A 114419-nucleotide genomic window follows, 5' to 3' on the forward strand; every position below is an offset into this window, starting at 1 on the left:
ACCGAAGGTCACGATCCGAAGGTCACGATCCGAAGGTCACGATCCGAAGGTCACGATCCGAAGGTCACGATCCGAAGGTCACGATCCGAAGGTCACGGCGCCGACGACGGTGACGACGAGCAACGCCAGCAGCCCGAGCACCGCGGCGAGAAGGAGACGGCGGCCCGCGGGCCGCGGCTCGGGCTCCTCCTCGAGCCGGTCCCACCACGGAATCGTCGGCTCCTCCTCGTACTCCCCCGGGACGGAAGCAGTGGCCGGACCTCCCGCCGGCGCGGGCGCCGGGGCCGGCTGCCGGGGCCAGGCGCGCACCGCCAGCTCCCAGCGCACACCGAAACGTTCAGTCTCTTCCGCCTCGAGACCCGCGACCCGGCACAGCGCCATGACCGCCTGGCGGGGCGGTGGCTGGGTGGCGTTGAGGTAGCGCTGCCAGGAGGACTTGCTGTACGCGGTGCGGGCGCCGAGCGCGACGAGGCTGAGCCCGGTGCGGTCCTTCAGGAGCCGCAGCTGTTCCACGAAGTGCCGCGCCTCCGGCGGCAGATCGTCCGGCAGCGGCTGCCAGGCGCCCATCCCTCACCCTCCGCGTCATCCGGTCAAAGAGCGTGTTTCCGTTCGATTGACGACGTCAGGGGCGAGGCCGGTTCCGTCGCGCGGCGCGGAACCGTAGCGGAACGGTCACTTCCGTGCCACAGCGAACTGTCAGGTGTTGAACAACTCCAGCATGTACATGAAGGTGTTTCCGGCGCCCGGTTCCGAACGGGGGTCGGGACCGGGCGCCGCCGAGGCGGGACGCGGACTGTGCGTCAGGGACCGTTCGGTATGGCCTGTTGACTACGGGCCCGTTCAGGTACGGCCCGTTCAGGGACGAGCCGACCAGGAGGACCCGTTCAACGGCCCGTTCAAGTACGGACCGTGAAGTGCAGCGTGTCGTCCAGGAACGGTATCTCCAGCCACGGGTGGGGCTGCGCCATCATCGCGAGCAGCACGATGGCCAGGCCGAGGACGCCGTACGTGATCATGTCCGTGAAGCGCGACCGCACCGCGAGCATGCCCACGTCGGGCAGTGCCCAGCGCATCACGGCCCCGCCCAGCAGCGCGACGCCGATCAGGATCGTGCCGAAGCGGAACGCGTCCAGCGCGGCCACCAGCAGCCCGAGACCGACGACGGCCAGCACGGCGAGGATCGGCCACTGCCGGGCGGGCGCGGGAGCGTCACGGGGGGCGGCCCTGCCGCCGCCCTCGGGCCGCGCGGTGTCCCGGGTGACCCGCGGGAACCGCCGGGTCACGCGTCGTGGCACACCGTCCTCGTCGGGGGCGCTGACCGCGTCCGTCACCACCGGCTCGGCGTCGGCTTCCCGCTCGCCCGCGGCCCCCTTCTCGGGGTCGCCCGCGGGCCTGGCCTCAGCCGACACTGCGCTCCGCCGCCTCGACCACGTTGACGAGGAGCTGGGCGCGGGTCATCGGGCCGACACCGCCCGGGTTCGGGGAGATCCAGCCGGCCACCTCGGCGACGTCCGGGTGGACATCGCCGACGATCTTCCCTTCGGCGTTGCGCGAGACACCGACGTCCAGGACGGCGGCGCCCGGTTTCACGTCCTCGGCCCGGACCAGATGGGCGGAGCCGGCCGCGGCGATGACGATGTCGGCGCGCTTGAGGTGGGCCGAGAGGTCGCGGGTGCCGGTGTGGCACTGGGTGACCGTGGCGTTCTCGCTGCGCCGCGTCAGCAGCAGCGGCATCGGGCGCCCGATGGTCACGCCCCGGCCGACGACCACGACCTCGGCGCCCTTGATCTCCACGCCGTAGCGGCGCAGCAGGGTGAGGATGCCGTTGGGGGTGCAGGGCAGCGGGGCCGGCTCGTTCAGCACGAGACGGCCGAGGTTCATCGGATGCAGGCCGTCCGCGTCCTTGGCCGGGTCCATCAGCTCCAGGATCCGGTTCTCGTCGATGCCCCTGGGCAGCGGCAGCTGCACGATGTAGCCGGTGCAGGCCGGGTCCTCGTTGAGTTCGCGGACGACCGCCTCGATCTCCTCCTGGGTGGCCGTCGCGGGCAGCTCGCGCTGGATCGAAGCGATGCCGACCTCGGCGCAGTCGCGGTGCTTGCCCGCGACGTACTTGCGGCTGCCGGGGTCGTCCCCGACGAGGATCGTGCCGAGGCCGGGCGTGACGCCCTTCTCCTTCAGCGCCGCCACGCGGGCGGTCAGATCGGACTTGATCGCGGCTGCGGTGGCCTTGCCATCGAGAATCTGGGCGGTCATGGTCCCATCCTCGCGGATGACCCGGCCCCGGTTCCAATCCGGGTGGGACCCGGTTCGGACGGTCGTCGGCCGACGTGCCCGGACCGGGAGGATCGCGCACATTGCGACTGCACAACACATGTTTCCGCCGACTGGACAAATTGTCGCCGCTGCTAGAACGATGAAAGGCGCAGTTCTTGCGGTTCGTGTTCGGGGGGCAACCGCTCGGTTCGTGACGTTCCTCCGCGCAATCCGCACCGTCCCCGCATGCGTCAACGGAGGAAACCGGCCATGAGTTTCGGCTCGCCCAACAACCCCTACGGACAGCCGCAGAATCCCCAGCAGGGGTACGGCTACCCCCAGCAGGGCCAGCAGTACCCCCAGCAGGGCCAGCAGCCCGGCTACGGCTACCCGCAGGCACCGGGCGTGCCGCCGCAGGGCGGCTACGGCTACCCCGAGCAGCCGGGCTACGGGGGCGGCCCCGCTCCCCGGGTCGCCTCGATGGGCCGCCGGTTCGGCGCCCGCCTGATCGACGGCGTCGTCTTCGGCGTCATCTACGGGATCCTCGCCGTCGCGGGTATCGCCGGCGCCGTCGGCGCGGCCAAGGACTGCGACCCGAACGCCGCCGACTACAGCACCTGCATCAACAACGCGAGCTCGGGCTTCGCGGCCAAGTTCACCGCCGTGATCGGCATCCTCGCGATCATCGGCCTGCTCTACGAGTGGCTGATGGTCGGCCTGGTGGGCCGCACCCTGGGCAAGATGGCCGTCGGCCTGCACGTGGTGAACGCCGAGACGGGCGGGAAGCCGGGGCTGGGCAAGTCCTTCATCCGCTGGATCATTCCGATGGTCGGCTCCATCGCCTGCGGTATCGGCCAGCTCCTGGTCTACCTGTCCCCGTTCTGGGACAAGTCCGGCCGCCAGCAGGGCTGGCACGACAAGGCCGCGGGCACGATGGTCGTCCAGAACTGACCCGGGCACCACACCAAGGGCCGTGCCTCGCCCCGAGCAGGGGGAGGCACGGCCCTTGCACGTCCAAGCAGTCGCGCTGCAATGCAAGCGAATGCCGGGCCCGCCGGTCGTCGGTCGACGACCGGCGGGCCCGGCATCACCACGGCAGGCCGCGGGTCAGTGGAAGAAGTGCCGCGTGCCCGTGAAGTACATCGTCACGCCCGCCTTCTGAGCGGCCTCCACGACCTGCTCGTCGCGGATCGAACCGCCGGGCTGCACGATCGCCTTGACGCCCGCGGCGATCAGGATCTCCGGGCCGTCGGGGAACGGGAAGAAGGCGTCCGAGGCGGCGTACGAGCCGCGCGCCCGCTCCTCGCCCGCCCGCTCGACGGCGAGCTTGCAGGAGTCCACCCGGTTGACCTGACCCATGCCCACGCCGACGGAGGCACCGTCCTTGGCGAGCAGGATGGCATTGGACTTGACGGCGCGACAGGCCTTCCAGGCGAAGGCGAGCTCCTTCAACTCCTCGGCGCTCAGCGCCTCACCCGAGGCCAGGGTCCAGTTGGCGGGGTCGTCGCCGTCGGCCTGGAGGCGGTCGGTGACCTGGAGCAGCGCACCGCCGTCGATCTGCTTGATCTCGGCGGGGTTCTCGGGAGCGTACGGGGCCTTCAGGACCCGGATGTTCTTCTTCTTGGCGAGCGCCTCGAGCGCGCCCTCCTCGTAGTCGGGCGCGACGATGACCTCGGTGAAGATGTCGGCGACCTGCTCGGCCATCTCCCGGCTCACCGGGCGGTTCACGGCGATGACGCCGCCGTAGGCGGAGACGGGGTCGCAGGCGTGCGCCTTGCGGTGCGCCTCTGCGACGTCCGCGCCGATCGCGATGCCGCAGGGGTTGGCGTGCTTGATGATGGCGACGCACGGCTCGGCGTGGTCGTACGCGGCACGGCGCGCGGCGTCCGTGTCCGTGTAGTTGTTGTACGACATCTCCTTGCCGTGCAGCTGCTCCGCCTCCGCCAGGCCGCCCCCCGCGACGGAGTCGCTGATGGCTGCGGTGTCGACGTAGAGGGCGGCGGGCTGGTGCGGGTTCTCGCCGTAGCGCAGGGTGTTGCGGCGCTCGTAGGTGGCGCCGACGAAGTCGGGGAAGACCGAGTCGTCGACGGGCGCGTAGGAGGACGCGAACCAGGAGGCGACGGCGACGTCGTAGGCGGCGGTGTGCTGGAAGGCCTCCGCGGCGAGCCGCTTGCGGGCGGTGAGGTCGAAGCCGCCGTCGCGGACCGCGGCGAGGACGTCGGCATACCGGTCGGGGCTCGTCACCACGGCCACCGACGGGTGGTTCTTGGCGGCGGCGCGGACCATGGAGGGGCCGCCGATGTCGATCTGCTCGACGCACTCGTCGGGGGAGGCGCCGGAGGCGACGGTCTCGCGGAACGGGTAGAGGTTGACGACGACGAGGTCGAACGGCTCGACGCCCAGCTCGGCGAGCTGCTGCCGGTGGGTCTCGAGGCGCAGGTCGGCGAGGATGCCCGCGTGGACCTTGGGGTGCAGCGTCTTGACCCGGCCGTCCAGGCACTCGGGGAAGCCGGTCAGCTCCTCCACCTTGGTGACGGGGACGCCGGCGGCGGCGATACGGCCGGCGGTGGAACCGGTCGAGACGAGCTCCACGCCCGCCTCGTGCAGGCCACGGGCGAGCTCTTCGAGCCCGGTCTTGTCGTAGACGCTGACGAGCGCGCGCCGGATGGGCCGCTTGGTGCTCTCGGCGGTCACTGGATAACTACCTTTCGTCCCTCAATGCGATAGCCGTTGCGGGCGATCCGCCCCACGACCTCGACGAGCAGTCTTCGCTCGACTTCCTTGATGCGCTCGTGCAGAGCGCTCTCGTCGTCCTCGTCCCGGACCTCCACCACGCCCTGCGCGATGATCGGCCCGGTGTCGACGCCGTCGTCGACGAAGTGGACGGTGCAACCGGTGACCTTGGCGCCGTACGCGAGCGCGTCACGCACACCGTGGGCTCCGGGAAAGCTGGGCAGGAGAGCGGGGTGGGTGTTGACGAACCGCCCGCCGAACCGAGCGAGGAACTCCTTGCCCACGATCTTCATGAACCCGGCGGACACGACGAGGTCGGGCTCGTAGGAGGCGACGGCCTCGGTGAGGGCCGCGTCCCACGCGTCCCGGCTCTCGTAGTCCTTCACCCGGCACACGAAGGTGGGCAGCCCGGCGCGCTCGGCGCGGGCGAGGCCCTCGATCCCGTCGCGGTCGGCGCCGACGGCGACGACCTCGGCCCCATAGACGGCTGGGCCGGCCTCGGCGATGGCGTCGAGAAGCGCCTGCAGGTTGGTGCCGGAACCGGAGACCAGGACGACCAGGCGCTTGGCCGCGGACTCGGTGACGGTCTCGGCCACGGACTCGGGCACGGCGGGGCCTTTCTCGGCGAGGTGTGCGTACGGTCGCTCGGGAGAGCGTTTGTACGGTCGTACGAATGCTTCGCGCCCCGGGATACGGGGAAGTCTACGAAGCGGCCGACCGCCAGCAACGATACCGGCACACCGGCAGGCCCCCGGGCGACGGGGGCGTGGCCGGAAGGTAGCGTCTGGGGAGGAGCCACCCGGAGACGCGGCCCGGAAAGCGGTCACAGGCGGGGGAACGCCGCACCTGCGCGGGACGTTGACCGGGTGAGGGGGACGCCCGCGGCACCGCCTGCGCGGGGCGCGCCCACCGCACGGCGAGCTCCGTGGACGAACCGCCCGCCCGTACCACCAAGGGGAAGACGCACACCTGATGCCGGACCGCAGTCTCCGACTCCCTCCGCTGCTGCTGCGAGAGCGGCGCCCTTCGCATGTGCCGCCGCAGGAGAGCGACGGGGCACCGACCGCGGGCGGCGGATCCGTCGGGGACGGCCGGAGGCCCGAGGAGGCACCGGCGGACGACAATCCGTTCGCGCCACCGCCGGAGGGGGCACCGGACCGGCCCTGGCGGCCGCGCCGCCCCGACCAGGGGCAGGGCGGCTCCGGCGAAGGCGGGCGTTCGCCCTGGGGCAGCCAGTGGAGCGACCGGCAGCCGGGCCCCGCGACGGGCGGCCGCTTCGGCGAGCGCCCGGGCAGTCCGGGCAGTCCGGGGAGCCCGGGCGGACAGGGCGGACAGGACAGGCAGGGCGGCCCTGAGGGTCCGGGTTCCGGCGGCCCGGGTGCGGGACTGCGCTGGGACCCCACGGACCCGGCCCAGCGCCGTGCGCGCTACGCCCTGCTGGGCGGTATGTGGGCGTTCTTCTTCGCGCTGTTCAGCTGGCAGTACGTGGCGCTGCTGCTGGGCGCGCTCTCGCTGTACTGGGGTGTGAGCGCCCTGCGCGCGAAGCCCCGTACGTCCGACTCGAACAGCCCCACGCCTCCGGCCCGCCCCCAGACCACGGCGGCGATCAGCGGCCTGGTCACGGCGTCCCTGGCGCTGGCGCTGGTGGCCACCACGTTCGCGGCCCAGCTGGTCTACCGGGACTACTACACGTGCGTCAACGACGCCTTGACGACGGCGTCGAAGCAGTCCTGCAACGACCTTCTGCCGAAGGACCTGCGGGGGGTTCTGGGGACGAACGGCTGACCTTCCCGGCCGTATCCCCTCCGGTCCGGTGGACGGAATCCCCTCCGGTGCGGTGGACGGAACCGCCGCCGGTCCGGCGGACGGAATTGCCGCCGGCCCGGTGGGCGCAATCCCCGGTCGCGTGGCCGGACCACGGTCATGACTGTTTCGGTGGGGTGGGCGCCGGGTTCGACCTGTCCAGCCCGTCCGGCCCGTCCACCCCGTTCGGCCCGTCCGGCAGGAACGGATCCGCGTCCGCCGACAGCACCTCGTACGGGAACAGATCCGGGTCCTCCCAGGTCCCGTCCGCCCGCGCCCCCACCGCTTCCGACGGCGCCGGCACGTGAGTCACCGCGGACGCGACCGGAACCCCGGCCCGCGGCTCATCCACCTCCCGGACCTCGCTCCCCGAGGCCTCGACCCGCCGCTCCTCCACCCGCCGCAGAGACCAGAACCGCACGACCACCGCGACCGGCACCCCCACCCCCGCGACCCATCCCGCAGCGGCTGCCCCCACCTGCCATCCCACCGGCCCGAACCGCGCCAGCACCGCGACCCCGAGCGGCCCCCCGGACACCTCCGCGAGCCCTCCGAGCAGCAGGCCGCACATCACCGCCGCGCCCAAGACACCCGTCACCGTCCGCCCGACGGACCACACCGCACCGCGCCCCAGCTCGGCGCAAGCGCCCCGCGCCATGAACCGCCCCACCACCACCCCCGCCACGACCGGCACCACCCCCACCGCCCAGCCCAGCAGCCTGCCCTCGCCCCCGCTCCCGGGCACAGCCGCCAGCAGCGGAAACGGCGGCATCAGCGACGGCGGCCGCGCCGCCGACCACGGCTCCATGCCGTGCCCCGCCCCCAGCAGGAACCCGGGCCCGAGCGCGTACGCCGCCGCCCACACCGCCGCGTTCGGCACCAGGGCGACCGCCAGCAGCAGCACCGCTCCCCGTCCTGCCCACCCCTGCGTGACCTGGAGGAACGACTCCCGCACCACCTCGCCGTGCCGCACCAGCGACAGCCCCACGAGCAGAGCGCCCCCGCCGACCAGCACGGCCGCCCCGGCAAGGGCAGCCCGTCCGGCGCTCGAGAGCAACTCCTGTTCGTCACGGTTGAGCACCCGCAGCGCCCCGGACGGCCGCTCGTACGCCCTCCACACCCCCACCCCCGCCGACACCACGGCCACCAGTGGCAGGCAGACGAGGGTCCACACCCACGACGGCCGCAGCGCCCCCGCCGAGGCGTACAGAGCCGCCACCAGCCCCACACCGACGTAGCCCGCCGCCACACCGCACCACACCGGCCCGACGGCGACGGGCTTCGACCCTTCCGTGCCCTGCGTGCTCTCGGGGCCCAGCATGCCCTTCATGGTCTCCGGGCCCTCCGCGGCCTCACCGGCCATGGCCTCCCGCGTCGCCCGGTACAGCAGCCACACCGGCACCACGGCCGGCAGCAGCGGCGTGATGCCGACGGGCGCCGGCACTCCGGACAGCGTCTCGGTGCGGAAGAGCACCACACCGTGCGCCAGCAGCCACGCCGCGGCCGCCACCCTCAGGGCCCCGCCGGGCCCGTCGTCCGGGTACGGCGCACTGACCCACAGCACGATCGCGAGCAGGGCGAACGCACCGAGCCCCGCCACGGCGGCAAGGGCTCCATCGAGCATGCTCGCGCCCAGCCCGGGCCACCGGGCGCGCGACCGGGCGAGCAGGGAGGGCAACGGGATGCGGCGGTCGGTCCATTGAGTCACGCCGCCATGCTCCCAACGACACGCGCTTTCCCGGCGTAACGCGTGAAACACGGATGTGTCGCTAAAAATACTTTTATGTACTTTTCGGCACGGCAGGCCGCCCGATGAGGCAGACCCTGACGCCTCAACAGGCCTTCGACGCGCTGTACGAGTACTGCGCCCCCGCGCTCGTACGGCAGACGTACCTGCTCACCGGCCGGCGCGACCTGGCCCGTGAGGCGGTCGAGCGTGCCTTCCAGCTGGCGTGGCAGCGCTGGCCCGAAGTGGCCCTGGACCGGGATCCCGCGGGCTGGGTACGGGCAGCGGCGCACGACCGGGCGCTCTCCCCCTGGAACCGCTTCCGCCTCCGCCACCGGCTCCCCGAGCCGCCGCCCCCGGGACCCTCGGACCGCGCCCTGCTGCACGCGCTCCTGAAACTGCCGCCGACCCGACGGCGCACCCTGCTGCTCCACGACGGCCTCGGCCTCGACCTGCCGGACGTCGCGGCCGAGACGGAGGCGAGCACTCCGGCCGCCGCCGGCCGTCTGCTGCGCGCCCGTGCCACGCTGGCCAGGCTCGTACCGGACCAGGCGGAACCTGAGGTCCTGCCCCGCCGGCTCGCCGAACTGGCCTCCTCGGAGCACCTCCGCGCCCCCGAGGCGCCCTCGGTCCGCTCACACGGCGAACGCCGCACCCGCCACTGCGCCCGCGCGGCGATCGCTCTGACGACGGCGGTCATCGGCGCGACGACCTTGACCCTGCGCACAGCCCCGAACCACTACGAGCCCCCGGTGGGCCGGGGCACTCCCGTCCAGGACATTCCCCCGCGCCCGGCCCAGGGCCCCCCGTCCCGGCCGCGGACAGCTCTGCGGAGCAAGCTGATGTCGGCCCCGCACCACGGCCCGGCCCGGCTGACACCGCAGCCCCGCTGAGCCGGTCAGCCGCTGCGGCGGCGCCCGGAAAGCCCGGTGGGCCCACACCCCGAGGGGTACGGGCCCACCAACGCGTTCAGCCGGGCGGAGTTCAGCCGGCCAGGATCTCCCGCGCGAGCTTCGCGGTCTCCGTCGGCGTCTTGCCGACCTTGACGCCCGCCGCCTCCAGCGCCTCCTTCTTCGCCTGGGCGGTGCCAGACGAACCGGAGACGATGGCGCCCGCGTGACCCATGGTCTTGCCCTCGGGCGCGGTGAAGCCCGCGACGTAGCCGACGACCGGCTTGGTCACGTTCTCCTTGATGAAGGCCGCGGCCCGCTCCTCGGCGTCGCCGCCGATCTCACCGATCATGACGATCAGGTCGGTGTCGGGGTCGTCCTGGAACGCCTTGAGCGCGTCGATGTGGGTGGTGCCGATGATCGGGTCACCGCCGATGCCGACGCAGGTCGAGAAGCCGATGTCCCGCAGCTCGTACATCATCTGGTACGTCAGCGTGCCGGACTTCGACACCAGGCCGATGCGGCCCGGCTTGGTGATGTCGGCCGGGATGATGCCCGCGTTCGACTGACCCGGGGTGATGAGACCGGGGCAGTTCGGGCCGATGATGCGGGTCTTGTTGCCCTTCTTGCCGGCGTACGCCCAGAAGGACGCCGTGTCGTGCACCGCGATGCCCTCGGTGATGACGACGGCGAGCGGGATCTCGGCGTCGATGGCCTCGACGACCGCGTCCTTGGTGAACTTCTCCGGGACGAAGATGACCGTGACGTCGGCGCCGGTCTTCTCGATGGCCTCGGCCACCGAGCCGAACACCGGGATCTCGGTGCCGTCGAAGTCGACGGTCTGGCCCGCCTTGCGCGGGTTCACGCCACCGACGATGTTCGTGCCGGAGGCGAGCATGCGGCGGGTGTGCTTCTGGCCCTCGGAGCCGGTCATGCCCTGGACGATGACCTTGGATTCCTTGGTGAGGAAGATAGCCATGGTTGTGTGTGACCTCGTCCCTTACTTCGCGGCAGCAGCCAGCTCGGCGGCCTTGTCGGCCGCGCCGTCCATGGTGTCCACACGCTGGACCAGCGGGTGGTTGCGGTCGTCCAGGATCTGGCGACCCAGTTCGGCGTTGTTGCCGTCGAGACGCACGACCAGCGGCTTGTTGACCTCTTCGCCCTTGGACTCGAGGAGCTCCAGGGCCTGCACGATGCCGTTGGCGACCGCGTCACAGGCGGTGATGCCACCGAAGACGTTCACGAACACGGACTTGACGTCCGGGTCGCCGAGGATGATCTCCAGGCCGTTCGCCATGACCTCGGCGGAGGCGCCACCGCCGATGTCGAGGAAGTTGGCGGGCTTGACGCCCTTGTGCTTCTCACCGGCGTAGGCGACGACGTCGAGGGTGGACATGACCAGACCCGCGCCGTTGCCGATGATGCCGACCTCGCCGTCGAGCTTGACGTAGTTGAGGTTCTTCTCCTTGGCCGCGGCCTCCAGCGGGTTGGCCGCCGCCTTGTCGTGGAGCTCCTCGAACTCGGGGTGACGGAACTCGGCGTTGTCGTCCAGGGACACCTTGCCGTCGAGGGCGATGACGTCACCGGAGGCGACCTTGGCCAGCGGGTTCACCTCGACCAGGAGGGCGTCCTCCTTGATGAAGACCTGCCACAGGCTGACCAGGACGTCGGCGACCTTGTCGGCGACCTCGGCCGGGAACTTGGCCGCGGCGACGATCTCCTCGGCCTTGGCCTTGTCCACACCGTCGATGGCGTCGATCGCGATCTTGGCGACGGCCTCGGGGCGGGTGGCCGCGACCTCCTCGATCTCCATGCCGCCCTCGACGGAGGCGATGGAGAGGAAGGTGCGGTTGGCGCGGTCGAGGAGGAAGGAGACGTAGTACTCCTCGACGATCTCCGGGGCGGTCTCGGCGATCATCACCTTGTGGACCGTGTGGCCCTTGATGTCCATGCCGAGGATGTCCGTCGCGCGGGCGACCGCCTCGTCCGGGGTGGCGGCCAGCTTGACACCGCCGGCCTTGCCGCGGCCACCGACCTTCACCTGCGCCTTGACGACCGACTTGCCGCCCAGCCGCTCGGTGATCTCGCGCGCCGCCTCAGGCGTGTCGATGACTTCACCGGCCAGCACCGGTACACCGTGCTTGGCGAAGAGGTCCCTCGCCTGGTACTCGAACAGGTCCACGCGCTTCCGTCCCTATCAGTGATCTCGCGGTTCGTTGGATGCGTGGGCGTGCCGCGAAGGGCAACGTGACGTCCGCTCTGTCACAAGGGAGGCGCACACGGTGTCCGAGCGCGCGGCATGTCCGTCTCGCAGGTTATCGCCGCTCGCGGGGCCTCCATAAATCGGGGGTCACACCTGAGCGGTGATACCTGTCACATGGTGCCGCGGTCTCTGGCACGGCGTGCCACCGGTGAGGGGCCTCACCGGCCCGGGGCCGACCCGGTGAGGCCCCTTGAAGAACCACGAAGGGGTCCAGCGCGACCGAACCTCACCCCAATGGGGACCGCCCCACCCCAATGGGGACCGGCCGGTCGTTCCTTGCTCGTCGCCGTCAGACCGTCTCCGGTATCGGCGGGGGCCGCTTCTCGATCGCCGCCGCCATCACCTCCGGGAAGAGGTCGGGCGTGCACGCGAACGCCGGTGCTCCCAGCGCCGCGAGCGCCGCCGCGTGCTCCCGGTCGTACGCGGGCGCCCCCTCGTCGGAAAGCGCGAGCAGCGCCACGAACTGCACGCCCGACGCCTTCATCGCCGCCACCCGCTTGAGCATCTCGTCGCGGATGCCCCCCTCGTACAGGTCGCTGATCAGGACCACGACCGTCTCCGTGGGCCGGGTGATCTGCGACTGGCAGTACGCCAGCGCCCTGTTGATGTCCGTGCCGCCGCCGAGCTGGGTGCCGAAGAGGACGTCGACCGGGTCGTCGAGCTGGTCGGTGAGGTCCACGACGGCCGTGTCGAAGACGACGAGCCGGGTGGCGATGGACCGCATGGACGCCAGCACCGCCCCGAACACCGACGCGTACACCACCGAGGCCGCCATCGATCCCGACTGGTCGATGCAGAGGACGACCTCCTTCTTCACCGACTGTGACGCCCGCCCGTATCCGATCAGCCGCTCCGGCACCACCGTGCGGTACTCCGGCAGATAGTGCTTGAGGTTGGCGGCGATCGTGCGGTTCCAGTCGATGTCCCGGTGGCGGGGGCGGGTGATGCGGGCGCTGCGGTCGAGGGCGCCGGTGAGCGTGGCCCGGGTGCGGGTGGCGAGCCGCTTCTCCAGATCCTCGACGACCTTGCGCACCACCGCCCGCGCCGTCTCCTTGGTGGTCTCCGGCATCGCCTTGTTCAGCGAGAGCAGCGTGCCGACCAGGTGCACGTCGGCCTCGACCGCCTCGAGCATCTCCGGTTCGAGCAGGAGCGTGGACAGCCCGAGCCGGTCGATGGCGTCACGCTGCATGACCTGGACGACGGACGAGGGGAAGTAGGTGCGGATGTCGCCGAGCCAGCGCGCCACCGACGGCGCGGACGCCCCGAGCCCCGCCGAACGGTCCCGCCCCTGCTGCGGCCTGTCCCCCTTCCCGTACAGCGCGGTCAGCGCCCCGTCCATCGCCGCGTCCTGCCCGCTCAGCGCGTACCCGGTGCCGTCCGCCGTGTCTCCGCCGAGGACGAGCCGCCAGCGCCGCAGTCGCTCGCCGGCTCCGGCGGTGTTCGCCCCGTCGGTCGTGTGCGTGCTCATCCGGCCACCCCCACCAGGTCGTTGACATCACTGCCTTCCGGTTCGTCCAGGCCGAGCAGCAGGCGCAGCACGGGGACCACGGCGTCCGCCCGTCCCCTGTCGAGGCCGCCGCCGAACCCGGGGACGCCCGCGCCGGTGGCCGCCCCGCTTCCCCGCGCCTCCGGCCCGCGGCGCACCAACTCGCCGAGGGTGCGCCGCACGCCGGGCTCGTACGCCGAGAACGTCCTCCGTAGCAGCGGCAGTACGTCGGCGAACGCCTCCGCCGGCACCCCGGTGAGCCAGGCGTCCATCAGCCCGAGCAGCCGCTCGTCGTGCACGAGCAGCATCCCGCCACCTGAGCCGCCCCCGACGAACCCCTCGATCCACGCGGCGGCGTCCGCCGGTGGCGTCCCCGGCGACAGTACGAGCCCCATGAGCCGCGCGGCCTCGCCCTGCGCCAGCTCCCCCTCGTCCAGGAGCAGCCGCACGGCCCTGCCGCGGATCACCCCGGGCACGGTGTCCCGTCCGCCGAGCACCCGCAGGACGGCACGCCATCGTCCCCGTAGGTCGCCGTGCTCCGCCGCTATGCCGTCCCCGAGCAGCCCCACCGCGCCGTGAACGGCGTCCACGTGGCGCCGCATCTCCTCGGCCGCCTCCGCGTCCAGCGCCGCGCACGCCGGTGGCAGCCCGACGAACACGCGCTCGGCGAGACCCGCCGCGACGTCCGCGAGGGCCCGGGTGTCCGTACCGCGCACGTCCCCGTAGCGCAGGGAACGGACCAGGGCGGGCAGGGCCTGGGCGAGGTGGCCGACGTCGGCGTCGAGGGCGGCCCGGTCGGCGAGGACCCGCATCACCACGGGCAGCGCCGCCGGCAGTTCCGCCAGCAGGCACCGCTCGGCGAGCGCGGTGACGTCGGCGAGGGCCTGCGCGGCGGTCGCGTCCGCCTCGGCCCTGGCGGTCGCGGCGGCGAGCACGGTCGTCCCCCACACCCCGGCCTCGGCGACCCGCACCGCGAGCTCCGGTTCCCAGCGCAGCCGCCAGGTCTCCCGGAACGTCCCCGTACTGCCCCGCGAGGCCGTGGGTTCCCCCCAGCCGATCCCGAGGAGCCGCAGTCGGTGCAGCAGTCGGCTGCGCTCGGCGTCGGTGTCATTGCGCAGGTCCAGCTCCACCTCCCGCTCCAGCGGCTCGGGTCTGAGCCTGAGCCGCTTCTGCAGCCGGGCGAGGTCCCGCTGCAACGGTACGGCGGGGGCCGACTCCGGCACCTCCCCCATGTCGTCGCCCACCACCAGCCGGTCGCGCACCAGCGCCAGCGGCACGTCCGAGCCCTCGCACATCACCGCCCGCACCGCGTCGGTCGTCTCCGACAGGCCCGCAAGCGGACGCCCGCGCAGGACGGCGAGAGTCTCGGCCAGCCGTACCGCCTCGATGACATGCGCGGACGACACGATCCGGTCCTCCTCGCGGAGCAGCCCGGCGACCTTGGTCAGCCACCGCTCGACGGGCCGGTCAGGAGCGCGGAACAGATGCCCGTACCAGCCCGGCGAGTCGATGCCCGCCCCGTACCCACTGGCCCGGGCGAGCCTGCGGTGGGTCCAGGGCACCCAGGTCATGTCCGTCTTCACCCTGGGCAGGCCCTTCAGCAGCGCGCGGTCGGCGGTGACGGAGGTCCGCTCGCGCAGCGCGGGCACGTGCCAGGCCCCGCACACCACCGCCACGTCGGGCCCGAACTCCCGCTGAGCCGCGCGGACCTGGAGCCGCATGTACGCCTCCCGCACGAGGTCCCGCTCGTGTCCCCCGGCGCCGTACTCCTCCCGCAGGGCGGCCATGGCCTCCCCGAGCACGGTGAACGGCGCAATCGGGTCCCCCGTCCCCACGCCGCGGTGCTCGACGACGTCCTCCCACCATCGCTCCGGGTCGTCGTACCCGGCGGCCTCGGCCAGCACCGCGAGTGGGTCGACCCGGACGGTGGCGTCGGAGCCGTCGACCGTGCCGGGCTCATCGGCCTCGCGCCCCGTGGCTTCCTCCTTCTCCCACGCCAGGGTGTGCGCCGCCGGCAGGTCGATGAACCGGGCCGGAACCCCCTGGCGCAGGGCCCAGCCGATCGCCACCCACTCCGGGGAGAACTCGGCCAGCGGCCAGAAGGCCGATCGCCCGGGCTCGTCCACGGCGTGAGCGAGCAGGGCGACGGGGGGCCGCATGTCCGGGTGGTCCGCGAGCGGGATCAGGGCGTCCGCCTCCGGTGGCCCCTCGATCAGCACCACCCCGGGCCGCGCCGCCTCCAGCGCCGCCCGCACGGCGCGCGCGGATCCCGGCCCGTGATGCCGCACACCGAGCAGCAGTGGTCCCCTGCGCGGGGAGCCGGAGTCCTTCACGCGGTCACCTCCCGGCAGGCGCGGTAGAAGTCGGTCCAGCCGTCACGCTCGCGGACCACGGCTTCCAGGTACTCCTGCCAGACGACGCGGTCGGCCGCCGGGTCGCGGACGACGGCACCGAGAATGCCCGCGGCGACGTCGCTCGGACGCAACACGCCGTCGCCGAAGTGGGCGGCCAGCGCCAGTCCGTTGGTGACGACGGAGATCGCCTCCGCGGTGGACAGGGTGCCGCTGGGCGACTTCAGCTTGGTCCGGCCGTCCGTCGTGACCCCGCCCCGCAGTTCGCGGAAGACCGTGACCACGCGGCGGATCTCGTCGATGCCGTCGGGCGCGGCCGGCAGGTCGAGCGAGCGGCCGATCTGGTCGACCCGGCGGGAGACGATGTCGACCTCGGCCTCCACGCTGTCCGGGAGCGGCAGCACCACCGTGTTGAAGCGGCGGCGCAGCGCGCTCGACAGGTCGTTGACCCCGCGGTCGCGGTCGTTGGCCGTGGCGATCAGGTTGAAGCCGCGCACGGCCTGCACCTCCTCGCCCAGCTCCGGTATCGGCAGCGTCTTCTCCGACAGGATCGTGATCAGCGTGTCCTGGACGTCGGCCGGGATGCGCGTCAGTTCCTCGACGCGGGCGGTCATGCCCTCGGCCATGGCCCGCATGACGGGGCTCGGCACCAGGGCGTCGCGGCTGGGGCCGTGCGCGAGCAGCCGCGCGTAGTTCCACCCGTAGCGGATCGCCTCCTCCGGAGTCCCGGCGGTGCCCTGCACGAGCAGGGTCGAGTCGCCGCTGATGGCCGCCGCCAGGTGCTCGGACACCCAGGTCTTGGCCGTGCCGGGAACGCCGAGCAGGAGCAGGGCGCGGTCGGTGGCGAGCGTGGTGACGGCGACCTCGACGATCCGGCGCGGGCCCACGTACTTCGGTGTGATCACGATGCCGTCCGGCAGCGTGCCGCCGAGCAGGTAGGTGGCGACGGCCCACGGCGACAGCTTCCAGCGGGCCGGGCGCGGCCGGTCGTCCTGGGCGGCCAGCGCGGCGAGTTCATGGGCGAAGGCGTCCTCGGCGTGCGGCCGCAGCGCTTCCGCGGACGCGGTCCCCTTCTCCTGCCCGGGTGTGAGCACGGGTGCCGACTCGGGCACGCCGGGGCCTGCGTCCCCGCTTGCGTTCGCGGGCGCGGACGGGCTCGGGTTCGTTTCGACGGACTTCTGGTCAACGGACGCACGCATGGCCGTATCCCCCTCCAGCTCGGCCGGTTCGGATCTGTCACCAACCGTGCACCACACCACTGACAACGCGTTACGACCTGCGCGAACGCGGTCACGAGGGCCGATTGTCAGTGCCGGGACCTACCGTCGACGACATGACTTGGCAGGGGGAGCGCTGGACCGCGGAGCAGGTGCTGGCACTGGCACCTGATGCGGCGTCACGCAAAGCGGGAAGCAAACTCGGCACGGCCGGGCCGTGGTCGGAGGCGGGCAGTTCCGACGAGGGGACGGTGTGGGGACTGTGCAAGGGCAGTGGCAGCAAGCCGTATCAGACGGTCGTCGACATCGCGGACACGGCCGGGCCTGCCTACAAGTGCAGTTGCCCGAGCCGGAAGTTCCCGTGCAAGCACGCGCTGGGGCTGCTGCTGCTCTGGGCGGGCGGGGACGGGGCGGTGCCGCGGGGACAGGAGCCGGACTGGGCCGAGCAGTGGATCGAGGGGCGCCGTCAGCGAGCGCAGGGGAAGCGGGCGGCCGGTGGTTCCCCGTCGGCCGCGTCCGCCGATCCGGAGGCGGCCCGGCGCCGGGCGGAGCGGCGGGCCGAGCGGATCACGGCGGGGGCGACGGAGCTGGAGCAGCGCCTGGCCGACCTGCTGCGCGGCGGCCTGGCCTCGGCGGAGCAGGCGGGGTACGGACTGTGGGAGGAGACGGCGGCCCGCATGGTCGACGCGCAGGCTCCGGGACTCGCCGGGCGGGTGCGGGAGTTGGGCGCACTTCCGGCGTCGGTGCCGGGCTGGCCGGTGCGGTTGCTGGAGGAGTGCGCGCTGCTGCACCTCCTGGACCAGGGGTGGCTGAGGCGTGAGCGACTGCCGGAGGGGCTGGCGGCGACGGTCCGTTCGCGCGTCGGCCTGGCGGGTTCGCCCGACGGCTCGCCCGTCCGCGACCGCTGGCTGGTGCTGGCGCGGTACGACACCTCGGACGGCCGGCTGACCACACGCCGGATCTGGCTGTACGGGGAGAAGTCCGACCGCACGGTGCTCCTCCTTTCCTATGGAGCGGCGGGGCGCGCGCCGGACCTGGCCCTGCCGGTCGGGCTGACCTTCGAGGCCGATGTGTCGCCCTACCCGGGCGCGGGGCAGCTGCGGGCGGCGCTGGGCGAGGAGTTCACGCCCCCGGCCCCGGCCCCGGCCCCGGCAGCGACGAGACCGCCGGGCGTGACCACGCAGGACGCGGCGGCGCGGTACGGGGAAGCCCTCCGGGCCGATCCGTGGCTGGACTCGTACCCCGTGACGCTGGGCCGGGTCATACCGACTCCCCTCGACGGCTCCTGGCAACTGGCGGACGCGGACGGCGGCACCGCCCTGCCCCTGACGCCGTCGGCGGGCAGCCGACCGGGCCTGTGGCGGCTGGTGGCGCTGTCGGGCGGTGCTCCGGTCACGGTCTTCGGCGAGTGCGGCCACCGCGGTTTCACTCCGCTCACCGCCTGGCCGGAGGGTGCCGGAGAGGCGGTCCCACTGTGCTGACGACACCCGAGCGACTCGGTACCGACCCGGAAGGGGCCGACATGAACGCGACTCCCGCTCCCCAGGGCACGTCCCCCGCCGTGCCCTGGGAGGAGCTTGTCACGGTGGCCCTGCTGGGCACCGATCGGCGCACCCCGCCCTGGCTGCCGCCCGGCCCGCAGGCCCCGGCCGAGCTGCTGGACCTGGCGGCCCTGGAGACCGTCCGCCGCAGGGCCGGGCTGCGCCCCGCACCGGCCGGACCGCGCCCGGAGCCGGCGGCGGCGGACCCCCGCCCACCGCTGCCGCCCGCGGCGGCCCGCAGACTGGCCCTGCTGCTGTCCGACCGCCCCGGCACGGGCGGCGGCGGCCGCCGGGGGTCGGCACCCGACCTCGTGGAGCTGCTCCCGCAGTGGCTGGCGCTGGCCAACGAACGCGGCTACGCGCCACCCCCGCAGGCGCTGCCGGCGCTGCTGGACGCGGCCCGCGCGCGCACGGACCTGCGACCGGCGGCGCTGGCCTTCGCAGGCCCGCGCGCCCTGTGGCTGGCCCGGATGAACCCGGAGTGGCGCTTCGCGCTGCGCTCCGTGGCCGGCGGCGGTTCCGATCTGCCGCCGCCTCAGGAGCCGGACCGCGTCCGACGACTCTGGCAGGAGGGCCTGTTCGCCGAGCGCGTGGCCCTTCTCACCGCGCTGCGCGCACGGCACCCCGCTCTCGGCCGGGACCTGCTGGCCGGCACTTGGGCGACGGAGCGAGCCGAGGACCGCCTGATGTTCCTCGACTCGCTGCGCACGGGACTTCAGCCGGCGGACGAGCCCTTCCTGGAGCAGGCGCTCTCCGACCGCAGCCGCAATGTGCGGGCGACGGCGGCGGAGTTGCTGTCCGCACTGCCGGATTCGGCCCTGGCCGGGCGGATGGGGGCGCGGGCGGCGGCCTGCGTCGCGGTCGACCCCACCCGGGGGGAGCCGACGATCGTGGTCGAGGCGCCGCACGAGTGCGACCCGGGTATGGAGCGCGACGGGGTGGTGCCGAAACCACCGGCGGGGCGGGGCGAACGGTCGTGGTGGCTGGGCCAGTTGGTGGAGGCGGCGCCGCTCGGCACATGGCCGGCCCGGCTCGGGGGGCGGACGCCGGAGGAGATCGTCGCGCTGCCGGTGGCCGACGACTGGCGGAGCGAACTGCACGCGGCCTGGTGCCGGGCGGCGGTACGGCAGCGGGACACCGCATGGTCACGGGCCCTGCTCGGCCCGCCGTCCGCACCTGAGGCCGCGGGCCCGGGGGCGGTCTCCCTGGCCGAGCGGGCGAAGCTGCTGTCGACGCTGGCCCCCGGGGACCGGGCCGACTGGGTCGCCGGGTTCATCGCCACGCACGGCCTGTCGGAGGCGTTCCAGCTCCTCGGGGTGTGCGCGGTGCCCTGGGCCGCGCCCCTGGGCCGGGCCGTCGTCGACGCCCTCAACATCGCGCGGGACGCCGGAAGTTACCCGTGGAGCTTCAGCGGGGTGATGGGGCTGGCGGAGCGGTGCCTGGACCCGGCGGAGGCGAGTCGCCTGGACGCGCTGACGGCGATACCGGACGAGCCGGAGGACGCGTCACCGGGTGCGGGCGGCTACTGGGCGGAGGCGTTCCAGCGCCTGACGACGACGCTGCGGCTGCGGGCGGCGATGGCGGAGGAACTGCGGGATGCCTGAGCCGTGGGTCCACCCCAGTCCCTCGGTCCCTCCGCGCCGGACACCGGTCAGCCCGCCGCGGCCGGCGGGCTGCGCCCGGCCGCGGCCGGCGGTCGCGCCTGCGGAGGCGCAACAACGCCGCCTACGCAGCGTTACGCCCCGGCCGGCTGCCGTACGTTCGCCCGTACCCAGTCCACGATCGACGCGGTCGTCGCCCCGGGCGTGAAGATCTCCGCGACGCCCTTCTCCTTCAGCAGGGGGATGTCGGCCTCGGGGATGATGCCGCCGCCGAAGACCAGGATGTCCTCCGCGTCGCGCTCCTTCAGCAGGTCGATCACCGCGGCGAACAGCGTGTTGTGCGCGCCGGAAAGGATCGACAGCCCGATCGCGTCGGCGTCCTCCTGGATCGCCGTGTCGACGATCTGCTCGGGCGTCTGGTGGAGACCGGTGTAGATGACCTCCATTCCCGCATCGCGCAGCGCCCGCGCGATCACCTTGGCCCCGCGATCGTGGCCGTCGAGCCCCGGCTTGGCCACCACCACGCGGATCGGACCGGCTGCCACACCCATCACTGCCTCCATGAAGCGACTACAACACACCCTGTACCGATGGACCGCCTGCCGCCACATCACCGCACCGGCGGACACACGGACCGCACGGTCGGCACGCCTCGAACCGGCGGATCAGCCCCGCCGGCACCGGCGCCCCGCGCCGTACCGACCCGGGAAGTGAACGAACGTTATCGCCAGCATCCCGCAACCGGCAGTTTCACGGTGGTGACCGAGGGGGAAATCACACAATGGGACACGTTCGCCGCGCAGGGTCCCCCCTCCCCGCGGCACACGCGCCGCAGCAGCGGCTCGAGCGCCGTGGACCGAGGGGATCGTGCGCAAGGAGAGCCGCACCAAGGCGGCCGCACCACCGCCCCGCCCAGCGGGGCGCCGTGGTGGTGGGGTACGCCGGCGAAAGGAATGCAAGGGCACGAAAGCGGGGAGCACCACCCGTACGAGGAGGACGGGACACCGCGCCACGAGGACGGGCGGGTTCGCGTCACCACGACGAAAACGGCGTCCGTCTACGTCACGGCGCCGTACGCGCCGCACCCGCGGCACGGCCGAACCCGCGGCATCTGCCCCACAGGCCACCGCCACGGCTTTCCATGAGGGCACACGGGGGCACGGAGACGTCCTCGCGCGTGCCGACGGGAGGTCGGCCAATGAAGGTCACCGGGGTAGTAGAGCCTCTGGTTCCGCTGTGTCAGCGCCTGTTCCCCAGCAGACTGGCCGGACTCTCCATCGCCCTGCTGAAGGCGACCGCTCTGGAGCTGGCGATTCTCGCCGGGCATCTGCTCCTCTACCCCTCCGGAATCGTCCAGGAGCGCCGCTGCGCCCCGCTCCCGCCCCCTCCGGACACCACCGCGCTCCCCACCGAGGCCAAGCCTCCGGTGATCCTGCTGCACGGGTTCATCGACAACCGCTCCGTCTTCGTCCTCCTGCGCCGGAACCTCGCACAGCACGGCCGTCAGCACATCGAGTCACTCAACTACTCTCCGTTGACGTGTGACATCCGCACCGCGGCCGAGCTGCTCGGCCGGCATGTGGAGGAGATCTGCGAGCGCACCGGGCAGCGACAGGTGGACATCGTCGGGCACAGCCTGGGCGGTCTGATCGCCCGGTACTACGTGCAGCGACTCGGGGGCGACCTCCGCGTCCGCAGGCTCGTCACGCTCGGTACACCCCACTCCGGCACCCGCGTCGCCCCGCTCGCGAACGCGCACCCCATCGTCCGCCAGATGCGTCCGGGCTCTGAGCTGATCGAGGAACTGCATGAGCCGGCGCCCGGCTGCCGTACACACTTCGTGAGCTTCTGGAGCGATCTCGACCCGCTGATGGATCCGCTCGAGGCGGCCTGCGTCGACCATCCGGACCTGGTGGCGCAGAACATTCGGGTGAGCGGCATCGGCCATCTGGCCCTGCCGGTGCACCCCGCGGTCGCGGCCGGGATACGGCAGGCCCTGGACCTCGAGGAGCCGACGGCGGCCGCGGCCCACACCGGTGGCCTCACGGTGGCGTGAGCCCTGTCGCGCGTGACGGCCGACCCGGCACCCGGCACCCGGCGACCGCGCCCGACCCGGCACCCGGCACCGGCAACCGCGCTCGAAACAGCACCGGAAAAGCCGCCGACACCTCTCGGTCACCCACAGATTCTCGAACATTCATCGAACGCAGCACCAAGGCCTTGTGCAGTGACCGCCGAAACACGGCCGATTGCCCGTTTCCTGCCCACCGGAAACCTGCGGAAGATTGTCGCGCCCGCGTACTGCCGGGTACAGTCGCCGCACTGCTCTGGCAGCCCCTGTTGTCGAGGCGAAAGAGAAGTCGGTGCACGACCGTCACCCGTCGGGGACCGCAACTCCCCCGGCTCCGGCCCCCGATGCCGCCTCGGCGCAGTACGCGCCGTACGGCCCGCAGGGTGGCCAGTACGGTGAGTTCACGACCTACGCCGACTCCACCACGGCCTTCGCGACCGATCCCCTCTTCGGCGACCTTCCGGGTGACGGCGGGACCGGTTCCTACGACACAGGCCAGTGGTCCACCGGCAGCCACGGCACCGTCGGCCACGAGACCTTCGGCACCGGCACGCACCAGACGCTGCACTACGACCCGTACGCCGCCCAGCACCACGCCGCGTTCGACACCGGCGCCCATGACACGGCGGCGTGGACGGCCGGGTACCAGCAGCTGGCAGCCATTCCCGCGCAGGCCCCGGCCCCCGACGCCACCGGCCAGTGGGACGCGCAGGCCTGGCTCGAGGCGGAGCAGTCGGCGGTCCTCACCCAGCAGTGGGAATGGGGGACGCAGACCTTCGACACGGGCACGTACGACGCCACGCAGTGGAACTCGCCGGGAAGCCCGGAACACGAGTCGGAAGAAGCGGCCACCGGCATCTTCGAGCACGCCGTCCCCGAGCCTTTCGCCGGCGGCGAGCCCTTCACCCACGCCGAGCCCTTCGAAGACCACGCAGCCACCGCCACCTTCGATCAGCTGCCGTCCGAGCGGCGCACCGACGACGCCCCGTCAGGAGCGGCCGACGACGTCTCACTGCTCGACGACCAGGAAGAGCGCACGCCCCTCCCGCCCTCGCGTACCGCATCCCGCGCCGCGAGCCGTTCCCGGCGTCGCACCCCGGCGAGGCGGTCAGCGCTGCTCACGGTCGCGGTGCCGTCGGTGTGCGTGATGGGGGTCGCCGGGATCGCCGCGGCGACGGTGGGCGTGGGCGGGAACGACGGCAAGGACACCACGGCGGGCGCCGCCGAGACGCCGGTGAAGCCGTCCGCCGCCAACAAGAAGCTGGACTCCCAGCTCGCGAACCTCTCCGCGGGCGCCACCGACTTCGCGGACCGGGCGAGTCGCACGCAGGAACGTATCGACCTCAAGGCCCAGCAGGCGGCCGAGAAGAAGAAGGCGGCGGCCGAGGCGGCGCTCAAGGAGCGGTTGCGCCCCAAGTTCGTGCTGCCGGTCCTGCAGAGAGGCCTGAGCGCCTACTTCGGTCAGGCGGGCGTCAACTGGATGTCCGTGCACACCGGCATCGACTTCCCGGTGGCGTACGGGACGACTGTGATGGCCGCGACCGACGGCACCGTGCAGACCAAGTGGAACAGCGCGTACGGCAATATGCTGATCCTGACCGCCAAGGACGGCACGCAGACCTGGTACTGCCACCTCTCCAGCTACCAGGTCCCCTCCGGTACGACCGTGAAGGCCGGTCAGCCGATCGCGTACTCCGGCAACTCGGGCAACTCCACCGGTCCGCACCTCCACTTCGAGGTGCGACCCGGCGGCGGCGCCGCGATAGACCCGCTGCCGTGGCTGCGAAGCCACGGGCTCGACCCGACCTGACCGACCGGCTCCCGACCGACCGGTTACCGATCGGCTCCACGACCAACCGGCTCACCCGACACACGACTCCGCGGCGAGCCCCCGCCGTCCAGCGAGGGCCCGGAAGCGCGGCTACAGCTTCTCCACCGGCGCGTACCGCAGCAGCAGCCGCTTCGGCTTCTCATCCCCGAAGTCGATCGTCGCCTCCGCGTTCGATCCCGTGCCCTTCACAGCGACGACCGTGCCCAGGCCGAACTGGTCATGGGTGACACGGTCGCCCACCGTCAGCGAGACCACCGGCCGCTCGGTCGCACCGCCCCGGCGCGTGGCGAACCCGGACGCGCCCGCCACCGAGGAGCGCGAACGAGACGACGACAGCGAGGCCGCCACCCCCGAGAGCGGCCCGGCGGGCGGCGCCGCGGAGGAGCCGCCCTTCCGCTTCCACTCCACATGCTGATCCGGGATCTCCTCCAGGAACCGCGAGGGCGGGTTGTACGACGGCTGGCCCCAGGCGCTGCGCATGGCCGACCGCGTCAGGTAGAGCCGCTCACGCGCACGCGTGATGCCGACGTACGCCAGGCGCCGCTCCTCCTCCAGTTCCTTCGTCTGCCCGAGCGCGCGCATGTGCGGGAAGACGCCGTCCTCCATGCCGGTGAGGAAGACCACCGGGAACTCCAGGCCCTTCGCGGTGTGCAGGGTCATCAGCGTGATGACGCCGTCGCCCTCTTCCTCGTCGGGGATCTGGTCGGAGTCGGCGACGAGTGCGACCTGCTCCAGGAAGTCGGCCAGGGTGCCGCCCGGAGCGGCAGCCCCCGCGGTCTCCGCTCCCTCGCCGCGCTCCTGTTCGAACTCCAGGGCCACGGCGGCGAGTTCCTGAAGGTTCTCGATCCGGGTCTCGTCCTGGGGGTCGGTCGAGGACTGCAACTCGGCGAGGTAGCCGGTGCGTTCGAGGACGGCCTCGAGGACCGTGGCCGGTCCGGCGCCCGACTCCACGATTGTGCGCAGCTCCTCCATCAGCACGTTGAACCGCTTGACCGCGTTCGTCGAGCGGGCCGCCATGCCGTAGGCCTCGTCCACGCGGCGCAGCGCCTGCGCGAAACTGATCTTCTCGCGCTGAGCGAGGGCGTCGATCATCGCCTCGGCGCGCTCGCCGATGCCCCGCTTGGGCACGTTCAGGATGCGCCGCAGCGGCACGGAGTCCTCCGGGTTCGCCAGCACCCGCAGGTAGGCGAGGACGTCCCGGACCTCCTTGCGCTCGTAGAAGCGGACGCCGCCGACGACCTTGTAGGGCAGGCCGACGCGGATGAAGACCTCTTCGAAGACACGGGACTGGGCGTTGGTGCGGTAGAAGACGGCGACGTCTCCGGCCTTGGCCTCGCCCGCGTCCGTGAGGCGGTCTATCTCGTCGGCGACGAACTGCGCCTCGTCGTGCTCGGTGTCGGCGACATAGCCGGTGATCCGGGCGCCGGCGCCCGCGTTGGTCCACAGGTTCTTCGGGCGGCGGGACTCGTTGCGCTCGATGACCGCGTTGGCGGCGGAGAGGATCGTCTGCGTGGAGCGGTAGTTCTGCTCCAGCAGGATCGTCGTGGCGTCCGGGTAGTCCTCCTCGAACTGGAGGATGTTGCGGATGGTCGCACCGCGGAAGGCGTAGATCGACTGGTCGGCGTCGCCGACGACACACAGTTCGGCGGGCGGGACGTCGTACTCGTTCGGCGGGACGTCCTCGTCGTGCGCCCGGGTGCCGACGAGTTCGCGTACCAGGGCGTACTGGGCGTGGTTGGTGTCCTGGTACTCGTCGACGAGGACGTGGCGGAAACGGCGGCGGTAGTGCTCGGCGACGTCCGGGAAGGCGCGCAGCAGATTCACCGTCGTCATGATCAGGTCGTCGAAGTCGAGCGCGTTCGCCTCGCGCAGGCGGGACTGGTAGAGCGCGTACGCCTGGGCGAGGGTCTTCTCGAAGCCGTCGGACGCCCGGGCGGCGAAGTCCTCCTCGTCGATCAGCTCGTTCTTCAGGTTGGAGATCTTGGCGCTGAAGGACTTGGGCGGGAAGCGCTTGGGGTCGAGGTCCAGGTCACGGCAGACGAGGGCCATCAGGCGCTTGCTGTCGGCGGCGTCGTAGATGGAGAAGGAGGACGTGAAGCCGAGCTTCTTGCTCTCCCGGCGCAGGATGCGGACACAGGCGCTGTGGAAGGTCATCACCCACATCGCGTTCGCGCGCGGGCCGACGAGCTGCTCGACGCGCTCCTTCATCTCGCCCGCGGCCTTGTTGGTGAAGGTGATCGCGAGAATCTGCCCGGGATGGACGCCCCGCTCGGCCAGCAGGTACGCGATGCGGTGGGTGAGCACGCGGGTCTTGCCGGAGCCGGCCCCGGCCACGATGAGCAGGGGGGAGCCGGCGTGCACGACGGCCGCGCGCTGGTTCTCGTTCAGCCCCTCCAGCAGCGCCTCCATGTCGACGGCCGGGCGGTGCGCGCCGTTGCGGTAGTACGCGTCCCTGTCCGGTGGCAGGTCGAACTTCCCGCCGAACAGATCGTCCGGAACCGGCTCCGGAGCGTGATGGTCCTCGGGCGGCGGGGGCTCCTCCTCGTGGGCCGGAGTGGCCTTGAGGTCCGCCAGGAAGCTGTCGTCAAAGAGGCTGCTCATCGCTCTCCGAGTCTAGGCCGCCCCACCGACAGCCCGCCGCCACCCCGGAAACTCCGCCTCGAAAGAGACCGCCCGGACCTTTGCCACCAGCAGGAACCAGCCGCTCACCCTGCGCGCCCGGAAAGCGCTCACACCACGAAAGTCACAAAAACGTATCGGGCATATCACGCATCAACCTTCACAGCAGCCACACCGGTTGGCTACCGTGCCGGGCGGGCCGTACGACCACCACCGGCGAACGTCGCCGGGCCGCGCGGCCTCCGCCGAGTCCGGTGCCCGATGGGCGACCGGAGCCGGGGACCCAACCGACCTTGGGGTGAATCGGCCAACCGCCCTGCGCGGCACGGCCGTAGGGCACACCTTCCGGAACCACCCGCCCGAACCCGGCAGCTAACTCGGTAGGCGGACTACGGAAGGAGACGCCTTTCATGGCGCCGCACCGCAAGGCGCGCCCCGCGGGCACGCGCATCGCCGGCATACGGACCCCCGCCCTGGCGACGGCCGCCCTCACCTCCGTGGCCCTGCTCTCGCAGACCGCCGACGCCGTGCCCTCCGCCGACGGCAGGCCGAGCGTGGAGGAGGTCGAGAAGAAGGTCGACGACCTCTACCGCCGCGCCGGGTCGGCCACCGAGCAGTACAACGCGGCCAAGGAGAAGACGGACCGGCAGCGGGGACGCGTCGCCGCGCTCCTGGACGACGTCGCGAGACGCACCCAGAAGCTCAACGAGGCGCGGGACCAGCTGGGTTCCTTCGCCGCGGCCCAGTACCGCACCGGGGAGGCGGCCCCCGACACGGCCACTTTCCTCCTGGCCGACACGCCGCAGGACTACTTCGACCAGACCCAGCTGATGAGCCGGCTCACCAGTCGTCAGAAGGAAGCGGTCGACGAGTACGTCACCGAGCAGGCCGCGACGATGAGCAAGCGGCGGGAGGCCACCGAGAGCCTGCGGTCGCTCACCGAGTCGCAGCTGAGGCTCCGGTCGGCCAAGGCGGACGTCCAGAGGAAGCTCGCCGCCGCGCGGGACCTGCTGTCCGAGCTGACCGCGCAGGAGAAGGCACGGCTCGCCGCGCTGGAGAAGAAGAAGCAGGAGGAGGCGCGGCGGCAGGCGCAGGAGCTGGCGCGGCAGCAGGCGGCACAGCAACAGTCGTCCCCCACGTCCCCCACGTCCCCCACCGCCACGACCGGCTCGCCGGGCTCCTCCACGGGCGCCGCGGACTCCACGGGCGCCTCGTACGCGACGGCAGCCGCCAAAGCGCTTACGTTCGCCCGCGCCCAGATCGGCAAGCCGTATGTGTGGGGCGCCACCGGGCCCGGCTCGTACGACTGCTCGGGTCTGACCCAGGCCGCCTGGAAGGCCGCCGGGGTGTCACTGCCGCGCACCACCTACGACCAGGTGAACGTGGGCACGACGGTCCCGCTCACCGACGCGCAACCCGGTGATCTGATCTTCTTCTACGACGACATCAGCCATGTCGGCCTCTACATCGGCAACGGCATGATGATCCACGCGCCGAAGCCGGGGGCGTACGTCCGCGAGGAGTCGGTCTACTACGGGGGCGCGTCGATCATCCACAGCGTGGTGCGCCCGGCCTGACTCCACGCTCGTCGAACACGTGCGCTTGGGAACGCTCGCCGTCCGGCACGCGCGCGTGGGGCCCGGCATGCGCGCGAGGGGGGGCGTCCGGCACGCGCGCGTGGGGTTGTTTTCCGTCGTCGCGCGCGTGCCCCGTACGCAACCCGTGTGCGCGTCCCTAGCATCGGGCGCATGTCAGGCACCTCCGCGCTGCGCACCTGGTGGGCGCCGCGTCCGCCCGCCACCGGGTCCGCCGTCATGGCGACCGGCATCCTGTCGTTCGGGCTGCACCTGACCGGCCAGCAGATCCTCTCCCGCCTCGCCCTGGTTCTGGCGGGTGCCGCCTGGCTGGGGCTCGCCGCCGACATCGCCCTGCAACTGCTGTGGGACCGGGAGCAGTGGCGGGCCAGGGCCGGCTCGCCGGCCGCGCTCACCATGGTGCCGGCGACCACCGTACTGGGCTCAGGAGTGTCCGCACTGAACGGGCAGCCGCTCGCCGAGGCGCTGCTCGCACTGGCCGTGGCGCTCTGGGCCTGCCTGATCCCGTTGACCGTGCCTGGCTGGGAGCGCCGGATGCCCGGCGCGGTGTTCCTCGGGTGTGTGGCGACGGAGGGGATCGCGGCGCTCGGGGCGGTGCTCGCGGCGGCCGTGGGGGTGGCGTGGCTCGCCCACACGGCGCTGGTGTTCTTCTGGCTCGGGCTGGTGTTCTACCTGATCGGGCTGGGTTGCTTCGACCCTCGGCAGGTGGTGACCGGGCCGGGCGACCACTGGATCTCGGGCGGCGCGCTCGCCCTCTCGGCGCTGGCCGGATCGCAGCTCATGAGCGCCGCGCGCAAGGGGCTCTACCTGTGGAACAACGACGACGGCGGTGTCCTGCGCGGTGTGACCGTCGCCCTCCTCGTCCTCGCCCTGGCCTGTTACGCCGTCCTCGCGGTGGCCGAGGTGGTGCGGCCCCGGTTCCGCTACGACGTCCGGCGCTGGTCGACCGTGTTCCCGATGGGGATGACGGCGGTGGCGGCGCTGTCCGTCGCGTCCTCCGTCGGCGTGCCGTGGCTGCGCGGCCTCGGCCGGGTACTGCTGTGGATCGCGGTGGCCGCCTGGCTCCTGGTCCTCACGGGAGCCGTCGCGTCCGCCGTGGACAGCGTCAGGTCCAGAGCACGGCGATGAAGATGTTCGCCAGGGTCGCGGCGCCGACGAGGCCGAAGAGGGGCTTCTCGACGGTCTCCTCGTCCCGCTTCACATAGACCAGGCCGAGGATGACGATCAGCAGGGCCAGCTTGATCCCGATCTTGATCGTGTCGACCGGGTGGTGGTCCGCCTGGTTGAGGCCGACCAGCGCCACCCCTGTGACCAGCATGGTCAGCGCGCCGTGCAGCATGGCGGGCACGAAGCGTGCCGTGCCCTGGCCCATCGCCTTCATCTGGGTGAGGAAGCCGCCGAGGAGCGCGCCGATGCCGACGATGTGCAGGCCGACGAAGAGGTGGATGAGTACGTCCATGGGGCCGGAGCCTAATCAGCCCGCCCGTGCCCGCTGACACCGCCCCGGCGGATGTGGTGCCGCTCGCTCATGCCGCCGGACCAGCCGCATATATGCGCCCTATAGCACTCGGCAGCCGCCCCCTGCGCCGAATCCACCGCATTGGTCATCGCAGAGCGTGAAGACGCCGACCCGGCATCGGGATCACGGTCACATACGGTCACCGTCAGTCCGGTCGCGCCACTTCCGTACATCCGGTCACGAGCGCATCGCGGACGGGTTTAGCGTCCTCCCCCAGGTGCCCGGCTCCCCATCGCCGCCCGGGCCAGGGGCGGCCGTCGGGCACCACCGCCGAGAAGGTCCGGCGGCGGCCTGTTCCCCCTGTGCGGACCGCCGCCGGACGCGTGACACCGCCCGTGGCCCCGGCGGTCGTACGAAAGGACGTGGCGTCCAGGTGGCAGCGCACCGCAAGCCCAGACAGCGTTCGCTCGGGGGCGGCACGGCCCGCACCGCCGCCACGATCGCCCTCGCGGGAGCGGCTACCGCGACCGGCTTCGACGGCACGGGGCACGCCGAGCCGCCGCTCTCGCCGGCCCAGGTCAAGGCCAAGGTCGACAAGCTGTACCAGGAGGCGGAGGCCGCCACCCAGAAGTACGACGGCGCCAAGGAGCAGGCGCAGGAGGCGCAGAAACGGCTGAACGCCCTGCGGGACGAGGCGGCCCGCCGCACGGACCGGCTCAACTCCGCGCGCAGTGCCCTGGGTTCCGCGGCGGCGGCGCAGTACCGCGAGGGGGGCCTCGACCCCGCGGTGCGGCTCCTGCTCTCCTCGGATCCCGGGCAGTACCTGGACGACGCCGCGTTCACCGAGCGGGTGGACAGCCGGCAGTCGGCGGCCGTCACGCGGGTACGCGACCAGCTGCGGGAGATCGAACGGCTGCGCGGTGCGGCACGGGTCGAACTGGCCTCGCTGACGTCCCGGCAGGCTGAGCTACGGCAGCAGAAGCGGACGGTCACCGAAAAGCTGGGCGCAGCACGACAGCTGTTGTCCCAGCTCGCGCAGGGACAGCGGGCAGGGGCCTCGGCGGACGAGGGCGCGGGGCGGGCGTCGCGGTCCGCGGGGCGCGACCCGTGGGGCGCCGTGCCGGCCGCGACAGCGACAGCCGAGGCGCCGGACGCCCGGGCAGCTGCCGCGGTGGCGTACGCGTACGGCAAGCTCGGGAGCCCCTACGTCTGGGGCGCGACCGGCCCCAACGCCTTCGACTGCTCGGGCCTGGTGCAGGCCGCGTACCGCTCGGCGGGCATCTCGCTCCCCCGGACGACCTACTCCCAGATCGGTGCGGGCCAGCGCGTCCCTCGCTCCGAACTTCTCCCCGGTGACCTGGTGTTCTTCTACTCCGGGGTCAGCCATGTGGGCATCTACGTCGGCCACGGCCAGATGATCCACGCCCCGAACCCGTCGGCACCGGTCCGTCTGGCACCGATCGACGAGATGCCGTTCGCGGGGGCCACGCGAGTGGTGTGAGCGGGCGTAGCCCATCCGGCGGAGCAGTCCGGTGGGTGTCAACGGGGCGTCCGGTGCGCAGGTGCGGCGAGTACCGCCCGGCACTCGTGCCGGGCGCCAGCGCTCAGCAGGTCCTGCAGTCGGGTGAAGACACCGGACGGGTTGCCGCCTGGGCCCTGCAATGATCTTCTGGCGCCGTGATACCGCTGGTGGCGCGCTTGCCGGACGGTCATACCAGCCGGCGTGCCGTCGCCCACCGTGTCAGCTCGTGGCGGTTCGACAGCTGGAGTTTGCGCAGGACCGCCGAGACATGGGACTCGACCGTCTTCACCGAGATGAACAGCTGCTTGGCGATCTCCTTGTACGCGTAACCGCGGGCGATGAGGCGCAGCACCTCACGTTCGCGCTGGGTGAGGCGGTCCAGGTCCTCGTCGACGGGCGGCGCGTCGGTCGAGGCGAAGGCGTCCAGGACGAAGCCGGCCAGGCGCGGGGAGAAGACGGCGTCGCCCTCCTGGACCCGGAAGATGGAGTCGACGAGGTCCGAGCCGGTGATCGTCTTCGTCACATAGCCGCGGGCGCCACCGCGGATCACGCCGATCACGTCCTCGGCGGCGTCCGACACCGACAGCGCCAGGAACCGCACTGGCTGCTCGGGGTCGGCCGTGAGCGAGGCGCAGCGGCGCAGCACTTCCACCCCGCCGCCACCCGGCAGGTGGACGTCGAGAAGGACGACCTCGGGGCGGGTGGCGGTGATGACGGCGACCGCCTGGTCGACATCCGCCGCCTCACCTACGACCTCCACACCGGTCAGCTCCGTCTGCCCGATCTCGGCCTGGACTCCCGTACGGAACATACGGTGGTCGTCGACGAGTACGACCCGCACCCGCCGGTCCGCGTTTCCGCCGGACACCGCGGCCTCCCCGTTCGCGTCGCTCATGACGTCGTCTCCGCCCTCTCCATCTCCAGCTCGACCTCCGTGCCGCCGTCCGGCACCGCGCGCAGCCGTGCCGTGCCGCCGTTGCGCTCCATACGGCCAATGATCGATTCTCTGACACCCATGCGGTCGGCGGGTATCGCGTCGAGGTCGAAGCCGGGGCCGCGGTCGCGGACGGACACGAACACCGTCTTGCCCTCGACCTCGGCGTAGACCTGGACGGCGCCGCCCTCGCCACCGTACTTGGCGGCGTTCACCATCGCTTCGCGCGCGGCCTGCATCTGGGCGCCGATCCGTTCGTCGAGGGGGCAGTCGCCGACGATGACGACCTCTATGGGGACGCCGTGCTTGTCCTCCACCTCGGCCGCGTTGCGCCGGACCGCCTCCCCCAGGGTGCCCGGCTCCTCGGTCTCGTCCCTTCCGGTGCCCTCCGGTTTGTACAGCCAGGCGCGCAGGTCGCGCTCCTGGGCGCGGGCGAGGCGGCGCACCTCGTTCGCGTTCTCCGCGTTGCGCTGGATCAGGGTCAGGGTGTGCAGCACCGAGTCGTGGACGTGGGCGGCGACCTCGGCGCGTTCCTGGGCGCGGATGCGCATCAGGCGCTCCTCGGACAGGTCCTGGGTGATCCGCACCAGGTACGGTCCGGCGAGCAGCGTGATGCCGACGAGAACCGCCAGCGCGGCCTGCAGGACCGAGCCGAGGTGGGCGGCGGATCCCTGCAGTACGAACATGCCGGAGACACCCGCGGTGACCAGCAGGACACCGGCCGCGGCACGCAACAGGGTGAGTGTGCGGCGGCGGCTGCCGACCTCCATCCAGCGGGCCCGTCGCGCGTTGTCCGCCTGGCGCCAGACCAGGGCGACGCCCGCGGCGACGAGAACGGCCGGTATGAGGTAGACCTTGGCGACGCCGTCGAGCTTCATGCTGCCCACGAAGGTCAGCGCGACGACGACCATCAGGAGCAGAGCGACGATCTGCCCCCGGTCGGGTTTGCGGGCGACCAGTCTGCGGCGGCCGTGGGGTGAGGTCTCGGTGCCGACGAGGGACGGGGACGGGGAGCGCCGGTCGTCGACACCGCCGACCCCGAGCGGGACGAAGAACCAGAACGCGGCGTACAGCAGCGCGCCGAAGCCGTGTGCCAGGAACAGGCCGACGAAGACGAGGCGCACCCAGATCACGGGCAACCCGAGATGCCCGGCGAGCCCCCGCGCCACGCCCCCGAGCCAGCGTCCGTCGCTGCTGCGGTAGAGCTTGCGCGGCGGCCGCGGATCGGCGAGGGGCAGCGTTGCGGCGTCCGGCATGCCATCGATGGTCACACGGCAGGACCGGCCGGGCATCAGGGTCGGCCCCTTAGACACCCCTGATCTTCGGTTCCGGGTGATCGAACACTTCCCCCGGCGGCCTGTCAGGGCAGATTTCAGGGTTGGGCCAGGGTCGTCCCGACTGCCGTCCGGCGCTCGCGGCGGCGACCATGGACGCATGACGGATCAGCAGCACGCGGCAGCGGGGCACGGGCCTGGTGCGGGGCACGCCTCCACCGCGGGGCGCGGCCCCGGCGGGGAGCGGGGCGGCCGGTCGCCGGGGGACGGCGCGCCGGATGCCGCCCCGCAGCACGCCGTGCCCGCGTCCGGCCCTGCCGCGGCCGCTGCGGACGAGGTGCCGCGTGCGCAGGCGGGCACGGACGTAGGGCAGGATGCGGCCGTGCGCGAGAACGGAGGCGAGGACGCCGGCATGGGCCAGGACGCGGCCGGACACCGGGAGCCGGGCGCCCGCGCGGGTGGGGCGGCGCGCGAGCGGGCCGGCGCCGGCAAGAACGTGCCCGGACGCGGCGGAATCGCCACGCCCGACGACGCGGCGACGGCCGAGGAGCCCGGCCGGTTCCGGCGTGACCGGCGGCACAAGATGCTGGCCGGGGTCTGTTCGGGCCTGGCCCGGCAGTGCGACATGGATCCGGTGATCTTCCGGATCGTGCTGGCGGTGCTCTCGGCGGCGGGCGGACTCGGTCTCATCTTCTACGGCTTCGTCTGGCTCCTCGTGCCCTACGAGAACGAGGAGGAGAACGAGATCCGCAAGCTGCTGACCGGCCGCGTCGACGGTCAGGCCCTGGCCGCGGTGCTCTTCGCCCTGGTGGGCTGCGGAATCTTCCTGTCGATGCTCAGGAACGGCAGCGTGCTGACCTTCGCCGCCGTCCTGTCCCTGCTCCTCGCCGGCGCGGCGTACTGGTCGCGGCAGCGCGGCGCTCCCGACGCCGACCCGCTCACCGCGCAGGCGGTGGCCGATGCCCCGCCGGAGGCCACGGCACCGCCCGTCCCCGCCTCCTACCCCTCCTGGTGGCGCGACCCCATCGTCAAGGACGGCACCCACGTGGGCGGCACGGGCTATCTGTGGGGCCCGAGCGACACCGCCGGCCGAGACATCGCGGCGGCGGTCGCCATCGCCCGCGGTTCGTCGTCCGCCGAGCGCATACGCACCGAGCCGCTGCCCAGAGCGCGGGGTCCTCGCTGGACAGGCGGCTGGGTGTTTCTCCTCGCCCTGCTCGCGGGTGGCCTCGGCACCCGTCTGACCTGGGACGACCAGGCGCTCGGCACGAGTCTGCAGACGGGCCTGGCCTGCGCGCTGGTGGTGTTCGGCGTGGGCATCGCGGTCAGCTCGTTCCTGGGCCGTACGGGGGCGGGCTCGGTCTTCCTCGCGGTGCTCACGGCGGCCCTGCTCGCCGCCTCGGCGGCCCTGCCGAAGGACATCGGCACCCAGTGGAGGCATGCCACCTGGACGCCGGCCTCGGCGGCCGCCGTGCGGGAGAAGTACGACCTGGGCACCGGCGTCGGCACTCTGGACCTCAGCCGTCTCGGGCTCGCCGGGAACCAGACCGTGACGACCCGGGCCCAGGTGGGCGTGGGCCTGCTGAAGGTGGTGGTCCCCCGGGAGGCCACGGTGGAGCTGAACATCGACACGGGTGTCGGCGACATCCGGTTGCCGGGCGAGACCGACAAGGACGTGGATGTGGAGCCGGGCAAGCACCGGCAGGTGACGCTCACCCCCGCGGCGGGGACGAAGAATGCGGCCACGCTCCGCCTCGACCTCGAGGTCGGCATGGGCCAGGTGGAGGTGGATCGTGCTGCGTCATGAATTCCAGCCGGGTCGGCTCGTGGCCGGGCTCTTCCTGGCCGGCGCGGGCGTCGCTTACGTGGGTGATGCCGGCGGGGCGTGGGAGACACCGTGGTTCGCGATCATCCCGATCGTGATCGGCGGTCTCTGTCTCGCGGCCGTGACCGGCCTGCTGGCCCGCGCGATACGCAGGCACCGGGCGCCCCGCGCCGGCCGGCGGGCCGACCCGGAGGAGGCGAGGGCGGCCGCGGTGCCGCCGGCTCAGCGGTAGCCGGCCGTGCGCTGCCGTCGTCGGGCGCGCAGGGCGGCGTCGAGGGACAGGACCGGGGTGCCGGCGAGGACCAGGGGGACCCAGGCCATCAGATAGGCGAGGTCGTTGCCGTAGTAGTAGGGGGTCGAGGCCCAGCTGACGGTCAGCCACAGACTCAGCGAGATCAGCGCGCCACCGAGCGCGGCGAGGCGGCCCAGCAGGCCGAGGAGCGTGCCGATTCCGACGGCGATTTCACCGAAGGCGATGGCGTAGCCGAAGCCGACGGGGTGCTTCAACGCCAGGTCGACCATGGCCGGGATCGCCGACGAGCCGCGCACGGAGTGCATCAGCTCGCCGATGGACCCGGTGCCGGAGGCATGCAGGAACGCGCTGTTGGTGAGCTTGTCCAGGCCCGCGTAGATGAAGGTGATGCCGAGGAAGACGCGCAGCGGAAGCAGTGCGTACCGCACGGCGGTGTCCCGCCAGGTGCTGCCCTCGTCGACGTAGGAGGTGTGGGAGTCCGTGCGAATGCCATGAACCATCGTGCCGCCGCCTCTCGCCCGCAGTGCCCAGCCCTGACCCCTCAACAGACCATACGTACGAAAGGGGGCAACCGCTCAACCGCTGCGCACACACTTTTTCCGCTCCTTGGCCGGGGAGTCCCGCATCGGCCCCGGACCGACGGGAGGACGCCCCCCGCTCGGCAGGGCGGACCCGGAGGTGCCCCGGCTGGGCCGAACGGGGCACCGCGCCCGGCGGTCATGAGACTCCGGAGCCTGTTCGCCCAGCCCGTGCCTGGTCACTCCGTCACGTCGATGGCCACCCGGTTGGTCTCCACCCCGGCAGCCGTCACCACCTGCACCTCGACCCTGCCCGGTTCCACATCCGCCGGCACCGGCACCGTCAGCAGGGTGTCCGTCGGGTTGCTGAAGCCGCCGGTGACCGGGACCAGCGGGACATGGACGTGCACGGCGCCGATGCGGACCACCATCCGGGACAGCCGGTCCGCCTTCTGGGCGCCGGGCGGTACGAAACCGGCGCCGCGGATCTCGATGTCGTCGCCCGTGCGGATCGGCGCGTCCAGGTCCCCGGCCTCCCGCGCCCGGACCACCGAGAGGATCACCGGACGTCCGCCTTCCGCGTACTTCCCGGCGAGGTAGGTGGCCGCCGAGACCAGGACCAGCAGCGCGAGCCCCCACGGCAGATCGGGCAGTTGGTCGGGGCGGCGGGCCAGCCGTACCACCGCGAAGACCAGGGCGACCGCGCTGACGATCACGTACTGCGTGTCCGGGAAGCTGCCCCGCCCCGAGTCGTCCGTGAGCAGGTCCGCCGCCCGCGGCCGGTCGGCGCGCACCTTCTGCAGCCGCTGGCCGAGCACCCGCAGCCCCACCACCCGCCGCACCAGCACCGCGATCCCGCATGCCACGGCGACCACGGTCACCACACCCACGCCGCGCGCGAGACCGAGCCCGGCGATCAGCTCGTCACGCCGTCCCTCGGCCGAGGCCGCCGTCAGCTCAACGACCAGCACCAGCACCGCGTACAGGACGAACAACACCCAGCCCGCCGCCACCGCACGGGAGGTCGACAGCCGGTTGTCCTCCCCGATGACGGGCGCGAACACCCCGCCGCGCGCCCGGTGCAGATACCCGGCGGCGGTCAGGGCCGCTCCCACCAGCACCGCCGTGACCAGCCCGGCCGTGCGCGCCACGGTCCACCCGGCGCCGATCGCGGTGAGCGCCTGCGCCAGCAGCAGGGCACCGACGGCACCCCACACCGCGATCGCCGTGCGCCTCCACAGCCGGCCCAGCCATGCCTCGGCATCCGCGCGACCGCGCTCGGCGACGACCGCGGCGGACTGGGTCAGCTCGTCGGACACCCACTGGCGGGACGCGGACGCGGAGTGCGCGACCGCCGCGGGCAGCCCCCGCCCGGACGCGAACTCCTCCCGCTTCGCCAGGAACTCGGCGACCGCGCGCCGGTGCCCCTCGCGTGCGCCGTGCGGGCAGTCCCCGCAGGTGCAGCCACCCCCGTGCGCACCCGGACCGCTCCCGCGCCGGTCGCCCTGCCTCGCCTCCTGCACCGCCACGCCCGCTGCCGCCTTCCCAGCGCCCGAACACCACACCGCGCCCGGCCGCCGATCGGGCCGGACGTACGCTCACCGGAGCCACCCGGCCCCGCCGTACAACTGCCGTGTGACGACAGCGAATTGTGCCGTACGGAACACCTGCCGCGTCCGTCAGGTCCGGTCAGGGCGGGTGAAAGCGCGAACCCGCGGTTGACCTCGTCGGGCCGTCGGCCCTGCGGAGCGCCCGTGACCCGCCACCGCGTGCCGCCGTCGGCCGACCTCCGTGACGTCCTGCTGCGCCGGCTGCGGGAGTCGGGTGAACTGCACCGCGAGGGGGCGTGCTCACGGACGAGGAGTTCGCGGCCACGAAGGCGGTCGTGCCGTGCGGTCTCCGAGCGTTGCGGCGCCGGCCGGGTCAGCCGAGCAGATCCGGTTCGCTGCGGGTGATGTCCTGCCACAGCGGCTGGTAGTTGATCCAGGCCACCAGGTCACCGCCGAGCTGCTCCCGGGTGGCCACCGCCTGTCGGTGGTCGATGAGGACGGGGCGTCCCGCGGCCTTCGCGGTCAGCTGCACCTGGCAGGAGCGTTCCATCGACAGGAACCACCAGGCCGCCGAGTCCACCGAGTCGCCGACGGTCAGCAACCCGTGGTTGCGCAGGACGAGCGCCTTGCGGCTGCCGAGCGCGGCTGCGATCCGGCGGCCCTCCTCGGTGTCGACGGCGACGCCGGTGTAGGCGTCGTACACGGCGTGGTCCTCGTAGAAGGCGCAGGATTCCTGGGTGATGGGGTCCAGCAGATCGCCGAGTGCGGCGAGGGCCCGTCCGTGCACCGAGTGGCAGTGGGCGACGGCGACGACATCGGGACGGGCGGCGTGGACCTGCGCGTGCACGGTGAAGGCGGCCTGGTTCACGTGGTAGCGGCCGTCGATCACCTGCCCGTCCTGGTTGGCGAGCACCAGGTCGCTCACGGTGACGTGCCGGAACGACATTCCGAAGGGGTTGACCCAGAAGCAGTCCGTGAACTCCGGGTCGCGTGCGGTGATGTGTCCGGACACCCCGTCCTCGAAACCGAGCCGCCCGAAGATCCGCAGGGCCCCCGCCAGCCGTTCCTTGCGGTGCCGTCGCTCGTCCTCGACCGACTCGTACATCGGCGGCATGGCGAACCGCAGCTGGTCGGTGGGCAGGGGCGGGGGCGGAGTGGGGCCGTGCATGGGTCCTCCGGCACTTGACTTCGTCAACGGGCCGGAAGGTACCGCCGGTCAGGCGAGGATGACAGCGCTGGTTGGTAAAGATGCGGCGCAGGTGGTCCCGGGACGCGGAGTCGACCAGAGCCGGGCGCACCCGATCCCCGAGCCAGATGCGTTCGGTCTTCAACGAGGCGCATCCGATCCCCGAGCCCCGCGAATCCGATACCGGAGGCCGACGTATCGGATCCCCGAGCCCCGCGGATCCGATACGGAGGCCGACGGATCCGATCCCCGAGCCCCGCGGATCCGATACGGAGGCCGGCGAATCCCATACCGGACAGAGGATGTCGGGTATCCGCGCCAGACTCGCCGTATGGCAACGAGCATGTCAGCGAACTGGGCGGCTTTCGCCGAGGCGGAACCGGCCCTCGCCCGGACCGTCGAGGAACGCTTCGGATCCTTCACCCACCACGTCCTGGCGACGCTGCGCCGAGACGGCTCGCCCCGCACCACCGGTCTTGAGGTCCGCTTCCTGAACGGCGAGCTGTGGCTCGGCATGATGCCCAAATCGCTCAAAGCACTCGACCTGCGCCGCGACCCCCGTTTCGCGCTCCAGGCGAACCCGGGGCCGGGCACCGGGATGGGCGGCGGTGATGTGCGGATCAGCGGGCGGGCCGTGGAGGTCGAGGACGACAGCGCCAAGGGCGCGTACGTGAAAGAGGTGGAACCGCCGGAGCCGTTCCACCTCTTCCGCACCGAGCTGACGGAGGTCGTCAGGACCTGCGTCGAGGACGACACCTACCTCGTCGTCCAGGTCTGGAGGCCCGGAGAGCCGGTGCGCACTCTCAAACGGACGTGACCTGCGGGCTCACTCCCACTCGATGGTGCCCGGCGGCTTGGACGTGACGTCCAGGACCACACGGTTGACGTCGCGGACCTCGTTGGTGATCCGGGTGGAGATCTTCGCCAGGACGTCGTACGGGAGCCGGGACCAGTCGGCGGTCATGGCGTCCTCGGAGGAGACCGGGCGCAACACGATCGGGTGGCCGTAGGTGCGGCCGTCGCCCTGGACGCCGACGCTGCGGACGTCCGCGAGCAGGACCACCGGGCACTGCCAGATCTCACGGTCGAGGCCGGCCGCCGTCAGCTCCTCGCGGGCGATCGCGTCGGCCTCGCGCAGCAGGTCCAGGCGCTCCTTGGTGACCTCGCCGACGATACGGATACCGAGGCCGGGGCCGGGGAACGGCTGGCGCTGGACGATCTCCTCCGGCAGGCCGAGCTCCTGGCCGACCATGCGGACCTCGTCCTTGAAGAGCTTGCGCAGCGGCTCGATCAGCTTGAACTCGAGGTCCTCGGGGAGGCCGCCGACGTTGTGGTGCGACTTGATGTTGGCGGTGCCGGTGCCGCCACCGGACTCGACCACGTCGGGGTACAGCGTGCCCTGTACGAGGAACTCGACCGCGGGACCCTCGTCCGCGATGATCTCCGCCTGGGCCTGCTCGAAGACCCGGATGAACTCGCGGCCGATGATCTTCCGCTTCTCCTCGGGGTCGGAGACGCCCTTGAGCGCGGTGAGGAAACGCTCCTCCGCGTCGACGACCTTCAGCTGAACGCCGGTGGCCGCGACGAAGTCCTTCTCCACCTGCTCGGTCTCGCCCTTGCGCATCAGGCCGTGGTCGACGTACACGCAGGTCAGCTGGGAGCCGATGGCCTTCTGGACGAGGGCGGCGGCGACGGCGGAGTCGACACCGCCGGACAGGCCGCAGATCGCGCGCTTGTCGCCGACCTGCTCGCGGATCGCCTCGACCTGTTCCTCGATCACGTTGCCGGTGGTCCAGGTGGGCTTCAGGCCGGCGCCGCGGTAGAGGAAGTGCTCCAGCACCTGCTGGCCGTGCGTGGAGTGCATGACCTCCGGGTGGTACTGGACGCCGTACAGCTTCTTCTCGTCGTTCTCGAAGGCGGCGACCGGGACGACGTCCGTGGAGGCCGTCACGGTGAAGCCCTCGGGGGCGGCGGAGCAGGCGTCGCCGTGGGACATCCAGACGGACTGCTCGGCCGGGGTGCCCTCGAAGAGGGTGGACGACGGCTTGGAGACGGCGAGGGCCGTACGGCCGTACTCGCGCGCTCCGGTGTTGTCCACGGTGCCGCCGAGAGTCTGCGCCATCAGCTGGAAGCCGTAGCACATGCCGAAGACGGGCACGCCGGACTCGAAGATCTCGCGGTCGAGACGGGGGGCGCCCTCCTCGTACACCGACGAGGGGCCGCCGGAGAGGATGATCGCCGCCGGGTTCTTGGCGAGCATGTCCTTCACCGGCATGGTGCTCGGCACGATCTCGCTGTAGACCCGGGCCTCGCGGACGCGACGGGCGATGAGCTGGGCGTACTGCGCGCCGAAGTCGACGACCAGGACGGTGTCGGGGGCGGCGGCAGCGGGGGTCGCTGATGACACGGGGTGCCTTCCGGCGGTTGGGCGGGTCCTTGTGCCACCCGATTCTACCGAGGTGGCCGTGGGTGCCGTCCCGGCTCCTGCCGGGGCAGCCACCGGTGAGCCGCGTCTCACCATGCGGGCCGCCTTGGACACATTCCTCCCCCACGGCATACTGGCCCCATGCTCACGCACCCGACGATCTTCGTCTTTACCTATGGCAACCGGCCCGCCGGCTGCCATGGTCGTGCTGCTTGAGCTACTGACAAGCGACTTCCCAGGCGCCCCGGGCCGACAAGGTCCGGGGCGCCTGGCGTTTCCCGGGTCCTGTCGCTTCAGGGCACCCCCGTCCACGAGGAGCCCCCGCATGACCGCCACCGCAGCCACCCCAGCCACTGCAGCCACCCCAGCCGTCGAAGCCACCGAGAAGACCGGCGCCCGCACCGACGACGCCGCGAGCCTGATCAGCGACGCCCGAGAACGCGTCGACTCGCTCGACGACCGCATCATCGGTCTCATCCAGGAACGGATGGCCGTCTCCGCCGTCATCCAGGAGGCCCGCATCGCCTCCGGCGGCCGGCGCGTGAACCTCTCCCGCGAGATGGAGGTCCTCGGCCACTACCGGGATGCACTGGGCAAGCCCGGCACGGCCCTCGCCATGACCCTCCTCGAGCTGTGCCGGGGCCGGATCTGAGGCCGGTCCCGACCCCGGACCCGGATCCGCGTTCCGCGGACGTACGTGCGCATACCCCCTCACCCGTACGGCGCGTGACCGGGCCCGCGGCGGCTTCGTTGAGCCGGGCGTCCGTGCCAGCCAGGGGCGGGCCCGAAAGAACCACGCGTGGCTCCGCTGGAGCGATGAGACGTACGGATCGTGCCGTGCGTCGTGGGACCTCGCTCCAGGGATGTGACCGGACGGCAGGGGACAGCAGCCCGGTCACCCAGTAAACGGTCGGCTCCGGGGACGCCCGGAGCCGACCGGCGGAATCTGTTCAGAGGTGGTCGAAACGGTTGCGGAGGCCGTGACCCATCCAGCACGATGCGAGGAACAGGGAGCCGACGGCCCCCACACGGTTCCTGGCAGACAACAGCATCGCTCCTCCCGCCGACTGCCAATGGTCGATACCACGCGCGCTCCTCGCGCGCGCCGGAGCGCACCACCGGCGGTCACGCAGGCAAGCGGCGCAACCCCCCCCCCCCCCCCCCGGCGCCGCTCCCCGGGCACCGGCGCTGCCCTGACGTCGGTGCTGACGGAGAAGGGCCCCGCGGATTCCCCGAGCCCTCGGCCACGCCGAGCCGGGGTCCCCCCGCCGCGGGGCCTTTCGCCGTCCCGTGCCCTGCTTCTTCTCAGGTACGGGTGACCGTCCCACAGCTCTGCCGGCGGTCCAGGTCCTCGCTGCGGTCGTACGGGTCGAAGCTGGGACCGCTGGGCGGCGTGCCCGTGGGCTGCTGCGAGGGGAACTCCGGGTGCAGGTAGCCGTCGTGGACGTCGCAGGCGGAGTTGCCGGCGTCCTCGTCGTCGCGCAGCACGGTGAGCTTGCCGGCGGTGACCCGGAAGCGCGCGGGGTTGGGCAGTTCCAGCTCCAGGACGCGGCGGACGATGGTGCGGGCCACCTCCTTGGTCCCCGGCCGCGCCAGCGGATAGACGAAGGTGTAGTCGGCGTGCACGACCACGGACCCGTGGTCGGCTTCCGCGAAGCTCATGCGGCCGCGTGTCTTGACCACGTCACCGACGAGCCGGACCTCCTTCGGGTCGAAGCGGCTGAACAGCGACAGCGGGTCGTGCTTCTCGTCCGGCGCGCGCAGCGAGGCGTTCAGGCGGTCGAGCATGTCCGGCTGGAGCGGGTCCACCACGGCGAGCGCGGCCGCGGGCCGCTCGCCGCGCAGCGTGCCGGGGTCGAGGTTGGCGTCCACGAGCAACGTCCTGCTCTGCTGCAAGGCGTGTGCCACCTGCTGCCGGGAGAACACGCCGACCGGCTCCGCCTTCGGCAGGACGATGCCGGCGGCCCCGTCGGCCCAGTCCGCGGCCGGGGAGCCGGCGAAGGGACGTTCCGGGGTGGGGGTGTCCGGGGGCGCGGCGGAGGGCGGCGCGGTGGGGGGCGCCGTCTCGGCGGGCAGTCCGGTGGCCGTGTCCGCGTCCTTCCCGGAACGGGCGCCGAACGGGTGGCCGGGTAGCAGCGAAGGCTTCATCGCCACGACGGCCATGACGACCGCGAGCACCAGCCCCAGCGCCGTCCACGCCCCGCGGCGGCGCGCACGGCTCGGCGCCGCGGGAGCGGCACGCCAGCTCTCGGGCCGCACCCCGCGCGCCTCCTGCTCCCGCAGCCGCGCGGTCACCATGCGCGCCCGCGCGGACGGCTCCTTCGGTGCGGAGGCACGGATGTCCCGCTCGGTGTCGCGGGCGAACCGCTCCCAGACGTCGTCGGGGACGGAGGGTTCGTCGCGGTGTTGATCAGACACGGTGGTCAGTTCCACGTGCAGTGAAAGGCGCTTCACAAGGCGCACAAACATGTGACCCAGCACACATAAGAATTCTGTGAGTGGGAGCGCAACCATTCACAAGGCCCACAGGTCACACCTACGAATCACGGGCCACATCCGCGCCGCCACGCGGCGGCTCCACCCAGATGCGTCGTGTGGTAGCGGCGCCCCAGACTCTTTCGAGGTCTTCATGAAGCTTCGCCGTGCCCTGGCCGCCGCGGCGGCGACGGCTGCCATAGCCCCGCTCGCGCTGCTGTCGGCACCGGCCGCGTTCGCATCGGACGGCACGTCGTCTCCGTCGGCCACCGTTTCCCCCTCCGGCACGTCGTCCGCCGGCGCGTCCACGTCCGCGAGCCAGTCGGCGTCCTCGAGCGCTTCCGCCTCCACGTCCGCGTCCGCGAGCCAGTCGGCGTCCTCGTCCGCCTCCTCCTCCGCCTCGCAGTCCACTCCGGCGACCCCGCCGAGCCAGTCCTCCGAGCCGAGCGACGAGCCCACCGAGCCCGCCGGCGACTGCACTGAACAGGACTCCCACTACAAGTCGAAGCTGAGCGCTTCACTCATCGGCCTGCCCGGCAAGATCGCGGTCGGCAGCGGCTGGCACCCGTTCACGCTCAAGGTCAGCAACCCGACGAGCGACAGCGTCAAGGACGTCATCTTCTACGCGGGTGTCGGACCGAACGACGAGAGCGCCGAGAACGCGTTCAAGGCCAGCCAGGTCCGGCTCCAGGCGAAGGTCGACGGCTCCTGGGTGGACATCGAGGACGGCGGCTACTCCGCCGGGTTCCTCGACCTCAACGACGTTGCCGGGGGCCAGACGCTGAACTACCAGCTTCGCCTGAACGTGAAGGCGAACGCTCCGGTCGGCTCCGGTCTGACCATCGGCGGCGGCGTGTACTTCGACGAGCAGGAGAACTGCATCGGCGCCGGCCAGGCCGGGTACGTCATCGAGATCGTCAAGGCCGGTTCGGACACCGACGGCACCAAGCCCCAGGAGGGCGGCAAGGTCCCGGTTCCCACCGGTAAGCCGAACCAGAGCAACACCCACGAGGTGACCGGCACCCTCGCCTCCACCGGTTCCTCCTCCGCGCTGCCGACCATCGCGCTCGTCGGCGGTGTCGCCGTCGTCGCCGGTGGTGGCGTCGTCTTCGCGGTGCGGCGCCGCAAGGCCGGGGGCCACGCCGCCGCGTAACCGCCGCGGGCGTGGGCGGACCACGCCCTGAAGCACGGAGAAGGACCTGGGCTCGGAGGGGGGCCCAGGTCCTTCTTCACTGTCGTGACCCGTCTGCGCTACTGCTTCGGCGGTACCGCGGGCATCCCGAGGAACGGCAGCCGCAGTGCCCCGAACGCCTTGGCCGGTACCGCCGGGTGGCGGGGTTCCACCGGCTTGAGCCGCTCGTACCGCGCCCCCTGCGCCGGGCGCGGATCCGCCTCGTCCTTGTTCGGCCAGTACGACATCGCGCGCTCGGCCTGCGCGGTGATCGTCAGCGAGGGGTTGACGCCCAGGTTCGCCGACACCGCCGCGCCGTCGACCACCGAGATGCCGGGGTGGCCGTAGAGCCGGTGGTACGGATCGATGACGCCCGTCTCGCGGGAGTCACCGATGGGGCAGCCGCCGAGGAAGTGGGCGGTCAGCGGGGTGCCCATCAGTTCGCCGACGTTGCTGCCCGCGAAACCGTTGATCTCGGCGGCGAGCACGGACGCCGCCTCGGAGGCCGCCTTGATCTGCTTCGGGTTGGGCCTGCCATGACCCTGCCGGGCCGTCAGCAGGCCCTTGCCGACGCCGTTGGGCTTCAGATACGTCGTCAGGGAGTTGTCCAGCGACTGCATCACCAGGCCGATGATGGTCCGCTCCGACCAGCGCCGGTTGGACAGCGAGCGGACCATCAGCCAAGGGTGACGTGCCGCGTTCGCGAGCCAGGCCAGGGCGCGGGAGCGGCCCTCGGCGTAGGGGACCTGGAGGATCGACAGGCCGCCCATCGCGTTCGAGCCCCTGCCGTAGCGGACCGGCTCGATGTGCGTGTTCTCGTCCGGGTGGATCGAGGACGTGATCGCCACGCCCCGCGTGAAGTCGACCTTCGGCGCGCCGTGCGCCGTGCGGTAGCGCCGGTTGTCGGTCTGCGCGCCCACCAGTGCCTCGGAGTTGGTGCGGGTCAGCTCGCCCAGCCGGTCGGAGAGGTACGGCAGCTGGCCGTTCGCCTTCATGCGGTGCAGCAGGGTCTGGGTTCCGTAGGTGCCCGCCGCGAGCACCACCTGCCGCGCCTTGAAGACGCGCCCCCTGCCCTTGCGCCGGTCGTCCGTCGGCAGGGTCGCCACGGCGTACCCGCCCTGCGAGTCGTCCGTGACCGACACGACCGTCGTCATCGGGTGCACGACCGCGCCCGCCTTCTCGGCGAGGTGGAGGTAGTTCTCGTTGAGGGTGTTCTTCGCGCCGTGCCGGCAGCCCGTCATGCACTCGCCGCACTCGGTGCACGCCCGGCGGGCCGGGCCGGCGCCGCCGAAGTACGGGTCCGGTACCTCCTCGCCGGGCCGGGCCTTCGCCGTTCCGTCGGCGTCCTCGCCGTCACCGAAGAACACGCCCACAGGTGCCAGGTGGAAGGTCTCCCCGACCCCCATCCGCTCGGCGGCCGCCTTGAGGTGCACGTCGGAGGGGGTCATGGTCGGGTTCAGCCGTACGCCGAGCATGCGCCGGGCCTGGTCGTAGTACGGCTTCAGCTCCTCCTGCCAGTCGGTGATCCCCCGCCACTGCGGGTCGTCGAAGAAGGCCTTCGGAGGCACGTAGAGGGTGTTGGCGTAGTTGAGGGAGCCGCCGCCGACGCCGGCGCCCGCGAGGACCATGACGTTGCCCAGCAGGTGGATGCGCTGGATGCCGTACATGCCCAGTGCGGGCGCCCAGAGGTAGTTCTTCAGGTCCCAGGAGTTCTTCGGCAGCGTCTCGCGGGTGAAGCGGCGACCCGCCTCGAGGACCCCGACGCGGTAGCCCTTCTCGGTCAGCCGGAGCGCGGAGACGGATCCGCCGAACCCCGAGCCCACGACGATGACGTCGTAGTCGTACCCGTCCTCGTCCCGGGTCTGGACAGACTTCTCCTGCGACACGTGCTCTCCTCGTTGAGAACGGGGGTTGCCTGTTGGGGGCACTAACGGAGGCGGAGCGCCTTCATCACCTTCAGGCTCCGGCTCATGAACGCCGCGTACTTCTCGTCGTCCATCCCCAGCGACGGGGCCATCGGCAGCAGTCGCTGCTGGGCGACCGTCTGGGCCTCCGTGTACTTGAGGATGCCCTCCGAGCCGTGGCGGCGGCCGAGGCCGGAGTCCTTCATGCCGCCCATCGGTGACTGGACGCTGCCGTACGCCGGCGCGTAGCCCTCGTTGACGTTGACCGTGCCCGTGCGCAGCCGGGCCGCGACCGCGCGCCCCCGCCGTCCGTTCCTCGTCCAGACCGACGAATTCAGGCCGTACGGCGTGGCGTTGGCGCGCTCGATCGCCTCGTCCTCGCTCTTGAAGCGGTAGATCGACACGACCGGGCCGAAGGTCTCCTCCGCGCACACCGCCATCGGGGCCTCGACGCCGTCGAGGATGGTCGGCTCGTAGAAGTACGGGCCGACGTCCGGGCGGGCCACCCCGCCGGTCAGCACCTTCGCCCCCTTGGCCACGGCCTCCTCGACATGCCGGGTCACCGTCTCGAGCTGCCGCTCGCCGACCAGCGAGCCCATGTCGGCGCCGTAGGCGAGGGACGTGCCGAGCCGCAGGGCCTTGGTGCGGGCGACGAACCGCTCCAGGAAGGCGTCCGCGATCGACTCGTGGACGTACAACCGCTCGATGGAGATGCACAGTTGCCCGGCGGAGGAGAAGCAGGCCCGCACCGCGCCCGCGGCGGCCTTCTCGATGTCGGCGTCCTCAAGGACCAACATGGCGTTCTTTCCGCCGAGTTCGAGGGAGACGCCGACGAGCCGGGCGGCGGCGCCCTGGGCGACCTCGCGGCCGGTGCGGGTGGAGCCGGTGAAGGAGACGTAGTCGGCGTGTTTGACGACCTCCGGGCCGACGACCGGGCCGTCGCCGATGACGACCTGGAAGACCTCGGCGGGCAGTCCGGCCTCGATCAGCAGGTCGCGCGCCCACAGCGCGGTCAGACAGGTCTCGGTGTCGGGCTTCATCACGACGGCGTTGCCGGCGGCGAAGGCGGGGAGCGCGTCGCCGACCGACAGCTCCAGCGGGTAGTTCCAGGGGGCGATCTGGCCGACCACGCCGCGCGGGTGGCGCAGTTCGGTGACCTTGGTCAGGGTCGGTACGGCGCCGGTGTGCCGCTTCGGCCTCAGGTACGAGGGCGCCTTGCGGCCGTAGTGCCGGGCCGCGACGGCGACGGCCTGCACCTCCTCATGGGCGTGCAGACGGGCCTTTCCGGTCTCCAGCTGGATCAGGTCGAGGACCTCGGCCTGCCGTTCCAGCACCAGGTCGTGGAAGCGCAGGAGCACCGCGGCGCGCTGCCGTACGGGGGTCTCCGCCCAGGCGGCCTGGGCGACGCGGGCCCGGTCGAAGGCGAGGGCGACGTCCTCGGGGGTGGACTCGGGCAGGTCGGCCAGCTTCTCGCCGGTGAACGGGGTGTGGTTGGCGGTGCGGCCCGAGCCGGCCACTCCCTTGGTGAGCTGGGCGACCAGCTCCGGCGTCACCACGTCGACGGCGGTGCGGGCGCCGGCCGGGGCGGGAGCGAGGGGGTTGGTGCCGACCGTGCCCGTACCGGTCTGTGCGGTGGCCTTCTCCGGGGCCTGCGAGTCCGTCATGAGGCGCAGGGTATGCCGGGGCGGAGCGTTTGGGTACCCGTCGGTAACGCGCTTTCACGGGGCGTCCACACCGCGCCAGTGACCGCTGGCAGCGAATGCGCTGATCAGGGCGTCGTCAGGACCCCAGCATGTCCTTGCCCACTTTCAGGCGGTCCCGGGCGCCCTTGAAGAGGGAGGTGCCGCGCTTCTCGTCCGGGGTGCCCTTCGGCATGTCCACGCGCAGCACGTAGTACTCGCGGGCGGCCGTGGCGATCAGCAGCTGCAGGACGCGGTACCGCTGCTTCCCCACCGTGTAGGTGGTGTCGGTGAGCATGGCGTCGTCGCCGTGGAAGCTCGTGGGGGTGTAGAGGGTGCCGGGGTCGTCGGCGGCCCAGGAGGCGGTGGCCTGCCGCGCCCAGGCCTTCAGGGGGGTGGGGACCGTTGTCTCCCGGGTCAGGCGGAGCCGGACGGTGTCGTCGCCGTAGGCCACCGTGCGGTCCGTGGCGGTGCCCAGGGCCATGTCCGACGGTACGGAGACGATCGCGTCGAGCTTCGCCTCGCGGTGGGCGATCCAGGAGCTGGGGGATGCGACGGCCGGGGCCGAACTGTAGGTGGCGGTGTGCTCGGTTCCTCCCTCGCTCTCGGGAGTGCCGAAGTAGGAGGCGCCGAACCAGGTGCCGCCGACGAGGAGAACGCCGAGCGCGGCGACGGGGGCGGGGCGGAGAAGGGCGGGGCGCTTGGGCTTCGCCGCCGGCGCCGCCATGGCGACGGTCTCCGGTGCGAACGGCGCGGGGGGCTCCGGCTCGGACGGCTTGGCGGCGGGTTCGGACGGTTCGGTGGCCCCCCGCTCGGACGGCGGGGCGGCCTCCGCCTGCGGCGCGGTTTTCGGTGACGTGTCGGGGCCGCCGTCGTCCACGGTGCCGGAGCCGTCATCCACCGTGCTGGAACCGTCGCCCTCGGCAGGCCGCGGCGCCGCCGCCCCAAACCGTACCGTCCCGATGTCATCGGCGAACTCGCCCAAGCTCGAGGCGTCCTGAGCACCCGTCGCCTCCCCCCGTTCCGCACCCGGCACCGGCCACCCCCCGGCCACCGTCTCCAGCACCGCGGCGACCTCCTCCGCGTCGGGCCGCCGCTCGGGTTCCTTGACCAGCAGCCGTGCGATGAGCGGCCCGAGTCTCCCGGCCTTCCGGGGTTCGGGAGGATCGGTGGCGAGGATCGCGGCGAGCGTGGACTCCACCGTCGTACGGCGGAAGGGGGACGATCCTTCGACGGCGGCGTACAGCAGCACGCCCAGCGACCACAGGTCGGAGGCGGGACCGGCGCTCCGGCCGGACATCCGTTCCGGTGCGATGAACTCCAGCGAGCCGACGAACTCCCCGGTGGCGGTCAGGGATTCCTCGCCCTGGACGTGTGCGATGCCGAAGTCGGTGAGGACCACCCGGCCGCGCGGACCCAGCAGGACGTTCGCCGGCTTCACGTCGCGGTGCACGATGCCGACGCGGTGCGCCGCGTCCAGCGCGCCGACGACGGCGAGCCCGATGCGCGCCGCCTCCTCGGCCGGCAGCGGCCCACGGCGCAGAGCGTCCGCCAGCGACTCCCCACCGACCAACTCCATGACGATCCAGGGGCATCCGTCTTCGACGATCACATCGTGGATCGACACGGCGGCGGGATGGTCGACGCGGGCCGCGGCCCGTGCCTCGCGGTAGAGGCGGTGGGCGGCACGCCGGTGTGCCTCGTCCTCCGGATCGCCGGGCAGATGGGGCTGCTTGACGGCGACGTCGCGCTCCATGAGCTCGTCCACGGCACGCCATACGGTGCCCATGCCGCCGGAGCCGAGGCGTTCGGTCAGCCGGTAGCGACCGTCGATCAGACGTCCCGCGTTCGTACGCATGCCCCATGAGTACCGTGCGGGGTCACGAGTTGTCGAAGCGGGTCCCGGTCACGCGCATCGGGGTGGGAGTCATCCCGCTGCGAACGTGTCCACCGCCACGTCGAAGTACTCCTTCGCCTCCCGGACCTTCCCCACCGGCGCCGACACCCACACGTCGTACATCCGGCCGCCCTCGTCCCAGCACATGTCGTAGGTGTGCCGCGGGCCCTCGGCCGCGGTGAAGCCGTCCCAGGTGAACTCCCACAGCGCCGCCGGGTTTCCGCGGTGCGAGGTCTCGGTGACCCGGCCGTCGTGGTAGCCCGGGTTGGTGGACGGCCCGTCCGAGTCCGAGCGCCGCATCACCGCGAGCGGGCCGCCCGCCGCGGGGTCCGCCACCTTGATGCCGAGGCGGAAGGTCTCTCCCGGCGACACGTAGAAGATCCGCTCGCCCTGCGGACTGCGGGTGAACCCGTCCGGAACGGCCAGCGAGAAACCGTTCGGGTCCCGCACCAGCCGGTACCCGGAGGGCGCCTTGCGGGTGACCTCCGACGTCGCCGAGGCCGGCGTACGGGTCACCGTCACCGTGGGCGCGGGCCGCGCAGTGGACGGGAGCGTCGGGCCCCGGCTCACCGACGTCCGTGCCGGACCCGGGCTCGCCGGTGCTCCCCCGCCGTCGCCGCCGTCGCGCAGCAGCAGTGCCGCCGCCGAGACACCCGCGCCCGCCATGGCCGCGACCAGGGCGGCCGCCACGAACACGCCCCGCACGGACTGCCTGCCGGAGGCCGGCGCCACGGGCGCGTCCTGCGGGGACGGCAGGGCGCCGCGAGGCACGTCCGGCTGCGTCGGCGTGTACGGCACGGACGCTCCCGGCGTACGACCGGTCTCCAGGAACTCCCGCAGCAGCCGCTCCGCCTCCGCCGCGTCCAGACGCCGGTCGGGATCGCGTTCCAGCAGCCCCCGGATGACGGGCAGGATCGGGCCGGCCTGCTCTGGCGGACGGATCTCGCCGGCGACCACCGCGTGCAGGATGCCGCCCAACGAGTCGCGGCGGAACGGCGACTCGCCGCTCAGCGCCGTGCACAGCAGGGCCCCGAGGGACCACAGGTCGGACTCGGGCCCGGTCCGTTCGCCGGACATCCGTTCGGGCGCGGTGTACTCGGGGGACCCGACGAAGGCGCCGGTCTCGGTGAGCGTCGTGGCACCCGTGACCTGGGCGATGCCGAAGTCGGTGAGGACGACGCGGCCGGTGCCCGCCTCCAGCAGGACGTTCGCGGGTTTCAGATCACGGTGCAGCACGCCCGCGTCGTGCGCCCGGCGCAGCGCGCCGAGCAGGGCGATGCCGATGCGGGCGGCCTCCCTGGCGTCGACCGGCCCGCGGGTGGCGATGCGCTGGGCGAGCGAGCCGCCGTCGATCAGCTCCATCACGATGTACGGGCGTTCGTCGTGCTCGACGACGTCGTGGACGACGATGATGTTCGGGTGCCGCAACCGCGCCACCGCGCGCGCCTCGCGCAGGGTGCGCTCACGGTGCAGCCGGGCCTCCTCGGCGGACAGGGAGAGGTCGAGGACGAGCTCCTTGACGGCCACCTGCCGGTCGAGAAGCTCGTCGGACGCCCGCCAGACGACACCCATGCCGCCGCGCCCGATCCGCTCCCGAAGCCGGTAACGCCCCGCTACGACCCAGCCGTTCTCCCCCTCGGTCCCCATGCGCCCCATCATGCCGCACCGGACGGGGCCCCTCCGGGACGACGCCGCGACGGTGGCCGACAACCGACCCACCGGGGGCCCACGAGCCGCGTAGGGCGGCCCGCCCGGGTCCGGTGCCCGTCAATCCGTAGGCGGACGCCACCCCCGCAGCACCGCCTGGAACTGCTGTTGCGTCGTCGTCCAGTCCGCCTCCGGGCCGGACATGTAGATGGCGTACTCGACGCCGTCGCGGGAGAAGTACGTCTCCTCGACGGCGTGGCGCGGCCCGGGGGCGGTCGTCGAGTCCTTCGCCAGCGCGGTCCAGGTGTACTCCCACAGGGAGCCCGGGCGGTCGCGGTAGATGTTCTTCCGCAGGACCACCCGCTTGTAGTCGATCAGCCGGTGGAGCTGCTGCTCCAGATCGATCTGGTGGTCGTAGGCGGTTTCGAAGTCGGGAGAGCTGTCGACGGCGATGCGGATGAAGTGCTCACCGCCGTCGGGGGTGTAGTCGACCTGGTGGGTGGCCTCGTCGAACACCTTCCGCTTCCAGTCCTTGGAGGGCACGGCGAGACTGAATCCGTAGGGGTCGCTGTGGCGCACCCAGCCGGCGGGGAGGTCGCCCGACGCGTCGGCCTCCTGCGTCCCCTTGCCGCTGGGCACCGGGGACGGCGAAGTGGAGGAGGAAACGGACGCACCGGCCTGCCGGTCGCCCCCGTCCCACTTCTGCCACGCCACGGCGCCCCCCGCGCCGACGACCGCGGCCAGCGCGAGCACGAGCGCGGCCGTACGGGCCCGGTGCCGCTTGCGGGGCCGGTGCGCGGGCGGCATGACCGGCTGGGGCACCGTGCCGCGGGCCGTCTCCGCCTCGCGCGCCTTCCGGGGGTGCGGCACGTTCGCGGTCGTGTCCGCGAACCCGCTCCGGTCGACGTGCTGCGTCGCCACGTACTCCTGTGCCGCCCTCGGCCGCCGTCCCTCGACCGCCTCGGCCAGCATCTGCTCCAGTTGCGACGCGTCGGGCCGCTCGGCCGGATCCTTGCGCAGCAGGCCCGAGATCACCGCTTCCAGGGCGCCCGCGGACCGCGGCGGCTCCGGCTCCTCGTCGACGACGGCCTGCATGGTGGTCAGCGGTGAGGTCCGCCGGAACGGCGACCTGCCCTCCACCGCCGTGTACAGCGTGGCGCCGAGCGCCCACAGGTCGGAGGCCGGGCCCGGGTCGTGGCCGCGGACACGCTCGGGCGCGAGGTAGTCGACCGATCCGACTATCTCCCCTGTGCGGGTGATGGTGGTGTCGCCCTCGACCTGCGCGATCCCGAAGTCGGTGAGCAGCACCCGCCCGTCGGCGGCGAGCAGGACGTTGCCGGGCTTCACGTCGCGGTGCAGCACGCCCGCGGAGTGCGCGGCACGCAGTGCGCGCAGCACCCACAGCCCGATCCGCGCGGCCTCGGTGGGCTCGACCCGGCCGTGTTCCTTGACCGCGTCGGCCAGCGAGCCGCCCTCGACGAGCTCCATGACGATCCACGGCCGGTTGTCGTGCTCGAGGACGTCGTGCACCGTGACGACGGCCGAGTGGTTGATGCGCGCGGCGGCCCGTGCCTCGGCGTGGGTACGGGCGAGGAGTACGGCTCGGTCACTTTCCGTGACGTAAAGTGCGGCCGTCAGTTCCTTGATGGCGACCGCCCGGTGCAGCACCTCGTCGTGGGCGCGCCACACCCGGCCCATGCCGCCGCTGCCGATCGAGTCGACGAGCCGGTAGCGGCCCGCGAGGAGCAGGCCCTGCATCTGATTCACGTTTCCCCGCAATGTTCTTGACGAGGTCACATTAAAGAGCGGTCCCCGTGCAGGGAACCGGCGGGGCCGTAACGGAGACCGCACTGTGACGGTTCTCCCTTCCCCGTACGGGATGGAACCACCGCACACTCAGCGCAATCGGACCACGGTGGGTGCCGGAATCGGTCAGTTCGTCGCCCTGTAGGTCGCCTCCGCCTGGTCGAACAGCCGGGTGACCTCGTCGCGTTCGGCGTCTGGGCCGCGCACCTGCACCACGTGGTAGCGGCCGCCGACGAGGACGGCGAGGTTGCGCACGAACAGCTCCTGCCCGTTGCCGTTCGTCCAGGTGAACTGCCCCTCGGCCATGGTCCGTCCGCCGACGTCGATGCGCCGCATCCCGCTGGAGGTGGCCCACGTCGAGTCGCGGAACGGCTGCAGTTCGGGCTCCGACTCCCGCTGGTACGTCAGCGGGTCACTGCCGTACCTGCCGGTGGTGTCGCGTCCGGGCACGACGATCAGCTGGAAGTCGCCCTGGGAGTAGAGGACCTGGCCCTGCGCGTTCTTCGGCGTACGGTCCCAGCCGTCGGCCACGGCGACGCTGAAGCCTTCGGGGTCCTTGCGCAGGGTGAACCCCTGGGCGACCTGGGGGCCGGTGGCCTGCGTCTGCGGTGAGTCGGCCGGTTTCGAGGGTCCGGTGGAGCCGCCCTGCTGCGGCTGCTGCGCGCCGCCCGGGTCCGACTGCTGCGGGGCGGGGCTCGCCTCCCCGGCGGCGCCGGTGCGCTCCCCCGCGGTGCCGCTGCCGCTGCCGGTCCCGGCCTTCGGCATGAACGCCATCGCGTACGCGATCGCCGCGGCAAGCGCGAGCAGGATCAGCAGAAGCAGGGTGCGGCCGAGGCGGCGCGGCTGTGGGCGGCCGTCCCTGGCCCGTTTGTGACGGGCGTGGGTGGTCGCGGGCAGCCCGGCGCGCCGCCTGCGGACCAGTTCGCCCCGGCGTCGCACGATCGGCAGCCGGGTGGGGTCGACGGGCGGCGCCGCTATGACGTGCGCCCCCGCCTCCGGTTCGGGCGCGGACCGCACGAGGGAGCGCAGCCATCCGCTCAGCTCCTCGAAGTCGGGCCGCTCGGTGGGGTCCTGACGCAGCAAGGACTCCACTACCGGACGCAGCGGGCCGCACTCCTCGGCGAAGGCGGGCGGCTCGGAGCAGACGAGCTGGACCAGCTCGGCGGTGCTCTCCTCCGGGTACGGCGCGTGCCCCTGGACGGCCCGGAACAGCAGCGCGCCCAGCGCCCACAGATCGGTCGCGGGCCCGATCGGCGGTGCCAGCTGCCAGTTCTCGTGCACGGGCCCGGCCTGTTCGGGCGCCCACCGCTCGGTGACCGGCCCGACCACGGCCATCCGGGCCTGCCGCGCCCGCTCGGCGGCGAGGGGGGTGGCGGGGCCGCGGTGGGGCCAGGGGGTGGCGGAACCGGGGAGCGCGGCTTTGTCGTGCGGGCCGCTGCCGCTGCCCTGAGGACCGGGTGCGGCGTCGGGGGTCGTGGGGCGGGGGACGGCGCCGTGCCAGGACGCCGTGCGGCCCGTCCCGTACGGGTCGGCGATCCGGCCCGGGGGCGGGCTGCCGGGGCCGCCGCCCTGGCCGGACGGCGGCTGCGGCGGGGTGTCGGGGCCCGTGTCGGCCGGGCGGGGCGCGGGCAACGCCGTGTGGCTGCCGCGCTGTTCCTCCTGCACTCGTGCCGCGGCCCGGGCCCCGGCGCGGTAGGCCGCGATCGCCCCGGCCCGTGCCGCGCGCACGTCCTCCGCGGACTCCAGCGTGCGGGGCGCCACGGCGGGCACACCGGCACCGGCCGGGCCCGCCCCCGGAGCGGCGCCGTTCGCCCGCGCCTCGATCGCGGCCCGCCGCGCGGCCTCGGCGTCCGCACCGCGCACCGACCCGCCGGGCCCGAACGGGCCGCCACCGGTTCCACCGGGCCGGGGAGCGGGCACGGGGACCGTGAGGTCCCCATCCGGCGTACCGGACCCCGGCTCCCGTGCCGGCACCGGGTCGTACCCGCACAGCGCCTCCTCGGCCGCCCCGGCCGCCAGGCCGGTCACTATCACGCGGCCGTCCTCGCAGACGAGCACCGTGCGGGCGGTGATGTTGCGGTGCACCCAGCCGTGGGCGTGCAGGACGCGCAACGCCATGAGGACGTCGGAGGCGACCTCGGCCGCGCGGTACGGCGTCAGCGGCTGTTCCGCGAGCAGCGCGGCGAGCGGAGTCGCGGCCACGAGTTCGCTCACGATCCACAGCGAGCCGCCCTCGGCGAACACGTCGAAAACCTGGTCGAGGCGAGGGTGGTCGGGTATCTGCGCGGCGGCCTGCGCGGCCTCGACGGCGCGCCGCACGGCCGGGTCGGTGGGCCGGCGCGTGGCCGTCGTCCGGCCCGGACCATGGCCGCGCCCGCCGAGGCCGTCGCGCGCCACGAACCCCGCGGGCAGCCCGTCCGCGTCGAGCACCTCCGCCTCGACGACCTCGGGCAACGGCACCTGCCGTATCAGGACCTCCTGCCCGCTGTAGGTGTCGAAGGCCCGGGTCTCGGCGAACTCGTACTCGTCGGCGGGGGGCAGCGGCAGGCGGTAGCGGTCGGCGAGTACCCGTCCCGCATAGTCGTCCACGATGCCTCCCCCGGCCGCACGGTCGGTCAAGTCCGTTCGTCCCGCGTCCCGTTCCGGATGCGTACGGTTCGCGATCCGTCCTTCACGATACGTGCCGGAGGCAACCCGCAACGCGGGGATGTCATATCTGCCCACGGCACGATCGGACGGAACGTCAGACGGACGCTCGCTACGTCACGACTTCGGCTGGAACGTCTGGGTCAGCGTCTTCCAGGTGTTCTTGCGCAGGTCCCCGTCCCAGTCGTCCGCCTTCGCCGTGTACATCAGCCCGTACCCGAGGTGCGAGTTGACGACGAAGCCGCGGTCGATCACCCGGTAGGTGGTGTCCGAGTCCACGTAGGTGAACTCCCAGTCGGCGGTGTTCCAGCCGCGGTAGTCCACCTTCTCGATGCCGATCCGGTGGTACTGGGGGCGCACCATGTAGCGCTCCTGGCTGTTCCAGTCCGCCACCGGGTCGTCCTTGGGCGTGGCCGTCCAGGCGACCAGCAGCTTCTGCCCGTTCGGCCCGGTGAAACGGTCGCCTGCGTCGTCCGACGACGCGTACTTCCAGCCGGCCGGCAACCCGATCGAGTAGCCCTGACCGCCCTTGTACGTCGTCACGTGGGCGTCGCCGCCCGCCGCGCCGGAGGCTGACGCGCCGGCGCTCGCGGCGGGCTCGCTGTCCGCCGCGTTCTGCTGGTCCGACCCGTTCGTCGTGGTCGTGCCGGAGCTGCCGCTGTCCGAGCGCGTCGCGCCGCCGCTGCCCTTGCCGCCGCTGCCCTTGCCGCCGCTCCCTGCGGTCGCGGTGGACTTGGTGGCGCCCTTCGAGCCGGTCTGCGAGTCGTCGTCCCCGCCCCACGGGATGAGCGCGAGCACGGTCCCCAGCACCGCGAGCACCACGACGACGGCGACGATCACCAGCGTCCGCTTGGGCACCACGTCGGTGAGCGGCGCGCGGGGCGGCGTCACCGGCCGCGGCGGCCGGTCCGGGTCCGGCACGATGGGCCACCCCGAACTCGGCTTCGCCGGACCGGAGTTCGATCCGACGGCAGCGGTGTGCGACCGCGCGTCCGCGGAGGCTGCCCCCGAGCGTCCGGCGTCGGAGGCCCCGGTCGCGGGAACGTCCACCCGCGCGGCCACCGCACCCTCGGCCACCTTGGCGGGGGCGGCCCCCTTGGTCCGCGCGGCCGTCGCGGCACCCGCCGCCGTCGCCGCGCCCGCAGTCGCCGCCCTGCGCACCGACCGCAGGGCCCCGCGCAGTCGATCCGCGGCCTCCTCGCCCCGCTTGGGGCCGGAGCCCGACGCCCCCTTCTGCTTCTCCTTGGCCTCCTCCGGCACCGGCGGCAACGCCACGACCCGCGTCGCGTCCGCCGGCACCTCCGCCTCCGTCTCGGGGGCGTGGATGACCTCGTTGAGCATCGCCCGCGCGCCCGCGTCGTCGAGCCGCTGCCCCGGGTCCTTGGTGAGCAGCCCGTGGATGACGTCCTTCAGCGGGCCTGCGTTCTTCGGCTCCTCGAGCGGCTCGGTCATCACCGCGGTCAGGGTGGCGATGGCCGACCCCTTGTCGTACGGCGGCACGCCCTCGACGGCCGCGTACAGCAGTCCGCCGAGCGACCACAGGTCCGCCGCCGGGCCGGGCTTGTGCCCTCGGGCTCGCTCCGGCGAGATGTAGGAGGGGGCGCCGACGAGCATGCCGGTGGAGGTGATGGACGGGTCGCCCTCGACCTGCGCGATGCCGAAGTCGGTGAGCACGACCCGGCCGTCCTCGTCGATCAGCACGTTCGACGGCTTCACGTCGCGGTGCAGGATGCCCTCGCGGTGCGCGGCGCGCAGCACGTCGAGGATCGCGAGCCCGACCTCGGCGGCGCGCTTCGGTTCGAGCAGACCGTCCTCGCGGATGACCTCGGCGAGCGACTTGCCCTCGATCAGCTCCATGACGATCCAGGGCCGGTCGTCCTCATGGACCACGTCGTAGACGGTCACCGCGCCGTTGTTGCGGATCCGGGCGATCGCCTTGGCCTCCCGCAGCGTGCGCGTGATGAGCCGGCGCTTCTCGTCCTCGTCGATGTTCGACGGGAACCTGAGCTCCTTGACGGCGACCGTACGCCCCAGGGTCTCGTCCTCGGCCCGCCACACCGTGCCCATGCCGCCGCGGCCGAGTACGTCCCCCAGCCGGTACCGCCCGGCGAGGAGACGTTCGCTCTTGTCCTGACGGGTTGTCCCCGCCCGCTCCGCCTCCGACATGCGTCCCCTCATGCAACCCGCCCTGACAGAGCCTCCATTGTCCCCCACGCGCGGAGCGCCCCACGCCCAGGGTGCCCCTGATTCGACGGCTCCCCCCGGTCGGAGGACGCCCGGGGGCGGCGAACGGGGGCGGTGCGGCGGACCGGGCGTGCGCCGGGCACCCGGACCGCGCCCACGTCGCACCCTGCCGCGCCCCACCACGCCGCCGCGGCCTGCCCGCCGACGGCCCCAGTGCTTTGACTCGCCTTCAGGCCATGGGCGTCACTCTCAGTCCTGCCCGCGCCCTGCCACCTTCCCAGCCCTTCCCAGCCCTTCCTTCCTGGCCCTTCCTACCTGGCCCTTCCTACAAGGGCACTATGTCCGGCGCTCCCAGCCTCGCCGCGTCCGCCGTCAGGTCGTCGGGCTGGCGCTGGGACTCCCGCTCCGCCTGGACCCGCTTCTCGTAGTGCTCCACCTCGCGCTCGATCTGGTCGCCGTCCCAGCCGAGCACCGGCGCCATCAGTTCGGCCGCCTCCCGGGCGCTGCGCGCGCCGCGGTCGAACGTCTCGATCGAGATGCGGGTCCGCCGGGTCAGCACGTCGTCCAGGTGGCGCGCTCCCTCGTGCGACGCCGCGTAGACGACCTCCGCGCGCAGGTAGTCGTCGGCCGCGTGCAGCGGTTCGCCCAGTGACGGGTCGTCGGCGATCAGGTCGAGCACTTCCTCCGCCAGCGAGCCGTAGCGGTTCAGCAGGTGTTCCACCCGCACCACGTGCAGCCCCGTGCGCGCGGCTATGCGGGCCCGCGCGTTCCACAGCGCCCGGTAGCCCTCGGCGCCCAGCAGCGGGACGTCCTCGGTGACGCAGTCGGCGACCCGCCGGTCCAGGGCGTGCACCGCCTCGTCGACGGCGTCCTTGGCCATCACCCGGTACGTCGTGTACTTGCCGCCCGCCACGACCACCAGACCGGGCACCGGGTGCGCCACGGTGTGCTCGCGGGAGAGCTTGCTGGTCGCGTCCGACTCCCCGGCGAGCAGGGGTCGCAGGCCCGCGTACACGCCCTCCACGTCGTCGCGGGTGAGCGGCACCGCCAGGACGGAGTTCACGTGCTCCAGCAGGTAGTCGATGTCCGCGCTGGAGGCCGCCGGGTGCGCCTTGTCGAGGCTCCAGTCGGTGTCGGTCGTCCCGATGATCCAGTGCCGGCCCCACGGGATGACGAAGAGGACCGACTTCTCGGTCCGCAGGATCAGGCCCGTCGTGGAGTTGACCCGGTCCTTCGGCACCACCAGGTGGATGCCCTTGGACGCCCGCACATGGAACTGGCCGCGCTCGCCCACCATCGCCTGGGTGTCGTCGGTCCACACCCCCGTCGCGTTGACGACCTGCTGGGCACGGATCTCGTACTCCCCGCCGGCCTCCACGTCCTGCACCCTGGCGCCGACGACCCGCTCGCCCTCACGCAGGAAGCCGGTCACCCGCGCGCGGTTGGCGACCTTCGCGCCGTACCACGCGGCCGTGCGCACCAGTGTCGCGACGAAGCGGGCGTCGTCCATCTGTGCGTCGTAGTACTGCAACGCCCCGACCAGCGCCTCCTTCTTCAAGCAGGGGGCCACGCGCAGGGCGTGACGGCGACTCAGGTGACGGTGCAGCGGCAGGCCCCGGCCGTGGCCGCGGGCCATCGACATGGCGTCGTAGAGGGCGACGCCCGAGCCGGCGTACAGCCGCTCCCAGCCCTTGTGCTGGAGCGGATACAGGAACGGCACCGGCTTCACGAGATGGGGCGCCAGGCGCTCCAGCAGCAGCCCGCGCTCCTTCAGCGCCTCGCGCACGAGGGCGAAGTCCAGCATCTCCAGATAGCGCAGGCCGCCGTGTATGAGCTTGCTGGACCTGCTCGAGGTGCCCGACGCCCAGTCACGTGCCTCGACCAGCCCTGTGGACAGACCACGGGTGACGGAGTCCAGCGCGACGCCCGCACCGACCACACCGCCGCCCACGACCAGCACGTCCAGCTCGCGCTCGGCCATTCCCGCCAGTGACTCGGCGCGCTGCGCCGGCCCCAGTGCCGCTGTCCTCACCGCTGCCTCCCGCTCGGTCGCGCCGGCCGCACCCGTCAGTCAGGCGAAGCCCTGCTCCTTTCCCCCATGCCCAAAGTCTGACCGTGATGCCCGACTTCGGCCACCACGCGCCCACGGCCTGTGGACAACACTCACGGAAACGCCACCAGCCAATACCGCAAATCGGTCATATTTACTCCTAGTCTGACATTGCGCTCGCTCGTTCTGTCCACAGCGCTTGCGCACGTCTCCCACCTCGGCTATTGGGAAGGACGGCCCACGCCATGCCCGCAGATCTCGCCGTCATCGGACTCGGTCATCTCGGCCTGCCCCTGGCCCAGGCCGCCGTCGCCGCCGACATCTCCACGCTCGGCTACCGGACCGGCCCAGAGGCCGGTTCCCTCACCGCCGCCGAACTGCGCCGAATGCTCGCGCGGGGCTTCCGCCCGACCGCCAACCCCGCCGAGCTCGGCCGCGTCCGCACCGCCGTCATCTGCGCCCCCGTCCCGCGCGGCGCCGACGGCGGACCCGACCTCACCCAGGTGGAGGCGGCCGCCCGCACCCTCGCCGCACGGCTGCGCCCGCACACCACCGTGATCCTGGAGTCGCCGGTGCCGCCGGGCACCACGGAGGGGTTCCTGCGCCCGCTCCTGGAGAAGACCTCCGGGCTGCGCGCAGGACGCGACTTCCACCTCGCGTACTCACCGAGCCGCGTCGACCCCGGCAACCGCGACTTCCACGCCGCCAACACCCCCAAGGTCATCGGCGGCCTCACCCCCGCCTGCACCGAGTCGGCCGCCACCTTCTACGGGCGCCTCACCGACAAGGTGGTACGCGCGCGTGGACCCCGCGAGGCGGAGACCGTGCAGGTGCTGGAGACGAACTACCGGCAGGTCAACATCGCCCTGGTGAACGAGATGGCGGTGCTCTGCCACGACCTCGGCGTCGACCTGTGGGACGTCATCCGCTGCGCGGAGTCCAAGCCGTTCGGCTTCCAGGCCTTCCGCCCCGGCCCCGGCGTGGGCGGCCACTCCGTGGCCCAGGACCTGTCGGGCACGACCGGCCGCGCCCTGCGGATGGTCGAACTGGCCCAGCAGGTCAACGGCCGTATGCCCCAGTACGTCGTCCAGCGCGCCGCCACGCTCCTGAACGAGCACGGCAAGTCGGCCCGCGGCGCCCGCGTCCTGCTGCTCGGCGTGACGTACAAACCGGACGTCGCCGACCTGCACGGCTCCCCCGCGCAGGAGATCGCGCTACGGCTGATGGAGCTGGGCGCGTCGGTCAGCTACCACGACCCGTACGTGCCTGCGTGGAGCGTCCTCGACCGGCCGATCCCCCGCGCGGATTCTCTGTACGAGGCGGCGGCCGGAGCGGACCTGACGGTTCTGTTGCAGCAGCACCGGACGTATGACCTGCAGGGTTTGTCGGTGAAGGCGCAGTTGTTGCTGGACACCCGGGGAGCTACGCCTACGGGGGCGGCGCACCGGTTGTAGCGGGGTGAGCTTCCGGTGGCGTCCCAGGGGCACCCCCTTCCATGGCGCCGCCCCCGCCCAGTTTCCCGTGGCCGGTCCATTCCCACAGCACGCCCACCACCTGCGAGAACGCGCAGCGCACACGAAGGGGCCCGGTGCACCCCCACGGATGCGCCGGGCCCTCGACGCGCCGTACGGCTACCGCCTGTGCTGCGAGTCCGCCACCGTCACCTCGACCCGCTGGAACTCCTTCAGCTCGCTGTACCCGGTGGTCGCCATCGCCCGGCGCAGCGCCCCGAAGAAGTTCATCGAGCCGTCCGGCGTGTGCGACGGGCCCGTGAGGACCTCCTCGATGGTGCCGACCGTGCCGAGGTCGACCTTCTTGCCGCGCGGCAGCTCCTCGTTCACGGCCTCCATGCCCCAGTGGTGGCCCTTGCCCGGGGCGTCGGTCGCACGCGCGAGCGGCGAACCCATCATCACCGCGTCCGCACCGCAGGCGATCGCCTTGGGCAGGTCGCCGGACCAGCCGACGCCGCCGTCCGCGATCACGTGCACGTACCGGCCGCCGGACTCGTCCATGTAGTCGCGGCGGGCCGCCGCCACGTCCGCGACCGCCGTCGCCATGGGGACCTGGATGCCCAGCACGTTGCGCGTGGTGTGCGCGGCGCCGCCGCCGAAGCCGACCAGGACGCCCGCCGCGCCGGTGCGCATCAGGTGCAGGGCCGCGGTGTACGTGGCGCAGCCGCCGACGATCACCGGGACGTCGAGCTCGTAGATGAACTGCTTCAGGTTCAGCGGCTCGTGCGAGCCCGAGACGTGCTCCGCCGAGACCGTCGTACCGCGGATGACGAAGATGTCCACGCCGGCGTCGACGACCGCCTTGGAGAACTGCGCCGTGCGCTGCGGGGAGAGCGCTGCCGCGGTGACCACGCCCGAGTCGCGCACCTCCTTGATGCGCGCGCCGATCAGCTCCTCCTTGATGGGGGCCGCGTAGATCTCCTGCAGACGCCGGGTCGCGGTGTCGGCCGGCAGCTCGGCGATCTCGTCGAGGAGCGGCTGGGGGTCCTCGTACCGCGTCCACAGGCCCTCGAGGTTCAGCACGCCGAGGCCGCCCAGCTCGCCGATGCGGATCGCGGTGGCCGGGGAGACGACGGAGTCCATGGGGGCGGCCAGGAACGGCAGCTCGAAGCGGTAGGCGTCGATCTGCCAGGCGATCGAGACCTCCTTCGGGTCCCGCGTACGGCGGCTGGGGACGACGGCGATGTCGTCGAAGGCGTACGCCCGGCGGCCGCGCTTGCCGCGCCCGATCTCGATCTCAGTCACGTCTGTGGCCTTTCCCTGATGCGTTTCAGCGTCTTCCAGTATCGCCGACGGCTGCGACGGCGCCCCTCCACAGGTACGGCGAGGGCGGCCCCGGGGTCCGGGACCGCCCTCTGGACGACCTTCACGCGTGCGCGTGCGTCACTTCTGGGCGCTGTAGTTCGGCGCCTCGACCGTCATCTGGATGTCGTGCGGGTGGCTCTCCTTCAGGCCCGCCGAGGTGATGCGCACGAAGCGGCCCTTGGACTCCATCTCCTCGATGGTGGCGGCGCCCACGTAGCCCATGGTCTGGCGCAGACCGCCCACGAGCTGGTGCAGCACGTTGGAGAGCGGGCCGCGGTAGGGCACCTGGCCCTCGACGCCCTCGGGCACGAGCTTGTCGTCGGAGGAGACCTCGGCCTGGAAGTAGCGGTCCTTGGAGTACGACTTGCCCTGGCCGCGGGACTGCATGGCACCGAGCGAGCCCATGCCGCGGTACGACTTGAACTGCTTGCCGTTGATGAAGAGCAGCTCGCCCGGCGACTCCTCGCAGCCCGCCAGAAGGCTGCCGAGCATCACGGTGTCGGCACCGGCGGCGAGCGCCTTGCCGATGTCGCCGGAGTACTGCAGACCGCCGTCGCCGATCAGCGGGATGCCCGCCGGGCGGGCGGCGAGGGAGGCCTCGTAGATGGCGGTGACCTGCGGGACACCGATGCCGGCGACCACACGGGTCGTACAGATCGAGCCGGGGCCCACGCCGACCTTGATGCCGTCGACGCCGGCGTCGATCAGGGCCTGGGCGCCGTCACGGGTGGCGACGTTGCCGCCGATCACGTCGACGTCCACGCTCGACTTGATCTTCGACATCCAGCTGAGGGCGTTGCTGTTGTGGCCGTGCGAGGTGTCGACGACCAGGAAGTCCACCCCGGCCTCGGCCAGGGCCTGGGCGCGCTCGAGCGCCTCGGGGCTGGCGCCCACGGCGGCACCGACGAGCAGGCGGCCCTCGGCGTCCTTGGCGGCGTTGGGGTACTTCTCGGCCTTGACGAAGTCCTTGACCGTGATGAGGCCCTTGAGGAGACCGGCGTCGTCGACCAGCGGAAGCTTCTCGATCTTGTGACGGCGCAGCAGTTCCATGGCGTCGGCGCCGGAGATGCCGACCTTGCCGGTGACCAGCGGCATCGGCGTCATGACCTCGCGCACCTGCCGGGAACGGTCGGTCTCGAAGGCCATGTCGCGGTTGGTGACGATACCGAGCAGCTTGCCGGCCGGGTCGGTGACCGGGACGCCGCTGATGCGGAACTTGGCGCACAGGGCGTCCGCCTCGGCGAGCGTCGCCTCCGGGTGCACGGTGATGGGGTCGGTGACCATGCCGGACTCGGAGCGCTTGACCAGGTCCACCTGGTTGACCTGGTCCTCGATGGAGAGGTTGCGGTGCAGTACGCCGACGCCGCCCAGGCGGGCCATCGCGATCGCCATGCGGGACTCGGTCACCTTGTCCATCGCCGCCGAGAGCAGCGGGATGTTCACCCGGACGTTGCGGGAGATGCGGGACGAGGTGTCGACCGCGCTCGGGAGCACTTCGGAGGCTCCCGGCAGCAGCAGCACGTCGTCGTAGGTCAGCCCGAGTGTCGCGAATTTCTCGGGCACTCCGTCGACGTTGGCAGTCATGACACCTTCCCCAAATGGCCTTGATCGGTGCGGATGTCCATGCTAACGGGAAGCATGGGGCTCTCATTCCACGGTTGAGGGTGCTGCTCGGCTTCGTATGTTCCTACGGAGTCGGTGAGCCGCCTGTTCATGCATGAGGCCCGAAGGCCTCGTCCCGACGGGCAAACGAGTTCGGCACCGCCGGAACCACGCCGTCGTGGCCGGTCGCCGTCGCGGCGGAAAGGAACTCGCTACTGCTCGGCGAGCGCCCGCAGGCGACTCAGGGCCCGGTGCTGGGCCACCCTCACCGCTCCCGGTGACATTCCCAACATCTGACCCGTTTCTTCCGCCGTCAAGCCCACGGCGATGCGCAGCAGGAGCAGCTCGCGCTGGTTCTCGGGGAGGTTGGCGAGGAGTTTCTTGGCCCACTCGGCATCGCTGCTGAGCAGGGCACGCTCCTCGGGGCCCAAAGAGTCGTCCGGTCGTTCGGGCATCTCGTCCGAGGGGACCGCCGTCGAGCCGGGGTGGCGCATCGCCGCCCGCTGCAGGTCCGCGACCTTGTGCGCGGCGATCGCGAAGACGAACGCCTCGAAGGGGCGGCCCGTGTCCTTGTAGCGCGGCAGGGCGAGCAGGACCGCGACGCAGACCTCCTGGGCCAGGTCCTCGACGAAGTGCCGGGCGTCGCCGGGCAGCCGGGACAGTCGCGTACGGCAGTAGCGCAGCGCCAGAGGGTGGACGCGGGCGAGCAGGTCGTGGGTCGCCTGCTCGTCGCCGTCGACGGCGCGATGGACGAGCGCACCGATCAGCGTTGTCTCGTCGTCGCGCATCGGTCCATGGTGCCTCGGCGTCGTACGGTCCGTGGCACTGCGTCCGTAGTTGTGCACCGAAGCGTTATGAGCAGGTGCGCCGGAACTCATCTCCTGCGCCCTCCCCTCCCGCTCGATCGACTCGTCCCCGAGGAACTCCACACCCTCAAGGATGCGGCATCCGCGACGAAACGAGCAGCGGGCACCGGGCGGGCCCCTTCGCCGGGCGGCTCGAGGGAGGAGCTTCCCCGAGGTCGCCGTGCCCCGCCCGCCCTGCGGCAGGCGGGGATCTGCGCACCCCCGCGGTGGTCCACTTAGCGGACCAGGCCCCACCGGAAGCCGAGCGCCACCGCGTGTGCGCGGTCGGACGCGCCGAGCTTCTTGAACAGACGCCGGGCGTGCGTCTTCACGGTGTCCTCGGAGAGGAACAGCTCACGGCCGATCTCCGCGTTGGAACGGCCGTGACTCATGCCCTCGAGCACCTGGATCTCGCGCGCGGTGAGCGTGGGCGCGGCACCCATCTCGGCCGAGCGCAGCCTCCTGGGGGCGAGCCGCCAGGTCGGGTCGGCGAGGGCCTGCGTGACGGTCGCGCGCAGCTCCGCACGCGAGGCGTCCTTGTGGAGATAGCCGCGCGCGCCGGCGGCGACCGCGAGCGCCACCCCGTCCAGGTCCTCCGCGACGGTGAGCATGATGATGCGCGCACCAGGGTCGGCGGACAGCAGTCGCCGCACGGTCTCGACGCCGCCCAGACCGGGCATGCGTACGTCCATCAGAATCAGGTCCGAACGGTCGGCCCCCCAGCGGCGGAGGACTTCCTCGCCGTTGGCCGCTGTCGTCACGCGCTCGACACCGGGCACGGTCGCCACCGCGCGGCGGAGCGCCTCTCGGGCAAGCGGGGAGTCGTCGCAGACGAGGACGGATGTCATGACCGCCCTCCGCAGCTGATGCGCGTCACCTTGAGCCTCCAGGCTGGTACGAATCGTCACCTGTGCGGTCGACGCCCTCGGACGCCTGCCCGAGCGCTTGTTGTTTCAACCGCCTCCGCACTCTCAACGATGGTCACTCGAAAGAGTTACGGTGCAGCAAGCCATCTTCGGCACTGTACGTGAGGGCACGAACACGGTGCAGACACGCGCAGCGTAACCCCCAACTTTCATCACAACCTATGCCCCATTTAGCCGCTTTTCTTCCCGTTAGCTGGTGTCTGGCGCTAGATTCGCAATGAGTCATATTTTCATCTCATAAGATCGTCGTTGCACGGTCGAGAACCCATATCCGCCCAGAACGGCAACAAGGGGACACGCAATGGCAGATTTCTCCCGCCTTCCCGGTCCGAACGCGGATCTGTGGGACTGGCAGCTCCATGCGGCCTGCCGTGGGGTCGACAGTTCGCTCTTCTTCCATCCGGAGGGTGAACGCGGGGCGGCCCGGAGCGCTCGCGAGAACTCGGCCAAAGAGGTCTGCATGAGGTGCCCCGTCCGCGCCGAGTGCGCGGCCCACGCCCTGGCGGTGCGCGAGCCGTACGGGGTCTGGGGAGGGCTGACCGAGGACGAGCGCGAGGAGCTCATGGGGCGGGCGCGGAACCGGCTGGTACCGGCCTCGACGGCCGGCGGAGGCCACGACCACGCCGCCTCGACCAACTGAAGGAACGTTTTTTCAGTCGCGGGCACGCACATGTGCCCGGGGTTGGGGCGCTGTACCGCCCCGAGGGGGCTGTTTCAGGGGGCAGGCACCGCCCGCGAGGGGGTCGTTTCACGGGGTCGGGCCGTTCAGGGGGATTTGCCGGGGCCGTTCCGCACCCGCCTCAGGGCGTCGTCACCGCTCTTCGGGGACCGCCGCCGCGTGCGAGAACCCGCCGCCGAGCGAGAGTCTCCGCCAGGGATCCGTTATCGCACGGCCGCCCGCGCCAGTTCCCCCAGCGTCGCCGCCACCGCCGGCACCTGGGCCAGGTCCGGCAGCGTGAGGGCGACGATCTCCCGCCGTACCGCCGGTTCCAGCGCGACCGGGCGCACCCCCCTCGGACGTACGGACTCGACCGCGAGCCCCGGCAGGACGGCCACGCCGAGGCCGGCGCCGACCAGTCCGACCACCGCCGGATAGTCGTCCGTCGCGAAGTCGATGCGCGGGGTGAATCCGGCACTCGCGCAGACCTGCACCAGCTGTCCCCGGCAGCGCGGACAGCCCGCGATCCACGGTTCCTCCGCGAGTTCACCGATGGAGACCGACTCCGCACGCGCCAGCCGGTGCCCCTCGGGGACGAGCCCGACGAGCCGGTCGGTGAGCAGGTGGCGTACCACCAGGTCGTCCCACTCCTCGACGCCCGCCTCCGCGCCCTCGTAGCGGAAGGCCAGCGCGATGTCGCAGTCACCGGCGCGCAACTTCTCCACGGACTGGGGCGGCTCGGCCTCCTCCAGGGAGACACGCGTGCCCGGGTGCGCGGCGCGCAGGGCGGCGAGCGCGGTCGGGACCAGTGTGGAGCTGCCGCTCGGGAAGGAGACGAGGCGGACGCGGCCGGCCCTCAGGCCCGCGATGGCGGCGACCTCCTCCTCGGCGGCGGTCAGCCCGGCCAGGATGCCCGCCGCGTGACGTACCAGCGCCTCGCCCGCCTCCGTCAGGCGCATCTCGCGACCGCTGCGCACCAGCAGCGGCGTGCCGACGGACCCCTCCAGGGCCTTCATCTGCTGGCTGACGGCGGGCTGGGTGCAGCCCAGCTCGCGTCCCGCCGCCGAGAAGGAGCCGGTGGCGGCCACGGCGCGCAGCACACGGAGATGTCGAGCCTCGATCACGCCGCGAGCATAAGCGAACCTTGGGCAGGGACGCGAATAATGCGTCGACGCTTTGACCGCAGGTCCCTTACCGTGCGGGCATGAAGCTTCTGTCACTGAACGTGGGCCGGCCCGTGGCCGTCGACTACACCGACCAGCCGGAGGGTCTGACCGGCATCGACAAGCGGCCGGTGGACGGGCCCGTACGGGTGACCGCGCCCGGGCCGAAGGGGACCGGCGCGAGCGGACTGGCCGGGGACGCGGTGTGCGACCTTCGGCACCACGGCGGTGACGACCAGGCGGTGTACGCGTTCGCCCGGGAGGACCTCGACGGCTGGGAGCGCGAGCTGGGCCGGTCGCTGCCGAGCGGCTCCTTCGGCGAGAACCTCACCACCGAGGGGCTCGACGTGGCCGGCGCACGGATCGGCGAGCGCTGGCGGATCGGGACGGAGCTGGTGCTGGAGGTGACCTGTGGGCGGATTCCGTGCCGCACCTTCCAGGAGCACCTGGGCGAGCGCGGCTGGGTGAAGCGGTTCACGCACAAGGGTGCCCCGGGCGCCTATCTGCGTGTGATCGAGCCCGGTGAGATACGGGCCGGCGACCCCATCACCGTCGTGCACCGTCCCGACCACGACGTCACCGTCGCCCTGCAGTTCCGGGCGGTGACCACGGAACGGCACCTGCTGCCGCGCCTGTTGGCGGCGGGTGACGCGCTGCACCCGGAGAGCGTGACGGCGGCACGGGAGTACGCGCGCAAGTACGCGGGGCGGAACTAGTGCCCCGGCAGGCAACGTTCGCCCCGCCGCGACGGGGCGAGCGTTGCCTGTTGGGGCACTGGTCCCGGGCGCATGAACGTTGGCGGCGCAACCGGTGAAAATGCCCGGTCCACCAGGCGGACTCGCCGACTCCGGTCACTATCGTTGGGTCATGACAACGGCTCTGATTACGGGATCGACCGCGGGCATCGGCGCCGCGTTCGCACGGCGGCTGGCCGCCGACGGCCATGACCTCGTCCTGGTGGCGCGCGACACCAAGCGGCTGCGGGAACAGGCGACCGAGCTGCACGACCGGCACGGCATCGAGGCCGAGGTGCTGACGGCGGACCTGGCGACCGACGAGGGCATCGAGGCGGTGGCCAGGCGCCTGTCCGACCTGAAGAACCCCGTCGACCTGCTCGTGAACAACGCGGGCTTCGGCAACAAGGGCCGTTACCTCGACGTCTCGATGGCCGACGAGCTGCGGATGCTCAAGGTGCACTGCGAGGCGGTGCTGCGGCTGACGAGCGCGGCGGCGGAGGCGATGCGGGGGCGCGGTCGCGGCGGGATCGTCAACGTGGCCTCGGTCGCGGCGTTCGTGCCGCGCGGCACGTACGGGGCGTCGAAGGCGTGGGTCGTGCAGTTCACGCAGGGCGCGGCGAAGGACCTGGCCGGGTCGGGCGTACGGCTGATGGCGCTGTGCCCGGGCTTCGTCCGCACCGAGTTCCACGAGCGGGCCGGGATGGGCACGGACAACATCCCGAACTGGATGTGGCTGGACGCGGACAAGCTGGTCGCCACCGCGCTCGCCGACCTGGCCCGCGGCAAGACGCTGTCGATCCCGGACCCGCGGTACAAGGTGCTGATGGGCATGGTGAAGGTGACGCCGCGCGCGCTGCTGGGCGGGATCAGCTCGCGGACGGGACGCAAGTACGGGCCTCAGTAGCACGGGTGACGCCGCCCCTCGGGTGGGAAAATGGGGCATATCTGCGTCAGGACCCAGGGGGGCCGGAGGCGGCGTCATGACATTCGTGCAGCTCATCGACTGCAGGACCAGCCGGTTCGACGAGATGAACCGGATCATGGACAGATGGGTCGAGAAGACCAGGGGCAGGCGGACGGCGACCCACGACGTGATCGGCAGGGACCGGTCCGACGCCTCGCACTTCATCGAGATCGTGGAGTTCCCCTCCTACGAGGACGCGATGCGGAACTCCAACCTCCCGGAGACCGACCAGGTCTTCCGCGAGATGGTCGCCCTGTGCGACGAGATGCCCACCTTCGTCGATCTGGAGGTGGTGCGGGACGAGCAGTTGTACACGGATGCGGTGCGACGCCTGTTCGACACGCTGGCGACGGCGGGCGAACTGCCACCGCTCAACGACCTGATCGCCGAGGGCTGCCACAGCCACGACCCCGTCAACCCGCAGGACACCATCGGCCTGGACGCCATCCGGCGCGAGTACCGGATGTGGCGGGACGCCTTCGACTTCACCTTCACGATCGAGGACCTGATGGAGCAGGGCAACCGGGTGTGTGCGCGGTGGACCTGGAACGCCACGCACAAGGGCGAGTTCCTGGGCATCCCGTCCACCGGCCGCAGGGTCACCATGACCGGGATGACCCTGTTCCGCTTCGGTGAGGACGCGAAGATCGCCGAGACCTGGTGGCAGCACGACCAGCTGGGGCTGATGGAGCAGCTGGGGGCGCTGGACGAGCTGGAGCGGTAGGACGCCGGGACAGCCGGAAGGCCCGGCACCCCTCGGGGCGCCGGGCCTTGTGCGACGTGCGTCGTACGTCAGTGGGCGTGACCGTGGCCGTGGCCGGCCGCGGCGGGCTCCTCCTCTTCCTTCTTCTCGACGACCAGGGTCTCGGTCGTCAGAAGCAGGGAGGCGATGGAGGCCGCGTTCTCCAGGGCGGAGCGGGTGACCTTGACCGGGTCGATGACGCCGGCCTTGATCAGGTCGCCGTACTCGCCGGTGGCGGCGTTGTAGCCGTTGCCCTTCTCCAGCTCGGCGACCTTGGAGGCGATGACGTAGCCCTCCAGGCCCGCGTTCTCGGCGATCCAGCGCAGCGGCTCGACGACCGCGCGGCGCACGATGGCGACACCGGTGGCCTCGTCGCCGTCCTTGCCGAGGCCGTCGGCCAGCACCTTGGAGGCGTGGACGAGGGCGGAGCCACCACCGGAGACGATGCCCTCCTCGACCGCGGCGCGGGTCGCGGAGATGGCGTCCTCCAGACGGTGCTTCTTCTCCTTCAGCTCCACCTCGGTGGCGGCGCCGACCTTGATCACGCACACGCCGCCGGCCAGCTTCGCGAGGCGCTCCTGGAGCTTCTCGCGGTCCCAGTCGGAGTCCGTGGTCTCGATCTCGGCCTTGATCTGGGCGACGCGGCCCGCGACGTCCTCGGACTTGCCGGCGCCGTCGACGATCGTGGTGTCGTCCTTGGTGACGGTGACGCGGCGGGCGGAGCCCAGCACGTCCAGGCCGACCTGGTCGAGCTTGAGGCCGACCTCCTCGGAGACGACCGTGGCGCCGGTGAGGACCGCCATGTCCTGCAGCATCGCCTTGCGGCGGTCACCGAAGCCGGGGGCCTTGACGGCGACCGCGTTGAAGGTGCCGCGGATCTTGTTGACGACCAGGGTGGACAGGGCCTCACCCTCGAGGTCCTCGGCGATGATCAGCAGCGGCTTGGAGGAGCCGGCCTGGATGACCTTCTCCAGCAGCGGCAGCAGGTCCGCGATGGCGGAGATCTTGCCCTGGTTGATGAGGATGTACGGGTCGTCGAGGACGGCCTCCATGCGCTCCTGGTCCGTCACGAAGTACGGCGACAGGTAGCCCTTGTCGAAGGCCATGCCCTCGGTGAAGTCCAGCTCCAGACCGAAGGTGTTGGACTCCTCGACGGTGATGACACCGTCCTTGCCCACCTTGTCCATCGCCTCGGCGATCAGCTCGCCGACCTGCTGGTCCTGGGCGGACAGCGCGGCGACGGCGGCGATGTCGGACTTCTCGTCGATCGGGCGGGCGGTGGCCAGCAGGTCGTCGGAGACGGCCTTGACGGCCGCGTCGATGCCCTTCTTCAGGGCGGCCGGGGAGGCGCCCGCGGCGACGTTCCGCAGACCCTCGCGCACCAGCGCCTGGGCGAGCACGGTGGCCGTGGTGGTGCCGTCACCCGCGATGTCGTTGGTCTTGGTCGCCACCTCCTTGACCAGCTGGGCGCCGAGGTTCTCGTACGGGTCCTCGATCTCGACCTCACGGGCGATGGTGACGCCGTCGTTGGTGATGGTGGGGGCGCCGAACTTCTTGTCGATGACGACGTTGCGGCCCTTGGGGCCGATGGTCACCTTGACCGTGTCGGCCAGCTTGTTGACGCCGCGCTCGAGGGCGCGACGGGCGTCCTCGTCGAACTTCAGGATCTTCGCCATGGCAGCGGGAGCCCTCTCGGAAATCTGGATGAACGAACTGCGCCCCGGGCGCCCGGCTTCTCTTATCGGTCGCGGGGGCCAGGGGCGCAGCTCAAAAGCAGGAGTGCTTCGGGGTGAACTACTTCTCGATGATCGCGAGCACGTCGCGGGCCGAGAGAACGAGGTACTCCTCGTTGTTGTACTTCACCTCGGTGCCGCCGTACTTGCTGTAGAGCACGACGTCGCCGACCTTGACGTCGAGCGGAAGGCGGTTGCCGTCCTCGAAGCGGCCCGGGCCCACGGCCAGGACGACGCCCTCCTGGGGCTTCTCCTTGGCGGTGTCCGGGATGACCAGGCCAGAGGCCGTGGTCTGCTCGGCGTCCAGCGGCTGGACCACGATGCGGTCCTCGAGCGGCTTGATGGCAACCTTGGAGCTGGCGGTCGTCACGATCCGACCTCCCCCTTCGGAGATCTCACGGGGTTAACTGTCTGAGGTGGCGACCAGGTCGATCCGTCGTCGCGGGTGCCGGACCTGCCCGTCGCTTTGTTGGCACTCTCCTGTGGTGAGTGCCAGAGCCGAGACTATGACCGCGATTAGCACTCGGTCAAGCGGAGTGCCAATGCGGGCGGTGCGCGCCGTGGTGAGTTCGGTTGCCCGGCGGTCGGTGTTCACCCGGTGGTGGGGTGACCGCCCCGGGACTCCTCCCCAGACCCCCCTGTCGGGACGCTCAGAGGTAGTCCTCCAAGCGGGCCACCGTGAAGCCCCTCGACTGCAGGCGGCGCAGGACCCGGATGGTCTCCGTGGTCAGGGAGGTCTGGGGGCGGCCCGGTTCGTGGGGGCGGAGGATGTCGCCCGGATGGAGGGCCGTGGACCTTCCGTAGGCGTGCGCCGGGCGCCACAGGATCAGGGCCTTGATGCCGCAGTCCGCCGCGGCCCGCAGCGTCGTGCGGTCGTACCTGCCGTAGGGCGGGCGCAGCAGAAGAGGCCGCCGGACCAGGCGGGAGCGCAGACGGTCCCGCCCGGCGCAGATCTGGGCGCGCTGTTCCGCGTAGGGACGGCCGCGCAGTCCGGCGTGGTCCAGGGTGTGGTTCTGGATGGTCGCCCCCGCGGCCCGCAGCCGGCCGATGCGCGCGTACCCGGGTCCGTCGCGGCTGTCCGTGAGGAACACGCTGACGGGCAGCCGCAGGTCCCGGACCATCTCGGCGAACCGGGGGTCACGCTCGGCGCCCTCGTCGTAGGTGAGGAAGACGACCCTGTCGTGGGTGGGGACGCGGTCGAGGACCTCCGGCAGCCCCTCGTCCTCCGGTTCGACGTGGCGCGGCAGGGGGCGGGCCGGGCGGGGCGGTGGCGCGAGCGGGGCGGCGAGCCCCCAGCGGCGGTACGCCCCCTCGTGCGGGCCGTACGACCTGCGCACCCTCTGCGCCGCCTTCTTGCCCAGCCGTTCGATGGGGTCGACCGACTGGGCGCAGCCGGCCGCTCCGGCCAGGACCGCGGCGGCCAGGACCGCGGCCAGCAGTGCGCGCAGCCGCCGTGCCCTCACAGGTGGTCCTCCAGGCGTGCCACCGCGTACCCCTCGTCGGTCACCTTCTCGAGGAACCTGCGGATCACGTCGGGCATCTTGCCGTTCCGGTCCGCTCGCGCCGCCGGGGGCCTGAAGGGCTCCTGTGGGCCGTGCGCGCCGTGCATCCCCTCGCTACCGGTGCACCCGACAGCGAGGGCGGTGGCGGCCAGGACGGCGAGGCCGGCGCGGGCCGCGACCGTCGACCCGGGACCCGTCAAGCGCGGCACACGCACAGCAGTGCATTTTGCGCACTTTTTGTCATCTTGTCCTACGAGTCGCATGGTGCCGGATCCTTCCAGCCGCCGTCGGCCGCGGCGGGCCGACACCGCGACCCGGCGCACGCCGTCCACCGACTGGCCGACAATGACCGGGTGAACGACCTCTCCTTCGCCTCCCTGCTCACCCCCGAGGGCCGCGCCCTCCTGGACGAGGTGCGCGGCACCGACCCGGCGCGGGAGTTGGCCGTCGCCACCCGGCTGCGCCGCGAGCACCCCGCCGAGCTGGTCTCCGCGGCCCTCGCCCAGGCACGGCTGCGCGAGCGGGCGGCGGCGAAGTTCGGTGTGGGCGACGCTCAGCGGATGTTCTTCACCCCGAACGGCGTCGAGCAGTCCACCAGGGCCACGGTCGCCGCCCACCGCGCCGAGCGCTTCCGGGCCCTCGGGGTGACCTCCGTCGCCGACCTGTGCTGCGGCGTGGGCGGCGACGCCATCGCGCTCGCCCGGGCCGGCATCCGCGTCCTGGCCGTGGACCGCGACCCGCTCACGGCCGCCGTGGCGCGCGCCAACGCCGACGCGCTGGGTCTCGCCGGCCTGATCGAGGTGCGCGAGGCCGACGTCACCGAGGTGGAGGTGTCCTCGTACGACGCCGTCTTCGTCGATCCCGCGCGGCGGGGAGGACGCGGCCGCATCTTCGACCCGGAGGCGTACTCGCCCCCGCTGTCCTGGGCTGTGGCCACGGCTCTGCGCGCATCGCACGCCGCCCTGAAGGTGGCGCCGGGCATCCCGCACGAGGCGGTGCCCGACGAGGCGGAGGCCGAGTGGATCTCGGACGGCGGGGACGTGAAGGAGGCGGTGCTGTGGTTCGGCACGCGGCCGGGAGAGGTACGGGCCACCCTCCTGCCCGGACCGCGCGTGCTGCGCGGTCGCGGCCTGCCCGACCCGCCGGTGCGCCCCCTCGGCCGCTACCTCTACGAACCCGACGGCGCCGTGATCCGCGCGCACCTGGTGGCGGAGGTGGCCCAGGACGTGGACGGCGGCCTGATCGACGAGACGATCGCCTATGTGACGGCGGACGGGCGCCGCGACTCGCCCTACGCCACCGCGTACGAGATCACCGACCGGCTCCCCTTCAACGTGAAGAAGCTGAAGGCGCTGCTCCGGGAGCGGGAGGTCGGGATCCTGACCGTGAAGAAGCGCGGCTCGGCCGTCGAGCCGGAGGAACTGCGCCGCAAGGTCCTGCCCAAGCCGCACGGCCCCCACGCGGTGACCGTGTTCCTGACCCGGGTCGCCGGGGCGCCCACCATGCTGCTCGGGCACCCCGTCCAGGGTCTCTCGTTCGGATCAGCCCGGCCTGATCCGAACGAAGGGCCGTAGGGCGTGTTGCGAAAGTCCCGCCTGCCTCGCGACGCCATGCACCCACTCTCGCCGCACCGGGCGGAACCCCAAGTACATCCAGTACGAGGGCTTCCACCCGGCACGCCGAGAGCACGCACCTGACGCCGCGAGGCCCGGTCTCCGGCCGGACGACGGGACTTTCGCAACACGCCCTAGCGGCAGTCCTCCGCACGCGCCGTGAGCAGCTCGCGCTCCCGTTCGTTGCGGGCGAGGGCGGCGGCCCGGACGAACTCCGCGCGGGCCTCGGCCGTGCGCCCGAGCCGGGCCAGCAGGTCGCCGCGGACGCTCGGCAGCAAGTGGTAGCCGCCCAGGGCTGGTTCCGCGGCCAGCCGGTCGACGATCTCCAGGGCCGGGCCCGGCCCCTCGGCCATGGAGACGGCGACCGCGCGGTTCAGCTCGACGACGGGTGACGGGGAGCGGGCGGCCAGCAGACCGTACAGGGTGGCGATACGCGCCCAGTCCGTTTCCTCGTACGTGTGCGCGAGCGCGTGGCACGCGGCGATCGCGGCCTGCAGGACGTACGGGCCAGGAGCCCGCGATGGGAGTCCCCCCTGCTCATGGGGGTCCCCCCGTTCGAGCGAAGTCGAGAGCGGGGGTGAAGCCGAGAGCTTGGGGGAGACCGTGTCGGCGCGGCCGAGGGCGGCGATGCCGCGGGCGATGAGCAGGCGGTTCCAGCGCGCCCGGTTCTGGTCCTTCAGCAGCACGGGCCCGCCGTCCGGCCCGGTGCGGGCCGCCGTGCGGGAGGCCTGGAACTCGAGCAGCGCGGCCAGCCCGTGCACCTCGGGCTCCTTGGGCATCAGCTCGGCCAGCACCCGGGCCAGCCGCAGCGCGTCCTCGCACAGGGCGGGGCGCAGCAGGTCGTCGCCGGCCGTGGCCGCGTACCCCTCGTTGAAGACCAGGTAGATGACCTCGAGCACGGACCCGAGCCGGGCCTCCCGCTCGGGACCGTACGGCACCTCGAAGGCGACGGCCTTCGTCGCGAGCGTCCGTTTCGCACGGACGATGCGCTGCGCGACGGTGGCCTCCGGCACGAGGAACGCGCGTGCGATCTCGGCGGTGGTCAGCCCGCCGAGCAGCCGCAGGGTGAGCGCGATGCGGGACTCGGCGGACAGCACCGGGTGGCAGGCGGTGAACACGAGCCGCAGCAGGTCGTCGTCGATGTCGTCCGGGTCGGACGGCACGTCCACGTGGTACGGCGCCGCCTCGAGGTCCCGCCCGACCTCCTCCAGCTTGCGCGTGTACCTCTCCCGGCGGCGCACGAGGTCGATCGCGCGGTGCTTGGCGGCGGCCATGAGCCAGGCGCCCGGGTTGTCGGGCACGCCGTCCCGCGGCCACTGCTCCAACGCGGCGACCAGGGCGTCCTGCGCCAGCTCCTCGGCGATCCCGACGTCCCGGACGATCCGCGCGACGCCGGCGATGACGCGCGGGGACTCCATCCGGAAGACGGTCTCGATGGCGCCGACCGGGCCGTCGGGGGCGGGGGCGGCGGGCTGCTGTTCCACAGCCCACCATGCAACACCCCCGGCGGGCGGACGCAAAGCGGCGCTCACGCCTCGGCGATCTCCCGGACCTCACAGGTGATCGTCCAGTACTCCTCGTGCACCTTCACGAACCGCTTGGCCCACTCGATCGCCTCGGCCCTGTCCTTGCACTGCATGAGCGCGTAGCCGCCGATCACCTCCTTGGACTCGGTGAACGGGCCGTCCGTGACGGAGAGGTTCCCGCCCTCCCAGCGCACCCGCGCGCCCTGGGCGGCCGGCGTGAGCCCGGCGGTGTCGAGCATGACCCCGGCCTTGGTGATCTCCTCGATCAGCTCGCCCATCCGCTGCATCAGCTCGGGGCTGGGGCCCTCCGCGGGCGCGGTGGTCTCGTCGACGCGCACGATCGACAGGTAACGCGGCATGGTGACTCCTCGGGTACGGCGGCCGGGCTGTTCCCGGCCTCACACCCCTTGCGTCGAACGACCACGCCGTGGATCGACACGGCCCGCGGATTTTCTTCCACGGATTTTTTCCGGGCCGTTTTTTCCGAGCCGTTTTTCCGGGCCGTCCTCACCGCAGCGACGCCCACAGCTCGCTCGCCGCCGGTTCCTTCGCCACCACCCGGTTGGCGTCCGAGGGGGCGGGCACCACCGGCATCATCACCGTCGTCACGTTCTTCGACGCCAGACCCCGCAGGCTCTCGCCCAGGCGCGTCAGCTCCGGCAGCGAGTCCAGGCCCGTGTCCGTGGTCAGGCTGCCGGTGGTCGCGTCGGCGACCCGGTACAGCTTCGCGGGATCGGTGAGCAGATCCGTCGAGGCCAGCTGGTCCAGCAGCGCCTTCACGAGTTTCTGCTGAAGAGCTATGCGGCCGAGGTCGCTGCCGTCGCCTATGCCGTACCGGGTGCGCGCCAGGGCCAGGGCCTGGCTGCCGTTGAGGTGGTGGGCGCCCGCCTTCAGGTCCAGATGGCTCTTGTCGTCGTCGATGTCCTGATCCGTGGTCACCGTCACGCCGCCGAGCGCGTCCACCAGTTTGGCGAACCCCGAGAAGTCGATCTCCAGAAAATGGTCCATGCGGATGTGTGTGATCGACTCGACCGTCTTGACCGCGCAGACCGGACCGCCCAGCTCGTAGGCGGTGTTGAACATCACCCCGTACGCCACCGCCGTCCTGCCGCCCGACGCCAGCGGGCACGACGGCCGGGTGACGAGGGTGTCGCGCGGGATGCTGACCACGGTGGCCTTCGTGCGGCCCGCCTCGATGTGCACCACCATCGCCGTGTCCGAACGGGCACCCGCGACGTCGCCCCCGCCGAGGGCGGCGTTCTGCTTGCCGCTGCGCGAATCGGAGCCAAGGACCAGGATGTTCAGGGCGCCGCTCGGCAGGGGTGAGGCGGACGCGGAGGGCGAGGGTGTCGGGCGCGCCGGGCGGTCGGTGCCCAGCGCGCGGTCGATGTCGACGCTTTTGATGTTGTGGTTGAGATGCCAGTACGCCCAGGCCGCCCCGGCGGCCGTGAGGACGACGCCGCACGCGATCACCGCGCCGACGAACCTGATCAGCCGTGTCCGCCGGCCGCCGCGTCTTGCCACGCCCCCGTCACCATCCCCGTCCCCGGCCCCCGTGCGTGTCAGCAGAAGCCACACGGAGGAACATAAGTCCGAATTATTGCGAGCAGAGACAGCGGGACGTCATTCTTCGGAAAATCTCACGTTCTCACCCTGCCCTCAGCCCGGCGTCACTGCGGGGGGGGCACGAAAGTTTCGGAGGCCGATACGTCAACACCGGCCCGAGACGGCCCGGTTGGTCATGTTCGTGCCGGTGGATCGGGCGGGAGTCATGCGCGGGATCGTATGCCCGGAAGATTCGACGCACCACCCGAAAGATTCGGAAGGAGACGGGAGTTGAGGTCCGTCAGTCCGCCGTCACCGACTCGAACCGCCACCGGTGCACCGCCCGGGTGACCAACTCCCCGTCCGGCTCGGGCAGTTCCGGGAGGTCGGCAATGAACTCCGCGTCCCACCAGGTGATGACGAGGACGCGGTCCTGCGGGGCCCGGAAGGTCTCGCGGCGCAGGGGCGGGGGCGTCAGCTCCTGGGCGCGGGCCCAGGCCAGCAGTTCCTCGCCCCGGCCTGCGACCGCCCGGGCCTCCCACATCAGCGCGACCGTCACGAGTAGAGGTTCTCCTTGCTCACCTCGTGCACGTGGTCGTGGTCGTGCGAGTTGCCCGGCACATGCGGGTCCGTCACCGGCAGCGACGAGTCCGCCGACAGGTCCCAGGACGACGCAGGACGGCCCCGGGCGACCATCTCCGCGCCCAGCGCGGCGACCATCGCGCCGTTGTCCGTGCAGAGCTTGGGGCGGGGCACCCGCAGGCGGATGCCGGCCGCCTCGCAGCGCTCCTGGGCCAGGACGCGCAGGCGGGAGTTCGCCGCGACTCCGCCGCCGATCATCAGATGGTCGACGCCCTGGTCCTTGCAGGCCCGCACCGCCTTGCGGGTCAGCACGTCCACCACCGCCTCCTGGAAGGACGCGGCCACATCGCGGACCGGGACCTCCTCCCCCGCCGCCCGCTTGGCCTCGATCCAGCGGGCCACGGCCGTCTTCAGGCCGGAGAAGGAGAAGTCGTACGCGGGGTCGCGCGGGCCGGTCAGGCCGCGCGGGAACGCGATCGCCTCCGGGTCGCCCTCCTTGGCGTACCGGTCGATGACCGGGCCGCCCGGGAAGCCGAGGTTCAGCACGCGCGCGATCTTGTCGAAGGCCTCGCCCGCCGCGTCGTCGATCGTCGAACCCATCGGCCGTACGTCCGAGGTGATGTCCGTGGAGAGCAGCAGCGACGAGTGGCCGCCGCTGACCAGCAGCGCCATCGTCGGTTCCGGCAGCGCGCCGTGCTCCAGCTGGTCCACGCAGATGTGCGAGGCCAGGTGGTTGACGCCGTACAGCGGCTTGCCCAGCGCGTACGCGTACGCCTTCGCCGCCGAGACGCCGACCAGCAGGGCTCCGGCCAGTCCCGGCCCGGCGGTGACCGCGATGCCGTCGAGGTCCTTCGCGGAGACACCCGCGTCCTTCAGCGCGCGCTCGATGGTCGGCACCATCGCTTCCAGATGGGCACGCGAGGCGACTTCCGGAACGACCCCGCCGTAGCGCGCGTGCTCGTCGACGCTGGAGGCGACGGCGTCCGCGAGGAGGGTGGTCCCGTGGACGATGCCGACGCCGGTCTCGTCGCAGGACGTCTCGATCCCCAGGACCAGGGGTTGGTCAGCCATTGATCTCGGTTCCTCGTACTGATGGGGAGCCCGCGGCGAAGTCGCCGTCGGGCGTGGTGGTCAGGCGCATCACCAGGGCGTCCACGTTCCCCGGCTGGTAGTAGCCGCGCCTGAACCCGATGGCCTCGAAGCCGAAGCGCTCGTACAGCTTCTGCGCGCGTACGTTGTCGACCCGGCACTCGAGCATCACCTCGGCGCACTCGAACGCGGTCGCGGCGCGCAGCAGCTCCGTCAGCAGCCGCCCGCCCAGGCCCGTGCCCCAGTGGTCGCGGGCCACGGCGATGGTCTGGATGTCGGCGAGCTCACCCTGGGCGGCCAGCCCCGCATAGCCGACGATGCGCTCGCCCTCGACGGCCACGACGTAGCGGCGGGTGGCCTCCGGGCCCCGGGAGTGCGCGAGCTCGGACCAGAACATGCCCCGCGACCAGGCGTCCTCCGGGAAGAGGTCCTTCTCCAGCTCCAGCACGGGGTCGATGTCCCACCAGCGCATCTCGCGCAGCCGGGGCGTCTCGGGCGGGGTCACGGGCTCGGTCACTTCGGCGTGACCACCTTGTAGCTCTTGGGCACCTGTGCGTCGGGGCGGCGCAGGTACAGCGGACGGGGCGCGGGCAGTTCCTCGCCCTTGGCGAGCTTCTCGGCGGCCAGGGAGGCCAGGGCCGCCGCCGAGACGTGCTCGGGCTCGTGGACGTCCGGGAAGGTGTCCGGGTACAGCAGCGCGCCCGCGCCGACGGCGGGCAGGCCCGCGACCTTCTCGGCGATCTCGGCGGGACGGTCGACGGCGGGCTCGGTGACACGGGTGCGCGCGTCCTCGTAGCGCGCCCAGTAGACCTCCTTGCGGCGCGCGTCCGTGGCGACCACGAAGGGCACGGTCAGATCGGAGGCGTACGCGAGGCCGTCGAGGGTGCACAGGCCGTGGACGGGCACACCGAGCGCGAGTCCGAACGTGTCGGCTGTCATCAGACCGACCCGCAGCCCGGTGTACGGGCCGGGGCCCACGCCGACGACGACGCCGGTGACGGCGTCGAGCCGGGTGCCCGCCTCGGCGAGGATCCGGTCGACGGCGGGCAGCAGGAGTTCCCCGTGCCGCCGGGCGTCGACCTGGCTCGTCGAGGCGACGACGGACGTGCCGTCGTGCAGCGCGACGGTCACGGCGGGGGTGGCGGTATCCAGAGCGAGCAAGAGCACGCAAACAGCCTACGGCGCTCGCGCCCCCAGCACGGCCGGGCCGGTCCACACCGGGGCTGCTGCTACCGTCACAGCAAAGGTGTGCGACGCAAGCGCGTGCACGGTGTCGAGAGGTGGGCAAGGGTGGCTAGGAGCAGCTCGGGATTCGTGGCCGGGCTCACCGTGGCGGCCGTCGCCGCGGTCGGTTTCCTCGCCTACCAGGCGTCGGCGCACGTGCCCGACACGCTGGGCAAGCCGCAGGTGAAGAAGTCGCCGGGGGCCGGCGCGTCCAAGGCCCCGCGGGGCACGAACCCGGCGGCGCTGCCCGGGGGCTCCGGCACCGGGGAGCGGGTGGTGTACTCACTCGACGACGACCGGGTGTGGCTGGTCGGCACGGACAACAAGGTGGAGCGGACCTTCACCGTGATGCCGGGGACGGTGGACCCGGCCCCGGGCACGTACGCGGTGACGTCCCGGACCGCGGCCGGGACCGGTTCGGACGGCAAGCAGGTGGAGCACATCGTGCGGTTCGCGCTGAGCGACGGCGTGGTGTTCGGCTTCAGCGCGGCCGTGGACGGCTCGACGCCCAAGCCGGACGCGTCGAAGAAGCTGGGCGGGATCCGCGAGGGCCGTGCGGACGGCACGGCGATGTGGGAGTTCGCGACGATCAACCAGAAGGTGGTCGTCGTCAAGTAGCCGTCGTCGTCAAGCCCCGGTCGTCGTCAAGCCGCGGACGCCACGCTCTACGCGGCCCTGCGCCGGTCCTCCGTCACCGGAGCCGGCTGGTGCGTGTCGGGCGCCGGGTCCCTCGGCGGGGTCGAGACCGCCTTGGCCGCCGCGCAGGAGGCGAGCAGATCCTTCATCGACACGTTGCGCGGCCCGGGCACCACGCGCGGCTGCGCCTCGTCGCGTTCTGAAGCCGGCATGGACGCCTCCTGGTGTCGCGAGGGCGACAGGGTTAGGCAGACCTGACCTCGGTCCTTCCGACCATGTGACCACGCCGGACGCCCGCGGCGCAATATCTTGCCGACGGCTTGTCGGGACGTTACCCGCATGGTGCACGCCGTTCGGGGCCCTAAAGGGGCGCTCCCAGGTCCACCTGCGTCCACCGCTCCCCGAACCCCGCGAGCGTCACATGCCTGACCTCGTCCGTCGTGTCGCCCACCGCCCGGTGGATCGTCACGTGCAGGCGGTCCTCCGTCAGCTCCTCGACCTTGCCCTCGCCCCACTCCACGACGACCACCGACTCCGGCAGCGAGACGTCGAGGTCGAGGTCCTCCATCTCCTCCAGGCCGCCGCCCAGCCGGTACGCGTCCACGTGGACCAGCGGCGGGCCGTCCCCGAGGGAGGGGTGCACGCGGGCGATCACGAAGGTCGGCGAGGTGACCGCCCCCCGTACCCCCAGGCCCTCGCCGAGCCCGCGGGTCAGCGTGGTCTTGCCCGCGCCCAGCTCGCCGTTCAGCAGCACGAGGTCGCCGGCGTGCAGCAGCTTGGCCAGCCGGCGCCCCAGTTCCTGCATCTGTTCGGGGGAGGTGACGGTGAGCTCGACGGTGACGTCCGGCGTGGGGGCCTCAGCCGGGCTGTGCGGTGCTGGTGCTTCCATAGCCCCCCACGGTAGCCCCTGCGGGGACCGCTCCCGAGCGCATCAGGAGGTCGGCGAGGCGGTCGGTGACGACCTCGGGGTGCTCCAGCATCACCAGGTGCCCGGCGTCCGGCACGAGCACCAGTTCGGCGTCCGGCAGCAGATCGGCGATCGCCTCGCTGTGCTCGCTGGGGGTGACCAGGTCCTGCACGCCGGCCAGGACGAGCACCGGAAGGTCGGCGAAGCGGGCGAGCGCCTTGGTCTTGTCGTGGTCGGTGAAGGCCGGGTAGAACTCGGCGACCACGTCGATCGGGGTGCTCTCGATCATCCGCTCGGCGAACCGGGCGACGGCCGGATCGATGTCCCGGGACGCGAAGGAGTACCGCTTGATGATCCCCGCGAACAGGTCGGCGGTGGCCCTGCGTCCCTTCTCCACCAGCTCGGCCTGCTGCCCGAGTGCCCTCAGCACTCCGGGCAGGACGCGGCGTATCGCGTTGACGCCCGCGACGGGCAGTCCGAAGTTGACCTCACCGAGCCGCCCGGACGACGTACCCACGAGGGCGACGCCGACGACCCGGTCGCGGATCAGTTCCGGGTACTGGTCGGCGAGGGCCATGACCGTCATGCCGCCCATGGAGTGGCCGACGAGCACGATCGGCCCCTCGGGCACGGCCGCGTCGATCACGGCCTTCAGGTCGCGTCCGAGCTGGTCTATGGAGACCGGCGTGCCGTCGGCCTGCGCCATGCCCCGCCCGGAGCGGCCGTGGCTGCGCTGGTCCCAGTGCACGGTGCGGACGACGCCGCGCAGCGCGGCCCGCTGGAAGTGCCAGGAGTCCTGGTTGAGGCAGTAGCCGTGGCTGAAGACGACGGTGACCGGGGCCGGGGCCTTGCGTCCGAAGAGCCGGCGGCGGCGCTGCGCGGGGATCCTCTCCGGCTCGACGTCGTCGACCTCGTAGTACAGCTCGGTGCCGTCGTCCGCGTACGCCTTGCCGGGGATGCCGCGGAGGGAGCCGTAGGGCCCGGCCGAGTCGAGGGCCAGCCGGGCCTTCCTGCGCATGCCGCGGCCGACCGTCATCCGCTCGATCGCGACACCGGCCGCGGCACCCGCCGCGACCACGCCTATCGCGGCGCCGGCGAGACCGGCGAGACGCCAGTTGCCGGCGGCAGCGACGGTCGCGCCGGCGACGGCCCCCGCCGTCTCCGCACTGCTCTCGCTCACGTCCCGCTCCTTCGTGCCGGGCTCCCCGCCCGTTCAGCCGTACGTCTGCCCCGGCTCACCCGTGTGGATTACCCATCCTGTTCCGCGTTCACCTTTACGTAGACGCGCGGGACGCGGGTTCCGATCCGGGTCACGATTTCGTAAGCGATGGTTCCGGCCGCCTGCGCCCAGTCCTCGGCGGTGGGTTCGCCCCGGTCCCCGGGACCGAACAGGACCGCCTCGGTTCCGGGTGGGGGCTCGTCGCCGCCCAGGTCCACGACGAACTGGTCCATGGCGATCCGCCCCGCGACGGTACGCAGCTTGCCGTCGACCAGGACCGGTCCCGTACCGGAGGCGTGCCGCGGGATGCCGTCCGCGTAGCCGACCGGGACCAGGCCGAGGGTGGTGGCGCCGGGGGTGGTGTACAGGTGGCCGTAGCTGACGCCGTGGCCGCCGGGGACCTGCTTGACCAGGGCGAGCGACGCCTTCAGGGTCATCACCGGACGCAGTCCGAGGTCGGCGGGGGTGCCGAGTTCGGGGCTCGGTGAGATGCCGTACATCGCGATTCCGGTGCGTACGAGGTCGAAGTGGGCCTCGGGCAGGGTCAGCGTGGCGGGCGAGTTGGCGATGTGCCGCACCTCGGGCCGCACGCCCTGTTGCTCGGCGTACGCCACCATCTCGCGGAAGCGGGCCAGTTGGGCCTGGACGGAGGGGTGGCCGGGTTCGTCCGCGCAGGCGAAGTGGGACCACAGGCCGACGACGGTGACCAGGCCGTCGGCCTGGGCGCGCACGGCCTCGGCGACGAGTTCCGGCCAGTCGCCGGGCTGGCAGCCGTTCCTGCCCAGGCCGGTGTCGGCCTTGAGGTGGACCCGGGCGGGTACGCCCGCGGCGGCGGCCGCCTCGCGCACCTCCTCCAGGGCCCACAGACCGCTGACGGACACGTCGACGTCGGCCTCGACGGCACGCTGCCAGGGACCGCCGGGGGTCCAGAGCCAGCACAGGACGCGACCCGGCACCCCTGCCTCGCGCAGGGCGAGGGCCTCCTCCGGCGTGGCCGTGCCGAGCCACTCGGCCCCGGCTTCGAGGGCCGCGCGGGCGCACGGCACGGCCCCGTGGCCGTACGCGTCCGACTTCACGACGGCCATCAGGGCCGAGCCGGGCGCGAGGGCGCGCAGGGCACGCACGTTCGCCCGCAGGGCCGCCAGATCGATCTCGGCGCGGGCACGCAGGGGTGCTGTCTCGATACGTTCCATCGCGCCCCAGTGTCTCAGAGGGGCCGGACGGCACGGGGATGACGGTACCGGCGGGTAGCGTTCCGGCAGTCGGCGTCCCTCAACCGGGCCTGGTCCGGGCCTGGTCCGGGCCCATGCACGCCTATCCAGGCCGGTCCACGCCCATCCACGGCCGTCCACGTCCATTCAGGGCCGTCCCCAGGGCCCATCGGGGCCCACCCGCTCAGCCCCGCACGTCGCGCCATGCCTCGGGAATGGCGTCGGCCACGTCGTGCGCCCCCGTCGGCGCGCCGTCCGCCGCGTAGCGGCCGGCCAAGCCGTGCAGGTAGGCCGCCACGCTCGCCGCGTCCCGGGCCGGGAGGCCGGCCGCGAGAAGCGACCCCGACAGGCCGGACAGCACGTCTCCGCTGCCCGCGGTCGCCAGCCACGGCGTGCCGGTGGCGTTCACGCGCACCGGGCCACCGTCGGGGTCCGCCACCAGCGTCGTCGAGCCCTTGAGGAGGACGGTCGCGTGGTAGCGGGACGCCAGCTCGCGTACCGCCGCGAGCCGCGCGCCCTCGACCTCCTCGCGCGCCACGCCGAGCAGCGCCGCGGCCTCGCCCGCGTGCGGGGTCATCAGCGTCGGTGCCGAACGGGCGCGTACGGCATCCCGGTCGGCCAGCCTGAGCCCGTCCGCGTCGACGAGGACGGGTACGTCCGCCTCCAGCACCTCGGCCACGGTCGCCGCGTCGTCGCCCGCTCCGGGACCGACCACCCAGGCCTGCACGCGCCCGGCCTTGGCGGGCCCCCGGTCGGAGATCAGCGTCTCCGGGAAGCGGGCGATCACCGCGCTCCCGGCGGGTCCCACATACCGCACGGCACCGGCACCGCCGCGCAGCGCCCCCGAGACGGCGAGCACGGCCGCTCCGGGATAGCGCGCCGACCCGGCGGCGATGCCGACGACGCCCCGCCGGTACTTGTCGCTCTCGGCGCGCGGCACCGGCAGCAGCGCGGCCACGTCCGCGTGCTGCAACGCCTCCAGCTCGGCCTCCTCGGGCAGTTCCAGTCCGATGTCGACGAGCCGTACGGAACCGGCGTACTCCCGCGCCGGATCGATGAGCAGCGCCGGCTTGTGCGTACCGAAGGTCACGGTGAGGTCCGCCCGTACGGCGTCCCCCCGCACCTCCCCGCTGTCGGCCTCGACACCGCTCGGCAGGTCCACGGCGACGACGACCGCGCGTGAGGCGCCGGCGAGCGCGGCGAGCCGTGCCGCGTCGGGCCGCAGCCCGCCCTTGCCGCCGATGCCCACGATCCCGTCGACGACGAGGTCGGCGGCCCGGATCACCTCCTCGGCGGCGTCGGAGGGGTCCGCGACCGTACCGCCCGCCCTGCGAAGGGCGGCGAGCCCGCCCTGATGGGTCCTCTCGGGGGACAGCGGCACCGCCGTCACCCCGGCCCCGCGCCGGGCGAGCCGCGCCCCGGCGTACAGGGCGTCGCCGCCGTTGTCCCCGCTGCCGACCAGCAGCACCACCCGGCTGCCGTACACCCGCCCCAGCAACTGGGCGCAGGCCGCTGCCAGTCCGGCGGCGGCGCGCTGCATGAGCGCCCCCTCCGGAAGCCGGGCCATGAGCGCACGCTCGGCCGTCCTCACCGTCTCCACGCTGTACGCAGTACGCATACGGCCGAGTCTCCCCCACCACGCCCACACCATGACGAAGGGCGCGGGAGACGCCCGCCCGGACCCCGGTCCGAGGGCCGGGGTCCGGGATGGCACGCTATCCCTCGGCGACGACCACCGCCGACGCGACACCCGCGTCATGACTGAGCGACACATGCCAGAACTGCACACCGAGTTCGGCCGCGCGGGCCGCGACCGTGCCCGTCACGCGCAGCCGGGGCTGACCGCTGTCCTCGACGTACACCTCGGCGTCGGTCCAGTGCAGCCCGCCCGGCGCGCCCAGCGCCTTGGCCACCGCCTCCTTCGCCGCGAACCGCGCGGCCAGCGAGGCGATCCCGCGCCGCTCACCGCCGGGCAGCAGCAACTCGCGCTCCAGGAAGAGCCGTTCGGCCAGCCCGGGGGTACGCTCCAGCGCGGCCCGGAAGCGGTCGATCTCGGCCACGTCGATGCCGACTCCGATGATGCTCATGCGAGGCACCCTATGCGGCGCTGACCGCCCCTTCGCCGCGCGGCGGTTCGAAGGCCGGGCGCCGGGTTGGAGGCCGCTGGTTCCGGTTGGTGCACCGGCGCCCGACGGGCCACGGATGCCCTGGCAGCAGGGAGGTACGCGCCTTTTCACCCTTCCCACTCGTATGTGAGGACCGAGCAGGGACAGGGTCCGCCGGCGGACGCACCCAGGGCCCCGGACACGGCCGGGGCCCTGGGTGCGTGTCGACGCGCGCCGCTACCAGCGGTACCAGCGACCCCGTCGACCGCCACTCGCCGGGCGGACGACGAAGCCCAGCAGCCACACCGCCAGCACGATGACGGCAACCCACCACAGCGCCTTCAAGGCGAAGCCCGCACCGAAAAGGATCAGGGCCAGAAGAAGAACCAGAAGCAAGGGAACCATGTTTCATCAACCTCCGGCCGAGCGGGTTCCCCGCCGACGGCCCGGCACGCATCGAAAAACCCGGGTTTCTTCAGGGCCTCCAGTGGAATTCTGATTGGTTCGCCGCGAATCCTCGCGCACGGCACAGCGCATTCCTGTGACGTTTACGCGTCACGACGGGGGCAATCCGAACGTCACCGAACGCCGTGAAGACGTAGGGATGTGACACCCATGGCTGAGAACCAGAAGGCGCAGGCCAAGACCGAGCAGGCCAAGGGCAAGGTCAAGGAGAGCGTCGGCCGCACCGTCGGCAACGAGCGCATGGAGGCCGAGGGCCGCATGGAGCAGGCGCGCGGCGACGCCCGAGAGGCCAAGGAGAAGACCAAGGACGTCTTCCGGCACTGAGCCTCGCTCAGGGCAGGTTCGGGCGCTCGCACCGAATGGGTGCCCGGACCTGCTTTTCTTTTGCATTCTCCCGCGTCGCGCATGCTGAATTACCGTCAAGAAATGTCGGGCCGTCAGCTCTTGCCGCAACCCCTCGCCCCGCCCAATGGGCGTGAGCGGGTCAGGAGAGCCAGTCGGTGTATCGGGTGGGCGCGAGGTGGGCGTCCCTGTCGGTGAGGACGTCGCCCTTGACGGCGGCGAACATGCCCGCGGTGGGGTCGGTGACGACGGTGCGGGTGTCGCCCCTGCGGGACAGGGTGATCCGGCCCAGTTCGTCAAGGTTGAAGATCTCGGGGCCGGCGATGTTGTGAATGCCGTTCAGCGGGGCGCCCGCGGCCACCTCCGCCACCGCCGCGGCCACGTCCTTCGAGGCGATCGGCTGGATCGGCGTGGCGGGCAGCCGGACGGTGTCGCCCTCCGCGGTCCAGGACATGACGGCGTCCATGAACTCCATGAACTGCGTCGCCCGGACGATCGAGTAGGGGATCGAGCCGCCCGCGAGGATGTTCTCCTGGAGCACCTTGGCCCGGTAGTAGTCCAGCTCCGGCACCTGGTCCACACCGACGATCGAGAGGATGACGAAGTGGCCGACGCCGCCCTTGCGGGCCGCGGCCAGAAGGTTGTCCATCGAGGTCCGGAAGAACGCCGGGGAGGCTTCGTCGAAGGTCGGGGAGTTCGTCAGGTTGACGACGACGTCGGCTCCGTCCACCGCCCCGTCCAGCCCCTGGCCGCTGATGACGTCGACTCCGGTGGACTTCGAGTGCGGTACCGCCTCATGCCCGGCGGCGTTCAGGTCCTTGACGACCTGTGACCCGATCAGGCCGGTACCGCCGATGACTGCGAACTTCATGACACGCCTTTCGTCGGGAATATGTCCGCAATATGGCATATGAACCCTTCCGTGGGCGCGCCATGAGCCAAACTCGGACACAATCTGTCCGAGACTATACACGGACATAAATTGTCCGAGTCAAGCGGTCTGATTAGAGTGGGCGGGTGAAGATGTCCGGCGGAGTCGAGTGGGCCCTGCACTGCTGCGTCGTGCTCACGTCGGTCGAGGAGCCCGTGCCCGCGACCAGGCTGGCGGAACTGCACGACGTCTCGCCGAGCTATCTGGCCAAACAGCTGCAGGCGCTCTCCCGGGCCGGGCTCGTGCGCTCGGTCCAGGGCAAGTCCGGCGGCTACGTGCTCACCCGGGAACCCGCCTCGATCACGGTGCTCGATGTGGTCGAAGCGGTCGACGGCCCCGGCCAGGCGTTCACCTGCACGGAGATCCGCCAGCGCGGCCCGCTGGCCACGCCGGCCGAGTCGTGCACCGTGCCCTGCCCGATCGCCCGCGCGATGACCGCCGCGGACACGGCCTGGCGCGAAGCCCTGCGCGCGGTCACCATCGCCGATCTGGTCCAGGACGTCGCCTCGGACTCCGGCCCCTCCGCACTGGCCCGCATCAGCACGTGGCTGACCATGCCGGAAGTCTGACCGGAAGTCTGAAACGCCGAGCGAGTGGGACCTGGAGCAGGCCACCTCCTCCCCGCCCCGCTCGTGCCGTGGACGAGCAGAGCCCACGGCTACGTCTCGGACGCTCCGCCGCCCGCGTTGGCGTAGCGCGCGGCCAGTTCGCCGAACGCCCTGGTCAGTTGTGGTGGGCCGATGACCTGGATGTCGGTGTCGAAGCGCCCCACAGCGGCGGCAAGGCCGGTCCACGACCAGGAGCCGAGGGTGAGGCGACAGCGGCCGGGGCCGAGTTCCTCGACGATTCCGTCCTGCGTGAAGGGGGCCACATCCTGTGCGGGGAGGTCGAGGACGACTTCGCCACGGCAGGGCCAGTCGGTGGTGGAACCATCGGTCCCGCGGAATCGGCCGGTGACGAACGCGGCCACGTCATCGCCGGGGAGAACGCGTCGGGCGAAACGCGGGCCGGTGGAGGTGCGGGGGCGTACGCGGTCGACGCGGAAGGTGCGCCAGTCGTCGCGGTCGAGGTCCCAGGCGATCAGGTACCAGTGGCCGCGCCGGGTGACGAGGTGGTGGGGCTGCGTCCGGCGAGGTCGCCCGGCGGGGCCGGTGGCGTCGTGGCCGTACTCGAAGCGCAGTTCCTCACGTGCCTGGATGACACGGCTCAGCTCCGTGAGGAGCTGCGTGCCGACCGGGGTGGCCTTGCCGGTCTCCGACGGCTCGGTGGTGCAGCCCCTGGGATCGTCGCAGTGGGCACCGCTGTACGGCATGCTCACCGACCGCTTCGGCGTGACGTGGGTGCTGGACGTGGCAGCCCCGCACAACGGCTGATCCACTCGCGGTCGGGAACACGATCGCCCTGGGCCGCCGCGCGCGCTGCGGCGGCCTGGCAGGAGCGAACCGGAAAGAGATACCGCCGCCCTTCCTGGCACTGGCGGATCGGCGGGCGGTCGATCCGCAGGTGCGACACATTTCCCGGATGTGTCGCAGTCCAGCCGGTGGACCACCCGCCCCCGATAACTCAGTCCCCTCCCCTCACAGCTCCCTGCTAGCCTGCGCAGGCTCGATCGCGCGCCCTGGGGGAACAGTCGGCGCGCCGCGCAGTCGAGGCGCATCCGAAAACGCCAGGGGGGCGGACGTATGAGCAGTACCACCACGGCGCCGGAACCGGTGACCGACCCGTTCGACGCGCTGCCCGAACTCGCCCCGCTGCGCACCGCCGCCCGGGCCGGTGACTGGGCGGCCACCCAGGCCTTTTTCGCCGGGCTCGACTCCGTCGACAAGGTCTCCTTCGCCGTCGGCGCCCTGGCCGACATCGAGGGGACCGAGGGATACCTGGAGGAGTCCGCGAAGGCCCTGCCCGGCAACCCGCTGCCGGCCACGCTGCTCGCCGAGCGGTACATCCGCATCGGCTGGGGCATCCGCAGCGGTGCCCGTGCCAAGCACGTCTCACGGGACCAGTTCGACCAGTTCCACGCCTGGCTGCGCAAGGCCGAGCAGAAGCTCATCGAGGTGTGCGCGGAGCAGCCCGCGTACGCCCCCGCCTGGACCGCCCGGCTGCTGACCGCCCGCGGTCTGGAGCTGGGGCAGTCCGAGGCCCGGCGCCGCTACGACCGGCTGTCGGTCCATCATCCGCACCACTTCCGTGCCCAGTCGCAGTTGCTGCAACAGCTCTGCCCCAAGTGGGGCGGTTCCTGGGAGGCCGCGCACGGCTTCGCCCAGGAGTGCGCGAGCGCAGCGCCGGACGGCTCGCACGCCGGGATCCTGGTGGCCGAGGCCCACATCGAACACTGGCTGGAGCTGGACGGGAGCGAGGCGACGGCCTACATGCGCGGCCTGCCCGTCCGCGACGACCTGCGTCACGCCGCCCAGGTGTCCGTCCTGCATCCGGACTACCGGCCCGGCTGGCTCTGGATCACCGGGCACAGCGCCTTCGCCCTGGCCTTCTCGCTCGGCGGCCACCTCGAGGACGCCGCCCCGCACTTCGCCGCCCTGGGCGACACGGCCGCCAAGTCCTCGTGGCAGTACCTGGCCGACTGGAAGAGCCGGTTCGCGAAGTACCGCACGGCCGCGCTGGCGACGCTCTGAGGGGGAGACCGACAGATGACCACGCACGACGCGACCATGAGATCCGAGGCCGCGGACCTCACCGCGCTCACCGACCTCACCGCCCTCGACGGTCTGGTCGCCCACACCACCGTCCAGGGCGTCCCCGTCCTCCATGCCCCGCACCCCGGCGACATCACGGCCGGTCTGATCTTCCGCGTGGGACGTGCCGACGAGACCCTGGCCACGTCCGGTGTCACCCACCTCGTCGAACACCTCGCGCTGCACCGCCTGGGCATGTCGGACGGGCACTACAACGGCGCCACGGCGAACACGTACACGCTCTTCCACGTCACCGGCAGCGAGGACGAGGTCGTCGCATACCTCAACGACGTCTGCGCCGCCCTGCGCGACCTGCCGCTCGAGCGTCTGGAAACGGAGAAGGAGATCCTCCGCACGGAGGCCGCGAGCCGGGCGAACCACGTCAACTCCCAGATGGCGCTGTGGCGTTACGGCGCGCAGGGATACGGCCTGTCCAGCTACGACGAACTGGGCACCTGGGGACTGACGGCCGACCAGGTACGGAACTGGGCCCAGACCCGCTTCACCCGGGACAACGCCGTGCTGTGGATCACCAGCGACCGGGTACCGGACGGCCTGGACCTCACCCTGCCCACCGGCCGTCGCATCCCGGCGCCGGCCGCGTCCAGCGCGCTGCCCGTCACGCCCGCCTACATCCGCGGCGACGACGGCCACGTCGTCTTCAACGCCGTGCTGCGCCGCTCCACCGCGGCCGCCGTCTTCGCCGACGTCCTGGGCCGCGCCCTCTACCAGGACCTGCGCCACGAGGGCGGGTACTCGTACACGGCGGAGGCCGACTACAGCCCGCGCGACGCCGACTTCGCCACCCTCACCGCGTACGCCGACGCGTTGCCCAGGAAGCAGGCCGCGGTGGTCGGCGGGTTCGTCGACGCGTTCGCCCGCCTGCGCGCGGGCCGCATCGAACAGGCCGAACTGGACTCCGTTCGCGGCAAGCTGCTCAAGCGGTACGAGACTCCCGACCTCGGCGCCGCGCTGCTGCCGTCGTACGCGCTCAGTCTGCTGCTCGGCCACCGGATCCTCTCCCCCGAGCAGCACACGGCCGAGTTGCGGGCGGTCACCGTCGCGGACCTGCGCGAGGTCGCCCGTGAGGCGTGGGACGACGGGCTGCTCCAGGTGCCCACCCGGGGCGCCGACTGGGCCGGCTTCGAGCCCGCCCCGCAGTACTCGTCGTCCGCGCTCACCGGTACCCGGCACCCGTCGCTGGAGGACGACGGCGTCACGCTGGTCATCGGCACCGAGGGTGTGAGCCTGCTGCTGCCCGGCGGCCCGGTCACCGTGCGGTACGACGCCTGCGCCGCGATGACCACCCGCCCCGACGGGGGCCGCGTCCTGACCGGCCTGGACGGTTTCCGCGTGGCTGTGGAGCCCACCTTGTTCGAGGGCGTCACGGCCGAACGGATCGCGGCGCTGGACGCGGCCGTCCCCGCCGCCGCGGTCGTCCCGCTGCCGGTCCGTGAACCGGAGCAGATCCCGAAGCCGCGCAAGCGGGAGACCCCCGTGCCGACGGCCGGCGGCGGCGAGGCCGTGAAGGTGGCGGCGTCCCGGAGGTGGCCTGTCGGCCTGGTCCTCATGGTCGCGCTGGACGTGGCGTTCGGGCTGGGGCTCCTGTTCGCCGTCGTCCGTCTGTCCGACGAGACCCACCCGGCGTGGAGCATCCTGGCCCGGGCGATCCTGCCGGCCGCGGTACTGATCCGCTACACCCACCGGGCCTACCGCCGCGCCCAGCGCGCCCGCGGCTGACCCCCGTGCCGCCCAGGCCCGCGTCATCCGGGCCCGGGGCGGCGCCCAGGCCGAGAACGCTCCCCTACTCCACCGTGACGGACTTCGCCAGGTTCCGCGGCTGATCCACCTCGTTGCCCCGGGCGGTCGCCAGCTCGCAGGCGAAGACCTGCAACGGCACCGTCGCGACCAGCGGCTGGAGCAGGGTGGGAGTCGCCGGGATGCTGATCAGGTGGTCGGCGTACGGGACGACCGCCTCGTCGCCCTCCTCCGCGATCACGATCGTGCGCGCGCCCCGGGCCCGGATCTCCTGGATGTTGGAGACGATCTTGTCGTGCAGGACCGAGCGTCCGCGCGGCGAGGGCACCACCACGACCACCGGCAGGTCCTGCTCGATCAGCGCGATCGGCCCGTGCTTGAGCTCGCCCGCCGCGAAGCCCTCAGCGTGCATGTACGCCAGCTCCTTGAGCTTGAGGGCGCCTTCCAGGGCGACCGGGTAGCCGACGTGCCGGCCCAGGAACAGCACCGTGTTCTTGTCGGCGAGGGACCGCGCCAGCCGGCGCACCGGCTCCATGGTCTCCAGGACCCGCTCGACCTCGTCGGAGATCCTCGACAGATCGCGGATGACGACGTGGATCTCGTCGCCCCACTTGGTGCCGCGCACCTGGCCCAGGTACAGGGCCACCAGGTAGCAGGCGACGAGCTGTGTCAGGAACGCCTTCGTGGACGCCACCGCGACTTCCGGCCCCGCGTGCGTGTACAGGACCGCGTCCGACTCCCTGGGAATCGTAGAACCGTTGGTGTTGCAGATCGCCAGCACCTTGGAGCCCTGCTCACGGGCGTGCCGCAGGGCCATCAGGGTGTCCATGGTCTCGCCGGACTGGGAGATGGCGATGACCAGGGTGCGCGGGTCGAGGATGGGGTCCCGGTAGCGGAACTCGCTGGCCAGTTCGACCTCGCAGGGGATCCGCGTCCAGTGCTCGATGGCGTACTTGGCGATCAGCCCGGCGTGGAAGGCGGTCCCGCAGGCCACGATCACCACCTTGTCGACCTCGCGCAGTTCGGCGGGCGAGATCCGCAGCTCGTCAAGGCGCAGTGAACCAGCCGCGTCGATACGGCCGAGGAGCGTGTCGGCGACCGCCTTGGGCTGCTCGGCGATCTCCTTGAGCATGAAGTAGTCGTAGCCGCCCTTCTCGGCGGCCGAGGCGTCCCAGTCGACGTGGTACGAGTGCACGTCGGCGGGCCGGCCGTCGAAGCCGGTGACCGTGACGCCGTCGCGGCGCAGTTCCACCACCTGGTCCTGGCCCAGCTCGATCGCCGAGCGGGTGTGGGCGATGAACGCGGCGACGTCCGAGGCGAGGAAGGCCTCGCCCTCGCCGACGCCCACGACCAGCGGCGAGTTGCGCCGCGCGCCGACGACCACGCCGGGCTCGTCGGCGTGCACGGCGACCAGGGTGAACGCGCCCTCCAGCCGCCGGCACACCAGCCGCATGGCCTCCGCCAGGTCGGCGGCCACGGAGAACTCCTCGGCGAGCAGATGGGCGACGACCTCGGTGTCCGTCTCGGAGGCGAGGGTGTGGCCCCGCTCCTCCAGCTCCGCGCGCAGCACCGCGAAGTTCTCGATGATCCCGTTGTGGACGACGGCGACGCGGCCCGCGTTGTCGAGGTGCGGGTGCGCGTTGGGGTCGTTCGGCGCGCCGTGGGTGGCCCACCGGGTGTGCCCGATGCCGGTGGTGCCGGTCGGCAGCGGCCGGTCGACCAGTTCCTTCTCCAGGTTGACCAGCTTCCCGGCCTTCTTCGCGGCGGCCAGCCCGCCGTCCGCGAGCACGGCGACGCCCGCCGAGTCGTAGCCCCGGTACTCCAGCCGCTTCAGCCCGGCCATCACGACGTCGAGCGCCGACTGCGATCCCACGTAACCAACGATTCCGCACATGATCCGCAGCCTACGGTCCGACGGCCGCCGATACCCGCCCTCGCGTGCCCGAAATCGGAAATTCCCACCGGGGTACGAACGCCCCCGGCGGGTGGTTCCCGCGGCGGCTCAGCCGAGCTTGGCCAGCTGGGCCTCGACGATCTCCGTGGGGAAGTCGAAGTCCTTGCCCGTGGCGGCGGCGGCGAGGTTGACGGCCGGGAAGTACGCGAGGGTGGCGCCCTTGCGTACGACGACGCCCTTCACCGGGGCCTTGATGCCCTCATCGGCATCCACCAGGCTGGTCAGGGCCAGCGCCTCGTCGGCACCCTGGGGCGGGGCGGTGACCGCGACCTTGTCGACCTTGGTTTTGTCGCTCCCCACGGTGAAGGCGAAACCGCCGGCGCACTTCGTCGAGGCCGTCCTCAGGTCCGCGAAGGCCTTCGCCGCACCGCCGTCCTCGTAGGAGGCCAGCGTCACCAGGACCTTGGCCCGGTTGAGGGCTGCGAACGCGGTGTCCTCGGCGCTCGCGCCCGCGGCGGGCTTCCTGGCGTCGCCCGTCCACTCCCGCTTCACGGTGGCCGAGGGCGTGCCGACGTAGGTTCCGACCTGCAGGTACGCGAGCGGCGCGCAGGCCGCCTCGTCCGTCTTCGCCTTGCTCTGCGCGATGTCGTCCTGCGCCGGGACCTTGGTGACGAGCTTCCCGCTCTTGACGTCCGCCTGCGTGAGCGCGGCCTTCTCCAGCTCGGCGGCGCTCAGCGCCTTGGCGGCGGCAGGGCCGGCGGAGACCGTCTGGGAGGGAGCGGCCGAGGCCGTCTTGTCCGCCTGGGCGGTCTTGCCGTCGCCGCCCTTGTCCCCGCTGCCGGAGGAGCCGCCGCAGGCGGTGGCCAGGACGGCGAGGGCGGCGGCTGAGGCCGCGAGGGAGGCGCGGCGGACCACGAGGGATCTCACGAAACGGAGCTCTTTCTCTTCGGAGTTGCGGAAGCCTTCCGCAACGCTTCGCGCGTACTTTACGCACGGCAGACCCGCGGATGATCACGTCTTGGTCACCCGGTGCCCCGACCGTGACACCGGCGTGATCTTCGTCCGGCGACCACCGCCGCGCGGGATCGCCGCACCGGTGCCCGCGCCGTTCCCCGGCCCCGTCCGGGGATCACACGTGACGCACCCCACCCCGCCACCCGTTCAAACTCCGTTAACAATGGACTGTGATCTCTCCGGTCTCCTCGATGCCCCGGAGCGCCCACCGGCCCAGGCCGGAGGCGACTCCCTACGTCGACCTCACCCGTGCCGAGTGGAGTGCGCTGCGCGACAAGACGCCGCTGCCGCTGACCGCCGAGGAGGTGGAGAAGCTGCGCGGTCTGGGTGACGTCATCGACCTCGACGAGGTGCGGGACATCTACCTGCCGCTGTCCCGGCTGCTCAATCTCTACGTCGGCGCCACGGACGGCCTCCGCAGCGCCCTGAACACCTTCCTCGGGGAGCAGGGCTCCCAGTCCGGGACCCCGTTCGTGATAGGGGTGGCCGGCTCCGTCGCCGTCGGGAAGTCCACCGTGGCCCGTCTCCTCCAGGCCCTGCTGTCCCGCTGGCCGGAACACCCGCACGTCGAACTGGTGACCACCGACGGCTTCCTGCTGCCCACCAAGGAACTCCAGGCCCGGGGCCTGATGTCGCGCAAGGGCTTCCCCGAGTCGTACGACCGCCGCGCGCTCACCCGATTCGTCGCCGACATCAAGGCCGGCAAGGACGAGGTGACGGCACCCGTCTACTCCCACCTGATCTACGACATCGTTCCCGGCCGGAAACTCACCGTGCGCCGCCCGGACATCCTGATCGTCGAGGGGCTGAACGTCCTCCAGCCCGCCCTGCCCGGCAAGGACGGCCGCACCCGGGTCGGCCTCGCGGACTACTTCGACTTCAGCGTGTACGTCGACGCGCGCACCGAGGACATCGAGCAGTGGTACCTCAACCGGTTCCGCAAGCTGCGCGAGACCGCCTTCCAGAACCCCTCGTCGTACTTCCGCAAGTACACCCAGGTCTCCGAGGAGGAGGCCCTCGACTACGCCGGCACCATGTGGCGCACCATCAACAAGCCCAATCTGGTGGAGAACATCGCCCCCACCCGCGGCCGCGCCACCCTGGTGCTGCGCAAGGGCCCCGACCACAAGGTGCAGCGGCTGAGCCTGCGGAAACTTTGACGGCTACCCTGCGGGCATGCTGCATCTGCGCCTGATCACCCCGGCCTGTTCAGCAGGGCGAAGCTGGAGGGCGCACGGCCCAACACCAGCTTCGTGTACGCCCCCGACGCGTTCTCGTTCGTCGTGGCCGTGCTCGCCGGAGCGGCCGGCACGCTCTCGCTGACGTCGGCCAAGTCCGGTGCCCTCGTCGGCGTCGCCATTTCCGTGACGACCGTCCCGGCCGCCGCCAACGCGGCCGTGGCACTGGCCTACGGCGACACCGGGCAGACGGCCGGTTCGACGGTTCAGCTCCTGCTGAACCTGCTCAGCATCGTGCTCGCCGGCACGCTCACCCTGCTCGCCCAGAAGTGGTTCTGGGCGAGGCAGCGCGAGCGTGCCACGCAAACCGGTTAGCCGAGCGCCGACTTCACCGCATCGGCCAGCCGCCCGGCGACCGACCGCGCCTGGTCGATGTCCGCGGCCTCGACCATGACCCGTACGAGGGGCTCGGTGCCCGACGGCCGCAGCAGCACCCGCCCGGTCGAGCCCAGCTCCCGCTCCGCCTCGGTGACGGCGGCGGCCAGGTCCGGGGACGAGCCGACCCGGGACTTGTCGACGTCCGGCACGTTGACCAGCACCTGCGGCAGCCGCTCCATCACGGACGCCAGCTCCCGCAGCGTCCGGCCGGTCTGGGCGACCCGCGCGGCCAGCAGCAGGCCGGTCAGCGTGCCGTCGCCCGTGGTGGCGTGGTCGAGGATGATGACGTGGCCGGACTGCTCGCCGCCGAGCGCGTAGTCCTTCTCCTTCATCTCCTCCAGCACGTACCGGTCGCCGACCGCGGTCTGCACGAGCTGGATGCCCTCGCGCTCCATGGCCAGCTTGAAGCCGAGGTTGGACATGACCGTCGCGACGACGGTGTCGGAGCGCAGCGCGGAACGTTCCCGCATCGCCAGCGCGAGCACGGCGAGGATCTGGTCGCCGTCCACCTCCTCGCCGGTGTGGTCCACGGCGAGGCAGCGGTCGGCGTCACCGTCGTGCGCGATGCCGAGGTCGGCGCCGTGCTCGACGACGGCGGCCTTCAGCTTGTCCAGGTGGGTGGAGCCGCAACCGTCGTTGATGTTGAGGCCGTCCGGCTCGGCGCCGATGGTGACGATCTCGGCGCCCGCGCGCGTGAACGCCTCGGGCGAGACCCGGGACGCGGCGCCGTGCGCCTCGTCGAGGACGATCCTCAGCCCGTCGAGACGGTTCGGCAGGACACCCAGAAGATGGGCCACGTACTGGTCGAGGCCCTCTTCGTACGACGTCACCCGACCGACCCCGGCCCCGGTGGGCCGGTCCCAGGGGGCGCCGGTGCGGTGCTCCTCGTACACGGCCTCGATCTTGTCCTCCAGCTCGTCGGCGAGCTTGTGGCCGCCGCGGGCGAAGAACTTGATGCCGTTGTCGGGCATGGCGTTGTGGCTGGCGGAGAGCATCACGCCGAGGTCCGCGCCGAGCGCGCCCGTCAGATACGCGACGGCCGGGGTGGGCAGCACGCCGACCCGCAGCACGTCCACACCGGCGCTGGCGAGACCGGCGACCACGGCGGCCTCCAGGAACTCCCCGGACGCGCGCGGGTCCCGTCCGACCACCGCCTTCGGCTTGTGGCCTTCGAACGTGCCCGCCTCGGCCAGTACGTGCGCCGCCGCGACGGACAGGCCGAGCGCCATCTCGGCCGTGAGATCCGCGTTGGCGACACCGCGCACGCCGTCCGTGCCGAAGAGTCGTCCCACTGTGGTGTCCTCCGAACTTGCTGCGAATGTGCGGCTCTTGCCGAGTGTCCGGACAGGGGCGGAATACGTACGTCCCGCCGACGTCGTCCGCCGGCGTCACCCGGTTGCCGTAATCCCGCGAACGTACATCCTGTGGACGTCTGCGCCACAGACGTACGTGCCGCAGAGGCATGTCCGCCGACGCATGTCCGCCGACATCCGTCCCACGGACGCTACGCCCCACCGGCCCACGTCGCGCGGCCCTGTCCTGTGAAGGCTTCCCCGAAGCCCCCGCCGGGACTGTCGGGATTGCTCCATAAGCTCCAAAAGCCGGTGATAAGCACCGTCCCCCGTAAACGAACCGCCCCGGCGGCACGGAAAGTGCTGCCGGGGCGATGCGTGCATGCGCACAGCAGGCAGGGGGTCGCCCACTGTGACCAGCGGACGCGATTAGCGCTTGCTGTACTGCGGGGCCTTGCGGGCCTTCTTCAGACCGGCCTTCTTGCGCTCGACCGCACGGTCGTCGCGGCGCAGGAAGCCGGCCTTCTTCAGCGGACCGCGGTTGTTGTCGACGTCCGCCTCGTTCAGGGCGCGGGCGACACCGAGACGGAGCGCACCGGCCTGACCGGAGACGCCGCCACCCGCGATACGGGCGATGACGTCGTAGCGGCCCTCGAGCTCGAGCACCTTGAAGGGCTCGTTGACCTCCTGCTGGTGCACCTTGTTCGGGAAGTAGTCCTCGAGCGTGCGCCCGTTGATCTTCCACTTGCCGGTGCCCGGGACGATCCGGACGCGGGCGATGGCGTTCTTGCGGCGGCCCAGGCCGGCGGCCGGCTGGGGCTCACCGAACCGGGAGGCGAGGGACTCGGAGGTGTACTCACCCTCCAGCGGGACCTCGGTCTCGGTGGTGTAGCTGTCGATGTCAAGCTCTTCGAGCGGCTGCTCGGCAGTGGTCTCGGCCACGATTCTCCTCAGATTCTCTTCAGTCTTAGGGGGTGGCCGGACTTACTGCGCGACCTGGGTGATCTCGAACGGCACCGGCTGCTGAGCAGCGTGCGGGTGCTGGTCACCCTTGTAGACCTTCAGCTTCGAGAGCATCTGACGGCCCAGGGAGTTCTTGGGGAGCATGCCCTTGACGGCCTTCTCGATGGCCTTCTCGGGGTTGTTCGCCAGCAGGTCGTCGTAGCGGATCGAGCGCAGACCACCCGGGTAGCCGGAGTGGCGGTACGCCATCTTCTGGGTCCGCTTGTTGCCGGACAGGTGGACCTTGTCCGCGTTGATGATGATGACGAAGTCACCGGCGTCCACGTGGGGCGCGTAGATGGGCTTGTGCTTGCCACGCAGGAGAGTGGCAGCGGTGGTGGCGAGACGGCCCAGGACGACGTCCTGCGCGTCAATGACGTGCCACTGACGCGTCACATCGCCGGGCTTGGGGCTGTACGTACGCACGGTTCGTAGCCTTCGCTTCTTCAGTGAGGTTCCTGACAAGGTCACCGAAGACGATCACGACAGCCCTGACCGCACAGCGGTGACGCAAGCCGCGTGCTGGTCGCTGGTCATCGGCCCGGTGGACCGGTGTAAGGGCCCCTCACGTGAGAATGAGCAAGCCAATACACACAACGAACAGCCAGGATAACGGCGCCCTTGAGCAGGGTCAAAACGAGGGGTTCGCCGCTGTTGCGCCTCGGGGCCGGTGGCTGTGCGGTTGCCGTCGGGGTTACCGAAGGGGAACAAGCGTGCCCGTGGCCCGTCTAAGATGCGCCGCATGAGTTATGGGCAGGGGGAGCCCCAGTGGGATCCCTGGAAACCGAGTTCCCAGCAACCCCAGTGGGGCAGTCAGAGCGGTTCGCCGGACTGGGCCGCGCTCGCCGAGGCCTCGGAGGCCCGCAACAAGCGCCGCCGGCTGCTGATGATCGTCGGAGGTGCCCTGGCCACGGTCGGGGTCGGTGCCGCCGTCGCCGTTGCGGTGGTGTCCGCGAACGGCGGCAGCGGAGCCTCGAACAGGCCGGCCAGCGCCCTGCCGAGTACCGCGAACATCCCCAGTGAGAGCGCCGACGCCGCCCCGTCCTTCGCGCCGACCTCGGCCCCTCCGCCGCTGAACCCGATGGACTTCATATCCAGCGCGAAGAAGGACACGGCCCCGATCAGCGCGGACACGCTGTTCCCCGGCACCCAGCTGACGATGGGCACGAACGTCTACAAGAAGGGCGCCACCGCCTCCACCACGAACTGCGCGTCGGCCGCCCTGCGTACCCTGCCCGCGGTGCTCACCAGGAACGGCTGCACCCGCCTGATCCGCGCCACCTACACCAAGGACGGCGTCGCGGTCACGGTCGGCGTGGCCCTGTTCGACACCACGGCCAAGGCCACGAAGGCCAGGCAGGAGGCCGACAACAAGAGCATCATCGCGTCGCTGAGCGGCCAGGGCGTGCCCGCGTTCTGCCGTACGGCCGTCTGCCGCTCCACGACCAACACCTACGGCCGCTACGCGTACTTCACGCTCGCCGGGTTCACCAACGGCAAGGACGTGACGACCAAGGACGCCAAGGTCTTCCAGGCCGGCGACGACCTGGCCGAGTTCGCGTTCCGCCAGATCCGCCGCCGCGGCGAGGCCCAGGCGTCGGCGGCGGCCAACCAGTGACCTGCCGCACCGCCGCCGGGGGCTAAGCCGCCGGGCCGATCGGAGAGCCGGTCCGGCCCGGCCGGCGGCAGCCCATGCCGAGCTGACCGGCTTCTGCGGCACCCCGGCCCCGCGAGCTGCGGGGCCCGGCCGAGCAGTCCCGGCTCATGCCAGACAGCCGCGCGGCCGCCCAGGTCGGGGTGGCCGGGCGGGTGTGGGCCTGGCGGGCACGATGCCGGGCCGGGTGTCAGCCGAGGTGTGTGGGCACCGAGACGCGGACCGCCCGCTCGGGCAGGCCTTGCCGTCGACGAGGAGGATGGCGTCGCTCATGATGACGTCCTCTCCCCGGAAAAGCTGAAGTACGTTTCCGCGGGCCCGGCCGACGGTGCTTGGAAGGCGGGCGCAGCACCACGGGCGACCGCCTCCGTGCGCTCCGGCCGGCGGCCGGCCGTCTTGAAGACCCACGTCCGGTAGGACCAGAAGCGGAAGAGGGTCGCGATGCCGATGCCGAGGAACTTGCAGATGTTGTTGGCGAGCGTGCTGTCCCAGCCGAACGCGTAGGTGGTCACGTAGAGGACCGAGTTCTCGATGACCAGGCCGACTGCGCTGAAGAAGAGGAAGAGACCCAGCTCCTTCTTCTGGCCGCTCCGCTCCCCCTGGCCGTGGTCGCGGTATGCGAAGTACCGAAGACCGATGTAGTTGCCCATGATGGCGACAGCGGTCGCGGCCACACTCGCCCTGACCGTCTGCCAGTGGGCCACACTTCTGATGAGGTTGAAGACCGCGAGGTTGAGTACGAATCCCGAGAGCCCCACCAGGCCGAACTTCGCGACCTCGCGGTACAGGTTCCCCAGCCGCGAGGGCAGCGCGTGCCGTCCGCTCATGGCGAGGTCAGCTCCGTCGGTTGCGCATCCGCAGCCGCAGCGGCACGAGCGCCGACTCGATCTGCGTCGCGAGGTTCATCTTGGACACGCCTTCGATGCGCTCCTCGAAACGGATCGGGATCTCGACGGCGCTGTGACCGGCACGGACGGCCTTGAACTTCAGCTCCACCTGGAAGCTGTAACCGGCGCTGTCCAGGGTGGCCAGGTCGACGTCCCGGAGGGTCTGCGCGGACCACAGGTTGAAGCCGGCGGTGATGTCCCGGATCTTGGTGCCGAGCACGGTTCGTGCGTACCGGTTGGCGAAGCGGGACAACAGCACCCGGTGCTTGCCCCACTCCTCGTCCAGCGCACCTCCCTCGACGTACCGGCTGCCGATCACCAGGCCGACCCCTGAGGCCACGGCCGTGCCGAGCATCCGTGGCACTGCCTCCACCGGGTGGCTGCCGTCGGCGTCCATCTGGACGACGTACGCGGCGCCCTCGGCGAGCGCGGCGCTCATGCCCGCCACGTAGGCACGCCCCAGCCCGTCCTTCTCGGTGCGGTGCAGCACGCTCATTCGCCACCGGCCGTCCCAGTTGTACTTCTCGGCCAGCTCCTCGGCAATCCGCCCAGTGCCGTCCGGGCTGGAGTCGTCGACGACCTTCAGGTGCAGCCCGTCGATCGGCAGTCCCAGCACCGCCTCGGCCATCCGCGGCAGGTTCGCCGCCTCGTTGTAGGTGGGCATCACCACGGTGACGCGGGCTGCCCGGTACGACTCGTCCATTCAGCTTCCCTCCCCTGCGGGCGCGGGCCTGCCCAGCGCCCGGAACTGCCAGCCCGAGGCGGCCCAGCGGTCCGCGTCGAGCACGCCCCTGCCGTCCACGATCCGCGGACGGCGCACCAGTGCCGCGGCCCGCTCCGGGTCGATCTCCCGGAACTGCGGCCACTCCGTCAGGTGCAGGACCAGATCGGCCCCGCGCAGCGCCTCCTCGGCCGACAGCGCGTACCCGAGCAGCGGGAAGGCCTTGAGGGCGTTGTCCATCGCCGCGGGGTCGTAGACGGTGACCTCGGCACCGTCCAGGCGCAGACGCCCGGCCACGTTCAGCGCGGGCGAGTCGCGGATGTCGTCCGAGTCCGGCTTGAAGGCGGCACCCAGGACGGCAACCCGCGCGCCCAGCACGGCTCCTCCGCACAGTTCGTGCGCCAGATCGACAACCTTGTCACGGCGCCGCATGTTGATCGCGTCCACCTCGCGCAGGAACGCCAGCGACACACCCAGTTCGTCGGCCCGGTGCGCGAAGGCGCGGATGTCCTTGGGCAGGCAGCCACCGCCGAACCCGACGCCGGCCCGCAGGAACTTCGCGCCGATCCGGTCGTCGTAACCGATGGCATTCGCCAGCGTGCCGACGTCGCCGCCCGCGGCCTCACACACCTCCGCCATCGCGTTGATGAACGAGATCTTGGTCGCGAGGAAAGCGTTGGCGGCCGTCTTGACCAACTCGGCGGTCGGGAAGTCGGCGGTGACGAGCGGGGTCCCGGTGGCCAGGACGGGCGCATACACGGAGCGAAGGATCGTCTCGGCGCGTGCGGACCGGACGCCGAAGACCAGCCGGTCCGGGCGCAGCGTGTCCTCGACGGCGAAGCCCTCACGCAGAAACTCCGGGTTCCAGGCCACCTCGACGCTGTACGTGTCCGCGAGCCGCCCCGCCGTACCCACCGGCACGGTCGACTTGCCGACGAGCAGCGCGTCCGGGGCCGCATGCGCCGCGATCGCCGCGAAGGCGGCGTCGACGTACGTCAGGTCCGCTCCTTCGGAGTCAGCGCGCTGCGGGGTGCCGACGCACACGAAGTGCACCTCGCCAAAGGCGCCGGCCTCCTCGTAGGACGTCGTGAAGCGCAGTCGCCCGCTCGCCGTGTGCCTCGCGATCAGCTCGGCCAGCCCCGGCTCGTGGAAGGGCACCCGGCCGGCCCGCAGCGCGGCCACCTTGTCGGGGTCCACGTCCACCCCGAGCACCTCGTGCCCGAGCTCCGCCATGCAGGCGGCATGGGTGGCACCGAGGTAGCCGGTGCCTATGACTGTGAGCCGCATGAGTACGGCCTTTCTTGCCTCGGAACGGGACGGGTAGGCGCTCAGGAGGTCCTGATCCAGATGCGGTAATGGCCCGTACCGCTGGAGTTGCGGAAAGGAAGGTCGGCGAGGAGCCGGTAGTGGGCATTGCCCTGGACCGCCTTCGCGATGACGGCGTCCACGCGCGGGTTGGTGAGCCCGTCCAGGACGATCAGGTCGAACTCGCCGTCGCGCAGCGCCGCACGGTAGGCCTCGTCGCCGGTGTGGTACTTGCCCCTCTTGTCCGTGTACTGCATCCCGAAGACGCTCTGCCACTGGCGATGGCTGGTCTTGTCGCGGAGGTAGTAGACGGGCACCTCCGGCGTCGAGGAGAGGTAGTGGCCTTTGCGGTTCACGTGAGAGTCGATCGCCGCGATCATCTTCGAGGAGTCGGGCCAGACGCCGAAGCGCCAGTCCGCCTGCGAGATGCCGAGGCAGAGCATCGCCGTCCACAGCATGACGCCGAGCTGGGGGTAGCGGAAGTGCGCACCCATGAGCCGGGTCACACCCACACCGGCCATCGGCGCGGCGAAGAGCAGACCGAAGCCGACGTGCTTGAACAGCGAGACCACGGTCCCGAGGTGCATCTGGTAGACGGGCGCGAGGACGGCCGTGCCGCACAGCACCAGCCCGAGCAGCGCCCGCCAGCGCCAGCCGGGGGTGCCGAGCCGCTGAGCGAGGGGCGACTCGTTCATGCGGCTGCGCCGTATGTAGGAGATCGCGCCGCCGACGGCGGTGAGGAACATCAGCCCGCCCCACTCGGCCGACCGCTGCAGCAGGAAGGCGGCGCTGTCGGAACCGTGGTCGCGGTTTGTCGTGGTCTGCTGCACACCGGCAAGCAGGTCGGTGGTGTACATACCAGCTGCCAGCAGACCGCCGATGCCGAGTACGAGCAGCAGCATCCGCAGGAACGCCTTGGCGCCCCGGTGCGGCCACCCGGTGAGCAGCGCGAGCACGACGATGGTCGGCAGATACAGCCCGGCCGCGTACTTCACGCCGACGGCGAGGACGGCGACGGGGGCGGCGAGCAGCACGGCGAACACCGGCGCCCGGTCGGTGCGCACGACAATCCAGGTGGCCAGGGCCAGCAAGAACACCGCGGCGGCGTCGTAGGTGGCGAAGTACCCCATGACGACGGTCGACTGCACCACCGCGAACAGTGCCGCCGCGGCCAGAGCCGCCCGCTCGTTGAACAGCCGTCGGGTGAACGAGTACAGCAGTGCCGTGGCGCCCAGCATGAAGACCAGGCTCAGGGTCCGCGCCCCCGCGAGTCCGAACCGGCCGTCCACGACTGCGGCGAGCACTGGGTACAGCTGCGGCGAGCCGGAGAAGTACGCCGCGTAGTTGATCGGCAGCGGGGTGCCGTGCAGCAGGTGCTGCAGTTCCGCATGCCCAGCCGCGAGGTACAGGGCCTCGTCCTGGAACGCCGTGTTCGACAGTCGCAGGGACAGCACCGCCTGGACGGCCAGGATGAACAGCAGCACGGCCCGGCTGACCCAGGCGCGCCGACTGCTGGCGGCCATGTCCCAGCCGACCTCGGGCGTATCCGGGACGTGATACCCCGGCTCGGTCGACTCCGCCACCGTCCGCAGCGCGAACGTCGGCTGGTCGTCGGGCTGCTCGCGGCCGGATTCCTCGCCGGCCTCGTGGGCCTGCGGCTGGCGTGGAACGTAGCCGTCGGAGTTCAACCAGCCGCCCCGCGTGTCGTCCTCGGAGTACGGGTCGTACGGCTGGGGCGTGTAGTGGTCGGGTCGGGAGGTCATCGCCGCTTCCGTACGTCGAAGCCGAAACGGTCGTCGGCGGCCAGGCGCTTGAACTCCGTCAGCGCCAGCGGACTCGCCTCCAACCGCCAGTCGGCGCGCTTGTGGTGGTTGAACCAGATGAAGCCGAGCATGTCGTCGTCCGCCTCGACGCCCGCGAACAGGTTGCGGATGTCGGCGCGGCGCCGCTGACCGGGCATGGCCGCGGTCTCCAGCAGCAGGAACGGCTTCTTGGTGAAGGTGCGGACCTGGTCGCGGGTCGGCCCGAAGACGCTGTCGAAGGCGTTGTCCTCGCCGAGGGTGAAGTAGCCGATCAGCCCGATCCAGTCGACGTAGGCGTCGCCCGGGTAGTACGGCTTCAGCTTCACGTCCTTGACCGGGTTGATGATGTTGGGGGACCAGGCCCAGATGACGTTGGACGCCCCGACGTCGATGAATGTCTGGTGGATGTGCCGCCAGGCGGCAACGTACTGCTCGGGGGTCACATACTTCGTGCCCCACTTCTCCCAGTGGCCGTTGAACTCGTCCGCGAAGTCGATCACCACGGGAAGGTTCAGCCTCCGGACCGCCGTCGCGTACTCCTTGATGTACGCGTCCGTCTTGCCGGCCGCGATGTCGGCGACGTTGGTGTCTAAGGGCTCCCAGGACATCAGCGTCATGGCGCCCTCGGCCCAGGCGTTGCGCACACCGGTGGCGTCGAAGCCGTCGCCCCAGGCGGCGTAGTACTCGATCAGGTTCGGCTGCCTGCCGACCATCTTCGTGTATGCGTCCACGCCCTTCATGGAGGTCGGCGCACCTGCGACTGCGGCCCCGAAGTATTTCTTCGGGGGCTTCAGCAGCGGCATGACGTCGTAGGGGACGGTGGTGTCCTCGGTCGCCGGCGGATTCGTCCCGGACCGGGCGCTGCCGGCCGAGGAACCGCCCGAGTCGTCGCCGCGCAAGGAGCAGCCGCTCAGTGCCGACAGTGCGAGCAGGCAGGCGGCTGTGGCCGCACGGGTGCGGTGTAGGCGATCCTTCGAACGCATCAGGCGGCCGCCCCCGCCCGCGGCTGGACCAGGACACGGCCCACGACCAGGGCGTAGAAGAGCCCGGAGGACAGGATCAGCGCGAAGTCCGGGGCGTTCATGGTGAACGTGCGGTACACCGCGGCGGTGACCCACACCAGGGCCGTGCCGCCGCTCCACAGCCACATGCCGATCCAGAAGCGCCGGGTCTTGTTCTTCTTCGCGCCGGAGGAGCCGGTGGGCTGCCAGCCCATGCGGTTCTTGCGCAGGATGTCCCAGATCGCGAAGACGTGCGCCCAGCCGTACATCATGCGGGCCGCCCAGGCCTCCAGGCGGTAGGGCGCCTTGTGCCACATCGGGAAGATGATCGTCGTGTAGATGATGCTGGGCGCCACCAGGAGCAGGTGCTCGACCTTGAGTTTGTCCGGCATCATCAGCAGCAGCACGATCGGGATCACCGGCGCCGCGAAGGTGAACAGGGCGGTGTGGATGTAGTAGAAGAAGCCGGACATGTAGCACAGGCGACTGGACAGCTTGATCTTCGCCTGCCAGAACTTGCGGCTGCCGAGCAGGCTCATCGAGCCGGAGCACCAGCGGTACTGCTGGTTGAAGAACGCGCCCGCGCTGTCCGGGCACACACCGGTGGAGACGGCGACCGGCACATAGCGCAGGTCCCAGCCGAGGCTCCGCAGGTCGAAGCCGGTGTGCACGTCCTCGGAGTGCTCGATCAGCGTCGTGCCGCCGTTGGTCTCCAGCGCGGCCCGCCGGTACACGGCGCAGCTGCCCACGCATATCGCGCCGTCGCTGCCCTGCCGGGAGACCTGCACGGATCGGTAGAACAGCTCCTGCACGGCCCCCGCGCCGCGCTCTATCCAGTTCTGCGAGTCGAGCACGCGGAAGTACTGCGGCGACTGGACGATGCCGATGCGCGGGTCCGTCTCCATGTACGGCAGCAGTTCCTCGAGCAGGTCGGCGCGGGGCGCGAAGTCGGCGTCCAGGATCAGGATGTACGCACCGTCGGACTGCCCGAACCCGAAATGCAGGTTGCCGGCTTTCTTGAACCAGCCGCGGTTCTCCCGGGTGCCGTAGCGGAACCCGAAGTCGTGTGCCATCGCCTTCAGTTCGGGGCTGGCGCCGTCGTCGAGGACGAACGGCACGCAGCGGCCCGGGTAGCGGTCGGCCATGGCGCGTACGTGCGTCCACGTGTTGTGCAGCACCTCGATGGGCTCGCCGCACACCGGCAGGAACACATCGACCGTCGGATACACCTCGGGCCGCCAGTTCTGCACCAGCTGCCTGTGGTGAGCGATGTCGAAGTCCCGGGTGAAGCCGTTCACCCGCAACGACACCAGGTAATAGATCACCGTGAAGACCAGCAGCGGTGTGTAGATCCACAGCACCGGTGTGGACTGCGCCAGCTTGAACTGGCTCACCACCAGGCAGCAGAAGCTGATCAGCGAGCTGATCGTCAGGACCCACAGATGTCGGCGCGCGTAGGAGTACTTCTCCTTGTCCGTCGGCGGCAGCGGCAGCAAACCCAGCGAGACGCTCCCACCGCGCGCGGCCCTCCGTCGGCCGCCGCTCTGGCGCACGGCACGACGACCCCCGGTCCGCACGGGACCCACAGAACTCATGCAAAATCCAACCCCGGGTCGATAGACCCGTACACCCCACCCTGACCCGGCCGCCCCATTCGCACTTTCAGCCGGGAGCCGGAAGACTAATCGAAATGTAAGGCATACGTAAGGGACTGCAAGGGCCTTACGCCCGGTAAGTACCGACAGGGGGTATATGTCGTTGAAGATTGCAGGTAACTAACAGGTTTCACACCCTGTGGCGACAGTCAGCGACCGCTTGTTGCGCGCTTCCCTGTTCCGTGCCGCCAGCAACTCGTCGGCCGGGTAGCCGACCTCCTCCAGCGTGAGCCCGTGCGGGCGTACGACATGCACCGCCGAGTCCCGTACACCGGCGGCGAGCACCTCGGCGGGCCAGTCGGGCGGGCGGTGGCCGTCGCCGACGAAGAGCAGGGCGCCGATGAGCGAGCGCACCATGTTGTGGCAGAACGCGTCGGCCCGGACGGTGGCGGTGACGATGCCGTCCGCGCCCCGCTCCAGGCTGAGCTCCTGCAGCGTACGGATGGTCGTCGCGCCCTCCCGCCGCTTGCAGTACGCGGCGAAGTCGTGCTCCCCGAGCAGCCCGCGGGCCGCCTCGTTCATGGCGTCGACGTCCAGGGGCCAGTCGTGCCACAGGACGTGGTGGCGCAGCAGCGGATCGACGCCGCCGGGGTTGTCGGTCACCCGGTAGGCGTAGCGCCGCCAGATCGCGGAGAAGCGGGCGTTGAAGCCACCGGGGGCCTCGCGCAGGGCCCACACCCTGACGTCCTTGGGCAGCCGGCCGGCCAGCCGCTTGAGCAGCTTGCCGCGGTGTTCGCCCCACACCTGAAGCGGCAGATCGACATGGGCGACCTGCCCCCGGGCGTGCACCCCGGCGTCGGTCCGTCCGGCGACGGTCAGCTCGTAGGTCTCCGCGGAGCGGGTGACGGTGCGCAGGGCGTCCTCGATCTCCCCCTGCACGGTCCGCCTGCCGCCGGCCTGCTTGGCCCATCCGTGGAACTCGGTGCCGTCGTAGGACAGGTCGAGGCGGATGCGGACGTAACCGGGCTGTACTTCGTCGCTCACGTGGGAATCCTCTCAGGTACGCGAAAGCGGGTCCGCCCGGCAAGGGCGGACCCGCTCAGCGTGCGGTGGAACCTCAGGCGTCCTTGGACTCCTCGGCAGCGGCCTCCTCGGCCGGCGCCTCGGTGGCCTCGTCGGCCTTGGTCTCCTCAGCCTTGGCCTCGGACTCCTTGACGGCACGCTTGGTCGCCGCCTCGGCCTCGCCGACCGCCTTCTGCTGCACCGTCAGCGCCTCGACCAGCTCGATGACGGCCATGGGCGCGTTGTCGCCACGGCGGTTACCGATCTTGGTGATCCGGGTGTAACCACCCGGACGGTTCTCGTAGCGCGGGCCGATCTCGGTGAAGAGCGTGTGGACGATGCTCTTGTCCGTGATGACCTGGAGCACCTGACGGCGGTTGTGAAGGTCGCCCTTCTTCGCCTTGGTGATCAGACGCTCGGCGTACGGGCGCAGGCGGCGGGCCTTCGCCTCGGTGGTGGTGATACGACCGTGCTCGAACAGCGACTTCGCGAGGTTCGCGAGGATGTGCTTCTCGTGCGCGGCACTGCCGCCCATACGGGCACCCTTGGTGGGCTTCGGCATCGTTTTTCTCCTAGGTGTCTGCCCCGGCCGTGTCAGGTACCGGGGTCAGTATCCGAGCAGGCGGTCGCCTGTCGGAGACCCCGCGCCCCATAGGGGCGCGGGGAACTGCGCGACCAGGCACAACGGTCGCGCAGCCACAATCCGGCGTCCTCGCGGAGCGCCTAGTACTGCTCGGTCTCGACGAACCCGGCGTCCGCGTCGTCGTCCGCACCAAAGGCGTCCGCGGCCGCGGTCGGGTCGAATCCGGGCGGGCTGTCCTTGAGCGCCAGGCCCATGCCGGCCAGCTTCGCCTTGACCTCGTCGATCGACTTCGCACCGAAGTTACGAATGTCGAGGAGGTCCGCCTCGGAGCGGGCGACGAGCTCACCCACGGAGTGGATGCCCTCACGCTTCAGGCAGTTGTACGACCGAACGGTGAGCTCCAGCTCCTCGATCGGCAGCGCCAGGTCGGCAGCGAGCGCGGCATCCGTCGGGGACGGACCCATGTCGATGCCCTCGGCGTCGATGTTCAGCTCGCGGGCGAGACCGAACAGCTCGACCAGCGTCTTACCGGCGGAGGCCATGGCGTCACGCGGACGCATCGCCTGCTTGGTCTCGACGTCGACGATCAGCTTGTCGAAGTCGGTGCGCTGCTCGACACGCGTGGCCTCGACCTTGTACGTGACCTTGAGCACGGGGCTGTAGATCGAGTCGACCGGGATACGGCCGATCTCCTGGCCCACCTGCTTGTTCTGCACGGCGGAGACGTAGCCGCGACCGCGCTCCACGGTCAGCTCCATCTCCAGCTTGCCCTTGCCGTTGAGCGTGGCGAGGACCAGGTCGGGGTTGTGCACCTCGACACCGGCCGGGGGCGCGATGTCGGCGGCGGTCACCAGACCCGGGCCCTGCTTGCGCAGGTACATCACGACCGGCTCGTCGTGCTCCGAGGAGACGACCAGCTGCTTGATGTTGAGGATCAGGTCGGTGACGTCCTCCTTGACGCCGGGCACGGTGGTGAACTCGTGCAGGACGCCGTCGATGCGGATGCTGGTGACAGCAGCGCCGGGGATCGACGACAGGAGCGTACGGCGGAGGGAGTTGCCGAGGGTGTAGCCGAAGCCCGGCTCCAGCGGCTCGATCACGAACCGGGAGCGGAACTCGTCGACGACCTCTTCGGTCAACGAGGGACGCTGAGCGATCAGCATGTGTGGATCAGATCCTTCAGTCGTGGGCGCCCGCTATATGACGCCCGACCACACCGCACCCGGAGGGGTGCGGGTACTGCAAGGGTACGGGCGATACGACTCAAGCGAGCCGTACCGCCCGAATGCCCGAAAACAGCGACGTCAGACGCGACGGCGCTTCGGCGGACGGCAGCCGTTGTGCGGGGTCGGGGTGACGTCCTGGATGGAGCCGACCTCGAGGCCCGTGGCCTGCAGGGAGCGGATCGCGGTCTCACGACCGGAACCCGGGCCCTTGACGAACACGTCGACCTTGCGCATGCCGTGCTCCTGGGCGCGGCGGGCGGCCGACTCGGCAGCCATCTGCGCGGCGAACGGCGTGGACTTCCGCGAGCCCTTGAAGCCGACGTGGCCGGCGGAGGCCCAGGAGATCACGTTGCCGGACGGGTCGGTGATCGAAACGATGGTGTTGTTGAACGTGCTCTTGATGTGCGCGTGGCCGTGAGCGACGTTCTTCTTTTCCTTGCGGCGCACCTTCTTGGCAGCGCCCTGACGTCCCTTGGGGGGCATCCTTTAACTCCTACGGGAGGTGGTCGGTCCTACAGCGAAGACCGTGGACAGGTGTCCGCTGCGGACTACTTCTTGCCCGGCTTCTTCTTGCCGGCGATGGCGCGACGCGGGCCCTTGCGGGTACGGGCGTTGGTGCTGGTGCGCTGACCGCGGACGGGCAGACCACGGCGGTGACGCAGACCCTGGTAGGTGCCGATCTCGACCTTGCGGCGGATGTCGGCCTGGATCTCGCGACGGAGGTCACCCTCGGTCTTGATGTTGTTGTCGACGTACTCGCGGATCGCGACCAGCTGCTCTTCGGTCAGGTCGCGAACACGGGTGTTCGGGTCGACGCCGGTCGCAGCCAGCGTCTCCTTCGAGAGAGTCCGGCCGATGCCGAACACGTAGGTGAGGGCGATCTCCACGCGCTTTTCGCGCGGGATGTCGACACCGGAAACGCGTGCCATTCAATGGCTCCTGGTGATCTTCGGAGGTCTTCCACAGGACCGGTTCCCAGCCGCCGTATCAGGTACGAACTGGGTCCCCGGCCTCCGAACCGGGGGTGTCAAGCCGCCTCGAGCGGCTTGGGCCCTGCGTATGAACAAATTCAGCTCGCGTCGCGCGAATCTCTGCGATAGCGGTGCAGAGGGTGCGGTCGGTCGTGCGTCAGCCCTGGCGCTGCTTGTGGCGCGGGTTCTCGCAGATGACCATGACCCGGCCGTGACGGCGGATCACCCTGCACTTGTCGCAGATCTTCTTGACGCTCGGCTTGACCTTCATGGGATGTGAGGTTCTCCGGGTCAGTTGCCGGCGGCCCCGCTCACGCGGGACGTGGGCAAGATCTACTTGTAGCGGTAGACGATCCGGCCACGCGTCAGGTCGTACGGAGACAGCTCCACCACGACCCGGTCGTCAGGGAGGATGCGGATGTAGTGCATACGCATCTTGCCGCTGATGTGTGCCAGGACCTGGTGGCCGTTCTGGAGCTCGACCTTGAACATGGCGTTCGGAAGAGACTCGACGACAGTGCCCTCGATCTCGATGGCACCTTGCTTCTTGGCCACGCTTCGCCCTTCGAATCGACTACCTTGATCGACTCCTGGTGCGCCTTACGCGTGCATGCGGACATGCGGGTGCACAAGAGCCGACGAGTCAGTCTACGTCAGCGCACCCGGAAAGACGAATCGCGAAAGTCTGCCCCATCGGGGTGATCGCTATGCACCGGGGGGCCGTTCCTCGACCGGCGTCAGGCCAGCGGATCCGGCGCCGCCGTGACCCCGTGCTCGGCGAGCTTCGCCCTGCCCCCGTCGGGAGCCGTCAGCACGAGCGGGCCGTCCTCCGTGAGGGCGACCGAGTGCTCCCAGTGGGAGGACCATGTGCCGTCCGT

At 71.7% G+C, this 114419-nt stretch carries 100 protein-coding genes, 3 pseudogenes and 1 riboswitch (1 of these 104 cut by a window edge); of the genes and pseudogenes, 30 read left to right on the forward strand and 73 right to left on the reverse strand.

The window, feature by feature from the left end:
- Positions 1–78 precede the first annotated feature (78 nt).
- The 3 genes from ACFYZE_RS14500 to ACFYZE_RS14510 all read right to left on the reverse strand — a co-directional run bounded on the left by ACFYZE_RS14500 (position 79) and on the right by ACFYZE_RS14510 (position 2253).
- Positions 79–567 (reverse strand): helix-turn-helix domain-containing protein, encoded by a 489-nt coding sequence (locus ACFYZE_RS14500; protein WP_388992665.1) that lies wholly within the window; start codon positions 565–567, stop codon positions 79–81.
- A gap of 329 nt (positions 568–896) precedes the next feature.
- On the reverse strand, positions 897–1334 hold the full coding sequence (locus ACFYZE_RS14505; RefSeq protein ID WP_388993445.1) for a DUF3017 domain-containing protein: 438 nt from the start codon (positions 1332–1334) through the stop codon (positions 897–899).
- A 64-nt stretch (positions 1335–1398) separates the two neighbouring features.
- Positions 1399–2253, reverse strand: a complete 855-nt coding sequence (locus tag ACFYZE_RS14510; protein ID WP_103837461.1) for a bifunctional methylenetetrahydrofolate dehydrogenase/methenyltetrahydrofolate cyclohydrolase — start codon at positions 2251–2253, stop codon at positions 1399–1401.
- 270 nt (positions 2254–2523) lie between these two features.
- Here ACFYZE_RS14510 and ACFYZE_RS14515 point away from each other — a divergent pair, with 270 nt between their 5' ends.
- Complete coding sequence (locus ACFYZE_RS14515) at positions 2524–3204, forward strand: RDD family protein (RefSeq protein ID WP_388992669.1); 681 nt, start codon at positions 2524–2526, stop codon at positions 3202–3204.
- Between the two features lie 156 nt (positions 3205–3360).
- On the opposite strand, the gene purH is transcribed toward ACFYZE_RS14515, so the two are convergent.
- Positions 3361–4947 carry a bifunctional phosphoribosylaminoimidazolecarboxamide formyltransferase/IMP cyclohydrolase gene (gene purH / locus ACFYZE_RS14520; RefSeq protein WP_388992672.1) on the reverse strand — a complete coding sequence of 529 codons (1587 nt, stop codon included), beginning with the start codon at positions 4945–4947 and terminating at the stop codon, positions 3361–3363.
- Positions 4944–5594 carry a phosphoribosylglycinamide formyltransferase gene (purN, locus tag ACFYZE_RS14525; protein WP_388992675.1) on the reverse strand — a complete coding sequence of 217 codons (651 nt, stop codon included), beginning with the start codon at positions 5592–5594 and terminating at the stop codon, positions 4944–4946. The genes purH and purN overlap by 4 nt, the downstream gene beginning before the upstream one ends.
- Before the next feature lie 364 nt (positions 5595–5958).
- On the opposite strand from purN, the gene ACFYZE_RS14530 reads away from it, so the two are divergent.
- Complete coding sequence (locus ACFYZE_RS14530) at positions 5959–6771, forward strand: hypothetical protein (protein WP_388992678.1); 813 nt, start codon at positions 5959–5961, stop codon at positions 6769–6771.
- Between the two features lie 136 nt (positions 6772–6907).
- Here ACFYZE_RS14530 and ACFYZE_RS14535 read toward each other — a convergent pair whose 3' ends face one another.
- Positions 6908–8497 (reverse strand): DUF6350 family protein, encoded by a 1590-nt coding sequence (locus ACFYZE_RS14535; RefSeq protein WP_388992680.1) that lies wholly within the window; start codon positions 8495–8497, stop codon positions 6908–6910.
- 104 nt (positions 8498–8601) lie between these two features.
- On the opposite strand from ACFYZE_RS14535, the gene ACFYZE_RS14540 reads away from it, so the two are divergent.
- The gene (locus tag ACFYZE_RS14540) at positions 8602–9408 is read left to right on the forward strand and encodes a sigma factor-like helix-turn-helix DNA-binding protein (RefSeq protein WP_388992683.1); all 807 of its coding nucleotides are present in this window, start codon (positions 8602–8604) and stop codon (positions 9406–9408) included.
- Positions 9409–9499: 91 nt separating this feature from the next.
- On the opposite strand, the gene sucD is transcribed toward ACFYZE_RS14540, so the two are convergent.
- The 5 genes from sucD to ACFYZE_RS14565 form a co-directional block, all read right to left on the reverse strand.
- The gene (gene sucD, locus ACFYZE_RS14545) at positions 9500–10384 is read right to left on the reverse strand and encodes a succinate--CoA ligase subunit alpha (protein WP_366024017.1); all 885 of its coding nucleotides are present in this window, start codon (positions 10382–10384) and stop codon (positions 9500–9502) included.
- A gap of 21 nt (positions 10385–10405) precedes the next feature.
- Positions 10406–11587 carry an ADP-forming succinate--CoA ligase subunit beta gene (gene sucC, locus ACFYZE_RS14550; RefSeq protein WP_388992686.1) on the reverse strand — a complete coding sequence of 394 codons (1182 nt, stop codon included), beginning with the start codon at positions 11585–11587 and terminating at the stop codon, positions 10406–10408.
- A gap of 370 nt (positions 11588–11957) precedes the next feature.
- On the reverse strand, positions 11958–13136 hold the full coding sequence (locus tag ACFYZE_RS14555) for a VWA domain-containing protein (RefSeq protein WP_388992689.1): 1179 nt from the start codon (positions 13134–13136) through the stop codon (positions 11958–11960).
- A complete protein-coding gene (locus ACFYZE_RS14560) occupies positions 13133–15487 on the reverse strand; it encodes a DUF5682 family protein (RefSeq protein ID WP_388992692.1) in 2355 nt (784 codons plus the stop codon). Before ACFYZE_RS14560 ends, ACFYZE_RS14555 begins: the two co-directional genes overlap by 4 nt.
- Positions 15484–16704, reverse strand: coding sequence for an AAA family ATPase (locus ACFYZE_RS14565; protein ID WP_388992695.1), 1221 nt, complete (start codon positions 16702–16704; stop codon positions 15484–15486). The genes ACFYZE_RS14560 and ACFYZE_RS14565 overlap by 4 nt, the downstream gene beginning before the upstream one ends.
- Positions 16705–16838: 134 nt before the next feature.
- Here ACFYZE_RS14565 and ACFYZE_RS14570 point away from each other — a divergent pair, with 134 nt between their 5' ends.
- Positions 16839–18203: an SWIM zinc finger family protein gene (locus ACFYZE_RS14570; RefSeq protein ID WP_388992698.1), complete on the forward strand. Its 1365-nt coding sequence runs from the start codon at positions 16839–16841 to the stop codon at positions 18201–18203.
- Positions 18204–18244: 41 nt separating this feature from the next.
- Positions 18245–19867 (forward strand): DUF5691 domain-containing protein, encoded by a 1623-nt coding sequence (locus ACFYZE_RS14575; protein ID WP_388992701.1) that lies wholly within the window; start codon positions 18245–18247, stop codon positions 19865–19867.
- Between the two features lie 131 nt (positions 19868–19998).
- Here ACFYZE_RS14575 and ACFYZE_RS14580 read toward each other — a convergent pair whose 3' ends face one another.
- Positions 19999–20415 carry a cobalamin B12-binding domain-containing protein gene (locus tag ACFYZE_RS14580; protein WP_030233524.1) on the reverse strand — a complete coding sequence of 139 codons (417 nt, stop codon included), beginning with the start codon at positions 20413–20415 and terminating at the stop codon, positions 19999–20001.
- A gap of 647 nt (positions 20416–21062) precedes the next feature.
- Here ACFYZE_RS14580 and ACFYZE_RS14585 point away from each other — a divergent pair.
- Both ACFYZE_RS14585 and ACFYZE_RS14590 read left to right on the forward strand, forming a co-directional pair.
- The gene (locus tag ACFYZE_RS14585) at positions 21063–21920 is read left to right on the forward strand and encodes a lipase family alpha/beta hydrolase (protein ID WP_388992704.1); all 858 of its coding nucleotides are present in this window, start codon (positions 21063–21065) and stop codon (positions 21918–21920) included.
- 307 nt (positions 21921–22227) lie between these two features.
- A complete protein-coding gene (locus tag ACFYZE_RS14590; RefSeq protein WP_388992707.1) occupies positions 22228–23745 on the forward strand; it encodes a M23 family metallopeptidase in 1518 nt (505 codons plus the stop codon).
- Positions 23746–23856: 111 nt separating this feature from the next.
- On the opposite strand, the gene pcrA is transcribed toward ACFYZE_RS14590, so the two are convergent.
- A complete protein-coding gene (gene pcrA, locus ACFYZE_RS14595) occupies positions 23857–26367 on the reverse strand; it encodes a DNA helicase PcrA (protein ID WP_388992710.1) in 2511 nt (836 codons plus the stop codon).
- Positions 26368–26618: 251 nt separating this feature from the next.
- Positions 26619–26788: riboswitch (cyclic di-AMP (ydaO/yuaA leader) on the forward strand.
- 7 nt (positions 26789–26795) lie between these two features.
- On the opposite strand from pcrA, the gene ACFYZE_RS14600 reads away from it, so the two are divergent.
- Complete coding sequence (locus tag ACFYZE_RS14600; RefSeq protein WP_388992713.1) at positions 26796–27962, forward strand: NlpC/P60 family protein; 1167 nt, start codon at positions 26796–26798, stop codon at positions 27960–27962.
- Between the two features lie 171 nt (positions 27963–28133).
- On the forward strand, positions 28134–29108 hold the full coding sequence (locus tag ACFYZE_RS14605; protein ID WP_388992716.1) for a tellurite resistance/C4-dicarboxylate transporter family protein: 975 nt from the start codon (positions 28134–28136) through the stop codon (positions 29106–29108).
- Here ACFYZE_RS14605 and ACFYZE_RS14610 read toward each other — a convergent pair.
- Positions 29086–29439, reverse strand: a complete 354-nt coding sequence (locus ACFYZE_RS14610; protein ID WP_388992719.1) for a hypothetical protein — start codon at positions 29437–29439, stop codon at positions 29086–29088. The genes ACFYZE_RS14605 and ACFYZE_RS14610 overlap by 23 nt on opposite strands.
- 433 nt (positions 29440–29872) lie before the next feature.
- On the opposite strand from ACFYZE_RS14610, the gene ACFYZE_RS14615 reads away from it, so the two are divergent.
- The gene (locus ACFYZE_RS14615) at positions 29873–30940 is read left to right on the forward strand and encodes an NlpC/P60 family protein (protein ID WP_388992722.1); all 1068 of its coding nucleotides are present in this window, start codon (positions 29873–29875) and stop codon (positions 30938–30940) included.
- 208 nt (positions 30941–31148) lie between these two features.
- Here ACFYZE_RS14615 and ACFYZE_RS14620 read toward each other — a convergent pair whose 3' ends face one another.
- Both ACFYZE_RS14620 and ACFYZE_RS14625 read right to left on the reverse strand, forming a co-directional pair.
- Positions 31149–31856: a LuxR C-terminal-related transcriptional regulator gene (locus tag ACFYZE_RS14620; RefSeq protein WP_388992725.1), complete on the reverse strand. Its 708-nt coding sequence runs from the start codon at positions 31854–31856 to the stop codon at positions 31149–31151.
- Positions 31853–33151: a PspC domain-containing protein gene (locus ACFYZE_RS14625; protein ID WP_388992728.1), complete on the reverse strand. Its 1299-nt coding sequence runs from the start codon at positions 33149–33151 to the stop codon at positions 31853–31855. Before ACFYZE_RS14625 ends, ACFYZE_RS14620 begins: the two co-directional genes overlap by 4 nt.
- A gap of 178 nt (positions 33152–33329) precedes the next feature.
- Here ACFYZE_RS14625 and ACFYZE_RS14630 point away from each other — a divergent pair, with 178 nt between their 5' ends.
- Entirely contained in the window at positions 33330–34976 is a 1647-nt protein-coding gene (locus tag ACFYZE_RS14630) for a PspC domain-containing protein (protein WP_388992731.1), read from the forward strand.
- Positions 34963–35226, forward strand: a complete 264-nt coding sequence (locus tag ACFYZE_RS14635) for a hypothetical protein (protein ID WP_388992733.1) — start codon at positions 34963–34965, stop codon at positions 35224–35226. Before ACFYZE_RS14630 ends, ACFYZE_RS14635 begins: the two co-directional genes overlap by 14 nt.
- Here the strand turns inward: ACFYZE_RS14635 and ACFYZE_RS14640 are convergent.
- The 3 genes from ACFYZE_RS14640 to ACFYZE_RS14650 all read right to left on the reverse strand — a co-directional run bounded on the left by ACFYZE_RS14640 (position 35217) and on the right by ACFYZE_RS14650 (position 38483).
- Positions 35217–35747 (reverse strand): TQO small subunit DoxD, encoded by a 531-nt coding sequence (locus tag ACFYZE_RS14640; protein WP_388992736.1) that lies wholly within the window; start codon positions 35745–35747, stop codon positions 35217–35219. The two genes, ACFYZE_RS14635 and ACFYZE_RS14640, sit on opposite strands and share 10 nt — an antisense overlap.
- A 257-nt stretch (positions 35748–36004) precedes the next feature.
- Complete coding sequence (locus ACFYZE_RS14645) at positions 36005–37294, reverse strand: hypothetical protein (RefSeq protein ID WP_388992738.1); 1290 nt, start codon at positions 37292–37294, stop codon at positions 36005–36007.
- Positions 37295–37688: 394 nt separating this feature from the next.
- The gene (locus ACFYZE_RS14650; protein WP_388992741.1) at positions 37689–38483 is read right to left on the reverse strand and encodes a class II aldolase/adducin family protein; all 795 of its coding nucleotides are present in this window, start codon (positions 38481–38483) and stop codon (positions 37689–37691) included.
- 361 nt (positions 38484–38844) lie between these two features.
- On the opposite strand from ACFYZE_RS14650, the gene ACFYZE_RS14655 reads away from it, so the two are divergent.
- Positions 38845–39318: a pyridoxamine 5'-phosphate oxidase family protein gene (locus ACFYZE_RS14655; protein ID WP_388993448.1), complete on the forward strand. Its 474-nt coding sequence runs from the start codon at positions 38845–38847 to the stop codon at positions 39316–39318.
- Between the two features lie 9 nt (positions 39319–39327).
- Here the strand turns inward: ACFYZE_RS14655 and guaA are convergent, their stop codons facing one another.
- Positions 39328–40908 (reverse strand): glutamine-hydrolyzing GMP synthase, encoded by a 1581-nt coding sequence (guaA, locus tag ACFYZE_RS14660; protein WP_388992744.1) that lies wholly within the window; start codon positions 40906–40908, stop codon positions 39328–39330.
- A gap of 343 nt (positions 40909–41251) precedes the next feature.
- Between guaA and ACFYZE_RS14665 the strand changes: the two genes are divergently transcribed.
- Entirely contained in the window at positions 41252–41578 is a 327-nt protein-coding gene (locus tag ACFYZE_RS14665) for a chorismate mutase (protein WP_388992747.1), read from the forward strand.
- A 653-nt stretch (positions 41579–42231) separates the two neighbouring features.
- Here the strand turns inward: ACFYZE_RS14665 and ACFYZE_RS14670 are convergent.
- Positions 42232–43344 (reverse strand): hypothetical protein, encoded by a 1113-nt coding sequence (locus ACFYZE_RS14670; RefSeq protein ID WP_388992749.1) that lies wholly within the window; start codon positions 43342–43344, stop codon positions 42232–42234.
- Between the two features lie 211 nt (positions 43345–43555).
- Between ACFYZE_RS14670 and ACFYZE_RS14675 the strand changes: the two genes are divergently transcribed.
- Positions 43556–44554: an LPXTG cell wall anchor domain-containing protein gene (locus ACFYZE_RS14675; RefSeq protein WP_388992752.1), complete on the forward strand. Its 999-nt coding sequence runs from the start codon at positions 43556–43558 to the stop codon at positions 44552–44554.
- 98 nt (positions 44555–44652) lie between these two features.
- Here ACFYZE_RS14675 and ACFYZE_RS14680 read toward each other — a convergent pair whose 3' ends face one another.
- The 8 genes from ACFYZE_RS14680 to ACFYZE_RS14715 all read right to left on the reverse strand — a co-directional run bounded on the left by ACFYZE_RS14680 (position 44653) and on the right by ACFYZE_RS14715 (position 60367).
- Complete coding sequence (locus tag ACFYZE_RS14680; RefSeq protein WP_388992755.1) at positions 44653–46458, reverse strand: GMC family oxidoreductase N-terminal domain-containing protein; 1806 nt, start codon at positions 46456–46458, stop codon at positions 44653–44655.
- Between the two features lie 41 nt (positions 46459–46499).
- Entirely contained in the window at positions 46500–48140 is a 1641-nt protein-coding gene (locus ACFYZE_RS14685; protein WP_388992758.1) for a succinic semialdehyde dehydrogenase, read from the reverse strand.
- A 115-nt stretch (positions 48141–48255) separates the two neighbouring features.
- On the reverse strand, positions 48256–50013 hold the full coding sequence (locus tag ACFYZE_RS14690) for a serine/threonine-protein kinase (protein WP_388992761.1): 1758 nt from the start codon (positions 50011–50013) through the stop codon (positions 48256–48258).
- Positions 50014–50082: 69 nt separating this feature from the next.
- On the reverse strand, positions 50083–51699 hold the full coding sequence (locus tag ACFYZE_RS14695; protein ID WP_388992764.1) for a serine/threonine-protein kinase: 1617 nt from the start codon (positions 51697–51699) through the stop codon (positions 50083–50085).
- A gap of 120 nt (positions 51700–51819) precedes the next feature.
- Complete coding sequence (locus ACFYZE_RS14700; protein WP_388993451.1) at positions 51820–53457, reverse strand: serine/threonine-protein kinase; 1638 nt, start codon at positions 53455–53457, stop codon at positions 51820–51822.
- Positions 53458–53631: 174 nt separating this feature from the next.
- On the reverse strand, positions 53632–56094 hold the full coding sequence (locus ACFYZE_RS14705) for a protein kinase (protein WP_388992767.1): 2463 nt from the start codon (positions 56092–56094) through the stop codon (positions 53632–53634).
- Positions 56095–56268: 174 nt separating this feature from the next.
- Positions 56269–58317, reverse strand: a complete 2049-nt coding sequence (locus ACFYZE_RS14710; protein WP_388993454.1) for a serine/threonine-protein kinase — start codon at positions 58315–58317, stop codon at positions 56269–56271.
- A 343-nt stretch (positions 58318–58660) separates the two neighbouring features.
- Positions 58661–60367, reverse strand: a complete 1707-nt coding sequence (locus ACFYZE_RS14715) for a glycerol-3-phosphate dehydrogenase/oxidase (RefSeq protein ID WP_388992770.1) — start codon at positions 60365–60367, stop codon at positions 58661–58663.
- Positions 60368–60630: 263 nt separating this feature from the next.
- On the opposite strand from ACFYZE_RS14715, the gene ACFYZE_RS14720 reads away from it, so the two are divergent.
- Complete coding sequence (locus tag ACFYZE_RS14720; protein ID WP_388992773.1) at positions 60631–61839, forward strand: nucleotide sugar dehydrogenase; 1209 nt, start codon at positions 60631–60633, stop codon at positions 61837–61839.
- Positions 61840–62016: 177 nt separating this feature from the next.
- Here ACFYZE_RS14720 and ACFYZE_RS14725 read toward each other — a convergent pair whose 3' ends face one another.
- The 4 genes from ACFYZE_RS14725 to ACFYZE_RS14740 form a co-directional block, all read right to left on the reverse strand.
- Entirely contained in the window at positions 62017–63141 is a 1125-nt protein-coding gene (locus ACFYZE_RS14725; protein ID WP_388992776.1) for a GuaB3 family IMP dehydrogenase-related protein, read from the reverse strand.
- Between the two features lie 138 nt (positions 63142–63279).
- Positions 63280–64785 carry an IMP dehydrogenase gene (gene guaB / locus ACFYZE_RS14730; RefSeq protein ID WP_103837500.1) on the reverse strand — a complete coding sequence of 502 codons (1506 nt, stop codon included), beginning with the start codon at positions 64783–64785 and terminating at the stop codon, positions 63280–63282.
- 230 nt (positions 64786–65015) lie between these two features.
- Positions 65016–65591 carry a sigma-70 family RNA polymerase sigma factor gene (locus ACFYZE_RS14735; RefSeq protein WP_055493219.1) on the reverse strand — a complete coding sequence of 192 codons (576 nt, stop codon included), beginning with the start codon at positions 65589–65591 and terminating at the stop codon, positions 65016–65018.
- A 293-nt stretch (positions 65592–65884) separates the two neighbouring features.
- Positions 65885–66496, reverse strand: a complete 612-nt coding sequence (locus ACFYZE_RS14740) for a response regulator transcription factor (RefSeq protein WP_003948568.1) — start codon at positions 66494–66496, stop codon at positions 65885–65887.
- Positions 66497–66875: 379 nt separating this feature from the next.
- Here ACFYZE_RS14740 and ACFYZE_RS14745 point away from each other — a divergent pair, with 379 nt between their 5' ends.
- Complete coding sequence (locus ACFYZE_RS14745) at positions 66876–67214, forward strand: WhiB family transcriptional regulator (protein ID WP_388992780.1); 339 nt, start codon at positions 66876–66878, stop codon at positions 67212–67214.
- A gap of 242 nt (positions 67215–67456) precedes the next feature.
- Here the strand turns inward: ACFYZE_RS14745 and ACFYZE_RS14750 are convergent, their stop codons facing one another.
- Positions 67457–68356, reverse strand: coding sequence for a LysR family transcriptional regulator (locus ACFYZE_RS14750; RefSeq protein WP_388992783.1), 900 nt, complete (start codon positions 68354–68356; stop codon positions 67457–67459).
- Between the two features lie 80 nt (positions 68357–68436).
- Between ACFYZE_RS14750 and ACFYZE_RS14755 the strand changes: the two genes are divergently transcribed.
- The 3 genes from ACFYZE_RS14755 (at position 68437) to ACFYZE_RS14765 (ending at position 70820) form a co-directional block, all read left to right on the forward strand.
- A complete protein-coding gene (locus ACFYZE_RS14755; protein WP_388992786.1) occupies positions 68437–69111 on the forward strand; it encodes an MOSC domain-containing protein in 675 nt (224 codons plus the stop codon).
- Between the two features lie 151 nt (positions 69112–69262).
- Positions 69263–70036, forward strand: coding sequence for an SDR family NAD(P)-dependent oxidoreductase (locus tag ACFYZE_RS14760; protein ID WP_388992788.1), 774 nt, complete (start codon positions 69263–69265; stop codon positions 70034–70036).
- Positions 70037–70112: 76 nt separating this feature from the next.
- A complete protein-coding gene (locus ACFYZE_RS14765) occupies positions 70113–70820 on the forward strand; it encodes an ester cyclase (protein ID WP_388992790.1) in 708 nt (235 codons plus the stop codon).
- A gap of 68 nt (positions 70821–70888) precedes the next feature.
- On the opposite strand, the gene groL is transcribed toward ACFYZE_RS14765, so the two are convergent.
- From groL to ACFYZE_RS14785, 4 genes and pseudogenes are all read right to left on the reverse strand, one after another.
- On the reverse strand, positions 70889–72514 hold the full coding sequence (groL, locus tag ACFYZE_RS14770) for a chaperonin GroEL (RefSeq protein ID WP_388992792.1): 1626 nt from the start codon (positions 72512–72514) through the stop codon (positions 70889–70891).
- 118 nt (positions 72515–72632) lie between these two features.
- Entirely contained in the window at positions 72633–72941 is a 309-nt protein-coding gene (gene groES / locus ACFYZE_RS14775) for a co-chaperone GroES (protein ID WP_009190181.1), read from the reverse strand.
- Positions 72942–73221: 280 nt separating this feature from the next.
- A complete protein-coding gene (locus ACFYZE_RS14780) occupies positions 73222–74034 on the reverse strand; it encodes a polysaccharide deacetylase family protein (RefSeq protein ID WP_388992795.1) in 813 nt (270 codons plus the stop codon).
- A pseudogene (locus ACFYZE_RS14785) lies at positions 74031–74132 on the reverse strand (polysaccharide deacetylase family protein); the annotation flags it as partial. The gene ACFYZE_RS14780 and the pseudogene ACFYZE_RS14785, both read right to left, overlap by 4 nt.
- Before the next feature lie 294 nt (positions 74133–74426).
- On the opposite strand from ACFYZE_RS14785, the gene ACFYZE_RS14790 reads away from it, so the two are divergent.
- Positions 74427–75647, forward strand: coding sequence for a class I SAM-dependent methyltransferase (locus ACFYZE_RS14790; RefSeq protein WP_388992797.1), 1221 nt, complete (start codon positions 74427–74429; stop codon positions 75645–75647).
- 173 nt (positions 75648–75820) lie between these two features.
- On the opposite strand, the gene ACFYZE_RS14795 is transcribed toward ACFYZE_RS14790, so the two are convergent.
- From ACFYZE_RS14795 to tsaB, 7 genes are all read right to left on the reverse strand, one after another.
- Positions 75821–77170, reverse strand: coding sequence for an RNA polymerase sigma factor (locus ACFYZE_RS14795; RefSeq protein ID WP_388992800.1), 1350 nt, complete (start codon positions 77168–77170; stop codon positions 75821–75823).
- Positions 77171–77214: 44 nt separating this feature from the next.
- Positions 77215–77571: a YciI family protein gene (locus ACFYZE_RS14800; protein ID WP_388992803.1), complete on the reverse strand. Its 357-nt coding sequence runs from the start codon at positions 77569–77571 to the stop codon at positions 77215–77217.
- 148 nt (positions 77572–77719) lie between these two features.
- Complete coding sequence (locus ACFYZE_RS14805) at positions 77720–78736, reverse strand: LCP family protein (RefSeq protein ID WP_388992806.1); 1017 nt, start codon at positions 78734–78736, stop codon at positions 77720–77722.
- A 322-nt stretch (positions 78737–79058) separates the two neighbouring features.
- Positions 79059–79316 carry a hypothetical protein gene (locus ACFYZE_RS14810; protein WP_388992809.1) on the reverse strand — a complete coding sequence of 86 codons (258 nt, stop codon included), beginning with the start codon at positions 79314–79316 and terminating at the stop codon, positions 79059–79061.
- On the reverse strand, positions 79313–80410 hold the full coding sequence (gene tsaD / locus ACFYZE_RS14815; RefSeq protein WP_388992812.1) for a tRNA (adenosine(37)-N6)-threonylcarbamoyltransferase complex transferase subunit TsaD: 1098 nt from the start codon (positions 80408–80410) through the stop codon (positions 79313–79315). The genes ACFYZE_RS14810 and tsaD overlap by 4 nt, the downstream gene beginning before the upstream one ends.
- Entirely contained in the window at positions 80403–80933 is a 531-nt protein-coding gene (rimI, locus tag ACFYZE_RS14820; RefSeq protein ID WP_388993457.1) for a ribosomal protein S18-alanine N-acetyltransferase, read from the reverse strand. Before rimI ends, tsaD begins: the two co-directional genes overlap by 8 nt.
- 8 nt (positions 80934–80941) lie before the next feature.
- Complete coding sequence (gene tsaB / locus ACFYZE_RS14825) at positions 80942–81595, reverse strand: tRNA (adenosine(37)-N6)-threonylcarbamoyltransferase complex dimerization subunit type 1 TsaB (RefSeq protein ID WP_388992815.1); 654 nt, start codon at positions 81593–81595, stop codon at positions 80942–80944.
- A 123-nt stretch (positions 81596–81718) separates the two neighbouring features.
- Between tsaB and ACFYZE_RS14830 the strand changes: the two genes are divergently transcribed.
- On the forward strand, positions 81719–82270 hold the full coding sequence (locus tag ACFYZE_RS14830; protein ID WP_388992818.1) for a hypothetical protein: 552 nt from the start codon (positions 81719–81721) through the stop codon (positions 82268–82270).
- A gap of 47 nt (positions 82271–82317) precedes the next feature.
- On the opposite strand, the gene ACFYZE_RS14835 is transcribed toward ACFYZE_RS14830, so the two are convergent.
- The 7 genes from ACFYZE_RS14835 to ACFYZE_RS14865 all read right to left on the reverse strand — a co-directional run bounded on the left by ACFYZE_RS14835 (position 82318) and on the right by ACFYZE_RS14865 (position 88135).
- Positions 82318–82500 (reverse strand): hypothetical protein, encoded by a 183-nt coding sequence (locus ACFYZE_RS14835; RefSeq protein WP_388992821.1) that lies wholly within the window; start codon positions 82498–82500, stop codon positions 82318–82320.
- Between the two features lie 149 nt (positions 82501–82649).
- Complete coding sequence (gene tsaE, locus ACFYZE_RS14840) at positions 82650–83177, reverse strand: tRNA (adenosine(37)-N6)-threonylcarbamoyltransferase complex ATPase subunit type 1 TsaE (RefSeq protein ID WP_388992824.1); 528 nt, start codon at positions 83175–83177, stop codon at positions 82650–82652.
- Positions 83146–84375 (reverse strand): alpha/beta fold hydrolase, encoded by a 1230-nt coding sequence (locus tag ACFYZE_RS14845; protein ID WP_388992827.1) that lies wholly within the window; start codon positions 84373–84375, stop codon positions 83146–83148. Before ACFYZE_RS14845 ends, tsaE begins: the two co-directional genes overlap by 32 nt.
- A gap of 68 nt (positions 84376–84443) precedes the next feature.
- Positions 84444–85607, reverse strand: coding sequence for an alanine racemase (alr, locus tag ACFYZE_RS14850; RefSeq protein WP_388992830.1), 1164 nt, complete (start codon positions 85605–85607; stop codon positions 84444–84446).
- Between the two features lie 202 nt (positions 85608–85809).
- Positions 85810–87243 carry an NAD(P)H-hydrate dehydratase gene (locus tag ACFYZE_RS14855; RefSeq protein WP_388992834.1) on the reverse strand — a complete coding sequence of 478 codons (1434 nt, stop codon included), beginning with the start codon at positions 87241–87243 and terminating at the stop codon, positions 85810–85812.
- Between the two features lie 97 nt (positions 87244–87340).
- Positions 87341–87712, reverse strand: a complete 372-nt coding sequence (locus ACFYZE_RS14860; RefSeq protein WP_388571499.1) for a holo-ACP synthase — start codon at positions 87710–87712, stop codon at positions 87341–87343.
- A 255-nt stretch (positions 87713–87967) separates the two neighbouring features.
- Positions 87968–88135, reverse strand: coding sequence for a hydrophobic protein (locus ACFYZE_RS14865; protein ID WP_103837521.1), 168 nt, complete (start codon positions 88133–88135; stop codon positions 87968–87970).
- Between the two features lie 210 nt (positions 88136–88345).
- On the opposite strand from ACFYZE_RS14865, the gene ACFYZE_RS14870 reads away from it, so the two are divergent.
- Positions 88346–88519 (forward strand): CsbD family protein, encoded by a 174-nt coding sequence (locus tag ACFYZE_RS14870; RefSeq protein ID WP_200418851.1) that lies wholly within the window; start codon positions 88346–88348, stop codon positions 88517–88519.
- Between the two features lie 160 nt (positions 88520–88679).
- Here the strand turns inward: ACFYZE_RS14870 and ACFYZE_RS14875 are convergent, their stop codons facing one another.
- Positions 88680–89408: an SDR family oxidoreductase gene (locus tag ACFYZE_RS14875; RefSeq protein ID WP_388992838.1), complete on the reverse strand. Its 729-nt coding sequence runs from the start codon at positions 89406–89408 to the stop codon at positions 88680–88682.
- Between the two features lie 152 nt (positions 89409–89560).
- On the opposite strand from ACFYZE_RS14875, the gene ACFYZE_RS14880 reads away from it, so the two are divergent.
- Positions 89561–90037, forward strand: coding sequence for an RrF2 family transcriptional regulator (locus tag ACFYZE_RS14880; protein WP_388993460.1), 477 nt, complete (start codon positions 89561–89563; stop codon positions 90035–90037).
- 89 nt (positions 90038–90126) lie between these two features.
- Here the strand turns inward: ACFYZE_RS14880 and ACFYZE_RS14885 are convergent.
- Positions 90127–90711: pseudogene (locus ACFYZE_RS14885) on the reverse strand (helix-turn-helix transcriptional regulator); the annotation flags it as partial.
- Positions 90712–90724: 13 nt separating this feature from the next.
- Between ACFYZE_RS14885 and ACFYZE_RS14890 the strand changes: the two are divergent.
- The 3 genes and pseudogenes from ACFYZE_RS14890 to ACFYZE_RS14900 form a co-directional block, all read left to right on the forward strand.
- Positions 90725–90841 (forward strand): annotated as a pseudogene (locus tag ACFYZE_RS14890) (VOC family protein); the annotation flags it as partial.
- Positions 90842–91150: 309 nt separating this feature from the next.
- Positions 91151–92098 (forward strand): hypothetical protein, encoded by a 948-nt coding sequence (locus ACFYZE_RS14895; protein WP_388992841.1) that lies wholly within the window; start codon positions 91151–91153, stop codon positions 92096–92098.
- 15 nt (positions 92099–92113) lie between these two features.
- Positions 92114–93898, forward strand: a complete 1785-nt coding sequence (locus ACFYZE_RS14900; protein ID WP_388992844.1) for a M16 family metallopeptidase — start codon at positions 92114–92116, stop codon at positions 93896–93898.
- 64 nt (positions 93899–93962) lie between these two features.
- Here the strand turns inward: ACFYZE_RS14900 and glmS are convergent, their stop codons facing one another.
- Both glmS and ACFYZE_RS14910 read right to left on the reverse strand, forming a co-directional pair.
- Positions 93963–95810 (reverse strand): glutamine--fructose-6-phosphate transaminase (isomerizing), encoded by a 1848-nt coding sequence (gene glmS, locus ACFYZE_RS14905; RefSeq protein WP_388992847.1) that lies wholly within the window; start codon positions 95808–95810, stop codon positions 93963–93965.
- Between the two features lie 108 nt (positions 95811–95918).
- Entirely contained in the window at positions 95919–96737 is an 819-nt protein-coding gene (locus ACFYZE_RS14910; RefSeq protein WP_388992849.1) for a hypothetical protein, read from the reverse strand.
- A gap of 278 nt (positions 96738–97015) precedes the next feature.
- Here ACFYZE_RS14910 and coaA point away from each other — a divergent pair, with 278 nt between their 5' ends.
- Positions 97016–97984 (forward strand): type I pantothenate kinase, encoded by a 969-nt coding sequence (gene coaA, locus ACFYZE_RS14915; RefSeq protein ID WP_388992852.1) that lies wholly within the window; start codon positions 97016–97018, stop codon positions 97982–97984.
- A gap of 63 nt (positions 97985–98047) precedes the next feature.
- Complete coding sequence (locus ACFYZE_RS14920; protein ID WP_388993463.1) at positions 98048–98377, forward strand: DUF389 domain-containing protein; 330 nt, start codon at positions 98048–98050, stop codon at positions 98375–98377.
- On the opposite strand, the gene glmM is transcribed toward ACFYZE_RS14920, so the two are convergent.
- The 3 genes from glmM to rplM all read right to left on the reverse strand — a co-directional run bounded on the left by glmM (position 98374) and on the right by rplM (position 101160).
- A complete protein-coding gene (gene glmM, locus ACFYZE_RS14925; RefSeq protein WP_388992855.1) occupies positions 98374–99732 on the reverse strand; it encodes a phosphoglucosamine mutase in 1359 nt (452 codons plus the stop codon). The two genes, ACFYZE_RS14920 and glmM, sit on opposite strands and share 4 nt — an antisense overlap.
- Positions 99733–100161: 429 nt before the next feature.
- Positions 100162–100674: a 30S ribosomal protein S9 gene (gene rpsI / locus ACFYZE_RS14930; protein WP_103837531.1), complete on the reverse strand. Its 513-nt coding sequence runs from the start codon at positions 100672–100674 to the stop codon at positions 100162–100164.
- A 42-nt stretch (positions 100675–100716) separates the two neighbouring features.
- On the reverse strand, positions 100717–101160 hold the full coding sequence (rplM, locus tag ACFYZE_RS14935; RefSeq protein ID WP_200418844.1) for a 50S ribosomal protein L13: 444 nt from the start codon (positions 101158–101160) through the stop codon (positions 100717–100719).
- Between the two features lie 316 nt (positions 101161–101476).
- On the opposite strand from rplM, the gene ACFYZE_RS14940 reads away from it, so the two are divergent.
- The gene (locus ACFYZE_RS14940) at positions 101477–102352 is read left to right on the forward strand and encodes a hypothetical protein (RefSeq protein WP_388992859.1); all 876 of its coding nucleotides are present in this window, start codon (positions 101477–101479) and stop codon (positions 102350–102352) included.
- Positions 102353–102657: 305 nt separating this feature from the next.
- On the opposite strand, the gene ACFYZE_RS14945 is transcribed toward ACFYZE_RS14940, so the two are convergent.
- The 14 genes from ACFYZE_RS14945 to map all read right to left on the reverse strand — a co-directional run.
- Positions 102658–103215 (reverse strand): GtrA family protein, encoded by a 558-nt coding sequence (locus ACFYZE_RS14945; protein ID WP_388992862.1) that lies wholly within the window; start codon positions 103213–103215, stop codon positions 102658–102660.
- 7 nt (positions 103216–103222) lie between these two features.
- A complete protein-coding gene (locus ACFYZE_RS14950; RefSeq protein WP_388992865.1) occupies positions 103223–103978 on the reverse strand; it encodes a polyprenol monophosphomannose synthase in 756 nt (251 codons plus the stop codon).
- Positions 103979–105283 carry a UDP-glucose dehydrogenase family protein gene (locus ACFYZE_RS14955; protein ID WP_388992868.1) on the reverse strand — a complete coding sequence of 435 codons (1305 nt, stop codon included), beginning with the start codon at positions 105281–105283 and terminating at the stop codon, positions 103979–103981.
- 41 nt (positions 105284–105324) lie between these two features.
- Positions 105325–107064: a glycosyltransferase family 39 protein gene (locus ACFYZE_RS14960; RefSeq protein ID WP_388992870.1), complete on the reverse strand. Its 1740-nt coding sequence runs from the start codon at positions 107062–107064 to the stop codon at positions 105325–105327.
- The gene (locus ACFYZE_RS14965; RefSeq protein ID WP_388992873.1) at positions 107061–108086 is read right to left on the reverse strand and encodes a glycoside hydrolase family 26 protein; all 1026 of its coding nucleotides are present in this window, start codon (positions 108084–108086) and stop codon (positions 107061–107063) included. The genes ACFYZE_RS14960 and ACFYZE_RS14965 overlap by 4 nt, the downstream gene beginning before the upstream one ends.
- The gene (locus ACFYZE_RS14970) at positions 108086–109501 is read right to left on the reverse strand and encodes a glycosyltransferase family 2 protein (protein WP_388993466.1); all 1416 of its coding nucleotides are present in this window, start codon (positions 109499–109501) and stop codon (positions 108086–108088) included. The genes ACFYZE_RS14965 and ACFYZE_RS14970 overlap by 1 nt, the downstream gene beginning before the upstream one ends.
- Positions 109502–109879: 378 nt before the next feature.
- Positions 109880–110743, reverse strand: coding sequence for a tRNA pseudouridine(38-40) synthase TruA (gene truA, locus ACFYZE_RS14975; protein WP_388992876.1), 864 nt, complete (start codon positions 110741–110743; stop codon positions 109880–109882).
- A 73-nt stretch (positions 110744–110816) separates the two neighbouring features.
- A complete protein-coding gene (rplQ, locus tag ACFYZE_RS14980; protein ID WP_388992879.1) occupies positions 110817–111323 on the reverse strand; it encodes a 50S ribosomal protein L17 in 507 nt (168 codons plus the stop codon).
- A gap of 161 nt (positions 111324–111484) precedes the next feature.
- On the reverse strand, positions 111485–112507 hold the full coding sequence (locus ACFYZE_RS14985) for a DNA-directed RNA polymerase subunit alpha (RefSeq protein WP_003966937.1): 1023 nt from the start codon (positions 112505–112507) through the stop codon (positions 111485–111487).
- Between the two features lie 141 nt (positions 112508–112648).
- Positions 112649–113053: a 30S ribosomal protein S11 gene (gene rpsK / locus ACFYZE_RS14990; RefSeq protein ID WP_003956432.1), complete on the reverse strand. Its 405-nt coding sequence runs from the start codon at positions 113051–113053 to the stop codon at positions 112649–112651.
- Between the two features lie 65 nt (positions 113054–113118).
- A complete protein-coding gene (rpsM, locus tag ACFYZE_RS14995; RefSeq protein WP_067240336.1) occupies positions 113119–113499 on the reverse strand; it encodes a 30S ribosomal protein S13 in 381 nt (126 codons plus the stop codon).
- Between the two features lie 199 nt (positions 113500–113698).
- Positions 113699–113812, reverse strand: coding sequence for a 50S ribosomal protein L36 (rpmJ, locus tag ACFYZE_RS15000; RefSeq protein ID WP_003998809.1), 114 nt, complete (start codon positions 113810–113812; stop codon positions 113699–113701).
- Between the two features lie 62 nt (positions 113813–113874).
- Positions 113875–114096, reverse strand: coding sequence for a translation initiation factor IF-1 (infA, locus tag ACFYZE_RS15005; RefSeq protein WP_003948620.1), 222 nt, complete (start codon positions 114094–114096; stop codon positions 113875–113877).
- 182 nt (positions 114097–114278) lie between these two features.
- Positions 114279–114419: the end of a type I methionyl aminopeptidase gene (gene map / locus ACFYZE_RS15010; protein ID WP_388992883.1), read on the reverse strand. Its footprint extends 696 nt past the window's final position; only the last 141 of its 837 coding nucleotides appear in the window; its start codon lies beyond the right edge, outside the window — the gene reads right to left on this strand; its stop codon occupies positions 114279–114281.

The organism is Streptomyces sp. NPDC001796 (assembly GCF_042892355.1).
Lineage (GTDB): Bacteria > Actinomycetota > Actinomycetes > Streptomycetales > Streptomycetaceae > Streptomyces.

Bases quoted from the DNA above. Each gene is read 5' to 3' on its own strand.
- ACFYZE_RS14585 (WP_388992704.1), top strand. From the start codon at position 21,063: ATGAAGGTCACCGGGGTAGTAGAGCCTCTGGTTCCGCTGTGTCAGCGC.
- ACFYZE_RS14760 (WP_388992788.1), top strand. From the start codon at position 69,263: ATGACAACGGCTCTGATTACGGGATCGACCGCGGGCATCGGCGCCGCG.
- ACFYZE_RS14640 (WP_388992736.1), bottom strand. From the start codon at position 35,747: ATGGTTCATGGCATTCGCACGGACTCCCACACCTCCTACGTCGACGAG.
- ACFYZE_RS14960 (WP_388992870.1), bottom strand. From the start codon at position 107,064: ATGACCTCCCGACCCGACCACTACACGCCCCAGCCGTACGACCCGTAC.
- ACFYZE_RS14600 (WP_388992713.1), top strand. From the start codon at position 26,796: ATGGCGCCGCACCGCAAGGCGCGCCCCGCGGGCACGCGCATCGCCGGC.
- ACFYZE_RS14965 (WP_388992873.1), bottom strand. From the start codon at position 108,086: ATGCGTTCGAAGGATCGCCTACACCGCACCCGTGCGGCCACAGCCGCC.
- coaA (WP_388992852.1), top strand. From the start codon at position 97,016: ATGCCCCGGAGCGCCCACCGGCCCAGGCCGGAGGCGACTCCCTACGTC.
- rpsM (WP_067240336.1), bottom strand. From the start codon at position 113,499: ATGGCACGCGTTTCCGGTGTCGACATCCCGCGCGAAAAGCGCGTGGAG.
- ACFYZE_RS14530 (WP_388992678.1), top strand. From the start codon at position 5,959: ATGCCGGACCGCAGTCTCCGACTCCCTCCGCTGCTGCTGCGAGAGCGG.
- ACFYZE_RS14945 (WP_388992862.1), bottom strand. From the start codon at position 103,215: ATGAGCGGACGGCACGCGCTGCCCTCGCGGCTGGGGAACCTGTACCGC.
- ACFYZE_RS14515 (WP_388992669.1), top strand. From the start codon at position 2,524: ATGAGTTTCGGCTCGCCCAACAACCCCTACGGACAGCCGCAGAATCCC.
- ACFYZE_RS14985 (WP_003966937.1), bottom strand. From the start codon at position 112,507: ATGCTGATCGCTCAGCGTCCCTCGTTGACCGAAGAGGTCGTCGACGAG.
- ACFYZE_RS14720 (WP_388992773.1), top strand. From the start codon at position 60,631: ATGCCCGCAGATCTCGCCGTCATCGGACTCGGTCATCTCGGCCTGCCC.
- ACFYZE_RS14740 (WP_003948568.1), bottom strand. From the start codon at position 66,496: ATGACATCCGTCCTCGTCTGCGACGACTCCCCGCTTGCCCGAGAGGCG.
- groL (WP_388992792.1), bottom strand. From the start codon at position 72,514: ATGGCGAAGATCCTGAAGTTCGACGAGGACGCCCGTCGCGCCCTCGAG.
- ACFYZE_RS14565 (WP_388992695.1), bottom strand. From the start codon at position 16,704: ATGCGTGCGTCCGTTGACCAGAAGTCCGTCGAAACGAACCCGAGCCCG.
- ACFYZE_RS14695 (WP_388992764.1), bottom strand. From the start codon at position 51,699: ATGGGGACCGAGGGGGAGAACGGCTGGGTCGTAGCGGGGCGTTACCGG.
- ACFYZE_RS14555 (WP_388992689.1), bottom strand. From the start codon at position 13,136: ATGAGCACGCACACGACCGACGGGGCGAACACCGCCGGAGCCGGCGAG.
- ACFYZE_RS14540 (WP_388992683.1), top strand. From the start codon at position 8,602: ATGAGGCAGACCCTGACGCCTCAACAGGCCTTCGACGCGCTGTACGAG.
- rplQ (WP_388992879.1), bottom strand. From the start codon at position 111,323: ATGCCGAAGCCCACCAAGGGTGCCCGTATGGGCGGCAGTGCCGCGCAC.
- ACFYZE_RS14940 (WP_388992859.1), top strand. From the start codon at position 101,477: ATGAGTTATGGGCAGGGGGAGCCCCAGTGGGATCCCTGGAAACCGAGT.
- ACFYZE_RS14630 (WP_388992731.1), top strand. From the start codon at position 33,330: ATGACGGATCAGCAGCACGCGGCAGCGGGGCACGGGCCTGGTGCGGGG.
- guaB (WP_103837500.1), bottom strand. From the start codon at position 64,785: ATGACTGCCAACGTCGACGGAGTGCCCGAGAAATTCGCGACACTCGGG.
- ACFYZE_RS14710 (WP_388993454.1), bottom strand. From the start codon at position 58,317: ATGTCGGAGGCGGAGCGGGCGGGGACAACCCGTCAGGACAAGAGCGAA.
- ACFYZE_RS14880 (WP_388993460.1), top strand. From the start codon at position 89,561: ATGTCCGGCGGAGTCGAGTGGGCCCTGCACTGCTGCGTCGTGCTCACG.
- ACFYZE_RS14755 (WP_388992786.1), top strand. From the start codon at position 68,437: ATGAAGCTTCTGTCACTGAACGTGGGCCGGCCCGTGGCCGTCGACTAC.
- ACFYZE_RS14510 (WP_103837461.1), bottom strand. From the start codon at position 2,253: ATGACCGCCCAGATTCTCGATGGCAAGGCCACCGCAGCCGCGATCAAG.
- ACFYZE_RS14665 (WP_388992747.1), top strand. From the start codon at position 41,252: ATGACCGCCACCGCAGCCACCCCAGCCACTGCAGCCACCCCAGCCGTC.
- ACFYZE_RS14690 (WP_388992761.1), bottom strand. From the start codon at position 50,013: ATGCGTACGAACGCGGGACGTCTGATCGACGGTCGCTACCGGCTGACC.
- rpmJ (WP_003998809.1), bottom strand. From the start codon at position 113,812: ATGAAGGTCAAGCCGAGCGTCAAGAAGATCTGCGACAAGTGCAGGGTG.
- rpsK (WP_003956432.1), bottom strand. From the start codon at position 113,053: ATGCCCCCCAAGGGACGTCAGGGCGCTGCCAAGAAGGTGCGCCGCAAG.
- ACFYZE_RS14860 (WP_388571499.1), bottom strand. From the start codon at position 87,712: ATGAGCATCATCGGAGTCGGCATCGACGTGGCCGAGATCGACCGCTTC.
- ACFYZE_RS14865 (WP_103837521.1), bottom strand. From the start codon at position 88,135: ATGGTTCCCTTGCTTCTGGTTCTTCTTCTGGCCCTGATCCTTTTCGGT.
- ACFYZE_RS14675 (WP_388992752.1), top strand. From the start codon at position 43,556: ATGAAGCTTCGCCGTGCCCTGGCCGCCGCGGCGGCGACGGCTGCCATA.
- pcrA (WP_388992710.1), bottom strand. From the start codon at position 26,367: ATGAGCAGCCTCTTTGACGACAGCTTCCTGGCGGACCTCAAGGCCACT.
- ACFYZE_RS14765 (WP_388992790.1), top strand. From the start codon at position 70,113: ATGACATTCGTGCAGCTCATCGACTGCAGGACCAGCCGGTTCGACGAG.
- tsaD (WP_388992812.1), bottom strand. From the start codon at position 80,410: ATGGCTGACCAACCCCTGGTCCTGGGGATCGAGACGTCCTGCGACGAG.
- alr (WP_388992830.1), bottom strand. From the start codon at position 85,607: ATGGAACGTATCGAGACAGCACCCCTGCGTGCCCGCGCCGAGATCGAT.
- ACFYZE_RS14800 (WP_388992803.1), bottom strand. From the start codon at position 77,571: ATGCCGCGTTACCTGTCGATCGTGCGCGTCGACGAGACCACCGCGCCC.
- sucD (WP_366024017.1), bottom strand. From the start codon at position 10,384: ATGGCTATCTTCCTCACCAAGGAATCCAAGGTCATCGTCCAGGGCATG.
- ACFYZE_RS14700 (WP_388993451.1), bottom strand. From the start codon at position 53,457: ATGCAGGGCCTGCTCCTCGCGGGCCGCTACCGGCTCGTCGACTCGATC.
- ACFYZE_RS14835 (WP_388992821.1), bottom strand. From the start codon at position 82,500: ATGCCGGCTTCAGAACGCGACGAGGCGCAGCCGCGCGTGGTGCCCGGG.
- ACFYZE_RS14955 (WP_388992868.1), bottom strand. From the start codon at position 105,283: ATGCGGCTCACAGTCATAGGCACCGGCTACCTCGGTGCCACCCATGCC.
- ACFYZE_RS14580 (WP_030233524.1), bottom strand. From the start codon at position 20,415: ATGGGTGTGGCAGCCGGTCCGATCCGCGTGGTGGTGGCCAAGCCGGGG.
- ACFYZE_RS14895 (WP_388992841.1), top strand. From the start codon at position 91,151: ATGAGCAGTACCACCACGGCGCCGGAACCGGTGACCGACCCGTTCGAC.
- glmS (WP_388992847.1), bottom strand. From the start codon at position 95,810: ATGTGCGGAATCGTTGGTTACGTGGGATCGCAGTCGGCGCTCGACGTC.
- ACFYZE_RS14605 (WP_388992716.1), top strand. From the start codon at position 28,134: ATGTCAGGCACCTCCGCGCTGCGCACCTGGTGGGCGCCGCGTCCGCCC.
- ACFYZE_RS14685 (WP_388992758.1), bottom strand. From the start codon at position 48,140: ATGACGGACTCGCAGGCCCCGGAGAAGGCCACCGCACAGACCGGTACG.
- ACFYZE_RS14855 (WP_388992834.1), bottom strand. From the start codon at position 87,243: ATGCGTACTGCGTACAGCGTGGAGACGGTGAGGACGGCCGAGCGTGCG.
- ACFYZE_RS14650 (WP_388992741.1), bottom strand. From the start codon at position 38,483: ATGCACGGCCCCACTCCGCCCCCGCCCCTGCCCACCGACCAGCTGCGG.
- ACFYZE_RS14500 (WP_388992665.1), bottom strand. From the start codon at position 567: ATGGGCGCCTGGCAGCCGCTGCCGGACGATCTGCCGCCGGAGGCGCGG.
- ACFYZE_RS14875 (WP_388992838.1), bottom strand. From the start codon at position 89,408: ATGAAGTTCGCAGTCATCGGCGGTACCGGCCTGATCGGGTCACAGGTC.
- ACFYZE_RS14900 (WP_388992844.1), top strand. From the start codon at position 92,114: ATGACCACGCACGACGCGACCATGAGATCCGAGGCCGCGGACCTCACC.
- ACFYZE_RS14745 (WP_388992780.1), top strand. From the start codon at position 66,876: ATGGCAGATTTCTCCCGCCTTCCCGGTCCGAACGCGGATCTGTGGGAC.
- ACFYZE_RS14610 (WP_388992719.1), bottom strand. From the start codon at position 29,439: ATGGACGTACTCATCCACCTCTTCGTCGGCCTGCACATCGTCGGCATC.
- ACFYZE_RS14620 (WP_388992725.1), bottom strand. From the start codon at position 31,856: ATGAGCGACGCGAACGGGGAGGCCGCGGTGTCCGGCGGAAACGCGGAC.
- tsaE (WP_388992824.1), bottom strand. From the start codon at position 83,177: ATGGAAGCACCAGCACCGCACAGCCCGGCTGAGGCCCCCACGCCGGAC.
- ACFYZE_RS14735 (WP_055493219.1), bottom strand. From the start codon at position 65,591: ATGCGCGACGACGAGACAACGCTGATCGGTGCGCTCGTCCATCGCGCC.
- ACFYZE_RS14625 (WP_388992728.1), bottom strand. From the start codon at position 33,151: ATGCCGGACGCCGCAACGCTGCCCCTCGCCGATCCGCGGCCGCCGCGC.
- ACFYZE_RS14655 (WP_388993448.1), top strand. From the start codon at position 38,845: ATGTCAGCGAACTGGGCGGCTTTCGCCGAGGCGGAACCGGCCCTCGCC.
- ACFYZE_RS14950 (WP_388992865.1), bottom strand. From the start codon at position 103,978: ATGGACGAGTCGTACCGGGCAGCCCGCGTCACCGTGGTGATGCCCACC.
- ACFYZE_RS14870 (WP_200418851.1), top strand. From the start codon at position 88,346: ATGGCTGAGAACCAGAAGGCGCAGGCCAAGACCGAGCAGGCCAAGGGC.
- ACFYZE_RS14570 (WP_388992698.1), top strand. From the start codon at position 16,839: ATGACTTGGCAGGGGGAGCGCTGGACCGCGGAGCAGGTGCTGGCACTG.
- ACFYZE_RS14575 (WP_388992701.1), top strand. From the start codon at position 18,245: ATGAACGCGACTCCCGCTCCCCAGGGCACGTCCCCCGCCGTGCCCTGG.